Origin of the sequence: Massilia sp. YIM B02763 (genome assembly GCF_030412015.1) — a bacterium.
Taxonomy (GTDB): Bacteria; Pseudomonadota; Gammaproteobacteria; order Burkholderiales; family Burkholderiaceae_D; genus Telluria.
The window spans coordinates 170,749-283,514 of the sequence record NZ_JASNRD010000005.1; the positions used below are offsets into that span (position 1 = coordinate 170,749).

Below are 112,766 nucleotides of genomic sequence, written 5' to 3' on the forward strand. Positions count from 1 at the left end.
TTCTCGATGCAATCCGCTTTTAACCACCAACCCAAGCTGCGCTTGAGCCTGATCGCCGTCGCATGCCACATGGCATGCCTGGCGACCGCGGCGCATGCCCAGACTGCCACGCAGAAGACCGACGCCGACGCAGGCCAGATGCGCGAAGTGGTCATCACCGGCAAGAAGACGGGTATGGGTTTGATGGTGTTGGAAGATGCGCCGAAAGCACGTTCGACCATTACCGCACAGGAGCTGGAAAAGCAGCGTCCGACCGGTAACGCCTACCAGGCGCTGGAACTGCTGCCGTCGGTGAACAGCTTCAACTACGACGCGACCGGCCTGTTCGGCGGCGGCCTGACCCTGCGCGGCTTCAACAGCGACCAGATCGGCGCCACCATCAACGGCGTGCCGGTCAACGACTCGGGTTCGTTCTCGATCTACCCGCAGGAATACGTCGACCAGGAAAACACCTGCTCGACCTTCGTGACCCAGGGTTCGACCGACGTCGACTCGCCGCAAGTGGGCGCATCGGGCGGTAACTTCGGCATCGTGACCTGCAACCCGGAAGACAAGCAGCGCGTGCGCTTCATGCAGACCTTCGGTCAGCTGAACATGTACAAGAGCTATGTCCGCTACGACACCGGCCTGCTGCCGGGCGGCAAATCGAAGGCCTTCATCTCGGTCTCGCGCGCCAAGTCGGACAAGTGGAAAGGCGAGGGCGAAGCCCAGCGTAACCACATCGACGCCGGCTACAACTACGACTGGGACCGCTTCAACTACATCCACGCCACGATCCTGTGGAACGAAGCGAAGAACAACAACTTCCAGAGCTACTCGCGCGCCGACTTCGCCAAGTACGGCTACTACTACGACTTCGCGCCGACCTTCGCCGGCCACAAGACCCCGACCCCGGGCAAGGCGGACGCCGACGTCAACCAGTCGCCGGCCTACTACAAGCTGGCCAACAACCCGTTCAAGAACGCCATCGCCTCGGCCACCGCCAAGTTCCGCCTGGCGGACAACCTCGACCTGAAGATCGTGCCTTACTACTGGTACGGCTTCGGTAACGGCGGCACCCAGCAGAAGCTGCTGTCGGAAGCCACCGGCCTGATCGGCGGCGGCGTCGACCTGAACGGCGACGGCGACAAGCTCGACAGCGTCATCGTCGGCAGCGCCAGCGTCACCCAGACCAGCCGTCCGGGCGTGACCACCTCGGTCAACTGGACCGTCGCCAACCACAACGTCCTCGCCGGCGTGTGGTACGAGCGCGCCAGCCACCAGCAGACCCAGCCTGCCGTGAGCGTGGACAATGCCGGCAACATGTCGGACATCTGGATCGACGAAGACCGCATCCAGCGCGCCAACGGCAGCCTGTACCAGGGCCGCGACTGGAAGACGACGTCGACCGCCTACCAGGCCTTCGTGCAGGACACCATCTCGTTCCTGGACGACCGCCTGAGCATCAACGTCGGCCTGCGCACCCCGCACATCAAGCGCGACTTCAAGAACTTCCCGAACGAAGGCACGGGCGCGAACGTGATGTACCAGGTCAAGCGCACCTATGACGACGTGCTGCCGCAGCTGGGCATCCGCTACAACCTGACCAACGAAGACCAGCTGTACGCTTCGCTGGCCAAGAACATGAAGGCCCCGGGCAACTTCGTGTACGCGACCACCAACGGCAACATCACGGTGAACCAGAAGACCGGCCAGGTCACGATCACCAACGACGTCAAGCCGGAGAAATCGTACAGCTTCGACGCCGGTATCCGCCACCAGGCCAAGTCCTGGATCGGTACCTTCGACGTCTACGCGACGGACTTCCGCGACCGCATGGCGACCGCCTTCGACCCGATCAGCCAGCTGAGCTCGACCACCAACGTGGGCAAGGTCAAGAACTACGGCTTCGAAGTCGAAGCGGGCAACACCCCGATCAACGGCTGGTCGGCCTACGTCTCGTACGGCTACCTCCACACCGAGGTCAAGCAGAACCTGCAAGTCGGCACCAACCAGTTCCTGCCGACCGCCGGCAACGAGTTCCCGCTGGCACCGAAGCAGAAGGCCGGCATCTCGATCCAGTACGAGAACGGTCCGTTCTGGGCGCGCCTGACCGGCAAGGCCACCAGCAAGCAGCAGGCCACGCTGACCAACGACGAAACCGTCCCGGGCTACACCCTGTTCGGTATCGACGGCGGCTACAAGTTCGCCGACTGGGGCTATGCGAAGAATCCGAAGATCACCTTCAACGCCAGCAACATCTTCAGCAAGGAGTACTACAACCCGTCGTCGCAGAGCGTGACCAACGCCCGCGCCTACGGTACCTACGCTGCGAAGAACGTGTTCTACTACGCGGGCGCGCCGCGCTTCGTGTCGGCCACCCTGTCGGTCGACTTCTAAGCCGTACCGCGCCGGCCGGGGATGGATGTAGCGTCCCCGGCAGCGTAGAATGCGTCATTCAGCGGGCCTTCGGGCCCGCTTTTACTTTCAACTTCGAAAAGTATTTACCGAATGTTCTCCCGCACCCTTGTCTCCAGCGCTGCGCTGGCCCTGCTGCTGGCTGCTTGCACGACGCCGGCATCCCGCCAATCGACGGCTCCCGCGCCGGTCGAGATCAACCTGGTCGCCCTGAACGACTTCCACGGCAACCTGGAACCGACCCGCTACACCTACACGCCGCCGGGTGGCAAGGAGCCCGTGACCATCCAGGCCGGCGGCATCGACCTGATCGGCGGCGCCATGCAGGCGTTCCGCCAGGAAGACAAGGACACCTTGCTGGTCGCCGCCGGCGATCTGATCGGCGCCAGCCCGGCGCTGTCCGGCCTGTTCGCCGACGAGCCGACGCTGGCCGCCATGGACCGCATCGGCCTGGCCGCCAGCTCGCTGGGCAACCACGAATTCGACCCGGGCAAGAAGGAACTGCTGCGCCAGCAGCACGGCGGCTGCGATTCGCCGCGTCCTGAAAAAGCCTGCCGCTACGACCAGCGCTTCAAGGGCGCCGGCTATACCTACCTGGCCGCCAACGTGACCGATACCGAGACCGGCAAGACCCTCGTGCCGGCCTGGCGCGTCGTCGACGTCAAGGGCGTCAAGGTCGGCCTGGTGGGCGCCGTGCTGAAGGGCGTGCCGTCGGTCGTCACCTCGTCGGGCGTGCGCGGCCTGGCGTTCGGCGACGAGGCGGATGCCATCAATGCCCAGCTGCCCGCGATGCGCGCGGCGGGCGCCCAGGTCTTCATCGTGCTGATCCACGAAGGCGGCCATACGGGCGAACCGTTCGACAAAGTGTATTGCGACGGCCTCGAAGGCCCGATCGTCGGCATCGTCAAGCGCCTCGATCCGGCCATCCGCCTGGTCATCTCGGGCCACTCGCACAAGGGTTACCTGTGCAAGGTCGACGGCCGCGTCGTGACCCAAGGCGATGCCTACGGCCACCTGCTGTCGCGCATCAAGATGAAGGTCGACCCCGTCAGCGGCACCGTCGAGGACATCGACGTGCGCAACGTCGTGATGGCGCCGGGCGCCTTCACCCCCGATGCGCAATTGACCGCATGGCTGAAGGACGTGCGCGCGCGCAGCCAGGCCGTGCTCGACAAGGAAGTGGCGCGCATCGCCGCGCCGCTGGTCACCCGCAAGCAGAACGATGCCGGCCAGTCGGTGCTGGGCGGCGTGGTCGCCGATGCCGCCCTGGCCGCCGCGCGCGGGCAGGGCGCGCAGGTCGGCTTCGTGAACCCGGGCGGCATGCGCAACGACCTGCAGTCGGGAGACGGCGGCGCCGTCACGTTCGGCCAGGCCCAGGCCGTGTCCCCGTTCAACAATACCCTGGTCGTGATGGACCTGACGGGCGCGCAGCTGCGCACGCTGCTGGAACAGCAGTGGGACCGCAAGGAAGGTTCGACCACGCTGGGGGCGTCGCGCAACCTGGCCTACCAGTGGGACAGCACCCGCCCCAAGGGCAGCCGCATCGTGCCGGGCAGCCTCAAGGTCGACGGCAAGGCGGTCGAGGACAAGCGGACCTACCGCGTCGTCGCCAACAACTTCCTGGCCGAGGGCGGCGACGGCTTCCCGATGTTCGCGCAAGGAACCAATCGCAAGGACACGGGCATCGCCGACCTCGATGCGCTGATCGCCTTCCTGAAGCAGCATCCGGAAACGGGTGCGGCGGGCGTGGCGGCGCAGTCGCCCATCACGAAGCTGCGTTGAACACCAACCGAACCGAGGAACCATCATGAAACAACTCGCTTGCGCCATCGCCCTGGCCGGCGCCTTCTTCTCCCAGGGCGCGCTGGCCTGGGGCACCGACGGCCACCGCGCCGTGGGCGCCATCGCCGACCGCCTGCTCAAGGGTAGCGACGCGGAAAAGCAGGTCAAGGCCATCCTGCTGCAGGGCGAAACCCTGCAGTCCGTCTCCACCTGGCCCGACTGCGTCAAGGGCAACTGGTGCGGTCCGCAGACCCCGGACATGATCGAGTACGTGAACGCCAATCCGCGCCACAGCGAATACCACTACACCGACGTGCCGTTCCAGCTCGACCACTACCATGACGGCGCGGTCGGCACGGCCGACGTCGACATCGTGCAGACGCTGAAGCAGGCGATCTCCGTCCTGCAGGGCAAGGACACGCCGGAGACGAACCCGCACAAGTTCACCAAGCGCCAGGCCTTGATCCTCGTCGTCCACCTGGTCGGCGACATCCACCAGCCCCTGCACGTGGGCGCGGCCTTCGTGTCGAAGGACGGCAAGTTCGTCGTGCCGAAGACGCCGGCCGAGATCGACGAGACGGCCGTCTTCGATTCGCGCGGCGGCAACAACCTCCTGATGAACGAGGACTGGCTCGAGAAGATCAGCGCCGGCGTCATCCCGCCGGGCGAGCCGAAGGAAGTCAAGCCGGGCGTGCCGAAGGCGCTGACCAAGCCCTTCCACTCCTACTGGGACAGCACCACCGTCGACTACGCCTTCCGCCGCAACCGCGTGAAGACGCCGGACCAGTTCGCGCAGTGGGCGATCGACTCCAAGCCCGGGCTGGCCCCGAACACGGGCGCGCCGATCACCTGGGCCTACCAGTGGGCGGACGATGCGCTGGTCGCTTCCAAGCAGGCGTACGCGGGCGTCACCGTCGGCAAGCTGACGCCGCAGACCAGCAAGAAGGGCGAGACCTACTACACCTGGACGCTGGAAGTGCCGAAGGACTACCCGGTGCCCAGTTCGGCGCTGGCGCGCACCCAGCTCGTCAAGGGCGGCTACCACCTGGCCGAGCTGCTGCAGGCGATCTGGCCCTAAGCGCAACGCCTGAACAACCGTCGCCCCTGCGTAGGCAGGGGCCCAATTTCTCGTGCACCGACGCGGCGCGCGCAAATGGGCCGCCGCCTGCGCGGGGGCGACGGCTTTCCGGGCGGTAGAATGATCGCGACTCTCTTTCACGACGCCGATCATGCCGAAACTACTTCTCCTGGCCGCCATCCTGCTCGCCGCCTCGGCAAGCGCCGCCGCCGAACCCGCCGAACAACGCACGCTCCCCCTCTGGGAAGCCGGCATCGGCGCCGCCGCCCTGACGATGCCCGCCTATCCCGGCGCCGACGACCGCTCCAACCGCGGCCTGGTGCTGCCTTACTTCCTCTACCGCGGCAAGGTGCTGCGCGCCGACCAGAACGGCGTCGGCGCGCGCCTGCTGAACACGGACCGGGTCGAGTTCGACATCGGCTTTTCCGGCGCGCTGCCCGCGCACTCGGACGACGTCGACGCGCGCCGCGGCATGCCCGACCTCGGCACGCTGGTCGAATTCGGCCCGCGCGTGAAATACAAGTTCGCCGACTTCGGCGAGCGGGGCCGCCTGCGCGCCGAACTGCCGCTGCGCGCCGTGATCGAAGGGCGGGGCGGGCTGCGCCGCCAGGGCTGGACGACGGAACCGCGGCTCGTGTGGGAAACGCGCGGCGACGGTGCGCGCTGGACGCTGGAGGCGCAGCTGGGCGCCGTGTTCGGCGACCGCCGCATCAACCGCTATTTCTACGAGGTGGCGCCGCAGTATGCGACGCCCGACCGTCCCGCGTATCGGGCCGATGCCGGCCTGCTGCTGGTGCGGACGGGCGTGAGCGGCACCTGGCGCGTCAATCCGGACGTGCGCCTGTTCGGCTTCGTGCGGGTGGAGTCGTATTCGGGCGCGGCGAACGAGGACAGTCCGCTGCTGCGCAAGTCGACGGGGACGTCGGCGGGAGTGGGATTGGCGTGGACGTTCGCGCGGTCGCAGCGGCCGGCGTATTCCAACGAGTGATGGTGGGAAGGAGCCGCTTGAACGCGTGGACGGCAGAGCCGTCCACGCGTTCGACGCACGTTCGAATCAACGCGACTTGACGAACGGCTTGCCGATGGCCTTCGGCGCCACCGACTTGGCCATCAGGCCCGCCAGCACCAGCACCGTCACGACGTACGGGATCATCTGGATCAGCGAACCCGGAATCTGTCCCACCACCGGCAGGTCGACGCCTTCGAGCTGGATCTGGATCGCGCCGAACATGCCGAACATCAGGCAGCCCAGCACCGTGTAGACGGGACGCCAGTTGCCGAACACGAGGGCCGTCAGCGCCAGGTAGCCGGCGCCGGCCGACATGTCGCGCAGGAAGAAGCCGCTCTGGACGATGGCCAGGTAGGCGCCCGAGAACGAGCACAGCACGCCGGCGACGAACATCGCCAGGTAGCGCGTGCGCTCGACCGAGACGCCGGCCGCGTCGGCCGCGTGCGGGTTCTCGCCGCAGGCGCGCAGGCGCAGGCCGAAGCGGCTGTGGTAGATGGTCCAGTGCACGATGGGCACCAGCAGGAAGGCCAGGTACACGAGGATCGACTGGTTGCCGATCACGTGGCCGTACAGCCAGCCGATGAAGGGGATGTTGTCCAGCGCGGCGGTGCCGGGCAGGACCACGTCGGCCAGGCGCGCGCCGCCCAGGTCCGGCGTGCGGCCGCCCTGCTGGAAGAAGAACTGCGCCAGCACGAAGGTCAGGCCGCTCATGGCGATGTTGATCGCGATGCCGCACACCAGCTGGTTGCCCTTCTGGGTGATCGAGACGAAGGCCTGCACCATGGCCAGCGCCACCGACACGGCGATGCCGGCGAGGATGCCGTACCACGGGTTCTGGGTCGAATAGGCGACGGCGGCCGAGACGAAGGCCGAGGCGAGGATCTTGCCTTCCAGGCCGATGTCCACCACGCCGGAACGTTCGGCGAACAGGCCCGCCATGGCGGCGAACATCAGGACCGGCGCGTTGCGGATGGTGGAGACGATGATGCTGGCGATGTGGAAGTCTTCCATGTCACGCCTCTTTCTTGCTCGTGAGGTTGATGAGTTTCAGCAGGGCCGGCGCATAGAAGTTTTCCATCGCGCCGCAGAACAGGATGATCAGGCCCTGGATGAAGATGAAGGTCTCCTGCGGGATGTTCGGTTTTTCCAGCGACAGGTCGAAGCCGCCCTGGATCAGCGCGCCGAACAGCACCGAGGACAGGAAGATGCCGAGCGGGTTCTGGCGTCCCATCAGCGCGATCGCGATGCCGATGAAGCCGGCGCCGGCCGGGAAGTTCAGCGACAGGTAGTGGGTCGAGCCGAGGATCGAGTTGACCGAGGCCAGGCCCGCCAGCGCGCCCGAGACCAGCATCGCGACGATGATGGTGCGGCTGATGCGCACGCCCGCGTAGTGGGCGGCGTGGGCATTCAGGCCGGTGGCGCGCAGCTTGTAGCCCCAGGACGAACGCCACACGGCGAAGCGGTAGAGTACCAGGGCGGCGATCGCCAGCAGGAAGCAGATGTTGAGCGGGGTGTCGCCCAGCACCGGGAACCAGGCGTTCAGCAGCGGCAGCTCGGCGGCGCTGGAGAACACGCGCGAGGCCGGGTTCTGTTCGCCCACGGGGATCATCTTGATGATCAGGTAGTTCATCAGGCTGGCGGCGATGAAGTTGAACATGATGGTCGTGACCACCACGTGGCTGCCGCGCTTGGCCTGCAGGTAGCCGGGCAGGAAGGCCCACAGCGCGCCGAACAGGGCGGCGCCGACCATGCCGGCCGGGATCAGCAGCCAGCCGGGCAGGTGGGCGTCGAACGCCAGCATGGCCAGCGTCAGGCCCAGGCCGCCCACGTACATCTGGCCTTCGGCGCCGATGTTGAACAGGCCCGCCTGCATGGCGATCGAGACCGCCAGGCCGGTGAAGATGAAGGTCGATGCGTAGAACATCGTGTAGGCCAGGCCTTCCGGGTTCACGATCGCGCTGTCGAACAGGATCGCCAGCGATTCGGTCGGGCTTTCGCCCAGCAGGTGGATGACGAAGCCGGCCACGATCAGCGCCGACAGCAGGTTCAGGATGGGCAGGACGAAACCCGTGGCCCAGCGAGGTAGTTCAGTCTTTTTCATGTCGGATCAGGACTTGTGCAAGCCGCCCATCAAGAGGCCGATGCGGGTGGTGTCGAATTCGTCGATCGGCAGGATGCCGGTGATGCGTCCGCCCGACATCACGATGATGCGGTCGGCCAGCGCGCGCACTTCTTCCAGTTCCACCGAGGACAGCAGGATGGCCACGCCTTCGTCGCGCAGGCGCAGCAGCTGGGTGTGGATGCTTTCGATGGTGCCGATGTCGACGCCGCGGGTCGGCTGGCCCACCAGCATCAGCTTCGGGCAGGCCGCGACTTCGCGCGCGATCACGACCTTCTGCTGGTTGCCGCCCGAGAGCAGGCCGATGCGCAGGTCGGGATTGTTGGGGCGTACGTCGAAGGCCTGCATCAGGCCCGCGCAGCGCTGGGCGATCTTCTTGAAGTCGAACAGGCCGACGCGGTTCTTGACCTCGTCCTGGTAGCCGAACACGGTGTTCTGCATGACCGAGAAATCCTTGATCACGCCGTCGCGCAGGCGGTCTTCCGGCACGTGGCCGATGCCCAGCTGGCGGAAGGTGGCCGGCAGGCCGTCGGCGTTGGCGCGGCCGGCGTAGGGCAGCTCCTTGCCGAGGAATTCGACGCGGCCGGAGGTCGGCAGGCGCATGCCCGACAGGATCTCCAGCAGCTCGCTCTGGCCGTTGCCCGAGACGCCGGCGATGGCGACGATCTCGCCCGCGCGCAGCGTGAAGTCGATGTCGGACAGCAGCGCGACGCCGTTGGCGTCCTTCAGCTGCAGGTTCGACACCTTCATCACCTCGGCGCCCGGATTGTAGGGCGCGCGCGGCAGCTCGCTCTGGATCGGGCGGCCGACCATCATGTTGGCTAGCTGCTCCTTCGACGTGTCCCGGGTCTGCACGGCGCCCACCACGCGGCCGGCGCGCATCACCGTCACTTCGTCGGTGATGTCCATGATTTCCTGCAGCTTGTGGGTGATCAGGATGATGGTCTTGCCCTGTTCCTTGAACAGCCGCAGGATCTCGAACAGCGACGCCGTCTCCTGCGCCGTCAGCACGGCGGTGGGCTCGTCCAGGATCAGGATCTCGGCGCTGCGGTAGATCTGCTTGAGGATCTCGACGCGCTGCTGGGCGCCCACCGACAGGTCGTGCACGGTGGCGCGCGGGTCGACGTCGAGGCGGTAGCGCGCGCAGATCTCGCGCAGCTTCGCCTCGACCTCGCCGCGCTTGGCGGCCAGCTTGATGCCGCCCTCGTTGCCCAGCATGACGTTGTCGAGCACCGTCATGTTCTCGACCAGCATGAAGTGCTGGTGCACCATGCCGATGCCCAGGGCGATCGCCTCGTGGCTGGTGCGGATGTCCTGCGGCTGGCCGTCGATCAGCACCTGGCCGCCGTCGGCATTGTAGTAGCCGTACAGGATGCTCATCAGGGTCGACTTGCCGGCGCCGTTCTCGCCGATCACGCCGTGGATCGAGCCCTTGGCGATCGCGAAGCTGACGTCGGCATTCGCCTGCACCGCCCCGAAGGCTTTGCTAATGTTGCGAAATTCTACGGCTGGCTGCATAGCGGTCTGTTGTCGTTGGTTGGGAATGCATGCTTTCAAAAAACGCGCCGCGCCGGACTGACCGGCGCGGCGCGCTTCCTCTTGGTACGGGTAAATCGATGCGCTTACTGCGGGCAGGAACCGGCCGCGCGATAGTCGACGACCTTGATCTTGCCGCTGATGATGTCGGCACGGGCCGCCGTCACGCGCTGCTCCATCGCCGCCGGGACGATGGCGCGGTTGTTCTTGTCCAGCGCCCAGTCGACGCCGCCTTCCTTCAGGCCCTTGTAGCTCACGCCGGCCTGGAACTGGCCGTTCTTGGCCTGGGTGAAGGCGTCGTAGGCGGCATTGCCGACCTGCTTGACCATCGAGGTCAGGACGAAGCCGGGCTGCACGTCGTTCTGGTTCGAGTCCACGCCGATCGCCAGCTTGCCCTTGGCCTTGGCCATCTGCAGCGCGCCCAGGCCGGAACCGCCGGCCACGGCGAACACCACGTCGGCGCCGCGGTCGAACTGGGCGCGGGCCAGCTCGCCGCCCTTGGCCGGGTCGTTCCAGGCCGCGGCGGTGGTGCCCACCATGTTCTGCTGCACCTCGATCTTCGGATTGACGGCCTTCGCGCCCTGCACGTAGCCGCAGGCGAAGGCGCGGATCAGCGGAATGTCCATGCCGCCCACGAAGCCGACCTTGCCCGACTTGGCGGCCATGGCCGCGGCGATGCCGACCAGGTAGGAGCCTTCCTGTTCCTTGAACAGGATCGAATTGATGTTCTTGCCGACGGCATTGCCGTCGATGATCGCGAAGTGCACCTTCGGGTATTCCGCCGCGACCTTCTGCACCGCCTGGGTCTGGGAGAAACCGATCGACACGATCAGCTCGAGCTTCTTGCGCGCCAGCGCACGCAGCACCTGTTCGGCCTGGGTATCGCTGCTGGCCTGGGCTTCGAAGACGTTCAGGCCGGTTTCCTTCTTGAAGCGCTCGACGCCCCCGGCCGCGGACTGGTTGAACGACTTGTCGAACTTGCCGCCAGCATCGTAGACGACGGCGAACCTGGGCATCGCAGCGGCAGCGGCGCCGCCGGCGAGGCAGAAGGCCGCGATCGCCATACTGAACTGCTTGAATCTCATGGTGTGCTCCTGGGAATCCTATATTGTAACCGGCACAACGGTTGCGTTGGGCGGCATTGCACGGGCGTTCGCAACGGCAGGCAATGGCGTGGCCGCGGCGCAGGCGCCGGTGGCTCGCTCAAACCCTGAAGAAGTCCTGTGGTCGCGATGGAGATCGCGTCGGGGCCGGACGCGGACCCGGCACAAGGGGCCGCGCGCATCCGCATGGCGGCGGTCAGCGCAGTCCGGCTTGGCAACTATGCATCAGTCCGTTTACTCGTGGCAAATTCGATTTTACTTCGCAATTTATTTAGTTGAAATATAAATGGCGACAACTTTTGGCACTTTCTCACGGAAAACCACAAATATTGGGCATCGTAATGACGCCAACAAGCATCGATCCGGCGTCAATGGTGTTCTTCTTCCAGCGGCGCCGTGCTTGCCAGCACGATGCCGTCGACGCCCGCCGCCGTCTCGAGGATGGCCGGCAGCGTGGGCGTGCCGCCGGCGGCGGCCTCGAGCGGCCTGGCGAACTGCGTCGCGAGGAAGCGGGCGATGCGCGCCTGCGTGTCTTCCAGGTAGGGGATGTCCAGGTGGTCGGAACCGGGCACCACGTCGTCGCCGCACAGCGTGGCCAGCTTGGCGACCAGCTGGTCGGTGTGCGAGTGGGGCACGATGTCGTCGCTGGCCGCGCGCAGCACATAGGTCGGCGCCTTGAGCGCGGGGGCGTACTTGATCGACTCGAAGCGGTGGCGCAGCATGTACTCGACCGGCATCACGCGGAACTTGCGCTTGGCGATCGCGACGATCGAGTCGTAGGGCGTGATCAGCACGACGGAATGGGCGGGCCGTTCCTTGGCGACCTGCACGGCCACGCCGGAACCGAGGCTGCGCCCGACCACGGCGATACGGTCCGGATCGACGTGGACGCGCGCGGCCATCCAGTCGAACAGCATGCAGCCATCCTCGACCATGTGGATCTCGGCCGGCACGCCATGCGACTCGCCATAGCCGCGGTAGTTCACGGCCAGCACGGCCATGTCGGGAAACAGCTTGCCCGCGTCGCGCACGACCCAGGACACTTCCTCGGAACGTCCGCCGAAATAGATGACGGCCGGATGGCGGCCCGCGATGCGCGGCGTCATCAGCCAGCCGGACAGGCGCGTGCCGTCCTTGGCGCGCAGCACGACGGGGCGGGTGCGGTGGCCGCTGCTGCGCGGGCTCTGCACCTCGCGCTCGACGTTGGGATTGAAGACGAGGCGGCGCTGGTTGGCGGCCACGGCCGCCGTCAGGCCCAGCCAGACCATGCTGGCGAAGCCGGCCATGCCGGCGGCGATCTTGTTCCGGGTGCTCATCGTGCTCATCTCGTACTCGCTCGTTTGCTCATGCATTCAGTCTACGCCTGCCGCGCCGTTTTTCCGTGCGCTGCCCATCGGAAGTGTTGACTATAGGCTACAAAACGACCTGATTGGTATTCCTGCAACAGCTTGTTACAGCGCGCACGTTGTTGGCGGCCATCCCCTTTGCTAGGCTGGCGCCAGGCATGAGGAGGAAGCGTGGAAAGGACGAAGACGGCAGCGGCGCTACTGGCCATCGGGCTCGGACTGGGCGCTTATTTCGGCGTATCCCTGGCGCGCCGCGATGCCGGCGGCACGGATCCGGCGGGCGTGCCCGCGGTCGCGGCGCCCGGGTCCGCGTCCGTTTCCGCGCCGCCGACGGCATGGTTCTCGGACCGGCTGACCGTCGCGCCGGCCGCGTCCACGGCGCCGCCGGCCGCCACGCTGGCCGAGCGCCTCGATGGCCTCGCGGCCAGCGCCGCACCCATGGACGCTTATCGCGCCTGGTGGCTGCTGAACGCCTGCATCGCCTGGCAACGCGACGGCCGCCTGCCGCAGCCGGCGATGCGGCTCGACGCGGCCGTGGCCGAGCCGATCGCCGACCCCGCGCGCTGGTGCGGCGCGCTGACCGAGCGGATGAAGATGGCGCGCATCGATTACCTGGAGCGGGCGGCGCGCGGCGGCATCGACGAGGCGCTCGGGCCGCTGGTGGAACAGGGGCCGTTCGGCGACCCCAGCGCATTGCAGACCCGCCCCGACGATCCGCTCGTCAGGGAATGGAAGGAGCGCGTCAGCGCCCTGGCGCAGGGACGCGCCGAGCAGGGCAGCTGGGCCGGCCTCTACCTGCTCTTTACCGGCCTGCTGTTCGACAATCCCGCCATCGTCGTCAGCCGCCAGGACGCGCTGGCCTATGGCATGGCCATGCGCGACATCATGGTCAAGCTCGACGGCGTGACCGAGCAGGAGGCGATCCCGTTCAACGGCCCGTTCCTGCACATCATCGGCAAGGACTTGAGTCCGGCCCAGGTGGCGCAGGCGAGCCGGAAAGCGGCGGCCATCGTGGCGAAGGCCGCTGCCCTGCGCGCCGCCGACAATCAGGAACACTGACGCGTTGTTGCGTGCCGCCGACACGGCGCGGACGGCATGCGGCGTATGATCGCGCCAGGGGCCGCCTGCCCCGTCGGAGGCCGTCATGAATCGATGCTTGCGTGCTGGAACGGGCTTGATCGTCGCGATGCTGTGCGGTGCCGCGCTGGCCGGACCCTTGCCCGACTATAAGGTGGTGCCGGTCCTGACGCTGGCGCCCGGCGGCGACAAGCTGGTACCGCGTGCGATCAACAACCGCGGCGACGTGCTCGGCATCCGGTCCGGATGGGGCACCGCGGCCTTCGTCGACCGCGGCGGCACGCTGAGCTGGCTGCCCTCGCTCGGCGGCATTGACACCAACGGTGGCGACATCGACGACGCCGGCGACGTCGCCTATGCCGCCGCGACGGCCGACGGGTGGATGCACGCGGCCCTGTACCGCAATGGCCAGGTCATCGACCTGGCGCCCTTGCCGCGGCTGTCGAGCAGCGCCGGCGCCATCAGCGCCTCCGGCCGCTTCATCGTCGGCGACACCAGCTGCGCCGGCTGCGCGCCGGACGCCGCCGGCTTCGACGGCCGGGGTGGCCTGGTCGACCTCGGCACGCTGGGCGGCAGCAGCCGGGCCTGGGACGTCAACGATGCGGGCCAGGCCGTCGGCATCGCCTACCGCGCCGGCGATCCGGCGCCGCGCGCCTTCCTCTCGCAAAACGGCGTCATGACGGACCTCGGCGACTTTGGCGGCAACAACGCGGGGGCCGTCGCCATCAACGGGGCCGGGGTCGTCGCCGGCGGCGCCGACGACGCCAGCCACCTGTCGCACGCCTTCCTGTACCGGGACGGCGCCATGATCGACCTGGGCACGCTGTACCCGAACCGCTCCACCGCCGCGACGGCGCTGAACGATACCGGCATGGTCGTCGGCATCGGCACCTATGCGTCCATCAGCGACACGGCCTTCGTCTGGCGCGACGGCGTGATGATGGACCTGAACGCGCTGCTCGATCCCGCGTCCGGCTGGCGCATCGACGATGCGCGCGGCATCAACGATATCGGCCAGATTGCCGCCCACGGCTGCAATGCCGGCCTGGGCGTATGCGGCGTGCTGCGCCTCGATCCGCTGGTGCCGGTGCCGGAACCCGGCACGGTCGCCATGCTGGCGGCGGGGCTGGCCGGGTTGGCATTGCTGGCGCTGTCGGAGATGGCGGGCCGGCGCGGGAGGGTGGCCTGAAGCGTTGCCGGAGTTGGTCTACACTGGACATGTTTTCGACCACTGTCCGGGAGACCATGTGCACTACCTCTTGATGTATGAGCTGTCCGACGACTATTTCGAACGCCGCGGCGAATTCCGCGACGCCCACCTGAAACTGGGCTGGGATGCCCACGACCGCGGCGAACTCGTGATCGCCGGCGCGCTGCCGGATCCGTTCGACACCGCGCTGCTGCTGTTCTCGGGCGATTCGCCGGAGGCGGCCGAACGCTTCGCGAAGGCCGACCCCTACGTTACCCATGGACTCGTGAAAAGCTGGCGCGTGCGCCAGTGGAACACGGCCATCGGCAAGGACGCGGCGACGCCGGTGCGGCCGGCGTAGCGGCTGCCAACCCACGCCTGCGGACGCTGACACACCATCAAACAACGACGGGTATTTGCGCACGCGCGTCTTGGCGCCTCACGCTAACGCGCCGGCAGCAGCTTGACCACCATATTGTGCGTGGTCAGCGCGAACGAGCGGTCCGGCGCCAGCGTGATGCCGATCGGGCGCTCCAGGCCGCCGGGCAGGGCACCCAGCACGATCTCCTGGCGGCCCGGCACCCCCGCGACCGTGCTGGTAACGTTGTCGAGATTGATGCGGCGCACCGTCGCATTGCCGCTGTCCGTGATGTACAGGTCGTTGCCCTCGACGGCGATGCCGGACGGCGCGCACAGCCGCGACACGCCCGGGCTGCCGTCGTTGCTGCCGCATTGCCCCGCCTGGCCCGCCAGCGTCGTCACGGTGCCGTCCTCGTCGATCATGCGCACGGTCGAGTTGCCCGTGTCGACCACGTACACATTGTCCCACTGGTCCACGCCGACGTCCTGCGGATCGCAGAAGCGCGCCTGGCTGCCCTTGCCGTCGCGGCTGCCGCACACGCCGGGGCTGCCGGCCACGGTGCTGACGTTGCCGGACTGGTCGATGCGGCGCACCGTATGGTTGCCGCTGTCGGCCACCCACAGGTTGCCGTGGCGGTCGAGCGCGATGCCGCGCGGCGAGCAGAACTGCGCCGTCGTGCCGCGGCCGTCCAGGCTGCCGCAGCTGCCGCTGCCGGCCACCGTGCCGGCGAGGCCTCCGGACGTGATGCGGCGCACGGTGGAATTGCCCGTGTCCGTCAGGTAGACGTTGGCGCTCGCATCGGTGGTGAGCCGGGTCGGCGTGTCGAAGCGCGCCGCCGCCCCCTGGGCATCCGCGTAGCCGATGACGCCCGGACTGCCCGCCAGCGTGGTGACGACCCCTGCCGGCGTGATCTTGCGGATGACGGCGCTGGCCGGCTCCGCCACGTACAGGTTGCCGGCGTTGTCGGCGCCGATGCCTTGCGGCGCGTTGAAGCGCGCGTAGGAACCCGTGCCGTCGCGCGTGGTGGCGCACTGGCCGCAGATGTCGCCGGCGATGGGAAACAGGCCCGTCGCGCCCTGCGGACGGTCGGGATAGCTGGGCCAGTCCGGATGGTCGGGCCAGTGCGGTCCGGAATGCCAGCCGAAGCCGACGGCGACTTCGCCGCCGCAACCGTTCAGGCCGGCAGCGACGACCGTCGCCAGCAGGCAGGACGACAGCCGAGAAGAAAGGGAAGTGAAGGCACGCATGATCGGTCCCGGAACGATGAGCAAAGACGGGAAGAGGTTACGGTGTGGGGCGGCGAGCACCATGCGGGCGCTCAATATGCGCCAGCCGGCGTGTGCAGGTCGGCGCGATCCGGCGTAAAAGCGACGCCGCCGCCGCCGACGGTCGCGGCGCCGGCTCATGCATGATGGATCAAGCACTGAGGTAATATTCTTGCAACAACAACTCAGTCGACATCCCATGCATACCGCCGTCAACCTGTGGCCGCTGCTCGGCATCGCCGTCGTCGTCGCCGGATTCCTGCTGCGCGCCCATCCGGTGCTCGTCGTGGTCGCCGCCTGCGGCGTCACCGGCGCGGCCGCCGCGATGGCCCCGCTGCAGCTCCTCGAGACCCTGGGCAGCGCCTTCGTCAAGACCCGCAACCTGCCGCTGATCCTGTTGTTGCCGCTGGCTGCGATCGGCCTGCTCGAGCGCTTCGGCCTGAAGGAGTACGCGCAAGCGCGCATCGCCCGGGTGCGCTCGGCGACGGCAGGGCGCCTGCTCACCGTCTACCTGCTGGCGCGCGAGACGGCGGCCGCGTTCGGCCTGACGAGCCTGGGCGGCCATCCGAACATGGTGCGTCCGCTGGTGGCGCCGATGGCCGAGGCGGCGGCCGAGGCAGCGGCGCGGCAACGGGGCGGCAGGCTGGACGAAGCGCAGCGCCTGCGCATCCGCGCGATGAGCGCGGCCACCGACAACGTCGGCCTGTTCTTCGGCGAGGACATCTTCGTCGCCTTCGGCGCCATCGTGCTGATGCAGACCATCCTGCGCGCCGAAGGCATCGAGGTCGATCCGCTGCACATGGCGCTGTGGGGCATCCCGACGGCCGTCACCGCGTTCGTGGTGCACGCCTGGAACCTGCGCCGGCTGGACGCGCGCCTGCGCCGGGAGATGGCGCGATGATCGTCTCGATCGACCTTTTCTACGTGCTGGTGGGCCTGCTGTTCGCGGCCGTCGCCGTCATGAACCTGCGCGACCGCGCCAATCCGCGCCGCTTCACGACCGCGCTGTTCTGGGGCCTGTACGCCTTGCTGTACCTGGCCGGAGAGCGGCTGCCGGCGGCGGCGGCGGGCGCGCTGATGATCGCGATGGCGCTCGTCGCCGGCTGCAACCTGGTGCGGCCCGGACGCGCCGCGGTGCCGCCGGAAGAGGAGCGGCGCGCCGGCGGCGCGCGCCTGGGCGGCAAGCTGCTGCTGCCGGCGCTGGCGATTCCCGTCGTCACGGTGATCGGTTCCACGCTGCTCAAGGACGCAACGCTCGACCTGCGTCCGCTGCTCGACCCGAAGAACCTGACGCTGGTGAGCATGGGCTGCGGCACCGTGGCCGCGCTGGCGCTGGCCTGCGCGGTCACCCGCGCCACCCCGTGGCAGGGCGTGCGCGAGGCGCGCCGCCTGGTCGACGCGATGGGCTGGGCCGTGGTGCTGCCGCACATGCTGGCGGTGCTGGGCCTGCTGTTCGCCGAGGCGGGCGTGGGCAAGGCGGTCGCCCACGTCGTCACCACGGCGATCCCGCTCGATTCGCCGTTCGTCGCCTGCGCCGCGTTTTGCATCGGCATGGCATTATTTACCGTCGTGATGGGCAACGGCTTCGCGGCCTTCCCCGTGATCGCGGGCGGGATCGGCATTCCGGTGCTGGTCGGCAGCTACCATGCGAATCCGGCCGTGATGGCCGCGATCGGCATGTTCAGCGCCTACTGCGGCACCCTGATGACGCCGATGGCGGCCAATTTCAACGTGGTGCCGGCGGCCTTGCTGGAACTGCCGGACAAGCACGCCGTGATCAAGGCCCAGGTGCCCACCGCCCTGCCGGTGCTCGTCGCGAACATCTTCCTGCTGTACTTCCTGATGCACCACTGATGTACGAATGAGCGAAACATGACGACGACGACCTCCACCAGCGCGGCACCGGCCGCTGCCAAGACCATCCTGCTGACCGGCTTCGAGCCCTTCAACGGCGCAGCCATCAATCCGTCCTGGGAAGCGGCGCGCGCGCTCGACGGCTGGTCCGGGCCGGGCTTCACGGTGGTGGCGCGCCAGCTGCCCTGCGAATTCGGGCGCGTGAACATCGCGCTGCTGGAAGCCGTGGCGGCCGTGCAACCGGACATCGTGATCGCCGTGGGACAGGCCGGCGGCCGTCCCGAGATCTCGGTCGAGCGGGTGGCGATCAACGTCGACGACGCCGCCATCGTGGACAATGCGGGAGCGCAACCGGTCGATACCGCGATCATCGCCGACGGCCCCGCCGCCTATTTCAGCACGCTGCCGATCAAGGCCATCGTGCGCGCGCTGCGCCTGCGCGGCTTCCCGGCCGGCGTCTCGCAGACGGCCGGCACCTTCGTGTGCAACCACGTGTTCTACGGCCTGATGCACCATGCCGCCGGCTCGCCGAGCCTGAAGGCGGGCTTCATCCACGTGCCCTTCCTGCCCGAGCAGGCGGCCGACCGCCCGGAGCGTCCGCCGTCGATGGCATTGAAGGACATCGTCGACGGCCTGCGCATCGCCGTCGAGGTGGCCGTCACGGCCGACGAGGACGTGGCGGAGGCGGGCGGCGCCACGCATTGATGTCGCGGTGCGCGAACGGTGTCGAACGCGTGGACGGGGAACCCGTCCACCCTACGACGGCGTACCGGCTTCGGTAGGGTGGACGGCTGTGCCGTCCACGCGTTCAGCCAGCGGGGAAATCATTCCGCCGCCGGATGCAGGATGTTCAAGAACGCCCTGACCACCGGCGCATCGTCCTGCACCGGATACGTGATGTACAGGTTGGCCGACGGCGCATTGGCGCGGATCGGCAGGAAGCGCACGCCCGGCCAGCCGATGCGGCTGGTGGTCTGCGGCATCAGCGCGACGCCCAGGCCCGCACCCACCATGGCCAGCAGCGTCTGCGGCTCGGCCGCTTCCTGGAAGATGGTGGGCTGGAAGCCGGCGGCCACGCAGCACTGGATCAGGTAGCGCGGCTCGGCCGACTGGTCCAGGTGCAGCGTCAGCATCGGCTCGCCCGCGATGTCGGCCAGGTCGACGGCCTCCCGCTGCGCCAGCGGATGGCGCGCGTTGACGGCCACGCAGAAGCTCTCCTGGAACGCCAGTTCCTGGCGCAGGCTGGCGTGCCGCAGGGCGTCGTCGTCGACGCGCGGCTCGCGCCAGAAACCCACGTCGATCTGCTTGGCGCGCAGCGCGTCCCACTGGTCGTTCGGCCCGAGTTCGTGGATGGTCCAGGTCACGCGCGGATACTGGCTCTGGAACTGTTCCAGCAAGCCCGGGATCGGCCCCCACATCGCCGAGCCCACGATGCCCACGCGCAGCCTTCCGACTTCGCCGCGGTCGATCTGGCGGATGGTGTCGATGGTCATGCGCATGCGGCCCAGCAGGTCGGCCGCCTCGTGCATCAAGGCCTTGCCGGCCACCGTCAGCTCGAAGCTGCGCGTGGTGCGCGCGAACAGGCGCACCCCGAGTTCGCTCTCCAGCTTCATGATCTGCTGCGACAGCGGCGGCTGCGAGATGTGCAGGCGCTCGGCGGCGCGGCTGAAACTTTTTTCTTCGGCCACCGCCAGGAAGTATTTCAACTGCTTCAGGTCGATCGACATGGGCGTATTCGCGCGTGGTTGCGTCGTGTCTTTATTCGTGGGCCGTCTTGCCCAGCGCGACGGCCAGGCGCGCGCCGACGAGGGCGTTGTGCTTGACGAGGGCGATGTTCGTCGCCAGGCTGCGTCCGCCCGTCAGTTCCTTGATGCGCGCCAGCAGGAAGGGCGTGACGGCCTTGCCCTTGACGCCCTGTTCGTCCGCCTCGCGCAGCGCCTGGGCGATGATGCCGTCGATCTCGTCGTTTTGCATGGCGTGCGCTTCCGGCACCGGATTGCTGACCACCACGCCGCCGTCCAGGCCGAGCAGCCACTTGGCGCGGATGAAGCGCGCCTGGTCTTCCGGGCTGTCGAGCTGGAAGTCGGCGTTGAAGCCGCTCTCGCGCGTGAAGAAGGCGGGGAAGCCCGGCTGGCCCACGCTGACGACCGGCACGCCGTGCGTTTCCAGGTATTCCAGCGTCAGGCCGATGTCGAGGATCGACTTCACGCCGGCGCACACGACGGCCACACTGGTCTGCGCCAGTTCCTGCAGGTCGGCCGAGATGTCGAAGCTGGTCTCGGCGCCGCGGTGCACGCCGCCGATGCCGCCCGTGACGAACACCTCGATGCCGGCCAGCCGCGCGCAGATCATGGTGGCGGCGACGGTGGTGGCGCCCAGCTTTTTCGTCGCGAGCACATAGGCCAGGTCGCGCCGGCTGACTTTCAGCGCATCCTTCGACTGGCCCAGCAGCTCCAGCTGTTCGTTCGACAGGCCGACGCAGATCTTGCCGTCGATGAGGGCGATGGTGGCCGGCACCGCGCCCGCGTCGCGGATCACCTGCTCGACCTCGCGCGCGGTCTGCACGTTCTGCGGATACGGCATACCGTGCGAGATGATGGTCGACTCGAGGGCGACGACGGGCTTGCCGGCGGCGCGCGCGGCCTGCACTTCGGGGGAGAATTGGAGGTAGGCTTGCATGGATCAGTCCTGTTCGTTGAATGGCGTATCTTGCGGTTCGAGGTCGGCAAGGCTGGAGGGCGTCAGTGCCGGGTGTACGGTGTCCGGCGTGGCGAGCGTCAGCGCCGACAATTGCAGGCCGCGGCGGCAGGCCAGCACCAGGTCGTCGTCTCCCTGTACCAGCGACCAGCACACGCCGGCCGCGAAGGCGTCGCCGGCGCCCGTGACGTCGACCACGTCGGCCGGCGGCGCCTGCAGGCGCTCGATGGCGCCGCCGGTGGCGCCGCCCGTGGTGCCGCCCGTGGTGCCGCCCGTGGTGGTGCCGGTCGTGACCAGCACGCCCTGCGCGCCGCGCGTGACGACCAGGTCGCGCACGCCCTGGGCCTGCACCTCGCGCATGGCGGCTTCCAGCGCGGCGTCGCCGTCGAGCGGACGGCCCACGCGCGCGGCCAGTTCGCCGGCGTTCAGGATCAACAGGCGCACGCCGGACAGGTCCTGCGGCAGGCGCGCCATCTTGGGTTCGGACACGGCGACCAGCACCAGCGGCACCTCCGCGCGGCGCGCCTGCGCGACGAGCGCCTCGACGGTGTCGAGCGGCAGGTTCAGGTCGGCGACGAGCAGCGCGGCCGCCGCGATCCGGGCCTGGCGCGCGGCCACGAAGGCGGGGTCGATGCGGTCGTACAGCGCCATGTCGGCCAGTGCGACGACCATCTCGCCGTTCTGGTCCAGTAGCGCCGTGTAGGTGCCGCTCGAGATGTTCTCCAGGCGCAGCGCGCCGCGCGTGTCGATGCCCAGCGTCTCCGCATGGGCGAGCAGGGCGGCGCCCGCGCTGTCGCCGCCGATCGCCGTCAACAGCGCCGCCGGGGTGCCCAGGCGCGCCAGGTTCTCGGCGATGTTGCGCGCCACGCCGCCGAACGATTCGGTCTGGGTGGCCGGGTTCGAGGTGCCCATGGCGAGCAGCGCGTGCGAGCGCAGCTTGCGGTCCAGGTTGGCGGCGCCGATGCAGACGACGGGCCGGCGGTCCGGCAGCACATAGGCGCGGCCGAGCAGCTTGCGCTCGCGGATCAGGCCGGCGATATGGCCGGCCACGGCCGAGCGCGACAAGCCCAGCTGGTTCGCCAGGTCCTGCTGCGCAATGAACGGATTCGACCGTATCAAGTCGAGCAATTGTTGTTTTTTAGAGTATTCGCTCACGTGGGGAACCGCGTTAAACTTTTGTTTTTAATGTTAGACAATTGTCTGAATAGCGTCAACGCTGGGGCAAACGGGTAATTTATATCTTTCAAGTATAAATCGTCCAGAAAAATGGTATTTGCCATACCAATCCGCGATAATGCATAGTTCGGCAATTCCCCCAAATCCATTGACGACCATGCGCCGGAACCCACTGTTCCGGCCGGCATACCACATCCTCGACCCATTGCGACCATGACCACTCACCAGTTCAGCAACACCCCCTTCGAAGCCGCCGACGTCATCCGTGCCCGCAAGCCGGGCTTCACGCCGCGCGTGGCCCTGATCCTCGGTTCCGGCCTCGGCGTGCTGGCCGAGCAGATGACGGACGCCGTCTCGATCAGCTATGCCGACCTGCCGGGCTTCCCGATCAGCACCGTGCACGGCCACGCCGGCGAACTGGTGCTGGGCATGCTGGCCGGCGTGCCGGTCGTGTGCATGAAGGGCCGCGGCCACTTCTACGAAGGCTACGGCCCGGGCGTGATGACCTCCGCCGTGCGCACCTTCAAATTGATCGGCTGCGAACTGCTGTTCGTCACCAATGCCGCCGGCTCGCTGCGTCCGGAAGTGGATGCGGGCAGCGTCGTCGTCCTGAACGACCACATCAACCTGCTGCCGGGCAGCCCGATGGCCGGCCCGAACGACGAGCGTTTCGGCCCGCGCTTCTTCAGCATGGCCAATGCCTACGACGCCGACATGCGCGCGCTGGTCAAGGCGACCGCCGAAGAGAAGGGCATCACGCTGGCCGAAGGCGTGTACCTGGCCTGCCCGGGCCCGAACTTCGAGACCGCCGCCGAAATCCGCGCGTTCAAGGCGCTGGGCGCCGACGTGGTGGGCATGTCGGTGGTGCCGGAAGTGATCGCCGCGCGCCACTGCGGCCTGAAGGTGGCCGGCCTTTCCGCCATCACCAACCTGGCCGAGGGCCTGACGCCGTTCCCGCTGTCGCACGAGCAGACGCTGAAGTACGCGGCCATCGCGGCCAAGGACATGGTGGCGCTGATCCATGGCTTCATCGAGCGACTGGGCAAGACCGCAACCGCTGCTTAACCTCAGCCGCTGCTTAAACTAACCGTCGTTCCCGCGAAGGCGGGAACCCATGCCGAGTCTCGGAAAACGTCAGCTGATTATTCACTGTCACGATTGCCGGAACCTCAGCATGGATCCCCGCCTTCGCGGGGATGACGTGCTAACTGACGAGTACAAAAACATGTCACGCGCATTCATCCTCCTGCTTGACTCCTTCGGCCTCGGCGCCTTGCCCGACGCGGAGAAATACGGCGACGCAGGCGCCAACACCCTCGGCCACATCGCCAAGTGGGCCGCGGACGCAGGCAAGCCGATGTCCTTGCCGCACCTGGAACAAATCGGCCTGGGCGCGGCGGCGCACAAGGCCAGCGGCGCCTGGCCGGCCGGCTTCGACCGGCGCGACGGCTTCACCGGCGCCTGGGGCGTCGCGCGCGAGCAGTCGACCGGCAAGGACACGCAGAGCGGCCACTGGGAAATCGCCGGCGTGCCCGTGCTGTTCGACTGGGGCTACTTCCCCAAGACCGTGCCGACCTTCCCGCAAGAGCTGACCGACAAGCTGCAGGAGTTGACCGGCGTGCCGGGCTGGCTGGGCAACTGCCATGCATCGGGCACGACGATCATTACGGAACTCGGCGACGAGCACGTCGCCACCGGCAAGCCGATCATCTATACCTCGGCCGACTCGGTGATGCAGATCGCCGCGCACGAGGAACACTTCGGCCTGGAACGCCTGTACCAGGTGTGCGAAGCCGCGTATGAACTGGTCAAGCCCTACAACATCGGCCGCGTGATCGCGCGTCCGTTTACCGGCGAAGCCGGAGTTTACAAGCGTACCGGCAACCGCCACGACTACGCCGTGCCGCCGATCGCGCCCACGCTGCTGGACCACGTCAAGGACGCCGGCGGCGAGGTCATCGCGCTGGGCAAGATCAGCGACATCTTCGCGGGGCAGGGCGTCACGCGCCTGGTCAAGGGCGCCGACAACATGGCGCTGTTCGACCGCTTGCTGGAAGTGGCTGACGAGGCGGGCGACAAGTCCCTCACCTTCGTGAACTTCGTCGACTTCGACATGCACTTCGGCCACCGCCGCGACGTCGCGGGCTACTCGAACGCCCTGCACGAGCTGGACGCGCGCCTGCCGGACTTCCTGGCCAAGCTGAAGGAGGGCGACCTGGTGGTCGTCACGGCCGACCACGGCTGCGACCCGACCTGGCCCGGTTCCGACCACACGCGCGAACACATCCCCGTGCTGTTCTTCGGCCCCGCCGCCCCGACACGCGAGCTGCCCGTGTCCGACACGTTCTCCGACATCGGCGCCACGCTTGCCAAGCACCTCGGCGTCAAACCCCTTGCTAACGGAACTGCCTTGCTATGAGCCAGCCTATCGATTTCAAACGTAACACGGCCGTCGGCCTCGACCTGGGCTGGATCAACCACCTGAAGGTCAACCGCAACGCCGCCGACCGCCGCGCCGCCAGCCTGGCGAACCGCCGCACCGTCAAGAAGGACTACCAGGCGGCCTGGCTGGTCAAGGCGATCCAGTGCATCGACCTGACCACGCTGTCCGGCGACGATACCCCGGGCCGCGTCGAGCGCCTGTGCCGCAAGGCGATGCGCCCGCTGCGCGCCGACCTGATGGACGCGCTGGGCCTGGAGAACCTGACCACGGGCGCCGTCTGCGTGTACCACGAGATGATCCAGCCGGCCGTGCAGGTGCTGCAGGGCCGCCTGCCGATCGCCGCCGTGTCGACCGCGTTCCCGGCGGGTCTCTCCAGCATGGAAACCAAGCTGCGCGAGATCGAACTGTCGGTGGCCGCCGGCGCCACCGAGATCGACATCGTCATCACCCGCCAGCACGTCCTGACGGGCAACTGGCAGGCGCTGTACGACGAGATGGTCGCCTACCGCCAGGCTTGCGGCGACGCCCACGTGAAGGCGATCCTCGCGACCGGCGACCTGGTCACGCTGGAAAACGTGGCCAAGGCTTCGTGGGTCTGCATGATGGCGGGCGCCGATTTCATCAAGACCTCGACGGGCAAGGAAGGCGTGAACGCGACCATCCCCGTCTCGCTGGTGATGGTGCGCGCGATCCGCGAGTACTACGAAAAGACCGGTTTCATGGTCGGCTACAAGCCGGCCGGCGGCGTCTCCACCGCGAAGTCGGCGCTGCAGTACCTGACCGTGATGAAGGAAGAGCTGGGCAACGAATGGCTGCAGCCGCACCTGTTCCGCATCGGCGCCTCGAGCCTGCTGACCGACATCGAGCGCCAGCTCGAGCACCACGTCACGGGCTTCTACTCGGCCGCCCACCGCCACGCGCAACCTTGAACACGCAGACCACCGGAAACGTCATGCCAACGATTAAAGAGATTCTTCAGACTATGGATTACGGCCCCGCACCCGAAAGCACCAAGGAAGCGCAAGCGTGGCTGGAAGGGCGCGGCCGCCGTTTCGGCCTGTTCATCGACAACAAGTGGACCGAGCCGGGCGAGACCTTCGGCACCTTCAATCCGGCCGACGGCAGCGAGCTGGCGCAGGTCACCCAGGCCACCGAGGCCGACGTGCAGCTGGCCGTGGAAGCGGCGCGCCGCGCGCACCCGGCCTGGGTCGCCATGGGCGGCCACGGCCGCGCCACCGTGCTGTACACGCTGGCCCGCCTGCTGCAGAAGCATGCGCGCCTGTTCGCCGTGCTCGAGACGCTGGACAACGGCAAGACCATCCGCGAAACCCGCGACGCCGACCTGCCGCTGGCCGCGCGCCACTTCTACCACCACGCCGGCTGGGCCCAGCTGCAGTCGGAAGAATTCGCCGACTACCGCGCCGTGGGCGTGGTCGGCCAGATCGTGCCGTGGAACTTCCCGCTGCTGATGCTGGCATGGAAGGTCGCGCCCGCGCTGGCCGCCGGCAATACCATCGTGTTCAAGCCGGCCGAGTACACCTCGCTCACCGCGCTGCTGTTCGCCGAGATCTGCCAGATGGCCGGCGTGCCGGCGGGCGTGGTCAACGTCGTCACCGGCGACGGCCGCGTGGGCGAAGCCATCGTCAACCATCCGGACATCAACAAGCTCGCGTTCACCGGCTCGACCGAAGTGGGCCGCATCATCCGCAAAGCGACCGCCGGCAGCGGCAAGAAGCTGTCTTTGGAACTGGGCGGCAAGTCGCCGTTCATCGTGTTCGACGACGCGGATCTCGATGCCGCCGTCGAGGGCCTCGTGGACTCGATCTGGTTCAACCAGGGCCAGGTCTGCTGCGCCGGTTCGCGCCTGCTGGTGCAGGAATCCGTGTACGACCGCTTCATCGCCAAGGTCAAGGCGCGCATGCAGAACCTGCGCGTCGGTTCGCCGCTGGACAAGTCGACCGACATTGGCGCCCTCGTCGATCCGGTCCAGCAGCAGCGCATCCACGGCCTGGTCGAATCGGCCCGCGCGGAAGGCTGCGAGGTCTGGCAGCCGGCCTGCGCGGCCCCGGCCGAGGGTTCCTGGTACCTGCCCACGCTGATCACCGGCGCCTCGACCACGGCGACCGTGAGCCAGACCGAGATCTTCGGCCCCGTGCTGGTGGCGATGAGCTTCCGCACCCCGGGCGAGGCCGTGCAGCTGGCCAACAATACCGTCTATGGCCTGGCAGCCTGCGTCTGGACCGAATCGATCAGCCTGGCGCTGGACGTGGTCCCGCAGATCAAGGCCGGCGTCGTGTGGATCAACACGGCCAACCAGTTCGATGCCGCATGCGGCTTCGGCGGCTACAAGGAATCGGGCTTCGGCCGCGAAGGCGGCAAGGAGGGCATGTACGAGTACCTGACCCCGCGTTCGGAAGATGCGCGCCCGAACCTGCCGCAGGCGGTCGCGAAGGCCAAGGCCAACGCCAAGCCGGCGCAGGAAGCCAATCCGTTCCAGATCGACCGCACCGCCAAGCTGTACATCGGCGGCAAGCAGGCGCGCCCGGACAGCGGCTACAGCCGCGCGATCCACGGCGCCGGCGGCGAGTTCCTGGCCGACATCGGCGAAGGCAGCCGCAAGGACATCCGCAACGCCGTCGAAGCGGCGCACAAGGCGTCCGGCTGGGCCAAGGCCACGGCGCACAACCGCGCCCAGGTGCTGTACTACATCGCCGAGAACCTGGCCGTGCGCGCCGACGAATTCGCCGCGCGCATCGCCAAGCAGACCGGTTCGAAGGATGCCGAAAAAGAAGTGCAGGCATCGATCGAGCGCCTGTTCTACTGGGCCGCGTGGGCCGACAAGTACGACGGCCAGGCCCACCAGCCGCCGATGCACGGCATCACCGTGGCGCTGAACGAACCGGTCGGCGTGATCGGCATCGTGTGCCCGAACGAGAACCCGCTGCTGGGCTTCGTCTCGCTGGTGGCGCCGGCGCTGGCGCTGGGCAACCGCGTCGTGGCCGTGCCGTCGGAAGCGCATCCGCTGTCCGCGCTGGACCTGTACCAGGTGCTGGACACCTCGGACCTGCCGGGCGGCGCGCTGAACATCGTCACCGGCTCGGCCGACGAACTGGCAAGGACGCTGGCCTCGCACTTCGACGTCGACGCCGTGTGGCGCCACGACGGTTCGGAAGCGGGCTGCGCGGAAGTGGAGCGCCTGTCGGCCGAGTCGCTGAAGCGCACCTGGACCGGCGGCGCCAAGGGCCGCAACTGGTTCGATGCCAAGCAGGCTTGCGGGCGCGTGGTGCTGCAGCATGCGAGCCAGGTGAAAAACGTCTGGATTCCGTACGGCGTCTGATTAATCTGTAATATCAATGTAGGGTGGACGGCTTCGCCGTCCACGCGGTGATAGGCCAGGGCTCCGATCTCGAGCACGATCAGGAGGCCGCCAACAATCACCGCGTGGACGGCAGAGCCGTCCACCCTACGGTACTTTTTGAGAGAGCGATTACGCTATGTTTTTACCCCAAGAAATCGTCCGTAAAAAGCGCGACGGCGGCGTGCTGAGCGCCGAAGAGATCCAGTTCTTCGTGCGCGGCATCCCGAACGGCAGCACCACCGAAGGCCAGATCGCCGCGCTGGCGATGGCCGTCTACTTCAACGACATGACCATGGACGAACGCGTCGCCTTCACGCTGGCGATGCGCGATTCCGGCCAGGTCATGGAGTGGAAGTCGCTCGACCTGCCCGGTCCCGTGGTCGACAAGCACTCGACCGGCGGCGTCGGCGACGTCGTCTCGCTGATGCTGGGCCCGATGGTCGCGGCGTGCGGCGGCTTCGTGCCGATGATCTCGGGCCGCGGCCTGGGCCACACGGGCGGCACGCTCGACAAGTTCGACTCGATCCCGGGCTACAGCACCGTGCCCGAACCGGAACTGTTCCGCAAGATCGTGCGTGAAGTGGGCGTCGCCATCATCGGCCAGACCGCCCAGCTGGCGCCCGCCGACAAGCGTTTCTACAGCATCCGCGACACCACGGCGACCGTGGAATCGGTCGCGATGATCACCGGCTCGATCCTGTCGAAGAAGCTGGCCGCGGGCCTGGATGCCCTCGTCATGGACGTCAAGGCCGGCAGCGGCGCCTTCATGCCGACGTATGAAAAGTCCGTGGAGCTGGCCGAGTCCATCGTCCACGTCGGCAACGGCGCGGGCACCCGCACGTCGGCGATCCTGACCGGCATGAACGAGTCGCTGTGCCCGGCCGCCGGCAACGCCGTCGAAGTGCGCGTGGCGATCGACTACCTGACGGGCAAATCGCGCCCCGCGCGCCTGCACGAAGTGACGATGGCGCTGTGCGCCGAGATGCTCGTCATCTCGGGCCTGGCCGCCACCGACGCCGAAGCGCATGCCAAGCTGCAGAAGGCGCTGGATTCGGGCGAAGCGGCGGAACGCTTCGCGCGCATGGTGACGGCGCTGGGCGGCCCGGCCGACCTGATGGACAAGCCGGACGCCTACCTGGAGCAGGCGCCCATCGTGGTGCCGGTACCGGCGCTGGAATCCGGCTACGCCTACGCGACCGACTGCCGCGGCCTGGGCCTGGCCGTGGTGGGCCTGGGTGGCGGCCGCACCCGTCCGCAGGATGCGATCGACTTCGCCGTCGGCCTGACGGGCCTGGTCGAACTGGGCACGAAGCTCGACGCGGGCCAGCCGCTGGCGCTCGTGCATGCGCGTACGCAGGATGCGGCCGAGCGCGCCGTGCGCGAAGTGCAGGCGGCCTATCGCATCGCGCAAGAGCAGCCGGCGGCGCAGCCGATGATCTACAAGACCATCCGTCCGTAATGACCACCGTCGCCCCTGCGCAGGCAGGGGCCCAATCCGGCGCAGCCGCTACGCATGCGACATTGGGTCCCTGCCTTCGCAGGGACGACGCTTTTGGGAGTTCCCATGCAATACCAAAAACTCATCGACGAAGCCCGCGAAGCGCGCCTGCTTGCTTATACGCCGTACTCGAACTTCAAGGTCGGCGCCGCCCTGCAATGCAAGGACGGCCGCGTGTTCCGCGGTTGTAACGTGGAGAACGCGTCCTATGGCCTGTGCAACTGCGCCGAACGCACCGCCTTCTTCTCGGCCATCGCCCATGGCTACCAGCCGGGCGACTTCGCGGCGCTGGCCGTGATCGGCGAGACGGATGGCCCCATCGCCCCGTGCGGCGCCTGCCGCCAGGTGATCCTGGAACTGGGCGGCAACGAACTGCCTGTCGTGCTGGCGAACCTGAAGGGCGACGTGACGGAAACGACGGCCGCCGCGCAACTGCCGAACGCCTTCGGCGGCCGCGATCTGGCGAAATAAGCGCCGGCGACACGAGCGGCTGGCGCTGAACCAAAGACCAGGCTTCAGCGCCCTTTAAGTCAGCGGCGGCCAAATCTGCGAAACTTGAAAATATGGATAAGCCCACAACATGATGGGCTATCCCCTGTCATCAGCAAGGAGTAGAACATGAGCCCGCAAGACACGCAGATGTTGCAAGACTTCCTTGACCAGCTGGTCAAGGCCCGTGGCATCCAGAAGGACCAGGAAGCGGATGCGATGATCCAGCGCGCCGTCGCGCAACAGCCGGATGCCGCCTATCTGCTGGTGCAACGCGCATTGCTGGTGGGACAGGCGCTCGACAACGCCAAGGCCCGGATCGCCACGCTGGAAGACCAGCTGCGCCAGGCCCAGTCCGGCCAGCAGGGCGGCAACGGCCGCTTCCTCGATGCCGACGCCTGGGGCAATAGCGGCGCATCGCGTCCGGCCGCGCAGGCCCCGGCCTATACCCGCGCAACCCCGGCACCGGCGCCGTACCAGCCGCAATACGAACCCCAGTATCAGCCGCAATATCAACCGCAGTACCAGCAACCGCAGCGTGGCGGCTTCCTGAGCGGCGGCTTCGGCTCGACCCTCGGCTCGATCGCCACGACGGCCGCCGGCGTGGCCGCGGGCGGCTTCCTGTTCCACGGGCTGGAAAGCATGTTCAACCATAACGAGGGCGGCGGCGGTTCCCAGCACCTGTTGAACAGCGACGACAAGGGCAACAACCTGTTCAGCGACCAGTCGGGCAGCTCGCTGGCCGACCAGGCCGGCGTAGGCGACGTCGACAGCGCCCTGAGCAGCGACAACGGCCGCGGGCAGGGCTTGTTCGACAGCAATGCCGAGAACGGCATCGACGGCGGCGGCTTCTTCGACGGGGATGGGTCGGACGAAGGGCTGTTCAGCTGACGCGTCGTTCCCGCGGAGGGTAAAACAGTCCAGTGGACTGTTTTACCCCATGCCGACTCGCCGAAGTCAGTCTGCTTGAAGCACTCCGGTATGTCCAACGCAAGGAATTCTGTTGCTCAGTATGGGGGGAATAGTGCCGGGGGCACTATTCCCGCTTTCGCGGGAACGACGTGCTAGGAGCGAAACAGCGCCTCCGGATTCCACGGATCGTAGGTCCCCACGTTCCACACATGGCCCTCGGGGTCGCGGCACATGAAACCGCGGCTGCCGAATTCCGTATCGGACGGCTCCTGCAGGATGACGGCGCCGGCATTGCGGGCGCGCTCGCAGACGCGGTCGGCATCGTCCACCTGCAGGTAGACCGTCTGCGTCTCGCGCCCGTCGACCTGGTCCGGCTGCACCAGCACGCGGCCATAGTCGTCGTCCTCGCTCACCGTTCCCAGCATGATCATGCCGCCGCCCAGCGTGAGCTGGGCATGGGCGATGGCGCCGTCGATGCCGGGAACGGCCACCTGGCAGGCGAAGCCGAAGACCTCGCCGAGCCAGTCGATGGCGGCGGGGGTGTCGCGGTAGCGCAGGCAGGGGATGGCGATCGATGGCATGGCGACTCTCCTTGAAGGCGATACCCCATGCTACCAGCCTTGCATGAGGATTCACATCTGCTGGAACAGATAGGTGTGATTGCGGCTCACCTCGACCTCGCCCGCATGGTTGCGCAGGCGCAGCATGTGGCGTCCGCGCGCATCGCGCACGACCTCGCTGATGGCATCCACGCGTACCAGCGTCGAGCGGTGCACGCGCCAGAATTCGTCCGGATCCAGTTCGTCCAGTAATTCCTTCAACGTCTTGCGGATCAGAAATTCGCCGCCGGCCGTCTGCACCCGCGTGTATTTTTCGTCGGACTGGAAGTACAGCACCTCGCGCGTGCTGATCATGCGCAGGCTCGTTCCCACCTGGGCCTGGATCCAGCGCAGGTAGTTCGGGCGGGACGGCTTGCCCTGGTGTTCCAGCAGCGTCGTCAGGCGGGCCAGCTGCTGGCCGATGTCCTGCGGCGCCGGGGCATCGCCGGCGCGGGCCTGCAGGCGCTTCCTGATGCGCGCGCAGGTGGTGGCCATGCGCTCGGGCGACACCGGCTTGAGCAGGTAGTCGAGCGCGCCCTGTTCGAAGGCGTCCAGCGCGTACTGGTCGTAGGCCGTGGCGAACACGATGTGCGAGCGCGCGTACAGGCGCTTGGCCGCCTCGATGCCGGACAGGCCGGGCATGCGGATGTCCAGGAAGGCGATGTCGGGCCCGTGCAGCTCGCCCAGTTCGACGGCCTCGACGCCGTTGGCCGCCTCCGCCACGATGGACAGTTCCGGCCACGCGGCGGCCAGGCGCGCGCGCAGCAGGTCGCGCATCGGGGCTTCGTCGTCGGCGATCAGCGCCGTCACGGCTCGCTTGTTCATGCCTTGCTCATTCATGCGGCTTCATCCTCCATCATCTTGTACGGAAGCCGGATCGTGGCGCAGGCGCCGCCGCCTTCCGGCATCGAGATCGCGAGCTCGGCCTGCTCGCCGTACAGCAGCTGCAGGCGCTCGCGGATGTTCGCCAGGCCCACGCCGTCGTCCGCATGCGGATCGATGCCCACGCCGTCGTCGCACACCTCGACCTGCAGCGTGCTGCCCGCCACGCCGGCGCGCACGACGACGGTGCCGCCGGCGATCTTCGGTTCCAGCCCGTGCTTGATGGCGTTCTCGATCAGCGTCTGCAGCATCATGGGCGGGAAGGGCGCGCTGCATAAAAAGTCCGGCACCTCGAAGCGCACCTGCAGCCTTTCCTTCATCCTGGCCTGCATGATCGCGAGGTAGGCGCGCGACAGTTCGACCTGCTTGCCGAGCGTGGCGCCGCCGCGCGCGCGCATCTGCGGCAGCGTGGAGCGCAGGTATTCGATCAGGTGGGCGTGCACGCGCGCCGCCTCGCGCTGGTCGGTCTCGATCAGCTGGCCGATCAGGGCCAGCGTGTTGAACAGGAAGTGCGGTTCGACCTGGGCCTGCAGCGCGGCCATCTGCGCTTCCATCAGGCGCCGTTCCAGCGTGGCGACGTTGGCCTGCAGCGTGGCGTCGCGCGCCGCCAGCTCGGCCTTTCTCTTTCCGCCGGCCAGCACCTTCACGCCGAAGGACACGAACATGTACCAGAACGCGGGCTCCGGCGTGTTCACGATGATGAAGAACGCCCACGCCAGGAACCAGGTCAGCAGCAACTGGCGCCACTCGACGACGGCGAGCCAGTCGAAGAAGCGCCACCACAGCTTGCTCGCCTCGTTCACGGCATCGCGCACGAAGTCGAGCGTGCGATTGATCTGGCTGGCGCGCATCGTCTCTGGCCCTCGCTGCTTGCTTATTGTTTTCCGTAGGGGGCGTCGGCCTGCTCGCGCATGGTGCGGCGGCGGTCGATGACGAAGGCGCCCGCCACCAGCTTGACGAGCATGAACAGGACGAACAGGAACAGTGCCAGCGGCAGGATGCTGATCAGGAGCGCCAGGCCGAGGCAGCAGGCAAGCATGGCGGGCCAGGGCATGGCGACGATGGCGTCGAGGGCGCGGCGGCAGGCGCGCACGATGTCGCGGGCGACGTCTTCCATGGTGGCGGCGAATTCGCGGAATGTGGTGTGGCGCATGGGATGCTCCCGGTGGCGTGGCGATGGTTTCACTATACGGCCGGCGCCCGCAGCCTTCCAGTGGCGGCCGACGAACCGTCGAAAACGCGGCATGAGCGGTCGTGCCGACCGACGGATGGTATGCATGGCAAATGTGCGGCCGACCATCGACGGCATGCCCTTGACCGGCTTCGACCGGGAGGGGCGTGTGCTTCTTTCCGCTTCTTTCCGCCTCTTGCCGCTTCTTTCCGCTTCTTGCGTTTCGATCCGCTCCTGCACCCGCGATCCCGGCGACGCCATGTCGACGATGCGGCGATCGGCATTTCTTTCGACAGGGGCATGACGGAATTCCCGGTCGACTACGCGGGAATTCACCGTATCGAGACGGGAATTTGAGCAATTTGGGAAAACGCCGCAGGTCCTCCTCCTTGTGGCCAATTGCCTGCCGTTGGGACCGCGCCGTATGATTTTTTTTATCTGGAAGCATTTCGCGGGATGGTCCAAGGACCCGGCCGCCGATCCGACCCGGTGGGGCGGCGGTGCCGGCCCGCGAAGTCGACCAGCTGCGCTCGGCGACCGTCGAGCGAAACCTGTGTAACAAGAGGAACGAGCATGATCGTGGAACAGATCGACGAGGATGGCGGGGCCGGCGAGCAAGGGCGCGTCGATGCCATCGTCGCCCGGGGTCCGCGCGGCGCCTTCGCCGTGGCGGGGGCAGGCGTGGCGGTGGTGGTGGCGCTATGGGTGGTTTTCTACGTCCTGGTGTTCGTCGCCAGGGAAGGAGCCTGACATGGACACGCTGGATCGGAACGCCCATGGAGGCGCCGACGTCGCCGCCGCGGCGGAGGCGCGCTGGGGCGTCGTGGTGGCTGTCATCGTGCTGTTCCTGGTCGGGATGATGGGCTACATGAGCCTGCACTGGGCGGCGACGCCGCCCGTGCGCACGGAAACCATCGACCCGTCCACGCTGCACATCGCCGGCGAATTCGTCGAGTCCCGCCTCGGCACGGTGGCCGAGGCGGACGGCTCGGCCACCGTGCGGGTGCTGGCCAACCAGTATTCGTTCACGCCGCAATGCATCGTGGTCCCGGCCGGCATGCCGGTGCAGATCCGCGGCACGGCGGCCGACGTCGTGCACGGCTTCTCGGTCAGCGGCACCAACGTCAACGTCATGCTGGTGCCGGGCTACATCACGAATTTTCGCACCCGCTTCGAGAAGACGGGCGACCACCTGATGCCGTGCCACGAGTTCTGCGGCACCGGCCACGCCGCCATGTGGGCGCACGTGAAGGTGATCGACAGGGACGAATTCATGCGCCGTGCGCGCGAGCAGGATGGAAAGGGGATGAGCTGTGTTCAGTAACGATACCAAGCGGCTGGTGCTGGGCCATTTCTGGTTCGCCTTCGCCGCGTTCTTCGCCGCGCTGCTGCTGGGCGAATGGCAGATGTACATCCGCAGCCCGCTGGCGGCGTGGATCCGCCAGCCCGAGCTGTACTACCGCTCGGTGACGGCGCACGGGTCCGTGATGGGCTACGTGTTCCCGACCCTCGTGGCGATGGGCTTCGGCTATGCCATCGTCGAGCTGTCGCTCAAGCAGGCGCTGGTCGGCCGGCGCTGGGCCTGGACCGGGCTGGCACTGGTGATCGCCGGCACCATCACGGCGCTGGGGCCCGTGTCCGCCGGCCTGGCCTCGGTGCTGTACACCTTCTATCCGCCGCTGATCGGCCACCCGGCCTACTACATCGGCGTGGTGCTGGTGGTGGTCGGGTCGTGGATCTGGGTCGCGCTGATGGCCGTGAACCTGCGCGTCTGGCGCAAGGCGCATCCGGGCGAGAACGTGCCGCTGCCCATGTTCGCCAACCTGGCCGGCGCCTACCTGTGGGCCTGGACCTCGCTCGGCGCGGCCATCGAGATCCTGTTCCTGATCCTGCCGGTGGCGCTGGGCTTCAAGTCCACCATCGACGCCGGCCTGTCGCGCGTGTTCTTTTCCTGGACCCTGCACGCGATCGTGTACTTCTGGCTGATGCCCGCCTACATCGCGTTCTACACGCTGGTGCCGCGCGCCATCGGCGGCCGCCTGTACAGCGACACGATGGGACGCATCTCCTTCGTCCTGTTCCTCGTGTTCTCGATGCCGATCGGGATCCACCACCTGTTCCAGGACCCGCAGGTGGGCTCCGGCGTCAAGTTCCTGCACGCCGTATTCACCGGCATGGTCTCGGTACCGACCTTCCTGACCGTGTTCACGATCGTCGCCTCCGTCGAGATCGCGGGACGGCTGCGCGGCGGCACCGGCCTGCTGGGCTGGGTCAAGGCGCTGCCCTGGCATAACCCGATGATGCTGGCGGCGGCATTTTCCTTCATCCTGCTGGGCTTCGGCGGCGCGGGCGGCCTGATCAACATGAGCTACCAGCTCGACTTCGCCGTCCACAACACCCAGTGGATCACGGGCCACTTCCACCTGATCTTCGGCGGCGCCATCGTGATCATGTACTTCGTCCTGGCCTATGACCTGTGGCCGCACCTGACCGGCCGCGCGCTGGTGCAGGGACGGATGATGAAGGCGCAGCTGTGGCTGTGGTTCGCCGGCATGATCGTGCTGACCTTCCCCTGGCACGTGGTCGGCGTCATGGGCATGCCGCGCCGCATGGCTTATTTCGACTACAGCAACCCCGAGCTGGCGGCGCAAGCGATCGGCGTGGTCATCACCTTCTGCGGCGGCCTGCTGCTGGTGGCGTCCGGCCTGCTGTTCCTGCTGGTGCTGCTGCGCGGCCACCGCAGCGCGGTGGTCGAATTGCCCGAGTTCCGCTTCGCCCAGCCGGTGCACGCGACCGGGCGCCTGCCCGTGGCCCTCAACGGCTATGCGCTGTGGCTGGTGCTGATGATCGGCGTGTCGGTCCTCAACTACGGCTACCCGATCGCGCAGCTGCTGGCACTCAAGGAAACGTCGGTGCCGGCCGTGCCGGTGGGAGGCGCGCCATGAACGAACGCCTGTTCTCGCTGAAAAACCGCTGGTTCACCATCAGCGTCGGCGCGGTCGTCCTGATCGCCGTGCTGTCGATCGCCGTCGGTTTCGTCTGGGTGCCGCGCGTGCATGGCGGCGCCACCGTCGATTCGCTGTGGGATGCGATCTGCAGCGCCGCCGGCGCCCCGGCGCGCTACCGCAACGCCACGCCGCAGGGCGACAAGGCGCTCCCGCCGAGCGACGTCATCGTCAACAGCGCGATGATGGGACCGCCGGACCCGGGGGCGGTGCGCCGCGGCAGCACGCTGGCCCAGCAATGCAGCATGTGCCACGATGCGCGCGGCACGGCCGCGGCGGGCATCGACGCGCCGCACCTGGCCGGCGAGCCGGCCTCGTCGACCTACAAGCAGCTGCGCGACTTCAAGGCGGGCCACCGCACGAACCCGATCATGCAGGCGATGGCGGCCAACCTGGGCGAGCAGGACATGCGCGACCTGGCCGCCTACTACGCGGCGCAGCCGCCCGCCACGCAGGCCGCCCGGCCGGGCGCGCGCCCGGACGTGCCGCGGCTCGTCAGCAACGGCGCGCCGATCCGCAACATCGGCGCCTGCGCGACCTGCCACGGCCCGGGCGTGGGCCGTGCCGCCACCCCGGTGCTGGATGGCCTGTCCGAGACCTACCTGCGCGCGCAGCTGACGGCATTCCGCGCCGGCACCCGCGCCAACGACATCAACCGCCAGATGCGCAATGCCGCCCATGGCCTGACGGACGCCGAGATCGCGCTGTTGGCGCGCTATTACGCCAGCCGCTAGCGTCATCGATCGTCGCCCCGGCGCAGGCCGGGGTCCAAGTTTCGTTGCTCCGTCGGCGCGAAACATCGGGCCCCGGCCTGCGCCGGGGCGACGATCGTTTACCTTTCATTCCGCCCATTCTGCATTTCGTCGCAAACCGGCCCGCTTCACAGGATGCGTGCTTCATAGTATTTTCAGCAAGGCCGTATCGGCCATGCCTGACGCACACTCCCATCCACTTTCGTTGCGAGGTCCGCATGCTACGTACCACCCTGGTCGCATTGTCCGCAGTCGCTTTCGTCCCGTCCGTGCACGCACAGTCCGCGCAGGCGGCGGCCGCCCCCGTGCCGCTGATCGAGCGCGCCAAGCTGTTCGGCAATCCCAGCAAGATCGCCGCCGCCATCAGCCCCGACGGCCGCTGGCTATCGTGGATCGCCCCGCGCGACGGCGTGCTCAACGTCTGGGTGGCGCCGATCGACAAGCCCGACCAGGCCAGGGCGCTGACGGCGGAAAAGACGCGTCCGATCCGCAGCGTGTTCTGGGCGCCGGATTCGAAGTCGCTGCTGTTCGTGAACGACAAGGGCGGCGACGAGAACTTCCTGCTGTACGGCGTCGACGTCGCCAGCGGCAGGCAGAAGGTGCTCACGCCGTTCGAGAAGACCCGGGTGCAGGTGGTGAACATCAGCCGCCACGTCAAGGACCGCATCCTCATCGGCGTGAACAACCGCGATCCGCGCTGGCACGACGTCTACAGCCTCGACCTCGCCAGCGGCAAGCTGGCGCTGGTCCACAAGAACACGGGCGACTACGCCGGCTTCGTCGCCGACGAGCAGCTGGTGCTGCGCCTGGCCGTCAAGAGCCGCCCCGACGGCGGCAGCGATTACTTCCGCGTCGTGAAGGACAAGGTCGAAGAGAAGCCGGTGGCCCAGGTCGACCTGGACGATGCGCTGACCACGTCGCCGCTGGGATTCACGACGGACGGCAAGACCTTGTACTGGAACGATTCGCGCGGGCGCGACACGGCCGCCCTGGTGGCGCAGGACGTCGCCGGCGGCACGTCCAGGGTGGTGGCCCAGGATGCCCGCGCGGACATCGCCTCCGGCCTGTTCGACGTGCGCACGGGACAGGTGCAAGCCTACGAGGTCGACTTCCTCAAGCACGAATACGTCGCGCTGGACAAGGACGTGAAGGCCGACCTGGACCACCTGAAACGGGAGATGAAGGGCGACTTCCAGGTGCGCTCGCGCACGGATGCGGACGACAAGTGGATCGTCGACCTCGACCCCGTCTCCGCGCCGCCCTCGACCTGGCTGTACGAGCGCAAGGGCAAGCGCCTGACCAGGCTGTTCACGGCCCGTCCGGAACTGGAAGGCGCGCCGCTGGTGCCGATGTTCCCGCAGGAGATCAAGGCCCGCGACGGCCTGAACCTGGTGTCCTACCTGTCGCTGCCGAAGTCCGCCGATCCCACCGGCAGCGGCAAGGCCGCGCGGCCCGTGCCGATGGTGCTGCTGGTGCACGGCGGACCCTGGGCGCGCGACACCTACGGCTACCGCGGCTACCACCAGTGGCTGGCCAACCGCGGCTATGCGGTGCTGTCCGTGAACTACCGCGGCTCGACCGGCTTCGGCAAGGGCTTCATCTCGAAGGCCGACCTGCAATGGGGGCGCAAGATGCACGACGACCTGGTCGACGCCGTCGAGTGGGCCGTCAAGAGCGGCGTGACCACGCGCGACAAGGTCGCCATCATGGGCGGTTCCTACGGCGGCTACGCCACGCTGGCGGGCCTGACCTTCACGCCCACGACCTTCGCCTGCGGCGTGGACATCGTCGGCCCCTCGAACCTGTTCACGCTGCTGCAGACGATCCCGCCGTACTGGGAATCGGGCAAGCAGCAGTTTTATAAACGCATGGGCGACCCGACCACCGAGGAAGGCCGCGCGCTGCTGAAGGAACGTTCGCCGCTGAACTTTGCCGACCGCATCCAGCGCCCGCTGCTGATCGGCCAGGGCGCGAACGACCCGCGCGTGAACGTGCGCGAATCGGACCAGATCGTGGCGGCGATGAAGGAGAAGAACATCCCCGTCACCTACATCGTGTTCCCGGACGAGGGCCACGGCTTCGCCCGTCCCGTCAACAACATCGCCTTCAATGCGGTGGCCGAGAACTTCCTGTCGTCCTGCCTGGGCGGACGGGCGGAGGCGATCGGCACGGCGCTGGCGCCGTCGACGGCGCAGGTGAAGGAAGGGGCGGCCGCGGTGCCGGGCCTGCAGCAGGCCGCGGCGAAGTGAAGCAGGGTGACGGCGGGGACGCGCGCCTCAGGCCGCGTCCCGGTAGCGGCGCAGCAGGCCGTAGTTGACCGTATCGGCCGGCTCGCCGTGCACGATCCAGCGTTCCGGCATATAGCCTTCCTTGCGGAAGCCCAGCTTTTCCAGCACCCGCGCCGATGCGCCGTTGCGCGGGTCGATGTCCGCTTCGACGCGGTTCAGGCCCAGCACGTCGAAGCCGTAGTCGAGCAGGGCGGCCAATGCTTCGCTGACGTAGCCGCGGCCCCAGTGGCGGCTGCCGATCGCGTAGCCCAGTTCGCAGCGCCGGCTCGCCTCGAAGAAGTGGTGCAGCGCGCAGTTGCCGATCAATTCGCCCGTCTCCAGCAGTTCGATGCCGAAGCGCGCTTCGCTGCCGTCGGCATAGGCGGCGCGGATGCGGGCGATGGCGCGCACGGCCTGGTCGATATCCGTCCACGGCTCGCTGCTCCAGTAGCGCGTGACCAGCGGATCGGAAAACACGGCGTAGTGGGCTTGCGTGTCGCGCTCGTCCATCCAGCGCAGCGTCAGGCGCGGCGTGCGCAGTTCGGTCGGGGTCAGGTGGGGCATGGCATCCTCGTTCTCGTCGCTCGGGGCACGCGGCGCGCGCCGCTGCTGTTATCCTGTCAGCCATTATCGCATCACGATTTTGCTGACAGGTAAATCACTCGCCCGGAGGTGCACATGAACGAAGCGAAGCCGGCATCGATGTCCTCATTCTGGATGCCGTTCACGAACAACCGCGACTTCAAGGCGCATCCGCGCCTGCTGGTGTCGGCGCAGGGCATGTACTACAAGGACGTCGACGGCAATGCGATCCTGGACGGCACGGCCGGCCTGTGGTGCGTGCCCTGCGGCCACGCGCAGCCGAAGATCGTCGCGGCCGTCAGCGAGATGGTGGGCCAGCTGGACTTCGCGCCCACCTTCCAGATGGGCCACCCGGCCGCCTTCGACCTGGCCGAGCGCCTGATGGACTACACGGGCCACAAGTTCGGCCACGTGTTCTATACCAATTCCGGTTCCGAGGCCGTGGACACGGCGCTGAAGATCGCGCTGGCCTACCACCGGGCCCGCGGCGAGGGCAGCCGGACCCGGCTGATCGGCCGCGAGCGCGGCTACCACGGCGTGGGCTTCGGCGGCCTGTCGGTCGGCGGCATCGGCCCCAACCGCAAGGCCTTCGGTCCCCTGCTGCCAGGCATCGACCACCTGCCGCACACCCACGACCCGCTCAGGAATGCCTTCGTCCGCGGCGAGCCGGACTTCGGCGTCGAGCTGGCGGACGAGCTGGAACGCCTGGTGGCCCTGCACGACGCGTCCAACATCGCCGCCGTCATCATCGAGCCCGTGTCCGGCTCGACCGGCGTGCTGGTGCCGCCCAAGGGCTACCTCAAGCGCCTGCGCGAACTCTGCACGAAGCACGGCATCCTGCTGATCTTCGACGAGGTCATCACGGGCTTCGGGCGCCTGGGGACGCCGTTCGCGGCCGACTATTTCGACGTCGAGCCGGACCTGATGACGACGGCCAAGGGCATCACCAACGGCACAGTGCCGATGGGCGCCGTGTTCTCGAAGGCCTTCATCCACGACGCGTTCATGGAGGCGCCGCCCGGCATCGAGCTGGCCCACGGCTATACCTATTCCGGCCATCCGCTCGCCTGCGCCGCGTCGCTGGCCACGCTGGACGTGTTCCAGGAACAGGGCATCGTCGAGCACGCACGCGCGCTGCAGCCTTACTGGGAAGATGCCGTGCATGCGCTGCGCGGCCTGCCGCACGTGATCGACATCCGCAGCATCGGCCTGGTGGCCGGCATCGAGCTGGCGCCGATTCCGGGCAAGCCGGGCGCGCGTGCCTTCGCCGCCTTCAAGCAGGCGTTCGCCGACGGCGTGCTCATCCGAGTCACGGGCGACATCATCGCGCTGTCGCCGCCATTGGTGCTCGAGAAGAAGCATATCGACGAACTGTTCGGCAAGCTCGCCGACGTGCTGAAACGGCTGGACTGACAACAAAAGGACAAACATGGAGACGATCGGACACTACATCGGCGGCAAGGCGCATGCCGGCACGGGCGGACGCCAGGCCGACGTGTTCAACCCCGCGCTGGGCGAACCCTGCGCGCGCGTGGCGCTGGCGTCGCGCGCGGACGTGGACGCCGCCGTGGCGGAGGCGGCCGCCGCTTTTCCCGCCTGGGCCGCCACGCCGCCGCTGGCGCGGGCGCGCGTGTTGTTCAACTACCTGCAGCTGTGCCGCCGGCACACGGACGATTTCGCGGCGCTGGTGGTGCGCGAGCACGGCAAGACCTTCGCGGACGCCGAGGGCGAAGTGGCGCGCGGCATCGAAGTCGTCGAGTTTGCCGTCGGCATCCCGCAACTGCTCAAGGGCGAGTTTACGGACCAGGTCGCGCGCGGCATCGATGCCTGGTCGATGCGCCAGCCGCTGGGCGTGGTGGCCGGCATCACACCGTTCAATTTCCCCGTGATGGTGCCGATGTGGATGTTTCCTGTCGCAATCGCCTGCGGCAATACCTTCGTGCTGAAGCCGTCGGAGCGTGATCCCTCTCCCGCGCTGCTGCACGCCCATCTGTTGCAGCAGGCGGGCCTGCCGGACGGCGTGTTCAACGTCGTGCAGGGCGACCGGGACGCCGTCGATGCGCTGCTCGACCATCCGGACGTGGAGGCGCTCAGCTTCGTCGGTTCGACGCCGGTCGCGGAGTACGTCTACACGCGCGGCACGGCCGCCGGCAAGCGCGTGCAGGCCCTGGGCGGCGCGAAGAACCACCTGGTCGCGATGCCGGATGCCGACATGGACATGGCCGTGGACGCCCTGGTCGGCGCCGCCTACGGTTCGGCGGGCGAGCGCTGCATGGCGATCTCGGTCGCGGTGGCGATTGGCGACGCCGGCGATGCGCTGGTGGCCAGGCTGGCCGAGCGTACGGCGGCCCTGAAGATCGGCGACGGCATGACGGCCGGGGCCGAGATGGGCCCCGTCGTCACGCAGGCGGCGAAGCAGCGCATCGAGAGGCTGATCGGCGAGGGCGTGGAACAGGGCGCCACCCTCGTCGTGGATGGACGCGGCTGCCGCGTCCCGGGCCGCGAGAACGGCTTCTTCGTCGGCGGCACGCTGTTCGACCACGTGCGGCCGGACATGTCGATCTACCGCGAAGAAATCTTCGGCCCCGTGCTGTGCGTCGTGCGCCTGCCGGACATCGGCAGCGCCCTCGAACTCGTCAACGGCAACGAGTACGGCAATGGCGTGGCCCTGTTCACCCGCGACGGCGGCACGGCGCGCGAATTCGTGCGCCAGGTCGAGGCGGGGATGGTCGGCGTGAACGTGCCGCTGCCGGTGCCGATGGCGTTCAACAGCTTCGGCGGCTGGAAGCGCAGCCTGTTCGGCGACCATCATGCGTACGGGCCGGAGGGCGTGCGCTTCTACACGCGCCACAAGGCGGTCATGCAGCGCTGGCCGAATACGGCCGGCCGCGGGGTAGAATTCGCGTTCCCGCACACGACATGAACGCCGGTCCGGCCGGCGCCACACGACGAATCCGATGAGCAGCCCCGCAGCCGACAACGACCTCTGGAACGACGACCTGGCGCCCACCGGCGCCGCCCAGCGCACCTGGCGCTGGTATCACTTCGCCGCCCTGTGGGTGGGAATGGTCATGTGCATTCCCGCCTACACGCTGTCGGCGAGCCTCGTCGAAGCCGGCATGTCGGCCTGGCAGGCGGTGCTGACGGTATTCCTCGCGAACGCCATCGTGCTGCTGCCGATGCTGCTGATCGGCCACGCCGGCACCAGGTACGGCATCCCGTACGCCGTGCTGGCGCGCGCCGCCTTCGGCACGCGCGGGGCCAGGCTGCCGGCGCTGATGCGCGCCATCGTCGCCTGCGGCTGGTACGGCATCCAGACCTGGTTCGGCGGCAGCATGATCCATACGCTGCTGGGCGTGCTGGCGGGCCACGAGATCGGCGGCGAGCGCATCGCGGGCCTGGGCATCAACGGGGCGCAGCTGGGCTGCTTCCTCGCGTTCTGGGCGATCCAGTTCTGGTTCATCGTGCACGGCATGGAATCGATCCGGAAGCTCGAGACCTGGACCGCGCCGCTGAAGATCGCCATCTGCTTCGTGCTGCTGGCCTGGGTGTACGACAAGGCGGGCGGCTTCGGCCCGCTGCTCGGCAAGCCGTCCGCCTTCGTGCCCGGCGGCGCGAAGGAAGGGCAGTTCTGGACCACGTTCTGGCCGTCGCTGACGGCCATGGTCGGCTTCTGGGCCACGCTGGCGCTGAACATTCCCGACTTTACCCGCTTCGCGCGCAGCCAGCGCGACCAGGTGGTCGGGCAATCGGTGGGCCTGCCGGTGCCGATGGGATTGTTGGCGGCGCTCGCGGTGATCGTCACCTCGGCCACCGTGGTCCTGTACGGCAAGGCGCTGTGGGACCCGGTCGACCTGGCCAGCCGCATGACGGGCGGCGCCGTGCTGGTCGCGCTCATCGTGCTGCTGGTCGATACCGTCAGCGTCAACCTGGCCGCCAACCTGGTCGGCCCGGCCTACGATTTCTCCGCGCTGGCGCCGCGCCGCATCTCCTACCGCGCGGGAGGCTACCTGACCGCCGCCATCGCGCTGGCGATGATGCCCTGGAAAATACTCGAATCGACCCAGGGCTATGTCTTCACCTGGCTGATCGGCTACTCGGCCCTGCTTGGCCCGATCGCCGGGATCTTGATGGTCGATTACTACGTCGTCCGCAGGACGCGCCTGGACGTCGAGCAACTGTACCGCGACGATGGTGCCTACGGCTACGCGGACGGGCGGCTGCGCGGCTGGAACGGGGCCGCCATCGCCGCCTTCGCCGCCGGGGTGGCGCCGAATATCCCCGGCTTCCTGAACGCGGCCTTCCCGCATGCCTTTCCGGACGTGGGCGCGGGCTTCAAGGCCTTGTACACCTACGCCTGGTTCGTCGGCGTGGCGGTCGCGGCGCTCGTCTACGGCGTGCTGATGCAGGGACGCGCAGCGATGCGTTGAACGGCGCGCCGGTCCGATTCGGCGGCCGCTGCCGGCCGGTGGTAGCATCGGTACAACGCATTTCCTTGACCGAGTCGATATGCTGATCGGGTATTACGAAACGCCGCTGGTGCTGGCCTCCATCCTGGTCGCGATGGCGGCCTCGTACGCGGCGCTGGGGCTGGCCGGGCGGGTGGCCCAGGCACAGGGCCGCGCCGTGCTGGCCTGGACGGTGGGCGGCGCCATGGCCATGGGGTCGGGCATCTGGGCCATGCACTTCATCGGCATGCTGGCGTTCCGCTTGCCGATCCCGACCGGCTTCGACATTCCCATCACCGTCGTTTCCCTGCTGCTGCCGATCGCCGCCTCCGGCCTGGCGCTGTGGCAGGCCGGCCGTGCCGACCTGGGCCCCGCGCGCCTCGCCGTCAGCGCCGTGCTGATGGGGATCGGCATCAATGCGATGCACTACACGGGCATGGCCGCGCTGCGCATGGCGCCGGGCATCGTCTACGACCCGCTGCTGTTCGCGCTGTCCGTGCTGATCGCCATCGGCGCCTCGGCGCTGGCGCTGTGGATCGCCTTCAAGCTGCGCCGCAATGGCCCGCGCGTATGGATGGCGCGGCTCGGCGCGGCCATCGTCATGGGCGCCGCCATCGCCGGCATGCACTACACGGGCATGGCGGCGGCCGGCTTCCCGGAAGGCAGCGTGTGCCGCGCCGCGGACGGCGGCGTCGACCACGCGGGCGTGGCGACCCTGGTCATCATCGCGACCTTGTGCGTGCTGGCGCTGGCGCTCGCCATGTCCGTGTTCGACGCGCGCCTGCAGGCCAACGGGCGCATGCTGGCCATGTTCCAGGCCATGGCCGAGGAGCGCCAGGACCTGCTGCTGCGCGAGCGCGCCGCGCGCGACGAGGCCGAGCACCTGAGCGCCATGAAGGACGAATTCCTGGCCACGCTGTCGCACGAGCTGCGCACGCCGCTCAACGCCATCACGGGCTGGGCCGCCATGCTGCAGCGCGGCGGCAAGGACGCGGCCACCGTCAAGCGCGGCCTGGACACCATCGAGCGCAATGCGCGCGCCCAGGGCCAGCTGATCGACGATCTGCTCGACATGAGCCGCATCGTGTCGGGCAACCTGCGCCTGGAGGTGCAGCCGGTCGACCCGGCGCGCGTCGTCGAGGCGGCGCTCGCCACCGTGCACCCGGCCGCGGTGGCCAAGCAGATCGTCCTGCGCACGTCGATCGGGCGCAATATCGGCGGCGAAGGCGGCATCGTGCTGGCCGATCCGGCGCGCCTGCAGCAGGTGATGTGGAACCTGATGTCGAACGCCGTCAAGTTCACCCCGGCCGGCGGCAGCGTGGAGGTGCTGCTGGCGCGCGAGCGGGATGCCGTCGTGCTGCGCGTGATCGATTCGGGCATCGGCATCGACCCCGAATTCCTGCCGCACGTGTTCGACCGCTTCCGCCAGCAGGATGCATCGATCACGCGCCGCCACGGCGGGCTCGGGCTCGGACTGTCGATCGCGCGCCAGCTGGTCGAGCTGCACGGCGGCACCATCGAGGCCGACAGCCTGGGCGCGCACGCAGGCGCCACGTTCACCGTGCGCCTGCCGCTGCTGCGCGCGCCGGCGCCCGCGCTGCGGCCGGCGACCGCCGCGCCGACGCAGGCGCCGCCGCCCGCCGGGCCGGAAGGGGGCCTGCCGGACCTGTCCGGCGTGAAGGTGCTGGTGGTCGACGACGCGCTCGATACGCTCGACGTGCTGGAACGGATCCTGAAGGCCAGCGGCGCGTCGACGATGACGGCATCGAGTGCCGGCCACGCCCTGGACCTGCTCGAGCGCGAGCGGCCCGACGTGATCGTCAGCGACATCGGCATGCCCGACATCGACGGCTTCGAGCTGGTGCGCAGCATCCGCCGCCGCGAGAGCGCGTCCAGCGGCATCCCGGCCATCGCCCTGACCGCCTTCACGCGCCAGGGCGACCGCGACCGCGCGCTGCAGGCGGGCTTCACCGACTACATGGCCAAGCCGGTCGACGCGGGCCTGCTGGTCGCGCGCATCGCCGAGGCGGTGGGGCCGCGCAGCCATGCGGCGCCGGCGGCATGACGGGCGGCCGCAATCCGCGGGCCGATAACGGGAAGTTCAAACGCGACTGTTGTATCCTTTTCCGCATTCATCGAAAGGATGCCCATGCCCCGTCCGCCGTTTTTCGCGCCCGCCCATGCCGCCACGCTGCTTGCCGCACTGTCCTGTGCGCCGCTCCTCGCCGTTCCCATGCTGCCTGCCCATGCCACCGCCGATGCCGCCGTCCCGGCCGCCGAACGCCAGGTGAACGACCTTGCCGCCCGCTTCTACGATGCCCGCGCGCGCTTCGACCCGCTGCTGTACGCGACGGCGAATGGCGACGGCCGCTACGACGACCAGCTCGGCATGGCGATCGCCCCGCAGGTGCGGGCGCGCTACCTGGCGCAGAACCACGCCTTGCTGGACCAGCTCCGGGCCCTCGACCGCGCGCGCCTGTCGCCGGCGGCGCAGCTGAACCGCGACATCCTGGAATCGGAGATCCGCAGCCAGCTCGACCTGGAACGCTTCCCGGAACACCTGCTGCCGCTGAACCAGTTCGACAACGTGCCCAGCAACCTGGCCAACTATGCGGGCGGCACCGGCTCCCAGCCGCTGGGCACGCCCGCCCAGTACCGCGCCTACCTGCGCCGCCTGGAGCAGCTGCCGGCCTGGATCGACCAGGCCGTCGCCAACATGAAGGAAGGCATCCGCCTGGGCATCGTGCAGCCGAAGATCATCACCGAGCGCATGCTGCCCCAGTTCCGCCAGCTGAGGAGCGGCACGCCCGAGGCGAGCGTGTACTACACGCCCGTGAAGAACATGCCGGCGGGCTTCCCGGAGCAGGACCGGCGGGAACTCACGGCCGGCTACCGCCAGGCGGCCGTCGCCATCGACGCCGCGCTGGCACGGCTGAACGCCTTCCTGGAAAAGGACTACCTGGCCGCCGGCCGCGCGAGCGCGGGCTACGGCGCGCTGCCCGACGGTGCCGCCTGGTACCGGGCGCGCATCCGCAACAATACGAACCTCGACCTGGCGCCCGACGAGATCCACGCGCTGGGCCTCAAGGAAGTCGCGCGCATCCGCGCCGAGATGGCCAAGCTGGCGCCGCAGCTGGGCTACGACGGCCCGCTGGACCAGTTCCCGCACTGGGTCGCCGCCCAGCGGCGCTTCAAGCCCTTCAAGAGCGAGGCCGAGGTGCTGGCGCGCTACCGCCAGCTCTACGCGACCGTCGAGGGCAAGCTGCCCGCCTACTTCACGCTGCTGCCGCAGGCCAAGCTGGACATCCAGCCCGAGCCGGCGCTGACGCGCGCGACGGCGTCCGACCACTACACGCCGGTGGCTGCCGACGGCTCGCACCCGGGCACCTTCTGGGCCGTCGTCAACGACCCCAGGGAGTACGACACGACCGGCATGGCCACGCTGCTGCTGCACGAGGGCGTGCCGGGCCACCACCTGCACGCGGCGCTGCTGAAGGAATTGCCGCTGCCGGACTTCCGCAAGTTCTTCACCGAGCACCCGAGCGCCGCCGCCTACGGGGAAGGCTGGGCGCTGTACTGCGAGACCCTCGGCAAGGAATTCGGCCTGTACGACGATCCGGCGTATTACTACGGCCACTTGAACGACGAGCTGCTGCGCGCCGTGCGCCTCGTCGTCGACACGGGCATGCATGCCCAGGGCTGGCCGCGCGAGAAGGCCATCGCGTACGCGCGCGAGGTGCTGGGCTACGACGAGGCCCGGGCCGCCAACCAGATCGAGCGCTACATGGTGTGGCCGGGCCAGGCGCTCGCCTACAAGGTCGGGGCGCTGAAGATCCTCGAGCTGCGCGAGCGCGCCCGCCGGGAACTGGGACCGAAGTTCAGCTACGCGGGCTTCCACGCCGTGGTGCTGGGCGACGGCACGCTGCCGCTGCCGATCCTGCAGGCGCGCGTCGAGCGCTGGATCGCGGCGACCAGGTGAGGCGCCGTCAGGCGTCCTGCAGGTAGCCGCGGGCGTGGGCGGCGGCCGGGTCCTCGAAGATGGCCATGGCCGTCGTCATGCGCCGGAAGCCCAGGTGCGCATAGAAGCCTTCCTTGCCCGGCACGGCGTACAGGAAGATCTTCTTGTGGCCCTGCGCCAGCGCCAGCAAGTCGGCGACGAGGGCGCGCCCCAGACCCCGGCCCTGGTAGTGGGGCAGCAGCGCGACGTCGCACAGGTAGGCGACGTCGACGCCGTCGGCCAGCACGCGCCCGGCCGCCACCAGTTTGCCGCCGTCGAACACGAAGCGCTTGAACATGCTGTTGGCGAAGGCGCGGCGCAAATCGTCCGGCGCCTTGCGGGCCAGCGGCGCGACGCGGTACAGCTCGGCCAGTTCCTGCCAGTCGACGTGCTCGGGCGAATCGGTCCAGGCGAGGGTCATGCCGCCGCCTTTCAGGAGCAGGAACGGAAAAAGTCGAGCAGCACGGCGGCGGCGATGTCGGCATCGTCGGCCGTCATGGTCTCGAGCGGATTGTGGCTGATGCCGCCGTTGCCGCAGCGCGTGAACAGCATGGCGACGTCGGTCAGCCCCGCCAGCGCCATGGCGTCGTGGCCGGCGCCGGACGGCAGGTCGAAGCGCGGCAGGCCGGCCCGCTCGACGGCGGCGCCCAGCCGGTCCATCAGCCGGGGCGCGCACGGCACGGCGGCCGCCTGCACCAGCGTCTCGACTCCGTAGCCGATGCCGCGCCGCGCGCAGATGGCGGCGATGCCGTCCATGACGTCCCGCACGGCGGCCAGGCGCTCGTCGTCTTCGGCGGCGCGGATGTCGAGCGACAGGCGGCAGCGGCCCGGGACCACGTTCACGGAGCCGTCCGGCACGGCCAGCTGGCCGACGGTGCCGACCAGCGCGCCGCGTCCGCCGCAGCGGCGCTCCACCAGCAGCACGATCTCGGCGGCGGCCGCGGCGGCGTCGCGGCGCATGCCCATCGGCGTCGTGCCCGCATGGCTGGCCACGCCCTGCAGCTCGACCAGGTAGCGCGAGCTGCCGGCGATGGCCGTGACGACGCCCAGCGGCAAGCCGCGCTCCAGCAGCACCGGTCCCTGTTCGATGTGGACCTCGACGTAGCCCAGCAGCGAGGCCGGGTCGCAGGCGATGGCCGGAATGGCCTGCGGATCATGGCCGGCCGCCTGCAGCGCCGCGCGCATCGTGATGCCGTGGGCATCGACCTGGTCCAGCTGCGCCAGGTCGAAGCGCCCGGCCAGCGCGCTGCTGCCCAGGAAGGTGCTCTTGAAGCGCACGCCTTCCTCCTCGGCGAAACCGACGACCTCCAGGTGGAAGGGCAGGCGCTCGCCGCGCGCGTGCAGGTGGCGCACGATGGCCAGCGGCAGCAGGATGCCCAGGCGGCCGTCGTACTTGCCGCCGTTTCTCACCGTGTCGTAGTGCGAGCCGGTGAGCAGGGTCTTCGCTTCCGGGGCCGCCGCGGCATAGCGCCCGACCACGTTGCCGACGGCGTCGACGTGCACGTCCATGCCGGCGTCCCGCATCCACGCGGCCAGTTGCCGGGCGGTGCGCTGGTGGGCCTCCGTCATGTAGGCGCAAGTCAGCGCGTGTTCGTCGTCGCTGATGGCGCCGAGCTGCTCGGCCCAATCCATGATCGCGGGGCCGAACGGCAGGTCGATGCCGAGCAGGGCGTTCAGGCGGATCTCGGCGATGCGGTGCACCTGGCGCAGGCATTCGGCCATCTCCACCTGCGGCTGGTGCGCCAGCCGGCGGCGGAAGGCGGCGATGACGGCCTGGCGCGGCAGGCCCTTTCCGGTCGGGCCCTTGACGGCGAGGATGAACGGGAAGCCGAACTTGTCGCGGTAGGCGGCGTTCAGTTCATGCAGGGCCGCGTATTCCTCCGGGCTGCAGCGGTCCAGGCCGGAAGCGGCCTGCTCGCCCGTCGATTCGGCCGTCAGTTCTCCCGCGATCGCCGCCTTGCCTGCCAGTTCCGGGTGGGCGCGCAGCAGGGACAATTGCTCGTCCTGGCTGGCCTGTGCCACCGCGTCCTGCAGCGCCAGCTTCAGCGCGGCGAGGCTGGCGAAGGGACGGCGCGCGGCGGCGCGCTCGGGTATCCAGGGCGAATGCTCGTAGATGCCGTGCAGCGCCTGCACGAAGCCCGGCAGGTCCAGGCGATTGAGGTCCGCAAGTGTCGTCATGCAAAGTTCTCCGATCGAAGCAGCCGATGATACGTCCCGCCGCCGTCCCGTTCATACGCCGGCCATGATGACGGCTATACGCGCGTCAGCGTTTGACCAGGGCGCGGGCCGCCGCCGTCACCTGGTCGCGCAGCCATTTGTGCTCGGCCGACTGGTGCACGCGCTGGTGCCACAGCTGGTAGAAGCGCATCGGCGGGAATTTCAGCGGCACCGTGAAGGTCTTCAGGGGCAGCGTGTTCTCGTAGAAGCGGATGAACTGGCGGCCCGTCGTCAGCACCAGGTCGGTCTGCGTCAGCATGTAGGGGATCAGGCCGAAGTAGGGCGACTCGACGGCCACCTTGCGCTGCAGGCCCTGGCGTTCCAGGAAGGCGTCGATCACGCCGTGGTAGCCGGGCAGCATGGCGGCCGGCGCCACGTGCGGCAGCGTCAGGTAGTCGTCCAGCGTCATCGCGTCGCTGGCCGTGCGCCTGGCATAGGCGCTGTCGGCCCGCATCACGCAGGTGATCGGGTCCTCGAACAGTTTCGAGATGTGCAGGTGGGCGGGCGGCTCGTCCCAGTTGGCGATGACGAGGTCCATGTCGCCGTCGGACAGCATGCGCAGGTAGTCGGTGCCCGGTCCCAGGTGGTGCAGCGCGACCCGGCTGTTGGGCGAGCCGCGCCGGATGCTGGCGACGACGTTCGGCAGGAACTGGGTGTCCAGGTAGTCCGGCGCCGCGATGTGGAAGGTGCGCGCGGCCTGCTCGGGCACGAACGGCGACTTGCGGATGAACAGGCTCTCGGTCTCGTCCAGGATGCGCTTGGCCGGTTTCAGCAGGCTTTCGCCGTGCTGGGTCGGCACCATGCCGCGCGCCCCGCGCACCAGCAGCGGGTCGCCCGTCAGCTCGCGCAGCTTGCGCAGCGAGGCCGAGATCGAGGGCTGCGGCTGGTTCAGCTTGAGCGCCACCCGCGAGACGTTCTTTTCGACCAGCAGCAGGTACAGGATGCGGATCAGGTGCAGGTCGAGGTGCTGGGGAAGGCTGGACATGGCGCGCGCGGACACGTATATCTGTGTGAGTATGTCGAATATACGGCATATTTCATGTTGTATAAAATAAAACCAGCGTATCTTCGATTCATCGACGTCTAAAGGATGCCCATGGAGTTGCTCGGATATTACGTACCGTACGGCCTGGAGTGGATGAACCTGCTGGTGCGCTGGCTGCACGTCATCACGGGCATCGCCTGGATCGGCGCTTCCTTCTATTTCGTCTGGCTCGACAACTCGCTGCGCCCGCCGGCCCCCGGTTCCGACCTGGCGCAGAAGGGCGTGTCCGGGGAATTGTGGGCCGTGCACGGCGGCGGCTTCTACAACCCGCAGAAGTACATGGTGGCCCCCGCCCAGCTGCCGAAGGAACTGCACTGGTTCAAGTGGGAAGCGTATTCGACCTGGCTGTCCGGCTTTGCGCTGCTCACCATCGTCTATTACTTCAATGCCCAGGCCATGATGGTCGACCGCGGCGTGGCCGACCTCTCGTCCTGGCAGGCTGTCGGGCTGGGCCTCGCCAGCCTCGTCGTCGGCTGGATCGTCTACGACCTGCTGTGCCGCTCCAGGCTGGGCAAGCACGACCTGGCGTTCGGCGCCGTCGTGTACCTGCTCCTCGTCGGCGCCGCCTGGGTGCTGACGCATTTCCTGAGCGGGCGCGCCGCCTACATCCACGTGGGCGCGATGATCGGCACCATCATGGTCGCGAACGTGGCGATGGTGATCATCCCGGGCCAGCGCAAGATGGTGAACGAGATGGTCGCCGGCAGGAAGCCCGATCCCATCTACGGCATCCGCGGCAAGCAGCGCAGCGTCCACAACAACTACTTCACGCTGCCGGTGCTGTTCATCATGATCAGCAACCACTTCGCGATGACCTACCGCCACGACCATGCCTGGCTGGTGCTGGCCGCGATCATGCTGGCCGGCGTGTTCATCCGCCACTTCTTCAACCTGCGCCACAAGGGCCGCATCGCATGGAAGTACCCGGCCATCGGCGTGGCGATCCTGCTGGCGACGATGGTGGCGCTGCTGCCGGCGCCGCCAGGCATGACCGGCAACCGTGCGGCGGCGTCCGCGCCGTCGTCGGCCGCGCAGTTCGCCGCCGTCAAGACCATCATCGACCAGCGCTGCGTGTCCTGCCACGCGGCGCATCCGACCCAGCCCGGCTTCGCCACGGCGCCGGCCGGGGTGGCGCTGGACGACGTGCACGGCATCGGCCAGAACGCCGCGCGCATCTACCAGCAGGCGGTGCAGCTGAAGGCGATGCCGCTGGCGAACCTTACCAATATGACGGATGCCGAGCGCGCCCAGGTCGCGGCCTGGTTCGAGTCCGGCGCCAAGACGAATTGAACCCATCATGGAACAGAACAAGGAACGGCTGCTGGCCTGGATCGACGCCCACTTCGACGAAGAGGTCGCCTTCCTGCAGGACGTGATCCGCGTCCCGACCGATACCCCGCCGGGCAACAACGCGCCGCACGCGGAAGGCGTAGCGCGCATGGTCGAGGCCTGGGGCTGGACGGCCGAGCGGCACGCGGTACCGGCGCGGCAGGTGCACGACTACGGCATGGAAAGCATCACCAACCTGATCGTGCGCCGCCCGTACGGCGACGGCGGGCCGACCGTGGCGCTGAACGCCCATGGCGACGTGGTGCCGCCGGGCGAGGGCTGGAGCAAGCCGCCCTACGGCGGCGTGGTGGAGGATGGCTACATCTACGGCCGCGCCGCGGCGGTGTCGAAAAGCGACTTCGCCACCTACATCTTTGCCGCGCGCGCGCTGGAGGCGCTGGGCGTGCCGCTGAAGGGAGCGCTCGAGCTGCACTTCACCTACGACGAGGAATTCGGCGGCCTGCTCGGCCCCGGCTGGCTGCTGGAGCAGGGGCTGACCAAGCCGGACTTCGTGATCGCCGCCGGCTTCGCCTACGACATCGTGACGGCCCATAACGCCTGCCTGCAGCTGGAGATCACCGTGCACGGCAAGGCCGGCCACGGCGCCATGCCGGAGACGGCCGTCGACGCGCTGCAGGCCGCGACGAAGATCCTGAATGCGATCTACGGCCAGCTGCCCGAACTGAAGAAGATCCGCTCGCAGGTCCCCGGCATCGATTCGCCGACCATGCTCGTGGGCCGCATCGACGGCGGCACCAATACCAACGTGGTGCCGGGAAAGGTCGTGATGAAGATGGACCGGCGCATGATTCCCGAGGAGGACCCGGTGGCCGTGGAGGCGCAGGTGCGCGCGCTCGTCGAGGATGCAGTGCGCGGCCTGCCGGGCATCCGGCTCGAGATCCGCCGTTTGCTGCTGTCGCAGGCGCTGCGCCCGCTGCCGGGGTCGGAGCAGCTGGTGGCCAGCCTGCAGCGCCATGGAGCCGCGATACTGGGCGAGGCACCGCAGGCGAAAGGCACGCCGCTGTACGCGGATGCGCGCCTGTACGGCGAGCGCGGCATCCCGGCCGTGCTGTACGGCGCAGGCCCGCGCACGGTGCCGGAGTCGAACGCCAAGAAGGCCGACGAGCGCCTGGCCCTGGACGACCTGCGCAAGGCCACCAAGGTGGTGGCGCTGACGCTGCTCGACTTCCTGGCCGCGTGAGCGGCCCGGCATGTCTGTTTACTTGAGCGTGCGTTCGAACAGCTGGTAGATGCGGCGGTACTCGTCGTACCAGCTCTCCGGCTGCACGAAGGAGTGGCGCTCCATCGGATACGGGGCCAGCTCCCAGTTGTCCTTCTTCAGTTCGATCAGGCGCTGGGCCATGCGCACCGAGTCCTGGAAGAACACGTTGTCGTCGACCATGCCGTGCGCGATCAGCAGGTGGCCCTGCAGGTTCTGCGCATACTCGATCGGCGACGAGACCTTGTAGGCTTCCGGATCCAGCTCCGGCGTATTCAGGATGTTGGCCGTGTACTCGTGGTTGTAGGTGGTCCAGTCGGTCACCGGGCGCAGCGCGGCGCCGGCCTGGAACACGCCCGGCGCGCGCAGCATGCCGATCAGCGTCATGAAGCCGCCGTAGCTGCCGCCGTAGATGCCGACCTTGGCGCGGTCGCCCTGCTGGTTCGCCACCATCCAGTTCACGCCGTCCAGGTAGTCGTCCAGTTCCGGGTGGCCCATCTGGCGGTAGATCGCCGTGCGCCACTTCGCCCCATAGCCTTTCGAGGCGCGGTAGTCCATGTCCAGCACCACGTAGCCCTTCTGCACCAGCAGGTTGTGGAACATCTGCTCGCGGAAGTAGGGCGTGTAGCGGCGCGACACGTTCTGCAGGTAGCCGGCGCCGTGCACGAACATCACGACCGGATACTGCTTGCCCGGCTCCAGCTGCTCGGGGCGGTACAGCTTGGCCCACACCGGGTCGGCGCCGTGGGTCGAGGGCACCGGGACCAATTGCGGCTGGATCCAGTCGCGCGCCTTGAAGTCCGCCGTGCGGGTGTCGGTCAGCTTGACGGCCGCGCCGCCGTGCGACGGCAGCGTGGCGATCTGCGGCGGCAGGTAGGGGCCGGAGAAGTGCACGAGGAGCTTCTTCTGGTCCGGCGACAGGCGGAAGTCCTCGACGCCGCCATCCAGGCTGCTGACTTCGCGCGTGGCCCCATCCTTGGCGGAGACGGCGCAGACTTCGTAGGCGCCCGGCGTCTTGCGGTTGCACAGCAGCCAGGCCGTCTGGCCGTCGGCCGACCAGGCCACGTCGGACGCTTCCCACTTGCCGCCGGTCAGGGCGCGGGTCTTGCCGCCGGCGTCGCGCACGTACAGGTGCGAGTAGCCGCTTTCCTCGGACAGGTACCACAGGGTCTTGTCGTCGGGCAGCCAGCCGAATTCGTTGTTGTCGTAGTTGACCCAGGCTTCATCGCTCAGGCGGTGCACGGGCTTCAGGGCCGCGCGCGGCAGGTCGACGGTGGCGATCCAGCGGTCCTTGTTGTCGACCGAGCGCAGCATCACGGCCACGTTGGTGCCATCCTGGCTCCAGGTGATGGCCTCGCCGCGGAAGCCGATCATGGCCGGGCGATTGCCCTTGAGCGGGTCGAGCTTCTGCGCGACGCGCATGGCGGCCAGCGGATCGACGGCGATGCCGGGCAGGGCGTCGAACGCCAGGTCCTTCACCTCGCGCGTGGCCAGGTTGACCAGTTTCAGGCCGTGGCCCTGCGGCGGATTGCGGCCGACGCGGGTGCGTTCGTCCGAGAATTCCTCGTAGCCGCTCTCGGTGACGTAGCGCGGCATCTTGCCGACGCGGCCCTTCGGCGCATCCTTCGGACCCGTCACCACCAGCAGCCAGCGGCCGTCCGGCGACAGGGCACTGCTCACGATGGCGATCTTGTCGCCCAGGTAGATGGGAGCCGGCGCCCGGCTCGGGTCGGCGCGGCGCTCTTCCTCGGCGCGCGCGCGGGTGGCATCGCGCTCGTCCTTCTGGCGCTTGAGGGTGGCGATCAGGCGCAGCTGCAGGTCGCGCAGCGCATCCGGGTCCTGCGCGGCCGGATCCTTGGCGGCGCGGATCACGGCCAGCGGCGCCAGCACGCGGTCCTGGCGGTCCCACTGGTACCAGTCGTCGCCCGCGCGGAACTGGATCGCGCGGCCGTCGGCGCTGTACTGCGGCGTGGCGATGGTGGCGCCGCTGCCGCGCGTGACCTGGACCAGGGCGCCCGTCTTCAGGTCGCGCTCGAACAGGTCACCGTTGCGCACGACGATGGCGCGGGTGCGTTCGCGGTTGAACAGCACGTCCGGGCTGTCCAGCTTGGCCAATTCGGCATCCTTGACCTGGCTGGCGCCGGCCTTGCCGGCATCGACGCGGAAGATGTCGCGCACGGGCGAGCCGGTACGCTTCTGCTTGTAAATCACCTGCTTGCCGTCCCAGTTCCACCACGCCGCTTCCACGGGCGTGCCGATCCAGTCGGGATGGGCCATCGCCTGGTCGAGGGTAATGGGCGTCGAAGCGAAGGCGGGCGCCGCAGTGAACGCAGCGAAGGCGGCGAGTACGGTCAGGGCAGGGAGTCGGATCATCAGTCGGAGGCGTGCTTGAGAGATTGCAAAAAAGCATTCTAGCTCAGCAAGTCATGCGGCTGGGATCGGAATTCGGAGGAAACGCGGCGGCGTGGCGCGCACGCGTAATAACAGCGCGTGGCGGCAGTGTTATTGCAATGCACAAAAAACAACGCCCGGCCAATGCCGGGCGTGGGAGATGGCGGAGCGGCTGACAAATCAGCCGGGTTTCCTTAATTACGGTAGTCGGCGGCCCACTGCTCGGTCGGTCCGCTGACCGACGGGTTGCGCACGAACATCACGATACGGGTGACGATGGCGAGTGCCGAGATGGCGACGGTGACGTATTCGATGGCGGTCATGGCGGACTCCCTATTATTTGGTGTGGACGCGGTTCATTTCGGCGGCGAGGGCGCCGCTGGCCGGCTGGGCAGCGTCGACGACGAACCAGCCGCCGTGGGCGGTGTACATCTCGATGGCAAAGCCGCGCAGCTTGGCGGCGACTTCGGCGAACTGGTGGCGCAGTCCCTTGTTCTGCGCCGAGGTGATCGTTGCGGTGTTCATGCTCATCTCCGGTAAAAAATCTCTCGTGTTGCGATGCAGTATAGGACCGTTTGCGTCATAAAAAAACTTTTAGTTTGTGATGTGTCGCATCAGTTTTGTGAATGTTTTCTGCATGGAAACTATCTGTCGTCTTTACTTCGGTTATATGGCTGCCGAATATCTTTGAGGAAACATCACCTGCGATGGTCCGAAACTTGCATATCCCCCAGGCATGAACTCGCCCCCGAAGCTTCCACGCACCCTGCGCATCGTCGTCGTGAACACGGTACCCGCCGACGGCGCCGGCGAAGCCGCCCTGGAAGCCCAGGCACGGCGCAACACGGCGCTGCGCATCGGACTGCTGGAATCCGGCTACGACATCGTCGCCTCGCTGCCGGCCGACATCTTCCTGCCGGAGCGGATCGCCCAGATCCAGCCCGACATGATCATCATCGACAGCGAATCCGATGCGCGCGACGTGCTCGAGCACATCGTCATCGCCACCCGCGACGAGCCGCGCCCCATCGTGCTGTTCACCGACGACCAGACCACGTCCAGCATGGACGCGGCGATCGATGCCGGCGTGTCGGCCTATATCGTGGCGGGGCTGCAGGCCGAACGCGTGAAGCCGGTGCTGGACGTGGCGCTGGCGCGGTTCCGGCGCGAGCAGCGGCTGCTGGACGAGTTGTCCGACACGCGCCGCCAGCTGGCCGACCGCAAGCTGATCGAACGCGCCAAGGGCCTGTTGATGGCCAAGAGCGGCTTGAGCGAGGAGCAGGCATACCAGAAGCTGCGCGGCATGGCGATGAACAAGAAACTGAAACTGGCCGAGGTGGCGCAGCGCATCCTCGACGTCGAGGATCTATTAGGCTGAAAGGCAATCTATCTATGGCAGGTGCATTCATCGCCGGCTCCGACCGCCCCGAAAAAGGCGTGATCCGGGTCGGCTTCATGCCGCTGACCGACTGCGCGTCGGTCGTGATGGCGTCCGTGCTGGGGCTGGACGAAAAACATGGCATCCGCATCGAGCTGCACCGCCAGCATTCGTGGTCGGGCATGCGCGACCGCCTGCTGGGCGGCGAGATCGACGCGGGCCACCTGCTGACGGGCCTCCTGTACGGCATCGAGACGGGCATCGGCACGCCGGCCACGCGCATGGCGGCGCTGATGACCTTGTCGCGCAACGGCCAGGCGATCACGCTGTCGCGCACGCTGGCGGCGCAGGGCGTGACGGACCTGGCGTCGCTGGCCGCGCTGCAGAGAAAGCACCAGCGCCGCCTTACCTTCGCCCATACCTTCCCGACCGGCGACCACGCGATGTTCCTGTATTACTGGCTGGCCGCCGGCGGCATCGATCCGCTGCGCGACGTGCAGGTGGCGACGGTGCCGCCCAGCCAGATGGCGGGCAACCTGGCGGCCGGCCATATGGACGGCTTCTGCGCCGGCGAGCCCTGGGGGGCGCGCGCAGTGCTGGACGGCAGCGGCTTCACGGCCGCCGCCAGCCAGGACATCTGGCCCGGCCACCCGGGCAAGGCGCTGGGCGCCACCGCCGCCTTCGTCGACGCCAATCCGCACGCCTGCCGCTCGCTGGTCGCGGCCGTGCTGGAAGCGGGGCGCTGGATCGACGAGTCCGCGGAGCACCGCGCGACGGTGGCCGAGGTGCTGTCCAGTCCCGCCTACGTGAACGCCGACCGCCAGGCGATCGCGGCCAGGCTGCGCGGCGAGTACGACAACGGCCTGGGCAGGCGCTGGCTCGACGCCGATCCGCTGCAGTTCCACGCCGGCGGCGCCGCCAATTTCCCCTACCTGTCCGACGGCATGTGGTTCATGACCCAGCACCGGCGCTGGGGCCTGCTGCGCGAGGAGGTCGACTACGCGGCCATTGCCGCCAGGGTCAACCGGGTCGGCCTGTACCGCGAGGCGGCGCTGGTGGCCGGCGTGCCGGCGCCGTCCGGCCTGATGCGCACCTCGATGCTCATGGACGGCAAGGCCTGGACCGGCGCCGACCCCGCCGCGTATATCTCTTCCTTCCCGATCCACCGTCCGGCGCTGGCCGGCGCGTGATTGGTGCGCCACCCTGGCGGAACATGCCCCCATTTCGCGCATGGTGCACCGCAATGAAGCGCAGGCCCTGAGCGCGCCGGCGCCGGCCAGGGGCAAGCGCTTCTGGCACGGGTCTTGCAAACACTCCCGGCAAGGATCAACGGCGATCCCGAACGAAATACAGCGCCGGCCCAACGGAGGGCCGGCACAGGACAACGGCGTCCGCTGCACCCGAGCGCGCATGCACCCGCATGCACGCCCCGGCAGGCAGCGGACGCCTTTTCTTTTTTCAGGGGAACCAACCATGTCGGGCAAAGCAAACAGCATCAAGCTCTTCTCCTTCAATTCGCCGCAGATGCGCGCCTTCCACATGAGCTGGGTGGCCTTCTTCGTGTGCTTCTTCGCCTGGTTCGCCTGCGCGCCGCTGATGCCCGTCATCAAGGGCGAGTTCCACCTGTCGATGGCGCAGATCGCCGACATCAACATCGCCGCGGTCGCCATCACCATCCTGGTGCGCCTGCTGGTCGGCCCGCTGTCCGACCGCTTCGGCCCGCGCAAGACCTATACCGGCCTGCTGGTGCTGGGCGCCATCCCCGTGCTGGGCGTGGCGGCCGCGCAGAGCTACGAAAGCTTCCTGCTGTTCCGCCTGGGGATCGGCGCGGTGGGCGCCAGCTTCGTGATCACCCAGTACCACACGTCCGTGATGTTCGGACCCAAGGTCGTCGGCACCGCCAACGCGGCATCGGCCGGCTGGGGCAACAGCGGCGGCGGCGCCGCGCAGGCGCTGATGCCGCTGCTGATGGGCGCCGTCGTCATGCTCGGCGTGAGCGAGACGCTGGGCTGGCGCGTCGCGCTGCTGGTGCCGGGCCTGGCGATGCTGGTCACGGCCGTCGCCTACTGGAAGCTGACCCAGGACTGCCCGGAAGGCAACTTCGACGAACTGCGCGCCCAGGGCATCCCGTTCGAAGCGAACAACAAGGGCGGCATGGCCAGCTTCCTGGAAGCCTGCCGCAACTACCGCGCCTGGCTGCTGTTCGTCACCTACGGCGCCTGCTTCGGCATCGAGCTGTTCGTCCACAACATCGCCGCCACCTATTACGTCGATCACTTCGGCCTGTCGCTGAAGGCGGCCGGCATGGCGGCCGGCAGCTTCGGCCTCCTGGCACTGTTCGCCCGCGCGCTGGGCGGCTGGCTGTCCGACCGCGCGGCCAACCGCGGCGACCTGAACTCGCGCGTCACGCTGCTGTTCGTGCTGATGCTGGGCGAGGGCCTGGGCCTCTTGTGGTTCTCGAACACGACCAGCGCCGCGCTGGCCATCGCCGCCATGCTCGCCTTCGGCCTGTGCACCCACATGGCCTGCGGCGCCACCTATGCGCTGGTGCCGTTCGTGAACCGCAAGGCGCTGGGCGGCGTGGCCGGCATCGTCGGCGCGGGCGGCAACGTCGGCGCCGTGCTGGCGGGCTTCCTCATGAAGGGCACGGGCGACGTGCGCCAGACCTTCCTGATCCTGGGCGGCCTCGTGCTGCTGTCGGCCATCTGCGCCATCGGCGTGCGCTTCAAGCTCGCAACCATCGAAGGCGCGGCCCCGGCGGCGGCGTAAGCATCAAGGTACAAGGAGTCCGAGCATGAAACTGATCGTCATCGGCCACGGCATGGTGGGCCACAAATTCCTCGAGACGCTGTTCGCCGATCCGCAGGCGGCGGACGGTGTCGACGTCACCGTCCTGTGCGAGGAGCCGCGCCCGGCCTACGACCGCGTGCACCTGTCCTCGTTCTTTTCCGGCACGACGGCCGATGCACTCTCGCTGGTCGCGCCCGGCTTCTTCGAACGGCACGCCGGCCGCATCGACCTGAAGCTCGATGCCAGGGCCGTCGAGATCGACCGCGCCGCCCGGACCGTGACGCTGGCCGACGGGGCCGTGCTGGCGTACGACAAGCTCGTCTTCGCCACCGGCTCGACCCCGTTCGTGCCGCCCGTGCCGGGCCGCGAACGCGAGGATTGCTTCGTGTACCGCACCATCGAGGACCTGGAAGCGATGCTGGAATGCGGCGCGCGCGGCAAGTCCGGCGTCGTGGTCGGCGGCGGCCTGCTGGGCCTGGAATGTGCGAAAGCACTGCGCGACATGCAGTTGGACACCCACGTGGTCGAATTCGCGCCGCGCCTGATGGCCGTGCAGGTCGACGACCCGGGCGGCCGCATGCTGCGCACCAAGATCGAGGAACTGGGCGTGACCGTGCACACGCAGAAGAACACCTTGCGCATCGTCGACGGCGAGGCCGCCACGCACCGCATGGAGTTCGCCGACGGCAGCGTTCTCGAGACGGACATGATCGTGTTCTCGGCCGGCATCCGCCCGCGCGACGAACTGGCGCGCGCCTGCGGCCTGGCCATCGGCCCGCGCGGCGGCATCGCCATCGACGACGCCTGCCTGACCTCGGATGCGAACGTCTACGCCATCGGCGAATGCGCCGCCTGGAATGGCCAGACCTTCGGCCTCGTCGCCCCGGGCTACGACATGGCGCGCACCGTCGCCAAGGCGCTGCTCGGCCAGCAGGGAACCTTCGCCGGGGCCGACATGAGCACGAAGCTGAAGCTGATGGGCGTGGACGTGGCCTCGATCGGCGACGCGCATGCCGCCGCGCCGGGCGCGCGCAGCTTCCAGTACACGGACGAGCGCAAGCAGGTGTATAAAAAAATCGTCGTGTCCGACTGCGGCAAGCGCCTGCTGGGCGCCGTGCTGGTCGGCGACGCGGCGGAGTACGGCACGCTGCTGCAGATGATGCTGAACGGGATCGCGCTGCCGGAAGCGCCGGAATTCCTGATCCTGCCCCAGGCGGAAGGGGGCGCGCGCCCGGCCATCGGCGTCGACGCGCTGCCGGCCACGGCCCAGGTCTGCTCCTGCAACGCCGTCACCAAGGGCGCGATCGCGGACGCGGTGGCCGCCGGCGCCTGCGACATCGGCGCCATCAAGGCCTGCACCAACGCCGGCACGTCCTGCGGCGGCTGCGTGCCGCTCGTCACCCAGATCATGAAGGCGGAAATGCAGAAAGCGGGCCTCGCCGTCAGCAACCACCTGTGCGAGCACTTCCCGTATTCGCGCCAGGAACTGCACCACCTGGTGCGCGTGGGCGGGATCAAGGATTTCGGCACGCTGCTGCACAAGCATGGCAAGGGCCTGGGCTGCGACATCTGCAAGCCCGTCGCCGCCAACATCCTGGCCTCGACCTGGAACGACTTCGTGCTCAAGCCGAAGCACGCCAGCCTGCAGGATTCGAACGACTACTTCCTCGGCAATATCCAGAAGGACGGCACGTATTCCGTCGTGCCGCGCATGCCGGGCGGCGAAGTGACGCCGGACGGCCTGATCGCCGTCGGCCAGGTCGCCAAGAAATACGGCTTGTACACCAAGGTCACGGGCGGCCAGCGCGTCGACCTGTTCGGCGCGCGCGTGGACCAGCTGCCCGCCATCTGGGAAGAACTGATCGCGGCCGGCTTCGAATCCGGCCACGCCTACGGCAAGTCGCTGCGCACGGTGAAGTCCTGCGTCGGCTCGACCTGGTGCCGATACGGCGTGGGCGATTCGGTCGGCTTCGCCATCGCGCTGGAGAACCGCTATAAAGGCTTGCGCGCGCCGCACAAGATCAAGTTCGGCGTCTCCGGCTGCACGCGCGAATGCGCGGAGGCGCAGGGCAAGGACGTCGGCCTGATCGCCACCGACAAGGGCTGGAACCTGTACGTGTGCGGCAACGGCGGCATGAAGCCGCGCCATGCGGAACTGCTGGCTTCGAACCTGGACGAAGCCCAGGTCGTGCAGCTGGTCGACCGTTTCCTGATGTTCTACGTGCGCACCGCGGACCGCCTGCAGCGCACCAGCACCTGGCGCGAGAACCTCGAGGGCGGCCTGGATTACCTGAAGCAGGTCGTCGTCGACGACAGGCTGGGCATCGCCGCCGAACTGGAAGCGGACATGCAACGCGTCGTCGACACCTACGAGGACGAATGGAAGAACGCCGTCGAGGACCCGGCCGTGCGGCGCCGCTTCCAGACCTTCGTGAACAGCGACGCCGTGGACGACGACGTCGTGTTCGTGCCGGAGCGGGGCCAGATCCGTCCCGCCACCATCGAGGAACGCCGCCGCACCATTCCCATCGCAGTCGCTTGAGAAGCACAAGGAGAACGCCATGCACCGTGACATCGCATTGACCAGGGAGTGGAGCCCCGTCTGCCCGCTGGAGCGCATCGTGCCCGACACGGGCGTGTGCGCCCTGCTGAACGGGCGCCAGGTGGCCGTGTTCCGCGTGGGCGACGCAGCGCCGCGCCTGTTCGCCATCGATAACTTCGACCCGAACGCGCACGCCGCCGTGCTGTCGCGCGGCCTGGTCGGCAGCCTGGGCGAGCGCATCGTCGTCGCCTCGCCGATCTACAAGCAGCATTTCGACCTGCAGACGGGCGAGTGCCTGGAGGCGCCGCACAACTCCGTCGCCAGCTACCCCGTGCGCGTCGAGGACGGCCACGTCTGGGTGGGAGCCTAGCCATGACGGCGCCGCGCTCGCAGTCGCTCGTCGTGATCGGCAACGGCATGGCCGGCATGCGCACGGTCGAGGAACTGTTGAAGCTCGCGCCGGACATGTACCGCATCACCGTGTTCGGCGCCGAGCCGCACGGCAACTACAACCGCATCCTGCTGTCGCCCGTGCTGGCCGGCGAGAAAACCGTCGACGAGATCATGCTGCACACGCGCGCCTGGTACGACGAGAAGGGCGTCACGCTGCACGCGGGCGACCCGGTCGTGCGCATCGACCGCAAGCGCCGCACCGTGCATGCGGCGTCGGGCCTGGCCATGGGCTACGACCGCCTGCTGATCGCGACGGGATCGAAGCCCTTCATCGTGCCCGTGCCGGGCCACGACCTGCCGGGCGTGATCGGTTTCCGCGATTTGCAGGACGTCGACACGATGCTGGCCGCGGCGCGCGCGGGCGGAAGGGCCGTCGTGATCGGCGGCGGCCTGCTCGGCCTGGAAGCGGCGAACGGCCTGCTGCGCCGCGGCATGGACGTGTCGGTCGTGCACGTCACGGGCAGCCTGATGAACCAGCAGCTCGATCCGCCCGCGGCCGAGCTGCTGCGCGCCAGCCTGGAGCGGCGCGGCCTGCGCATCCTGCTGAACCGCCAGACCGTCGAGATCGCGGGCGTGGGGCGCGCCCAGTCGGTAGTGTTCGAAGGCGACGAGGAGATCCCGGCCGACCTGGTCGTGATGGCGGCCGGCGTGCGTCCCAATATCGACCTGGCCCGGTCCGCGGGCCTGCATTGCGAGCGTGCCATCGTCGTCGACGACACGCTGCAGACCTACGACCCGCGCGTGTACGCGGTGGGCGAATGCGTGCAGCACCGGCGCGCGACCTTCGGCCTGGTGGCGCCGATCTGGGACCAGGCGCGCGTGTGCGCCGCCCACCTGGCGGGCGCCGGACACCGCCGCTACGTGCAGCAGGCCACGGCCACCAAGTTGAAGGTGACGGGCGTGGACCTGTACTCGGCCGGCGACATCGTCGGCGGAGAAGGCAGCGAAGACCTGGTGCTGCGCGACCGCCGCGGCGGCGTGTACAAACGCCTGGTGGTCGCCGGCAACCGCCTGACGGGCGCCGTGCTGGTCGGCGACGTCGCCGACGGTCCCTGGTATTTCGACCTGATCCAGCGGCGCACCGACATCTCGTCGATGCGCGACCAACTGTTGTTCGGCCAGGCCTGCGCGACCGCGGCCTGACGAGGAGTCCTGCGCATGAAGCTGTCCGCCATTCCCACCACCGTCAAGACCACCTGTCCGTACTGCGGCGTCGGCTGCGGCGTCGATGCCCGCGTGGGGGCGGACGGCGCACTGTCGATCGCCGGCGATGCCTCCCATCCGGCCAGCCAGGGCCGCCTGTGCGTGAAGGGTGCGGCGCTGGGCGAGACGGGCGGCCTGCAGGGCCGGCTGCTGGCGCCGATGCTGCGCGAGGACGGCATGCTGCGCGAGGCCTCGTGGGACGAGGCGCTGGACCGGGTCGCCGGCGGCTTCGCCAGGATCATCGACGAGCACGGGCCGGACGCGGTGGCGCTGTACGTCTCCGGCCAGCTGCTCACCGAGGACTACTACATCGCCAACAAGTTCATGAAGGGCTACGTCGGCAGCGCCAATATCGACACCAACTCGCGCCTGTGCATGTCCTCGGCCGTGGCGGGCCACAAGCGCGCGTTCGGCGAGGACATCGTACCCGGCTGCTACGAGGACCTGGAGCTCGCGGACCTGCTGGTGCTGGTCGGCTCGAACGCCGCCTGGTGCCATCCGACGCTGTACCAGCGCATCGTGCGCGCCAAGGAAGCGCGCCCGCGGATGCAGGTGGTCGTCGTCGACCCGCGCCGCACGGCCACCTGCGACATCGCCGACCTGCACCTGCCCATCAAGCCCGGCACGGACGTGTGGCTGTTCGACGGCCTGCTTGCCCATCTCGCGGCGCAGCAGGCGGGGGATGCCGGGTTCGTCCACGCCCACACGGAAGGCCTGGCCGATGCGCTGGACGCGGCCGGCAAGGCCGGCTCCATCCTCGACGTGGCCAGGGCCTGCCGCATCGACCCGCAGCTCCTGCAGCGCTTCTACGCGCTGTTCGCGCGGACGGAGAAGACCGTCACGGCGTTCACGATGGGCGTGAACCAGTCCAGCAGCGGCGCCGACAAGGTCAATGCGATCATCAACTGCCACCTGTTCACGGGCCGCATCGGCAAGCCGGGCATGGGCCCGTTTTCCCTGACGGGCCAGCCGAACGCGATGGGCGGGCGCGAAGTGGGCGGCCTGGCGAACATGCTGGCCGCGCACATGGACCTCGAGGACGCGGACCAGCGCAATGCCGTGCAGGCGTTCTGGGCGTCGCCGCGCATGGCGGACAAGCCCGGCCTGAAGGCGGTCGACCTGTTCCGCGCCATCGAGGAGGGCAGGATCAAGGCCGTGTGGATCATGGCCACCAATCCCCTCGTGAGCCTGCCGGACGCCGAGCAGGCGCGGCGCGCGCTGGAACGATGCGAGCTGGTGGTGGCGTCCGACATCGTGCTGGGCACCGACACGAACGCGGCGGCCCACGTGCTGCTGCCGGCGCTGGGCTGGGGCGAGAAGGACGGTACCGTCACCAATTCCGAGCGCTGCATCTCGCGCCAGCGCGCCTTCCTGGCCGCACCCGGCGGCGCGCGCGCCGACTGGGATATCGTCTGCGACGTGGCCCGGCGCATGGGGTTCGCGGGCTTCGACTTCATGGCGCCGCACCAGATCTTCGACGAGCACGCGCGCCTGTCGACGTGGCGCAACGGCACGAATGGAGGACGGCGCCGTCTGTTCGACATCGGCGGCCTGGCCGGCATGACGCGCGCCGACTACGATGCGCTCGAACCGGTGCAGTGGCCCGTGCGCGTGCCGGGCGGCTCGACGGCGCGCCTGCTGGGGGATGGCCGCTTCGCCCACCCGGACGGCAAGGCGCGCTTCGTACCGACGGCGCCGCGCCTGCCTGCGCACCTGCCGGACGATGAATTCCCCCTGGTGCTGAACACGGGCCGCGTGCGCGACCAGTGGCACACGATGACGCGCACCGGACGCGCGCCGCGGCTGGCCGAGCACGTGCCGGAACCGTTCGTCGACCTGCACCCGCAGGATGCGCTGCTGTGCGGCGTGAAGGCGGGGGAGCTGGCGCGCGTGACGAGCAGATGGGGCGCCGTGGTGGCGCGGGTGCAGCACGGCGGCGGCATCGCCCGCGGCAGCGCCTTCATGCCGATCCACTGGAGCGCGCAGACGGCGTCCGACGCGCGCGTGGGCACCGTCGTCAACCCGGCCGTCGATCCCGTCTCGGGCGAGCCGGAATTCAAGCACACGCCCGTGCGCATCGAACCGTTCGGCGTGGCCTGGTACGGCTTCATCCTGAGCCGCGCGGAACTGCCCCTGCGGGAAGCGGCGCACTGGACCCGCATCCAGGGCAGCGGCTTCGTCCGCTACGAACTGGCGGGACGCCTGCCGTTCGCCCAGTCGGCCGACTGGACGCGCGCGCTGCTGGGTCTGGGCGAGGACGACGAGGACGCCGACTGGATCGAGGTCGAGGACCGGAGCGGCGGCGTGGTGCGCGCGGCCCACCTCGTCGACGGAAGGATCCAGGCCTGCCTGTTCGTGTCGCAGCGCCAGGACCTGCCGGCGCGGGCCTGGCTGGCCTCGCTGTTCGCGCAGGAGGCCTTGACGCAGGCCGACCGCCTGGCCCTGTTGTCGGGCCGCGCGAAAGCGGCGGCCGAGGATCCGGGACCGACCGTGTGCTCCTGCTTCGGCGTGGGCAGGAAGACGATCGGGATCGCCATCCGGCAGCACGGTTGCCGCGACGCCGCCGCCGTCACGGCCTGCACCAAGGCGGGCGGCAATTGCGGTTCCTGCGTGCCGGAGATCCGCGCGCTGCTGGCCGAGGCGGCGCACATCGCGGAAGTCTAGCCCAGCGGGGCGATGCCGAACGCCTGCGGCACGGCCACGCGCATGATGTCGATGAAGCGGCGCAGGCGCGCCGGGTAGAAGCGGGCCGGCGGGTAGATCAGCCAGATCGGCAGCGGCGCCGCCTGCCACTGCGGCACCAGCTGCACCAGGCGGCCGCTGTCCAGTTCCTCGCGCAGCGCCCAGGACGAGCCAAGCGCCACGCCCACGCCCATCACGGCGGCATTGCGCAGCGCGTACAGGTTGTCCGTGTACAGGCGCGGGCGGATCGCCAGCTGCGTCGTGCGGCCATTCTGCGCATGCGTGAGCGTCACCTGGTCGCGGTAAAAATTGCTGGCAGAGATCCAGGGCAGGGCGGGCAGCGCGTCCGGGTGGTCCGGCACGGCAATGCCTTCAAGCAGGGTGGGCGCCGCCACGACGATGCGCGGCACGTCGCCCAGGCGCAGCGCCACCATGTCCGGCGGCGGATCGTCGCCCACGCGGATCATGCAGTCGATGCCCTGGCCGATCAGGTCCGGCACGCGGTCGTGCAGCGTCCACTCCACCGTCATGCGCGGATAGCGCCCCAGGTACTCGGCCAGCGGCGCCACGAGCTGCTGCTGGCCGAAGGCATGCGGGGCGATCACCCGCAACAGGCCCACCGGCTCGTCGCCGGCGCCGCGGATCTCGCTCTCGAATTCCTGCCAGCCGGCCAGCAACTCCTTGGCCCGCGCATAGCAGCGCATGCCGTCGTCGGTCAGCGCCATCGCGTGGGTGGAACGCTGCAGCAGGCGCACGCCCAGCGATTTCTCCAATGCCTTCAGGCGCCGGCTGACGGTCGGCTGCGTCGTCTCCAGCAGGCGCGCCGCCGCCGACAAGCTGCCGGCGTCCACGATGCGGACGAAGGTCTCGACCAGCATCATACGGTCGGCGGATGATATTCCGGGGGAGCTCTCTACGTTCATACGCTCATCGTATAACAGTTCTGCCGTCCATGTGGCTACCGCGCTGCAGCATGGCTGCGCATAATGCACCCCATCGAACAAGAAGGAATGCACATGAACACCACCACCACCACCACCACGATGCCACGGCAGGCGACCCTGTCCGGCCCGCTGACGTTCCTGCTCGCGGCCGGCACCGGCCTGTCCGTCGCCGCGCTGTACTACAGCCAGCCGACGCTGGGCGTGCTGGCCGGCGACCTGAACGCCGACCCGCGCGCCGTCGGCTGGATCCCGACGCTGACCCAGTTCGGCTATGCGCTGGGCCTGCTGCTGCTGGCGCCGCTGGGCGACCGCTACGACCGCCGCAACATCATCGTGGCCAAGGCGCTGGTGCTGGCCGCCGCGCTGCTGCTGACGGGCTTCGCGCCGACGCTGGGCGTGCTGCTGGGCGCGAGCCTGCTGGTGGGCCTGTTCGCCACCGTGGCCCAGGACATCGTCCCGGCCGCCGCGACGCTGGCCCAGCCGGAACACCGCGGCAAGGCCGTCGGCACCGTGATGACGGGCCTGCTGCTGGGCATCCTGCTGTCGCGCGTCGTCAGCGGCTTCGTGGCCGAGCACTGGGGCTGGCGCGCCGTGTTCGTGGCGGCGTCGATCGGCGTCGTCGCGATGGCGGGCGTGATGGCGCGCTTCCTGCCGCACTTCGCCCCGACCAGCCAGGTGAGCTATCCGGCCCTGCTGCAGTCGCTGGCTGCGTTGTGGAAGGAACACCGCAAGCTGCGCCTGGCCGCGCTGGCCCAGGGCCTGCTGTCGGTCGGTTTCTCGGCATTCTGGTCGACGCTGGCCGTGATGCTGCACGGCGCCCCGTTCCACCTCGGCTCGGCCGCGGCCGGTTCGTTCGGCCTGGCCGGCGCCGTGGGCGCCCTGGCCGCGCCGTTCGCCGGCCGCCTGGCCGACAGCCGCGGCGCCGAATGGGTGACGCGCGTCGCCGCCATCGTCACCGTGGGTTCGTTCGCCATCATGTTCGCCATGCCGGCCCTGTCCACCCCGTTGCAGCTGGCGCTGCTGGCGCTGGCCACCATCGGCTTCGACCTGGGCGTGCAAGCGAGCCTGATCGCACACCAGACCATCGTGTTCGGCATCGCCCCGGAATCGCGCAGCCGCCTGAATGCGATCCTGATGACGAGCGTGTTCGTCGGCATGGCCACGGGCGGCGCGCTCGGCGCCCAGGCGCTGGCCGCATGGGGCTGGAACGGCGTGGTGCTGCTGGCCGTGGCCGCCGCGCTGGCCGCCCTGGCGGTGCGGATCAAGGCCGCCTCGGCCAGCTGAGGCTCAAGGTTTCGGTGCCGGCGGGGGACGCATCAAGCTCGCCAGCACCGACACCAGCAGGATCAGCCCGACCACGCCCAGCGCGATCCCGGTCGGGATCTTGTAGATGTCCAGCAGCAGCATCTTGGCGCCGATGAAGACGAGGATGAACGCCAGTCCATACTTCAGCAGGTGGAAACGCTGCGCCATGTCGGCCAGCAGGAAGTACATGGCGCGCAGGCCCAGGATGGCGAAGATGTTCGACGTGAACACGATGAACGGGTCGCCCGTGACGGCGAAGATGGCGGGAATCGAATCGACGGCGAAGATGACGTCGGTGACCTCCACCAGCACCAGCACGACGAACAGCGGGGTGGCGTAGCGCACGCCGTTCTTGAACGTGAAGAAGCTGTGGCCGTGGTACTCGTCCGTGATCTTCATGTGGCCGCGCATCCAGCGCAGCACGCGGTTGTTGGCCAGGTCGGGTTCCTGGTCCGAGACGATCAGCATCTGCACCCCCGTGTAGAGCAGGAACAGGCCGAAGATGTAGAGAATCCAGTGGAATTGCGCCAGCAGCAGGGCGCCCACGTAGATCAGGACCGCGCGCAGCACGATCGCGCCCAGCACGCCGTACAGCAGCACGCGCTTCTGGTACATGGCCGGGACGGCGAAGAAATTGAACAGCGTGATCCAGACGAACACGTTGTCGACCGCCAGCGATTTCTCGATCAGGTAGCCGGTCAGGTATTCGAGCGCCTTCGCCTTGGCGATGTCCGGCCCCAGCGTGCCGTCCAGGTACCACCACAGCCAGCCGCCGAACGCCAGCGCGATCGAGATCCAGACCACCGACCACATGGCCGCCTCGCGCGTGCTGACCTTGTGCTCGCCCTCGTGCTTGAGGACGAAGAAGTCGACGGCCAGCAGCAGGGCGACCAGGACCGTGAACGATAGATACAGGGTGGGCGTGCCGATGGTGTCCAGCATGGGGTTCTCCAGGGGATGCACTCGGTAGCGGCCGTCTGGCGCGCGTGGTTGCGTCGATTCTAGACCGGTATGGATGCGTTGCGGCGCGCGATCGGCTCTGCAGGGCCGCGCGCCGCATGGCATCATGCCGGCAAGCCTGCGCATCGCCATCCCGGCCATGCGCGCAACCGGAATCCGCCCATGAAACGACCTGGTTTTTCCCTGCCTGCCGTGGCGATGCTGGCGATGGCCGCCTCCGCCGGTGCCGCGCCGGTCGCGCTGACGGCGCCGGGAACGACGACGCATGTCCACCAGATCGCCGTGATGGCCGACGGCAAGTTGTGTATCGTCGGCAAGACCATGGGAACGCAGCCCGGCGAGGGCAGCCGGGGTACGCTGCTCGTGTTCGACGTTGCCGCCAACCGGGTTGCATGGGAGCGCCGGATCGAGGCGCCGCCCGGCTACCGCGACCTGGACTTCGCCGCGTGCCAGGGAGACGGCCATGCCGTGCATGTCGGCGCCGAAGCCACGCCGGCCGGGAAGGGCAGCACGAAACACGTCGTTGCCTGGGCCTACCGTTTCGACGCCGACGGCAAGCTGGCGGCGTCGAGGGAACTGGACACGGGCGTGCCGTATGCATTCGTCTATGCGGTCGACGCCGACGCCGGCGGCATGACCGTCGCCGGCTCGGCCACCGACGTCAAGGACCGCGTGGCGTCGAACGGCATCTTCTTCGCCCACCTCGATCCCGCGCTCCGCGACGCGTCGATCGCGAAACTGGCGAACGGGGCCTTCGGCCGGGGATCGGCCGCAAGGCTGTCGGGCAATACCCTGTATATCGCCGGCAATTTTGAACCGGCGTCCGATGCCGCCATGCGCGAGGCCGACGATTATGCGGTCTCGAAGATCGTCGGCGGCAAGTACCGCTTCAGCGTGCGGCCCATGCCGATCAGGTCCGACCGCATTGCCCGCACCGTCTCGGCCGCGAACGAACTGGTGTCGATGGGCGATCAGGAGGGAAGCACGCGCCTGGTCGTCATCGGCGCCGACGGCAAGCCGCGCGAGAACCTGCAGGTGAAAGGGCCGTTCTGCCGGACCCGCACGATCGCCGCCAGCGCCGATACCGTGTACGCCATCCGCACCGAATGCAAGGCGAACGGGACGCCCGCCGTGCTCACGGCCATCGACCGCAAGACGGGAGCGGAACTGGTGGTCAGCGGCATCACGGGGGAGCCGGGCTACCTGTTCGCGCTGCCGTCCGCTGTGGTGGTGATCTCGTGGAAGAGCGATCGCACGCTGCTGCTGCAGACGGTGCCGAAGGGCGGGGATCCGGACGCGTGACGGCGCGGGAAGCGCGCCCGCCAGGAGAAAGGACAACAAAAAAGCCCGGACATGTGTCCGGGCTTTCCGTGGAATTCTGTGGTCGGGGTGAGAGGATTCGAACCTCCGGCCTCTACGTCCCGAACGTAGCGCTCTACCGGGCTAAGCTACACCCCGACGGTAGTAATGCTTTGAAGCAGCTGCAAGACCCGGGGAAGTGTCGCTTTCGATGCTGCAAACAAGAAAAAACAAGAAACTGAGTGGTCGGGGTGAGAGGATTCGAACCTCCGGCCTCTACGTCCCGAACGTAGCGCTCTACCGGGCTAAGCTACACCCCGACGGTAGTAATGCTTTGAAGCAGCTGCAAGACCCGGGGAAGTGTCGCTTTCGATGCTGCAAACAAGAAAAAACAAGAAACTGAGTGGTCGGGGTGAGAGGATTCGAACCTCCGGCCTCTACGTCCCGAACGTAGCGCTCTACCGGGCTAAGCTACACCCCGACGGTAGTAATGCTTTGAAGCAGCTGCAAGACCCGGGGAAGTGTCGCTTTCGATGCTGCAAACAAGAAAAAACAAGAAACTGAGTGGTCGGGGTGAGAGGATTCGAACCTCCGGCCTCTACGTCCCGAACGTAGCGCTCTACCGGGCTAAGCTACACCCCGACTGTTCGAGAGATCGTTACCGAAATCTCGGGAAGGCATTACTATAGTTGCCTCAATGGTTCCTGTCAACAGCGAAGCTGCAGAGCTGGAGCAGGGCCTGCTTGTACTCGGTGTCCGGCAGGTCGGCGATCGATGCGGCGGCGCGGCGCGCGGCGGCTTCGGCCTCGCGGCGCGTGAAGTCCAGGGCGCCGCTGGAGGTGACGGCGGCCAGCACGGCGTCGAAATGGGTCTCGTCGCCTTGCTCGATGCAGCTGCGGATCAGTTCGCGCTGTTCGGACGAGCCGTTTTCCATCACATAGATCAGGGGCAGCGTCGGCTTGCCTTCGCGCAGGTCGTCGCCCACGTTCTTGCCGATCTCGGCGGCGTCGCCGGCATAGTCGAGCACGTCGTCGATGAGCTGGAACGCGGTGCCCAGAGAGCGGCCGTATTCGCCGGCCGCTTCGATCCGGGCGTCGTCGGCGCCGGCGACCAGGGCGCCCAGCTGGGCCGCCGCCTCGAACAGCTTGGCCGTCTTCGAGCGGATCACGCGCAGATAGCTTTCCTGGGTCACGTCCGGGTCGTGCATGTTGAGCAGCTGCAGCACCTCGCCCTCGGCGATGACCGTGGTGGCGCGCGACAGGATCTGCATCACCCGCATGTCGTTCAGGCTGGTCATCATCTCGAACGAGCGCGAGTACAGGTAGTCGCCCACCAGCACCGAGGCCGCGTTGCCGAACATGGCATTCGCGGTCTGGCGGCCGCGCCGCATCGACGATTCGTCGACGACGTCGTCGTGCAGCAGCGTGGCCGTGTGGATGAATTCGACCACGGCCGCCAGTTCGTGGTGGCCCGCGCCCTTGTAGCCGTAGGCGTTCGCCAGCAGCAGCACCAGCACCGGACGGATCCGCTTGCCGCCGGCGCTGATGATGTATTCGGCGATCTGGTTCACCAGCGCGACTTCGGATTGCAGGCGCTGGCGGATCACCGTGTTCACGGCCTCCATGTCGGCTGCGATCGTGCGGGTGAGGGGATTCTGTTGTGCGTTGTGGGTGGCGGCGGACAAGGCGGACCTGCTTGACGTTGGATGCGGATGGATTTTGTTGAGTCGTGATTATACGACATGCAAGCAGAAGCCGTCCCACCGACTTTCCTGGGGCCGCGAGGGCGGTCCAGGGCATTCCCGGGACAGCGTGCGACAGGCACAAGGGTTTTGACGCAGCGCGCCAATTTATGTATAATCGTCTGTTCCCCGAACCCCTGGCTGTCCACTTCGCCCGATTCGCGGGAATATTTATTAACAATTAATGAGGTTTCAATCATGTACGCGGTCATAAAAACCGGTGGCAAGCAATACAAAGTTGTCGCTGGCGAAAAACTCAAAGTAGAACAGATACCGGCAGACATTGGTTCCGAACTCACTATCGATCAGGTTCTCGCCGTCGGCGAGGGCGAGAGCATCAAGTTTGGTGCTCCGCTGGTGGAAGGTGCTTCGGTTCGCGTGACTGTTGTGTCGCACGGTCGTCACGACAAAGTGCGTATCTTCAAGATGCGTCGTCGTAAGCACTACCAGAAGCGTCAAGGCCATCGCCAGAACTACACCGAAATCCAAGTGGTTGCGATCAACGGCTAATTGCCGCGCGTCCCTCTTCAGTCATAACAAGGAGCATTTGAAATGGCACACAAAAAAGGCGGCGGCACTACGCGAAACGGCCGTGACTCAGAAAGCAAACGCCTCGGCGTGAAAGTCTACGGCGGCCAGTCGATCAACGCCGGCGGCATCATCATGCGCCAGCGCGGTACCACGATCCGTCCGGGTACCAACGTCGGCCTGGGCAAGGATCACACCCTGTTCGCCCTGGTCAACGGCACCGTCAAGTTCATCAAGCAAGGCGTCGGTTCGAAGCAGTACGTGACCGTCATCGCTGCCGAAGCAGCTGCTGCTTAATAAAGCATGCACGCGCCGCCTTCGGGCGGCGCATTCTTTGCAAGGCGCAAGCCTTCAATCGAAAGGCTCTGCCATCGGTAGGGCCTTTGTGTTTTTGGGCGCACTTTCGCCCCACCTTTCCCAGTGGTCTCATCATGAAGTTTATCGACGAAGCACGCATCGAAGTCATCGGCGGCGATGGCGGCAACGGCTGCGCCTCTTTCCGCCGCGAAAAGTTCCGTCCGTTCGGCGGCCCCGATGGCGGCGACGGTGGCCGCGGCGGCTCGATCTGGGCGATCGCCGACCGCAACGTCAACACGCTGGTCGACTTCCGCTTCTCCAAGGTGCACACGGCGCGCAACGGCGAACCGGGCCGCGGCTCCGATTGCTACGGCAAGGGCGCCGAGGACGTCTACCTGCGCATGCCGGTCGGCACCTTGATCATCGACGATAACAATGGCGAGATCATCGCCGACCTCACCGAGCACGAGCAGGTCGAGCTGCTGGCCAAGGGCGGCGAGGGCGGCTGGGGCAATATCCACTTCAAGACCTCGACCAACCGCGCGCCGCGCCAGAAGACCGAGGGCAAGGAAGGCGAACGCCGTTCCCTGCGCCTGGAACTGAAGGTGCTGGCCGACGTGGGCCTGCTGGGCATGCCGAACGCCGGCAAGTCGACCTTCATCACGGCCGTGTCGAACGCGCGCCCGAAGATCGCCGACTACCCGTTCACGACCCTGCATCCGAACCTGGGCGTGGTGCGCGTCTCGCATGCGAAGAGCTTCGTGATCGCGGACATTCCCGGCCTGATCGAGGGCGCCGCCGAAGGCGCCGGCCTGGGCCACCAGTTCCTGCGCCACCTGAGCCGCACGGGCCTGCTGCTGCACATCGTCGACCTCGCGCCGATGGACGGCAAGACCGACCCCGTCAAGGAAGCCAAGGCGCTGGTCAAGGAACTCGAGAAGTACGACGCGGAGCTGGTCAACAAGCCGCGCTGGCTGGTGCTGAACAAGCTGGACGTCGTGCCGGAAGACGAGCGCAAGAAGCTGGTCAAGGACTTCGTCAAGAAGATGGCCTGGAAGGGCCCCGTGTTCGAGATCTCGGCCCTGAACCGCGAAGGCTGCGAAGACCTGGTGCACGCGATCTACCAGCACCTGGAGAAGGAGCGCCACGTCGAGCAGCGCTCCGAGGAAACCCAGATGACCGAGGAAGCGCGCGGCATCTCGTCGATCGACCCCGACGATCCACGCTTCAAGATCATCGAAGACTAATGGCGCGTCGAAAAACCTACTGCGCGTTGCATTGTCGGCCTGCGATGCTCGCTGTACGTCCGTACAGCTGCGCTTCTCGGCCAACACTGCGGCCGCTCGCTACGGTTTTTCGAGGCTCCCGATGAAGAGTCCCGCCACCCGCTACCGCCTGCGCAGCCAGCTGCTGCAGGCGACGGCCACCGTCAGCTCGCTGGCCGCGCTGTCGGCGCTGCTCGATCCGGACCGGATCGCGGAGCGGTTCGGACTGTTCCTCGTCGGCGTGAACGGCTACAGCCAGTTCTACGCCATCTATGTCGGAGTGCGCCTCGCCACCGCGGTGCTCGCTCTGCTGGCTGCGAGGCGGGGCGACCAGCCCATCCTCGGCGACCTCACCGCACTGTTCATCCTGGCGCAGCCGCTCGGCCGCTTCGCCGCAGCCTTTGCCATCGGCCTGCCCCAGGGCGTATTGTTAGCCATCTGCGGGATCGAATTGCTGGTCGGCCTGGCGCTGCTGGCGCTGCGCCCGCCGGGGCGCCCGCTCCTGCAATGATTTCGCCATGACCGCACACGCCGACACCGCCATCCATTCCATCCTCCAGCAAGCCTGCCGCATCATCGTCAAGGTCGGCTCTTCCCTCGTCACGGACGAAGGCCGCGGCCTCGACCATGCCGCCATCGCGAAATGGGCCGCCCAGATCGCCGCCCTGCGCAAGCTGGGCAAGGAAGTCGTGCTGGTGTCGTCCGGCGCCATCGCCGAAGGCATGCTGCGCCTGGGCTTCACCCAGCGCCCGACCGACATCCACGAACTGCAGGCCTGCGCCGCCTGCGGCCAGATGGGCCTGGCGCAGATCTACGAAACGAGCTTCGCCACCCACGGCATCCGCACCGCCCAGGTGCTGCTGACCCACGCCGACCTGGCCGACCGCGAACGCTACCTGAACGCGCGCTCGACGCTCACCACGCTGCTGCGCCTGGACGTCGTCCCGATCATCAACGAGAACGACACGGTCGTCACCGACGAGATCAAGTTCGGCGACAACGACACGCTGGGCGCCCTGGTCGCCAACCTGATCGAAGCCGACGCCCTGGTCATCTTGACTGATCAAAAAGGCCTGTATTCGGCCGACCCGCGCAAGGACCCAACAGCGACGCTGATTCGCCAGGCCCAGGCCGGCGACGCCGCGCTGGAAGCCATGGCCGGCGGCGCCGGCAGCAGCATCGGGCGCGGCGGCATGCTCACCAAGGTGCTGGCCGCCAAGCGCGCGGCACGCTCCGGCGCGCACACTGCGATCGCCTGGGGCCGCGAGGACGAGGTACTAGTGCGCATGGCGCAGGGAGAAGCGATCGGCACCCAGCTGCTGGCCGCCACCGCGCGCCTGACGGCGCGCCGCCAGTGGATGCACGACCACCTGCACACGGCCGGCGAGCTCGTGCTCGACGCCGGCGCCGTGCACAAGCTGCAGCACGAGGGCAAGTCGCTGCTGCCGATCGGTGTCGTCACGGTCGGCGGCGAATTCGGCCGCGGCGCCCTGGTCGCCTGCCTCACCGAGGATGGCCGCGAGATCGCGCGCGGCCTGGCCAATTACTCCAGCAGCGAGACCCGGCGCATCATGCGCCACGCCTCCAGCGAGATCGAGGGCATCCTCGGCTACGTCGAGGCGCCCGAACTGGTACACCGGGACAACCTCGTCCTGCTGTGACGGGCCGGCCGGCCCCGCCATCCGCAGCGGCGGGGAGGCCGGCGCTTGCTCGTCCTCGACAAGCCGTCCACCATGGACCGCCGTATGGCGGCCGCGCGGCAATGCTCCGATGTTTTCCAGTATCGCCATTTTCGGTTCCGATAATCGTTGCCGTGGTCCGATCCCGAATGATCGCGGTCCCGGACGAAGCGTTCGATGCAGCGGGTGTCGGGCATCTTCACGATCATTACTGCGCTAATTCCATGCCCGATCTTTCTCTGCTCGGTAAATGAGCTCGGCTGCTTTTTGCCCCCCCAGCAAGTCTCTGCGCGGGCATCAATGGAAGAATCCGGCGATGGTAATAAAAATTCTTTAGAATCAATGGATTAGAATTATTTTCGCGAAGGATGATCGCTTGCCTTATGAAATCCGCTTATCAGAAATCAAGTCGTGAAAATACACGAATTCTCACCGAATGCGAAGGCGGCTACACTGATCCATCACGATATTCCGGGTTTCGGTTGACGATCGGATGAAGCGAAGTTTTGTATTGCCAATGTCGATGCTGAACTACAAATGGGTGCAATTGCAAATTAAAAATCGAAATTCCTCACATAATTGAGTATTATTGCCTGCGTATAATTATTTGATATTGAACATTCGCTTGTCAGCCAGGAGAGGGGAGCCATCCCGTGTCTCGGCAGGAATCAATCTTGAATACCGCTCCCCTGATCGTCGACCTCGACGGCACCTTGATTCATACCGATATGCTGCACGAGTCCGCCTTGCGCGTGACGCGCGACCGCCCGTTCGACGTCCTGCGTATTCCCCTGTGGCTGATGCGGGGGAAGGCGGTGCTGAAGGACGAGCTCGCAAGCCGCAGCCGCCTCGATGCGGCGCTGTTGCCGTATAACGACAAGCTGCTGGACTGGTTGAAGGAAGAGCGAGCCAACGGCCGCCGCATCGTGCTGTGCACGGCGTCCGACCGCACGATCGCCGAGGCCGTGGCCGAGCACCTGGGCGTGTTCGACGAAGTGCTGGCCAGCGACGGCATCGTCAACCTGGCCGGCGAGCACAAGGCCGAGGCGCTCGAACGCCAGTACGGCCACGGCGGCTTCGACTACGTCGGCAATTCCAGCGCGGACCTGAAGGTATGGCGCCGCGCGCGCAAGGCCGTGGTCGTCAACGGCGCCCGCGGACTGGCGGGCAAGGCGGCCGCGCTGTGCGGCGTCGAGCGCGAATTCCCGGCACGCCGCAGCAGCGTCGCCGCCTGGCGCAAGGTGCTGCGCGTGCACCAGTGGATGAAGAACCTGTTGCTGTTCATGCCGCTGCTGGCGGCACACCAGGTGGCCGACATCGACGGCTGGCTGACGCTCGTGCTGGCGTTCATCTCGTTCAGCCTGTGCGCATCGACCGTGTACATCGCCAACGACCTGCTCGACCTGGAGAGCGACCGGGCCCATCCGCGCAAGCGCTTGCGGCCGTTCGCCTCCGGTACGGTGCCGGCCTGGCAGGGTGTGCTGCTGGCGCCGCTGCTGCTGTGCGCCAGCCTGGGACTGGGCGCCATGGTCGGCGGCAGCTTCCTGCCTGGCTGCTGTCCTATTTCGGGCTGACCTGCGTCTATTCCTGGGGATTGAAGCGGGTGATCCTGCTCGACTGCATCACGCTGGCGATGCTGTACACGCTGCGCATCACGGCCGGCGCGGCCGCGTTGTCGATGCCCCTGTCGTTCTGGCTGCTGGCGTTCTCCGTGTTCCTGTTCCTGTCGCTGGCATTCGTCAAGCGCTATGCCGAGCTGCACAGCCAGGCGCTGTCCGGCAACGGCAAGGTGCATGGCCGCGGCTACTACACGAGCGACGAGCCCCTGATGCTGAATTTGGGGGTTACGGCCGGCTATGCGTCGGCGGTCGTGCTCGCCATGTACCTGAACACCGACAACGTCCTGATGCTGTACCGCTGGCCGGAGGCCGTGTGGGGCGCCGTTCCCGTGCTGCTGTTCTGGATCAGCTGGATCTGGATGCAGGCGCACCGCGGCCACATGCACGACGATCCCGTCGTCTTCGCCGTCAAGGACCGCGCCAGCCAGCTGGCCGGCCTCGCGTTCGGCGCCGTGATGCTGGTCGGTGCGCTCGGGTGGCCATGGTAAAAGTGTCGTCGTGGGGCAGGCTCGACAGCCGCGACCACGAACTGGTCGCGCTGGCCGACCGCGCCCATGCTGCGGCGCACATCGCGCGCGACGGCCGCGGCCTGGCGCAGGGCAATGCGCGCAGCTACGGCGACGTCTGCCTGAACCCGGACGGGCGCTTGTGGCGCACGACGGGCCTGGACCGCTTCATCGCCTTCGATCCCGACAGCGGCCGCCTGCGCTGCGAAGCGGGCGTGCTGCTGCGCGACCTCCAGCGCATGAGCATCGCGCACGGCTGGCTGCTGCCGGTCACGCCCGGGACCCAGATGATCACGGTCGGCGGCGCCATCGCCAACGACGTGCACGGCAAGAACCATCACGTGCTGGGCACCTTCGGCGACCACGTGCTGGGCCTGCGCCTGGCGCGCACCGATGGCACCGTGATCGACTGCGGCCCGGACCGCGAACCGCTCTGGTTCGCCGCCACCGTCGGCGGCATGGGCCTGACCGGCGTGATCGTCGAGGCCGAGCTGCAGCTGCGCCGCGTGGCCGGTCCCTGGCTCGTCACCGATACCGTCCCCTACCGCGACCTGGACGAATTCTTCCACCTGGCCGACAGCTCCGAGGCCGGCTGGGAACAGACCGTGTCGTGGGTCGACTGCCTGTCCGGCATCGGCCGCGGCCTGTTCTTCCGCGCCAACCTGGCCGCCATCCCGGACCGCGCGGCGCTAGCGTCGCGGCGCGTGTTCCGCGTGCCCTTCGTGCCGCCTGTCTCGCTGGTGAATGGCGTGTCGCTGCGGGTCTTCAACGAGGCCTATTTCCAGGCCAAGCGCCTCGAGGCCGGCTACGCCATCGCCCACTTCGAGACCTACACCTACCCGCTCGACAACCTGCACGACTGGAACCGCATGTACGGCCCGCGCGGCTTCTACCAGTACCAGAGCGTGGTGCCGCGCGAATCCGGGCGCGAGGCCGTGCAGGGCATGCTGGCGGCGATCAAGGCGGCGGGGCAGGGCTCCTTCCTGGCCGTGCTGAAGACCTTCGGTGCGCGCCGCAACGTGGGCATGATGAGTTTTCCCCGTCCGGGCGTCACGCTGGCGCTCGACTTCCCCAACCGCGGCCAGCGCACCGCGGCCCTGTTCGAACGCCTGGACGCCATCGTGCGCGCGGCCGGCGGCCGGATCTATGCCGCCAAGGACGCGCGCATGCCGCGCGACCTGTTCGAATCGGGCTATCCGCGCCTGGCCGAATTCTTGCAATACCGCGACCCGGGCATCAGCTCGTCGATGTCGCGCCGTCTGATAGGAAGCTGATATGCCGGACACCCCGCCACGCATCGTCATCGTCGGTGCCACTTCGTCCATCGCCGAGCATTGCGCGCGCCTGTGGGTCGCGGGCCGCACGGTCGCGCTGACCCTGGTCGGACGCGACGCCGGCCGCCTCGAGCGCGTCGCCGCCGACCTGCGCGTGCGCAGTCCCGGCTCGCGCGTCGACGTGCGCACGGTCGACTTTTCCGATCCCGTGGCGATCGCCGCGCTGGCCGATGCCGTCGCGGCGGACGGCCTGCCGCAGCAGGTGCTGATCGCCCATGGCGCGCTGCCCGACCAGGCGGCCTGCCAGCGCGACCTCGGGACCGCCTTCGAGGCGCTCGACGTCAACGGCGTCTCGCCGGTGCTGTTCGCTGAAGCCTTCGCCGGCCGCATGGAAGAGGCGGGCGGCGTCATCACGGTCATCGGCTCCGTCGCCGGCGATCGCGGACGCCGCTCGAACTACGTGTATGGCGCCGCCAAGGGCCTGGTCACGCGCTACGTCCAGGGCCTGCAGCACCGCCTGGCCGGCAGCAACAGCCCGCTCAAGGTGGTGCTGGTCAAGCCGGGACCGACGGCCACGCCGATGACGGCGCACCTGCCGCAGCGCGGCCTGGCGCCCGTCGACGCGGTGGCGCGCACGATCGTGCAGGGATCGGCGGCCGGCAGGCCGGTCGTCTATGCGCCGGGCAAGTGGGCGCTCGTCATGATGGTGGTGCGCCACCTGCCTGCGTTCGTTTTCAACAAGATCAATATCTGACCATGACCGACGACCAACGCCTGCCGCGCATCCTCGCGTGCGCGCTGCTGTTCCTGCTGATCGGCGCCGCCCTGGCCGCCGCCTGCTGGCCCATGATCCAGGCCGCCGGCACCGAGGCCGGCGACTTTGCCGCCAACAGCCTGCTGGTGCAGGATGCCAAGCGCCTGCATCTCCTCTACGGGAATTACTCGCGGGTCGGATTCAACCATCCGGGACCGGCGATCCTGTACGTGCTGGCCGCCGGCGAACTGCTGTTCCACGACTGGCTGCACGTCGTGCCGTCGCCGTTCGGCGGCCAGCTGCTTGCAGCCCTGCTGTACAACGCGGCCTGGATGACGCTGGTGTTCGCGATCGTGCGCCGCAGCGCCGGTGCGCTGCAGGCGCTGCTGTTCGTCGCCGTGTTCGTGCTGGCGACCCTGACCATCGATCCGGCCCTGGTCAACGGCATGTGGTTCCCGCACATGTACTTCTTCCCGTACGCGGCGATGCTGGCGGCGATCGCGCCGCTGGCCTACGGCCGCAGCGACACGCTCAAGGCGCTCGCCGTCAGCAGCGGCTTCCTGGTCAACGGCCACGTGTCCTTCGTGCCCATGCTGGGCATTACGCTGGCGCTGGTGCTGGCCGCAAACTGGCTGCTGTCGCGCCGCGACCCGGCGCTGCGCATCCTGTCGCGCGCCTGGATGGCGGCCCACCGCCGCACGATCCTGGCCGCGCTCGGTATCCTGTTCCTGTTCCTGGTGCCGCTGCTGATCGTCACCGTCCGGCATTTTCCCGGCCCGGTGGCCAACTACATCAGCTTCGGCCGCCAGAACCAGGGCCACGGCCTGCAGGAAGCGATCGACTTCGTGCTCGTGTACTGGGGCGCGGGTCGGATGCCGCTGTGGGGCGGCCTGCTGGCGCTGGTGGTGGCGGTTCTGCTGGTGGCGGTGCCGTCCGCGTCCCGGGACGCCGACGCGGGCGCGCCGGCGCGCCGCCGCTTCGTACAGGGAGCGCGCGCCATGGGCATCGCCTTCGCCGCCGCGAGCCTCGCGCTGCTGTACTACGCCAAGGCGGGCGTCGACGACCTGTCGATGACCTACGTCGCCTATTTCTACTATGCGGTGCCGGCCATGTGCCTGGGCCTGGCGGCGCTGTACCTGTGCCGTGCGCTGGCGGACGGCGCCGGCCAGGCGCTCGCCTGCCTGGCGCTGTTCGGCGTGCTGCTCGCATGCTGGCCGCAAGCCCGCAAGGAGCCGAACTACACCTATAACTACCACCAGGCCGGCGTCGCCGAATTGTACGCATGGCTGCACGGATTGCCCGGCAGCGGACGCATCGTGCTCGACCTGCAAGCGGACGAGCGTCCCTGGGGCATGGCGCTGGCGGTGCAGGTCCATGCCAAGCGGCGTCACGAGAATCTCGTCTGCATCCACGAGAACTGGCACGTCTCGCACACCTGGCCGGCGCGCTGCCGGCCGGAGGAGGTTGCGGCCAACCGGCGCTACGCGGTACGCGTGGTCGGCGCGCCCGATCCGGTGCGCGGCGAGCCCGATGTCGAAGGACGCAGCGTGGCCCTGTTCCGCGTCGGCGAGCCGCCGCGGCCGCTCGCCTACGTCACCGTCAAGGAGCAGCCGGCCTACTTCAAGGGGCTGCTGGGCAAGGACTGGTCGAACCTCGAAGGCGAATTCGTGTGGACCGACGGCCCGGTCGCCGAGATCGACCTGCCGGCCGATCCGGCGCGCAGCCGCACGCTGACGCTGGACCTGGGCGCCTTCATCGGCTACGCCGCGCTGCGCCAGCATGCGCAGGCCTTCGTCGACGGCCGTCCGGCGGGCCGGCTCGAATGGAACTACTTCGAGCAACGTCGCCGCTTCCCCATCGACCTCGGACCGGAACCGGGCGCCGCCAAGCACATCGAGCTGAAGATCGCCGAGCCGCTGATGCCCAAGCAATTCGATATGGGCGACGACACGCGCCAGCTCGGCTTGTCCCTGTACGGCATCAGGAAGGATCCGGCATGAACCTGTTTGATCGCAAGATCGTCCTGCCCGGCGGCGCCGGGCTGGTCGGACAAAACCTGGTGGCGCGCCTGAAGGCGCGCGGCTACCGCAACATCGTGGTGCTGGACAAGCACCGCGCCAACATCGAAGTGCTGCGCCGCGTGCAGCCCGACATCGTCGTCGAATACGCCGACCTGGCCGAGCCGGGCGAGTGGGCGCGCCACTTCACGGACGGATCCACCGTCGTCATGCTGCAGGCCCAGATCGGCGGCAACGACTGGACGGACTTCGTGCGCAACAACGTCGACGCGACGCGCCACCAGCTCGACATCATCAAGGGCCAGCCGGACACGCGCCTGGTCGCGATCAGCTCCTCGGTGGTGGTGTCGGTGGCGGACGACTTCTACACGCGCAGCAAGCGCGAGCAGGAGGACATGGTGCTGGCGAGCGGCATCGCCTGCCCGGTGCTGCGCCCCACGCTGATGTACGGCTGGTTCGACCGCAAGCACCTGGGCTGGCTGTCGCGCTTCATGAGCAAGGTGCCGGTGTTCCCGATTCCCGGCCATGGCCGCTACATGCGCCAGCCGCTGTACGTGGGCGACTTCTGCAACGTCGTCATGAGCTGCATCGAGAACCCGGGCATCACCGGCGTCTACAACATCTCGGGCCACGAGGAAGTCGACTACATCGACATCATCCGCGAGATCAAGCGCGTGACGCGCTCCAAGACCCCGATCGTCAAGATCCCCTACGGCCTGTTCTACGCGCTGCTGTGGGTATGGGGCAAGTTCGACAGCAACCCGCCGTTCACCACGCAGCAGCTGGCCGCGCTGGTCGCGCGCGACAGCTTCGAGGTGATCGACTGGCCCGGCATGTTCAAGGTGCAGAGCACCCCGTTCGCCAAGGCCATCGACGAAACCTTCAACGATCCGACATACAGCAACGTCGTCCTGGAGTTCTGATGAAACAACGTATTGCCGTCCTGGGTGCCGGGCCGATGGGCCTGGCGGTGGCGTATCAACTGGCGCGCGACGGCCATGAGCCGGTCGTGTACGAAGCGGACGACCGCGTCGGCGGCATGGCCGCGCACTTCGATTTCTCGGGCACTTCGATCGAGCGCTACTACCATTTCCATGCGATTTCCGACCACGCCTTTTTGAAAGTGCTGGACGAGCTGGGGCTGTCGTCGAAGATGCACTGGGTGGCCACGAAGATGGGCTACTGGTACCGCGGCGAGGTGCAGGAATGGGGCAACCCCATCGCGCTGCTGAAGTTCCGCGGCCTGGGATTCTCGGCCAAGTTCCGCTACGGCTTGCACGCCTTCCTGTCGACCAAGCGCGACGACTGGAAGCCGCTCGACCACGTCGAGGCGAGCGGCTGGATCAAGCGCAACGTCGGACCGGAAGCCTGGGAAGTGCTGTGGCGGCGCCTGTTCGACTACAAATTCTACGACTACAGCGACAACCTGTCGGCCGCCTGGATCTGGAGCCGCATCCGCCGCATCGGCCGTTCGCGCTACAACCTGTTCAAGGAAAAGCTGGGCTACCTGGACGGCGGCTCGGAGACGCTGCTGGAAGGCATGCGTGCCGACATCCTGCAACACGGCGGCATCCTGCGCCTGAAGACGCCGGCGACCAGGGTGGTCATCGAAGGCGGCAAGGTAACAGGCGTGGAAGCGGGCGGCGAGTTCGCCCCCTTCGACAAGGTGATCAGCACCATCCCGCTGCCCTACGTCCCGCGCGTGATGCCGGACCTGCCGCCGGCCACGCTGGACGCGTTCCGCGCCAAGAAGAACATCGCCGTCGTGTGCGTGATCGCCAAGCTGAGGAAGCCGGTCACCGAGAACTTCTGGCTCAACACCAACGACGACGAGATGGACATCCCGGGCCTCGTCGAATACACGAACCTGCGTCCGATGAACGGCGAGCACATCGTCTACGTGCCGTTCTACGTGCCGGGCGAGCATCCGAAGTTCGCGGAGCCGGACCAGGCCTTCCTGGACAAGGTCAAGCGCTACCTCATGAAGATCAATCCGCGGCTGGCGGAATCGGACTTCGTCGACATGCGCGCCAGCCGCTACCGCTACGCCCAGCCGATCTGCGAGCCCGGCTACCTGGGCCGCCTGCCGCCGGCCAGGCTGCCGGTGGACGGCCTGTGGGTGGCCGACACGTCCTACTACTATCCCGAAGACCGTGGCATCTCGGAGAGCATCGAATTCGGCCGCAAGATGGCGCGCGAGGCGGGGGCGTGATCAAGCGCATTGCGTCCAGTTTCGCCTCGCGCCAGTTCCTGGTCTTCCTGCTGACGGGCGGCTTCGCGGCGGCCGTCAATTTCGGCTCGCGCATCCTGTACAACCGGGCGATGCCGTTCTCCTGGGCCGTCGTCTGCGCCTACCTCACGGGCATGGTGACGGCCTTCGTGCTGAGCAAGCTGTTCGTGTTCAGCGCCAGCACCCAGGCGGCACACCGCGCGGCCGGCTGGTTCATCCTGGTGAACGTGGTGGCCGTCGCCCAGACCTGGGCGATCAGCATGCTGCTGGTGAAATGGGTGCTGCCGGCGCTGGGCGTCACCGCCTACGCGCGCGAGATCGCGCACGGCATCGGCGTGGTCGTGCCCGTGTTTTCCAGCTACCTGGGGCACAAGCATTTCAGCTTCCGCGAGACGGCGCGGTGACGAACGAAAGGGCGCCGCGGCGCCCTTTGTCTTTCGATGCGTGTCGGCTCAAGCGTCCGCCGGCACCGGCGTCTTGTCCTTGAACTCGCACAGGTCGTTGATCAAACAGTTCCAGCACTTGGGCTTGCGCGCCACGCAGGTGTAGCGGCCGTGCAGGATGAGCCAGTGGTGGGCGTCGTGCAGGAAATCCCTGGGCACGAACTTCAGCAGCTTCTGCTCGACGATGTCGACGTTCTTGCCGGGTGCGATCCTGGTGCGGTTGGCCACGCGGAAGATGTGCGTGTCCACCGCCATCGTCGGTTTGCCGAACGCCGTGTTGAGCACCACGTTGGCGGTCTTGCGGCCCACGCCGGGCAGGGCCTCGAGCGCCTCGCGCGAACGCGGGACCTCGCCGCCGTACTGGTTCACCAGGATCTCGCAGGTGGCGATGACGTTCTTGGCCTTGGTGTTGTACAGGCCGATCGTCGAGATATAGGTCTTCAGTTCCTCCAGGCCGAGGTCGAGGATCGCCTGCGGCGTGTTCGCGACCGGGTACAGCTTGCGCGTGGCCTTGTTGACGCCGACGTCGGTCGACTGGGCCGAGAGCAGCACGGCGATCAGCAGTTCGAACGGGGTCGTGTATTCGAGTTCGGTGGTCGGATGGGGGTTGGCGTCGCGAAAGCGGGTGAAGATCTCGAGGCGTTTGGCGGGGTTCATCGCGGGGTTCAGTGGCTTACTGTTCTTCGTTGTTCTTCGCCGGCGGCGCCGTGGCCGCGGCCTTCTGCCTGGCGCGTTCCATCGCGGCGGCGATGATCGCGCGCTTGCGCTCCTTTTCCGCCAGCTCTTCCGGCGTATTGGTTGCCTCGGCCGTCACGGCGCGCATCTTCTCGACCGCCTTGGCGGCCAGGCGCGCATCGTTCTCTTCCTTTTCGCGCCGCAGGCGCGCGCTGCGGAAGTCGTGGCGCGCGCGCGCCGCATCGGCCTGTTCCTGCGACCAGGCGGCCCAGCCGGTCGGTTCGCTCGCCGGGTCGTTCGTGCGCGGGATCATCGCGATGCAGTCGACCGGGCAGGGCGCGACGCACAGGTCGCAGCCGGTGCACAGGCTCGGCAGGATGGTGTGCATCTGCTTGGCCGCGCCGAGGATGGCGTCGACGGGGCAGGCCTGGATGCACAGCGTGCAGCCGATGCACAGCGCCTCGTCGATGAAGGCGACGGGGCGCGGGCGTTCGATGCCGTTGGCGGGGTTGATCGGAATGACCTTCCTGCCCGTGACGGCGGCCAGGCGCGCGACGCCCTCGATGCCGCCCGGCGGGCACTGGTTGATCTCGGCCTCGCCGCGCGCGATCGCCTCCGCATATGGGCGGCACGCGGGGTAGCCGCACTTGGTGCACTGGGTCTGCGGCAGCAGGTCTTCGATCTGGTCGGCGAGCGTCTTGGTCACGGCGATGCAACGATGAAACTGGATAGACCGCCATTATCCGCTAAAAGCCGGCAGGCGTCGAAAAGCGGCGCTGTCACATCTTGATACGAAAACGGCGGCCGCATGGATGTCTTCCGTGAGTCAGCGAACGGAGCAGTGGAAGCGCCCGGTGGTCTACTGGAGACAACTTATGCACTGAGGAAGAATGCCATGAACAACAAGAAGATGATCGTATCGACGCTGATGGTGGCGCTGCTGGGCGCGGGTGCGTCGAGCTTCGCCCAGGACCGCTATCACGGCGACCGCGACCATGACCGCTACGACCAGCGCCATGACCAACGCGATGGCCGCGGCGACTACCGTGGCGACGACCGCCACGACCGCGACGGCCGCCGCGATGACCGCAACTACGGCGGCCGCCACGACGGCGCCGGTCCGGACCGCAACTTCCACCGCGGCTCACGCCTGCCCGACCGCTACCGCCACAACCAGTACGTGGTGAACGACTGGCGCGGCCACCACCTGCGCCAGCCGCCGCGCGGCTACCACTGGGTGCAGACGGGCAGCGACTATGTGCTGGCGGCCATTGCCACCGGCGTCATCGCCGACCTGATCATCAATCACTGATCCAGGGGCTGCCCGCAGGGCGGCCCCGGTAGGTGAGCAGGGTTTCGCTTCCGCGGGGGGAGGCGGCGTGGACGGCCTGCTTCGGATTCGAGGCGGGCCGTTTGCGTTTGAATGCATAAAAAATTGGGGGAAGAGTGCTGGGGGCACTCTTCCGCCTTCGCAGGGACGACGCATCATCTGCCGTCGTCCCTGCGAAGGCAGGGACCCAATCTCGTCAGCCGACCGCTTACGCGTGCTTGCGGATGAACTCCCCGATCATCGGGCAGATGATCTCGCGCCAGCGGCGGCCCGAGAAGATGCCGTAGTGGCCGCACTTCGGCGCCGTGAACTGCTGGTGCAGCTCGGCCGGGATCTTGCTGCACAGCTCGTGGGCAGCATGGGTCTGGCCCAGGCCGGAGATGTCGTCCAGCTCGCCTTCGATGGTGAACAGGGCGACGCTCTCGATGTCCTGGGGACGGACCAGCTGGCCGCCCACTTCCCAGGTGCCCTTGGGCAGGCGCGATTCCTGGAACACGGTCTTGATGGTTTCGAGGTAGTACTCGGCCGGCATGTCGAGCACGGCGTTGTATTCGTCGTAGAACTTGCGGTGCGCCTCGGCCGAATCGTCGTCGCCGCGCACCAGGTGCTGGTAGAACTCGCGGTGCGACTGGGCATGGCGGCCCGGGTTCATGGCGATGAAGCCGGCGTGCTGGAGGAAGCCCGGGTAGACCTTGCGGCCCACGCCCGGATAATTGCCCGGCACGGCATAGATCACGGTGTTCTCGAACCACGAGAACGGTTTCTCGGTGGCCAGGTCGTTGACGGCCGTCGGCGACTTGCGCGGATCGATCGGGCCGCCCATCATGATCATCGACTTGGGCAGTTTCGGGTCCTTGTTGCTGGCCATCAGCGAGATCGCGGCGAGCACCGGCACGGTCGGCTGGCACACGGAGATCACGTGCACGTCCGGGCCCAGGTGGCGGATGAAGTCCTGGACGTAATAAACGTAGTCGTCGAGGTGGAACGGGCCGTCGGACAGCGGCACCATGCGCGCGTCGACCCAGTCGGTGATGTAGACGTCCTGGTTCGGCAACAGGGCGCGCACGGTGTCGCGCAGCAGGGTGGCATGGTGGCCCGACAGTGGCGCCACGACGAGGACGGTCGGTTGCGCGAGCGCCGCGAAGTCGGTGTCGCTCATGTCCTTCTTGAAATGGAGCAGCTTGCAGAACGGCTTGCTGACGACCGTGTGCTCCATGATGCCGACTTCCTGTCCATTGATGGTGGTCGAGGTCAGGCCGAAAGCAGGTTTCTCATAGTCCTTGCCGAGACGGTACATCAGCTCGTAGCCGGCAGCGATACGCTGCGAGAACGGGGTGTGCGCGAACGGCGAAACTGGATTCGAAAACAGTTTGGCAGAAGCATCGGCCCACTGCATCAGTGGGTTCAGGAAGGAGCGTTGCATCTCGTGCAGTTGATAAAGCATAATTTTTTTTCCTTCTTGACTCTGTGCGCAATTGCAAACGTCTGCGCAACGTGGTAAAGCGATTATAGGCTTGATTGGCTTGGCGTGGGGCAACATCAAGCAGGTGTCGCAAACTGACAATAGTGCAATGCAACATTTGTATCACACTTCGCGCGGGGCGGTTCGTTAAGTGCACTACATAAGAAAAATGCCCCGCGGTGCGGGGCATGTTTCGTGGGTACCGTGTTACGGAACGGCAAGCTGGGCGGTCGCGAATCGACCGACGCGCCTCAGTCGAACTGCGGCGTTTCGACGCCCAGGATCTTGTGCAGTTTCGGCGAGGTCGTCGTGTACTGCATGTGGATCTTCTTGTCCGGGAAGATGTACGGCGCGGCGCCGAAGGCGGCCAGCGCGGCTTCGTGGAAGCCCGACAGGATCAGCTTCTTCTTGCCCGGGTAGGTGTTGATGTCGCCCACGGCGAAGATGCCCGGCACGTTGGTCTCGAACTTCTCGGTGTCCATGACCTTCAGCTGGCGGCGCTCGATGTCCAGGCCCCACTCGGCGATCGGGCCCAGCTTCGGCGACAGGCCGAAGAATACCATCAGCATGTCCAGCGGCACGCGGCGGGTCACGCCGTCGGCGCCGGTGACTTTCACTTCGGACAGCTTGCCGTCCTTTTCGTCGAAGCCGGTCACCTGGCCGGTGATCAGCTGCATCTCGTATTCGTCGCACAGCTGCTTCATCTTGGCGACCGATGCCGGGGCGGCGCGGAAATCTTCGCGGCGGTGCACCAGAACGACGGACTCGGCCTTGCCGACGAAGTTCAGCGCCCAGTCCAGCGCGGAGTCGCCGCCGCCGCAGATGACCAGGTTCTTGCCTTCGAACAGGCTCGGATCCTTGACGCGGTAGAACAGCTGGCTGTTCTCGAACTTCTCGATGCCGTCGACCTTGATCGTGCGCGCCTGGAAGGAACCGACGCCGGCGGCGATGAAGATGGTCTTGGTGATGAACTGCGTGCCGGTCGAGGTCTCGACGTTGAAGCGCTGGTCTTCGCGGCGCTGCACGGTGGTCACTTCCTGGCCCAGGTGGAACGTCGGCTCGAACGGCTCGATCTGCTTGAGCAGGTTGTCGGTCAGTTCCTGGCCGGTGCAGACGGGCACGGCGGGGATGTCGTAGATCGGCTTGTCCGGGTACAGTTCCACGCACTGGCCGCCGACGGCGGGCAGCGAATCGATGACGTGGGCTTTGATCTCCAGCAGGCCCAGCTCGAATACCTGGAACAGGCCGACCGGGCCCGCACCGATGATCACGGCATCGGCTTCGATGGCGCCGGCAAAGGAGCTGTTGGGAGCGATGGTGACCGCTTCCGAGGTCGCACTGATTGTCATGCTTACTTCCTGTATGAAGGGGTCGCGTCAAACCTACTGCGCGTTGCAGAAGCGGCCTGCGATGCTCGCCGTACGCCGGTACGGCTGCGCTTCTCGGCCACTTCTGCCGCCGCTCGCTACGGTTTTACGCGATCCCGAGACTGTAATGGATCGGTGATTCGATCGGGAATGGATCAGCGGGCCAGTTGGTCCAGCTTGCTCTTGACGTCCTTCCACTCTTCCGCGTCGGGCAGGGCGGGCTTGGTCTTGGTGATCGACGGCCAGCTGCGCGCCAGGTCGGCGTTGATCTTGATGAATTGCTGCTGGTCCGACGGCACGTCCTCTTCCGCATAGATGGCGTTCACCGGGCACTCGGCCACGCACACGGCGCAGTCGATGCACTCGTCCGGGTCGATGGCGAGGAAGTTCGGGCCTTCCCGGAAACAATCTACCGGGCATACATCCACGCAATCGGTATAGCGACAACGGATGCACGATTCGGTGACAACGTGGGTCATAACAGTCCTATCAATCAGAGTGGGGGCGGCGGCGGATGCGCGCGAGAAGGCTCGCCGGACGCGGCAAAGCACTGTATTTTAGGGCAATTCGGCTTCTACGACAAATCGGACTTATACACAATACACATAAGCAAATGTGTTCAGTCCGCGACGCATTATCGCCGTGGATGATGTCTAGGCGGCGCCGCGCAGGTGGTCCAGCAGCGCTTGCCAGGCGGCGCCGGGCGGCAAGCCGTCTTCCGCCACCGTCACCGTGCGGCAGCGCCGGCCGTCGTCGACCGTGATCTCCCAGCGCCGCAGGTCGGCGCCGACGGGGCAGGCGGGCGCCGGCCCGAAGAAGTCGAGGCGCTCGAGCAGCGCCTCGACCGCCTTGCCGTCGGCGTGGCCGCCGGTGTCCAGCTCCACGCATCGTTCGATGCCGGCGAAGCCGCCGCCGGTCCTGGCCGTGATCTTCATCCCGCCTCCTTCAAGCCCGGCCCTACCTCGTCCGTTCCGACCGCGGCGGCCGCCACGGTGACGCTGGTGACGCTGGCGACGGCGGCGACGGCGACGCCGGCCGGCCCCGTGCGGCCGTGCTCCAGGCACCAGCGCGCCAGCGCCTGCGCTTCCCGGTCCAGCAGCCGTTCGACGTGATAGTACTCGGCCAGGTTCATCGTGCCGCAGCAGGCGCGGCGGTCCTGGCGGGCGCCGGGCGCGTCGCAGACCAGCGGCGCGAAGCGCCGCGCGGGCGCGCCGCCGCCGGCCGGGGCAGGCACGGACGGCGTCCGGGCGTCCGGCGCGGCCACGTCCAGCACTTCGCGCTCGGCGAAGCGGTCGCGGATGAAGCCCTGGTAGGCCTGCGGCTTGCCGTCTTCGGCGGCCAGGCGCAGCATCTCGTTGGCCACGTCGGCATAGGTGGCGGCCGTGTCCGGCGCGGCGACCAGGGCGCGCAGCACCAGGCCGCGCAGCCAGCCGGCCGTGCGGTGCAGCACGCCGGCACAATCCTCCAGCTCGGGGTGGCGCTCGAAGGCGAACGCGTCGGCCAGGATGTCGTAGACGGCGCCCGTGAATACCTGCGACAGCGCGTGGACTTCGGTGCCGGCCTGCGACAGCGTCAGGTCGTTGTCCGCATTGCGCAGGCCCGTGGTGCTGCCCAAGGCCAGGCCGAACTGCTCGGCGATGTCGGCCAGGAAGGTCTTGTCGTGCAGGTGCGCCTTGGTTTGCGCCACCACGGCCTCGCACTGGTCGAGCTGGGACAGCGCCAGGAAGATCGCGGTCAGGTCGCCGAAGGCTTCGTGCAGGCCGCCCGTCTGGGGCGGGTTGTCGGCCTCCAGCCATTGCGGCTTGAGGCCGTCCAGCACGGCGTGGCCCGTCTCGTGGGCGACGATGTCGAAGGAGCGGCAGGTGTACACGCGCGCGCTTTCGCCGCTGGGGACGAAGTCGCCGAACTTCAGGCAGCCCTGCGTGCGGCTGTAGAAGGCATTCATCACGTTCGGCAGGCCGTAGGGGTAGACCTGCAGGGGCGTCGTGTCGGTGCTGCTGTTCCACTGCCAGGGCAGCGGCATGGCGGCCCCGGCCGAGGACAGGGCGCGCTGGTACATGGTCAGCGTCTGGCGCACCACGGCGAAGGTGTGCACGGCGTCGAACTGGGGCGTGTCCGGCATGGTGACGAAGTCGCCGAAGGCGTTCGGCTCGACGGGCGCATTGGCCGCGTCGACGATCTCGATGCGGGCGTCGCGCGGTCCGGCCAGCACCACGCCGGGCAGGAAGGCCTTGCGCGTGCCGATCTCGGACACCGACGGATCCTGCTTCCACATCAGCACGCGCGCGCCGAAGGCATAGGGCAGGGGCGCGTCCCCGGTGCCGGCGTCGGCGGGACGCGCGGATTCGGCGGCGCCGGCAAGCCGCGGGCGCCCCGGCTGGTCGAGCAATTGCGCCGCCTTGCGGTGCTGGCGGTAGGGCGCGCTGGGGGTGGGAATGAAGCCGACCGGCGGCAAGGTGGACGATTCCATGGGTTCTCCTCGATGGCGGCCGCGGGAAACGGCGTTGAGGGGAATGGTCGTCGCTTGCCTTCGAGAAGCATTGAGATTGGTCAATTGACCATTCTCTAGGGTCAATACTGGCCTAAGACGGACTGAGCTGGCATCATGACGGGCTTTTGCGCTAGATCAGTACTTAAATAGAAGGAACAGCCAGATGGCGGACATCAGCATCATCCAGCAACACACGCTTACCCAGCCGGCGGCGCGCGCGGCGGCCCAGAAGGTGGCGGACAAGCTGGCCAGCGACTATGGATTGCAGTGCAGGTGGGAGGGCGACGTGCTGCGCTTCGAGCGCAGCGGGGTGGAAGGCGTGCTCGCGCTGGAGCAGAGCCAGGCCGCCTTGCGCATCAAGCTCGGGTTCATGATGAGCGCCTTCGCACCGGCCATCGAGCAGAAGGTGGCGGAAAGCATGCGCAAGACGTTCGCGGCCTGAGGTGGGGCCGAAGCGGGGGGCTGAAACTCAGGCGTCCTTCAGTTCCTCGATCAGGTCGACGTACTGCTGCATCGCGTCTTCCTGCGACGTGCCCTGCAGGCCCGCCCAGGCATCGTACTTGGCGCGGCCGACCATGTCGGTGAAGCCCGGGCGCTCGCCCGTCACGTCGCCGTTCGCGCCCTGCTTGTACAGCGCATAGATCTTCAGCAGGGTCATGTTGTCCGGACGCTCCGGCAGGTTCTTCGAATCGATCTGGGCCTGGGCGAACTGTTCTTGCAAACTCATGGTGACTCCTTCGGTGATGTGCGGTGTTCGGGATGCCTTAGTGGCAACACTTGGCGCATCTTAGCGCATCATGCGTCGATCGGAGTCAACTTTAGAGGAAACGTTCGGTAGGGTGGACGGGTCCCCCGTCCACGCGTGACGCGTGAACGGCCCGCAGCCGGATAAGGCTATTTGTCGTCGTCGCCGCCGCGGAACGGATAGGTGGCGACATTGACGGCACCCTTGCCGACCGCCACGCCGGCGCCGACGGCCGTCGAGGCGACCGAGACGCCGGTGCCGATCACGGCGCTGCCGACGGAGATGGCCGTGCAGCCGCCGAGGGCGGCGAACAGGCCGAGCAGGGCAAGGGTGCGGATCATGCTCAGACGTCCAGCAGCTCGACGTCGAAGATCAGGGTCGCGTTCGGCGGGATCACGCCGCCGGCGCCGCGGGCGCCATAGCCCAGGCTGGCGGGGATGACCAGGCGGCGCGCGCCGCCGACCTTCATGCCCTGCACGCCTTCGTCCCAGCCGCGGATCACGTGGCCGGCGCCCAGCGGGAACTGGAACGGGTCGTTGCGGTCTTTGCTCGAATCGAACTTGGCGCCGGCGCTGCCGTCGTCGTTCTGCAGCCAGCCCGTATAGTGCACGGTGACATAGCTGCCGGCCTTGGCTTCGGCGCCGTCGCCGACGACGGTGTCTTCGTACTGCAGGCCGGAATTCGTGGTGATGGTGGACATGGGACTTCCCTTCTTGTTCAAAGTGAAGGCCGATTGTAGTGCATGACCTGTCAAAGCGCTATTGACGCCTTGGCTACTCTGTTGCGGCGGCGCGCCGAAACGTGCTTATTCCTGCTGCTTGCACAGCGAAGGGGCCAAGTTTCCTCGTAGAATAAGGTTTTTCTTCCTTCCGGATTCCTCCTGCCATGCTGCGCCGCTTCAGTAAGCTCATCTTCTCCGGTCTCTGCCTCGCTTCCGCCGTCCAGGCCGCCCACGCGAACGTGGTCGTGGTGCTGAATTCGCGCGATGCCACCGTCCAGCTGATCGACCAGGCCACCGGCGCCGACGCCGGCACGCTCCCGGTCGGCAAGGAGCCGCACCACCTGATGGCCACGCCGGACAACAAGTCCGTGATCGTCGCCAGCTCGATGGGCAACGAGCTGATCTTCCTGGACTCGAAGACGGGCAAGGTGCAGCGCCGCCTGACGGACGTGCTCGACCCCTACCAGATCGGCTTCTCGCCGGACCAGAAATGGTTCGTCTCGGCCTCGCTGCGCCTGGACCGCGTCGACGTCTACAAGTACGACGGCAGCAACCTCCTGCTCAGCAAGCGCCTGCCGCTGGCGCGCATGCCGAGCCACATCGCCTTCGACGCGGGCAGCACGATGGCCTTCGTGACCCAGCAGGGCAGCGACCAGGTCAGCGGCATCGACCTGAAGACCCAGACCGTCAAGTGGACGATCCCGGTCGGCAAGCTCCCGGCCGGCATCTCCATGACCCCGGACGACAAGTACCTCCTCGTCGGCATCATGGGCAGCGACTATGTCGAGGTGATCGACTGGCGCACCCAGAAGACCGTCAAGCGCATCAAGACGGGCAACGGCGCCCACAACTTCCGCGCGCTGGGCGACCGCCGCCACATCTTCGTGTCGAACCGCGTGCAGAACTCGATCAACATCATCGACCAGACCACGCTGCAGAACGTCGGCATGATTCCCGTGCCGGGCGGTCCGGACTGCATGGAGCTGTCGGCCGACGGCAAGACCCTGTGGGTGACGCAGCGCTGGATCAAGAAGGTGGCCGTGATCGACGTCGCCAGCCGCAAGGTGATCAAGCAGATCCCGGTCGGCCGTTCGCCGCACGGCGTGTTCTTCGCCAACGCGGCGCCGCGGATGTGATGCATCCGCGGCCCGCCCGGGCCGCGGCGGCGCTGCTGCTGGCGGCCTCGATCCTCCCTGCCCTGCAGCCGGCCCATGCGGCCGAGGCCTGCAGGGGCACGATCTACCTTACCTTCGACACGGGCAGCCAGTCGCAGGCCGCGCTGATCGCCGATACCCTCAAGCGCCACCACATCCAGGCCACCTTCTTCCTCGCCAACGAAAAGACGGTGCGCGGCGACTGGTCGCTCGATGCGTCCTGGGCCGACTACTGGAAGGCGCGCGTGGCCGAGGGCCATGCGTTCGGCACCCATACCTTCGACCACGTGTACTGGCGCGGCGACGGCAAGGACGGCAGCATCCGCGTGCGCCCGCAGTTCGGCGCGCAGGCCGGCAAGACCATGACCTGGAGCGCCGCGCAGTACTGCGACGAGCTGCGCCGCGTCGACACGCGCTTCGCCGAACTGACGGGACACCACATCGATCCGCTGTTCCGCGCGCCCGGCGGCCATACCTCGCCCAACGTGCTGGCCGCCGCCAACAGCTGCGGCTACCGCCACGCCGGCTGGGCGCCGGCCGGCTTCTCGGGCGACGAGACCTCGAGCGACGCCTACCCGAACGCGGTGCTGCTGAAACGGGTGCTGTCCGGCCTGAAGGACGGCGACATCTTCATGGCCCACATGGGCATCTGGTCGCGCAAGGATCCCTGGATGCCGGCCAACCTGGAACCCCTGATCGCCGGCCTCGAGCAGAAAGGCTTCTGTTTCGCTACACTGCGCGAGCATCCGGCCTACCGCGCGGCGGCGGGCCGTCACTGATTCTTTATTTTTCGACAGCACATGATCCAGCACTTTCTCGATTGGTTCGCCTTCCTCCAGGGATGGTTGTTCGAATCCGTGGTCGAGCCTTTCCTGTTTTACACCGGCATGGGGGAGTACACCGAGGACGCCTTCGAGGGCGTCGAATGGTTCCTCGCCGGCCTCGTCGAGGTGGCGGCCCTGTACCTGGTGCTGCGCCCGCTGGAGGCGGCGCTGCCGGCCCAGCCGATGACGGACAGGCGCGCGCGCTGGAACGACTTCGTCTACACGCTGATCCACCGCCTCGGCTTCTTCACGATGGCGGTATTCTTCACGCTGGGTCCGATCATGGACCACGTGGCGGGCATGCTGCGCATGGAGGGCGTGCGGCCGTTCAACCTGGAGTCGCTGGTGGCCGACATGCCGCCGCTCTGGAGCTTCTTGCTGTACCTGGTGGTGCTCGACTTCTTCGACTACTGGTTCCACCGCGGCCAGCACAAGTTCCGCTGGTGGTGGGCGCTGCACAGCCTGCACCACAGCCAGCAGGACATGAACCTGTGGAGCGACGACCGGAATCACTTGCTGGATGACTTGCTGCGCGACGTCTTCCTGGCCTGCATCGCGCTGGCGATCGGCGTGGCGCCGAGCCAGTACGTGCTGCTGGTCTCCGTCTCGCGCGTGCTGCAAAGCCTGCAGCATGCCAACGTGCGCATCCACTTCGGCCGCCTGGGCGAGCGCCTGCTGGTGTCGCCGCGCTTCCACCGCACCCACCACGCCGTCGGCATCGGCCACGAGTCGAAGGGCCGCGACATCGGCGGCTGCAATTTCGGCGTGCTGCTGCCCGTCTGGGACATCCTGTTCCGCACGGCGAACTTCGACGAACGCTTCCACCGCACCGGCGTGCGCGACCAGTTCGAGCGCGTGAGCGCCGACGGCGGCGTGCGCGCCGGCCGCGACTACGGCCGCGGCTTCTGGCGCCAGCAGTGGCTGGGCCTCGCGCGCATGGTCGAGTTTTCGCGCCGGCCGGCGGCCAAGGCGCATGACAGCGTGCCCGGTGGCGCATCGGGCGCCGCCCAATGATGCGCCCGATCGCGGTGGCCTACGGGCGCGCGCTGCGCTCGCAGTTTTCCCGGCGCATGCTGTTGCTGTCGGTGGTGCCCCTGCTGCTGTCGCTGGCCCTGTGGGGCGGCCTGCTGTACGCCAGCATGCAGCCGCTGCTGGACTGGCTGCACGGCGTCTTCCTCGACTACGGCTGGTTCCAGACCAGCGGCAGCATCCTCAGGACGCTGGGCCTCGGTTTCCTGAACAACGTGGTCGTGCCGCTGGTCGCCATGCTGGCGCTGCTGCCGCTGATGATCATCACCTCGCTGCTGTTCATCGGCGTGGGGGCGATGCCGGCGATCGCGCGCCACGTCAGCCGCGTGCAATTCCCCCAGCTGGAGCGCAAGGAGGGCGGCAGCTTCCTGGGCAGCCTGGGCGTGAACGTGTCGGGGATCGTCGTGTTCGCGCTGCTGTGGATCGTCACGGTGCCGCTGTACGCGCTGGCGCCGCTGGCGCTGGTGGTGCAGGCCGTGCTGTGGGGCTGGCTGACGGCGCGCGTGATGAGCTACGACGCGCTGTCGATCCACGCCAGCCTGGACGAGCGCCGCGCCATCGTGCGCGCGCACCGGCGCCAGCTGCTGGCGATCGGCACCGTCTCGGGCCTGCTGGGCGCCTTGCCGGGCATCGTCTGGATCGGCGGCGCGCTGCTGTCGGTGGTGCTGTTCCCCGTGCTGGCGGTGCTGTCGATCTGGCTGTACCTGGTGATCTTCATCTTCACCGGGCTGTGGTTCCAGTATTTCTGCCTGCAGGCCCTGGCGGACCTGCGCGCAGGCGCCACCCTCGACAAGGCGGCGCCCTGATCACGGCGCCGTGATTACGGCGCGCTGCCCAGCGTCACGAGGACCAGGCGTCCCTGCGCGTTCTCGTGCTCGTTGACGGTCGCGATCACGCGGCCTTGCGGGTCTTCCGACAGCGACGTCACCATCGCGGCCGACGTCGAGTCGAGGTCGCGGGCATGGCCCGGCAGGATCGACGAGATGTCGGTCCACTTGCCGCCGCCGTCGCTCGACCAGGCCAGGTAGGGCTTGCCGCTGGCCTTGTCGAAGCCGGCCGCGACGATCGTGTCGGGCTTGCCGGACAGCGCCAGGACGTGGCGGATGTAGGGATAGCGCTTGCCGCCGCTGAGCGGTTCCTCGATCACGAACTTGAACGAACGGCCGCCGTCCTCGCTGCGCAGCAGGCCGCCTTCGACGCCGGCGAACACGCGCTGCGCGCCGGTCGCCTGGATGAACTGGACATTGCGGTTTTCCAGGTCGGGCAGGCTGACCGGCAAGGCTTCCTTCGAGGCCAGGCTCACGCCGTCGCCGCCCAGCTGGTAGGCGCGCAGGAAGGCCATGTCGAGCGGGCATTCGCCGCCCACCAGCAGGCGGTCGCCGACCACCTCGAAGGCCGGATGGGTGCAGATGTCCTGGTCGAAGCGGCCCGCCAGCACTTTCCAGGAAGCGCCGCCGTCGTTCGACGCCAGCACGTTCTGGCCGCCGCCGGCATTCGTGTACAGGCGGTTGCCGACCAGCTTGAGTTCATCCATCGACAGCATCGAGCAGGATTCGCCGCTGCACACCTTCAGGCCGCCGTCGCGCGGTACGAAGCCCTTGTAGCCGGCCGTCGTCGCGAGAGAGCACAGCGTGTGCTCGGGGCGCGCGTCGGCGCCCTTGTCGGCCCAGGCCTGGAACAGCCACAGCTCGCCGCCCAGGGCGCGCAGGCCGGGCGCGCGGGTGGGGAAGCCGCCGTCCTCGCGCTCCAGGCCGCAGTCGCCCAGCGGCGTGTCGCTCCAGGCGGAGCCGGCCTGCAGCGGCAGCGCGGCCGAGAACACGCCGGTGGCGGTGGTGGCGGAGTTGGACGTCGACAGGTAGGCGACGTCGCCGCTGAATGCGACGCTTTCCATGCCGCTGGACGTCGTCGCCAGTACCGTCGCGCTGGCCGGCTGCACGGCGGGGGGCGCGGGCGTGGCCGGTGCGGTGGCGACCGGCGGCGGAGCGGCCGGATCGTCCGAGCCGCCGCAACCGGCCAGCAACATGGCGGCCGCGGCGACCGCGATCCAGCCTGCTTTTGCTTGCATCATGAATGTTTTCTCCCTTTTCTTTTGTGTGCCGCGGATGGGCCGCCGATTCTAGGAGGGGGCGGTGTCGCGGTCTGCTGGGGCTTTGTCGCGAACTTGTCGGAATATGTAGCAATACGTGTGGCGGTGCGGCGACAGCGGACGGTTCGTGGCACACTGCGGGACTGGACTGCAGCGGAAAGGAAAACCCATGGAACAAACGGCATTCGGCCTCGTCATCGTCGGCGACGAGATCCTGTCCGGCAAACGTGCGGACAAGCACCTGCCCAAGGTGATCGAACTGTTGAACGAACGCGGCCTGCGCCTGTCCTGGGCCGAGATCGTCGGCGACGAGCCGGCGCGCATCACGGCGCTCCTCGCGCGCACCATGGCGAGCGGCGACGTCGTGTTTTCGTGCGGCGGCATCGGCGCCACGCCGGACGACCACACGCGCCAGTGCGCCGCGCGCGCGCTCGGGGTGCCGCTGGTGCTGCATCCGGAAGGACGCCGCCTGATCCAGGAACGCATCCGCGAAACGGCGCGCGAGGCCGGCATCGAAGCGGACCTGGACGCGCCCGACAACCTGCAGCGCCTCAAGATGGCCGAGTTCCCGCAGGGCGCCAGCCTGATCCCGAACCCGTACAACAAGATCCCCGGCTTTACCGTCGGACGCCACCATTTCGTGCCGGGCTTTCCCGTGATGGCCGCGCCGATGATCGCCTGGGTGCTCGACACGCTGTACGCCGACCGCTTCCACCGCGAGGCCCACGTCGAGAAGGCGGTGCTCGTGTACGAACAGGCGGAGTCGGTGCTCACGCCCTTGATGGAACGGATCGAGGCTTCCCACCCCGGCGTGCGCGTCTTCAGCCTGCCCAGCGTAGGCGATGCGACGACGCGGCGCCATATCGAGCTGGGGGTGAAGGGCGACCCTGCATGCGTCGAGCCGGCGTATGCCGAGTTGCGCGCGGGACTGGACGCGCTGGGGGCCGAGGTGGCACCGTTGCGGGACGTGGACGGTGCGGCAAACTGAGCCGTTGTTTTTTTGCGAAAATAGACGGGCAAGCTCAAAAAAATTCACATGTGGACCCGCGATGACACATTGATGTGGTGGAATGATGTCTCCAAGCAGGACAATGAGAAGGACGATCCAGAGTGAGGTCGCTTCCGCATTGTGAACTTTTGCAGACCTGATCACTCGAACCGGTAGCGGGATGGCGAGCAGGTTTAAGGCAATCGCAGTAATTGATTCAAACCGGTCGAGCCATCATGGAAAGTAATCGCCGTCTCCGACGGCCCCGCCTCATCGCCCGCCTCGTGCGCCGTATCCGCCACCTGGTCGTCCCCGGCCACCATACCGAACCGGCGCTGGCCGGCGTGCCGATGGCCGCCGTGCAGGACGTCCCGGCGCGCTCGCGTCCGCGTCTCGAACCCGGCTTCGGCTCGGTGCTCGAACCGGCCGCCGATGCCGTCTCCACCGAACCCGGCGAGGAACCGCCGGCGCCGCCGCGGCGCCGCTGGCGCAAAATCAAGCGCGCCTTCCTGGTGCTGCTCCTGCTGCTGGTCGCGGCCGCGTCCGGCTTTGCCGTCTACGAAAGCCGCACCTCGGCGATGCAGGCGAAGTTCTTCGCCGGCCTGGCCAAGAAGATCAACTACCGCGTGGCGCAGGGACCGAGCGACGCGATCCGCTTCCCGCAATCGAGCCCTTACGACGACCGGCTCGGTTACTCGAACCTGCCGAATTACCTGGCCAAGCTGAAGACGCGCGACTACGTCATCGCGTCGCAGGCGCGCATGTCGCCGAAGATGGTCGAGCTGGCCGACATGGGCCTGTACCCGACCTACCACGAGAAGACCCGCGCCGGCCTCGACATCCTCGACGACGGCGGCCATCCGCTGTTCTCGGCGCGCTTCCCGGAGCGCCTGTACGACAAGTTCGACGGCGTGCCCACGCTTCTGGTCGACAGCCTGCTGTTCATCGAGAACCGCGAGTTGCTCGACACCACTTATCCGAAGCGTAACCCGGCCGTCGAATGGGACCGCTTCTCGAAGGCGGTGTTCGACAAGACCCTGCATTCCGTCGGCCTGGGCAGCGGCTCGCGCGTGGCCGGCGGCAGCACGCTCGCCACCCAGATCGAGAAGTACCGCCACTCGCCGGAAGGCCGCACGGCGTCGACCACGGACAAGCTGCGCCAGATGGCGTCGGCCATGCTGCGCTCCTACCAGGACGGCGAGAACACGATGAAGGCGCGGCGCCGCATCGTGCTCGAATACCTGAACACCGTGCCGCTGTCGGCCAAGCCGGGCTACGGCGAAGTGAACGGCGTCGGCGACGGCATGTGGGTCTGGTACGGGCGCGAGTTCGCCGACGTCAACCGTATCCTGTCCGGCAAGACCGTCACGCCGGAAATGGCCCTGGTGTACAAGGAAGCGCTGTCGCTGACCATCGCCCAGCGCCGCCCCGCCTATTACCTGGGCGCCGGCGAGAAGGACCTGGAGATCCTGACCAACAGCCACCTGCGCGTGCTGGCCCAGGCCGGCGTCATCTCGCCCGCGCTGCGCGACGCCGCACTGCAGGTCCAGCTGCATCCGTCCCAGGCCTCGGGCGTGGCGCCGCCGGCGGCCAATGCCTTCGTCACCCGCAAGGCCGCGAATGCCGTGCGCAACCACCTGGCCAACCTGCTGGGCGATTCGCGCCTGTACAACCTGGACCGCCTCGACCTGTCCGTCGTCACGACGCTCAACGGCGATGCCCAGCAGGCCGTCACGGCGGCGCTGCGCAAGCTGTCGGACAACGAAGCGGCCGCCGCCGCCGGCCTGACCGGCAAGGGCATGCTCGGCAACGGCGACCCGTCCAAGGTCGTGTACAGCTTCACGCTGATGGAGCGCGGCGACAAGGTCAACTACCTGCGCGTCCAGACCGACAACTACGACCAGCCGCTCGACATCAACGAGGGCGCCAAGCTGGACCTGGGCTCGACGGCCAAGCTGCGCACGCTCGTGACCTACCTCGACATCGTCGACCAGCTGCATGCGCGCTACGAGCCGATGCCGAAAGCCGAGCTGGCGAAAGTCACGCCCGATCCGAAGGACCGCCTGAGCCAGTGGGCCGTCGAGTACTTCACGACGCTGCCGTCCGGCGCCGACCGCGGCCTGAAGCCGATGCTGGCCGCCGCGATGGAGCGCAAGTACTCGGGCAACCCCGGCGAAGCCTTCTTCACCGGCGGCGGCCTGCACACCTTCGGCAACTTCAGCAAGCTCGACGACTCGCGCATCCTGACCTTGCAGCAGGCGCTGCAGAATTCGACGAACCTCGTGTTCGTGCGCCTGATGCGCGACGTCGTGCGCTACTACATGTTCCAGCTGCCGGGCTCCTCGGCCCAGCTGCTGGCCGACGCCGACGATCCGCGCCGCGCCGAGTACCTGTCGCGCTTCGCCGACCGCGAAGGCAAGGATTTCCTCGCGCGCTTCTGGAACAAGTACCGCGGCAAGACGCCGCAAGAGGTGGAAAGCCTGCTGATGCAGGGCGTGCGTCCGAAGGCCGGCAAGCTGGCCGCTGCCTATCGCACGATCCACCCGGAAGCCTCGCTGGCCCAGTTCAGCAGCTTCCTGCACGCCAGCCTGCCGTCCGAGAACGAGATCGAGGAAGACAAGGTCGAGAAGATGTACGCGCTGTACGATCCGGCCAGCATGTCGCTCGCCGACCGCGGCTACGTCGCCTCGATCCACCCGCTCGAGCTGTGGCTGGTCGGCTACCTGCGCACCCATCCGAAGGCCGGCTGGACCGAGGTCACGAACGCGTCGGTGAAGGAGCGCCAGGAAGTGTACGCCTGGCTGTTCAAGACCCACCGCAAGCATGCCCAGGACAAGCGCATCGCCGGCCTGCTCGAGGTGGAAGCGTTCCTGAAGATCCACGCCCAGTGGAAGAAGATGGGCTATCCGTTCGACTCGCTGGTGCCGTCCTACGCGACCACGCTGGGCGCCTCGGCCGACCGCCCGATCGCGCTGGCCGAGCTGATGGGCATCATCATCAACGGCGGCGTGCGCAAGACCACGCAGCGCGTCGAGTCGCTGCACTTCGCCAAGGACACGCCGTACGAGACCCTGGTCAAGCGCGGCGACAGCCAGAAGAACGAGCAGGTGCTGAACCCGGACGTGGCGCGCGCCGTCGCCGACGCCATCCACGGCGTGGCCCAGGAAGGCACCGCCAAGCGCGTCAAGAGCGCCTTCGTCAAGGAAGACGGCAGCGTGATCGCGATGGGCGGCAAGACCGGTACCGGCGACCAGCGTTTCGACGTCTACGGCGCGGGCGGCCGCCTGATCGAGTCGCGCTACGTGAACCGCTCGGCGACCTTCGTGTTCAACATCGGCGAGCGCTTCTTCGGCAGCATGACCGCCTACGTCCACGGCCCGCAGTCGGCCAACTACGACTTCACCAGCGCCTTGCCGGTGCAGCTGCTGGTGACGCTGGCCCCCAGCCTCATGCCGATGATCGAGAAGACCGATACCGTGCTGGTGCCGGGCGTGCACGTGGAGCGTCCGGGCGTCCCGGCGGCGTCCGGCCCGGCCGATGCGGTGGCGACCGATACCGAGCACACGGGCGGCGACGCGGCCGAGGTCGACGAGGATGTGGAACCGGCCGCGGCAACCGCCCCGGCCGCGCCAGCCGCGCCAGCCGCGCCGGGGACCCTGCCCAAGCCGGCGCCGAAGGCTGCCGAACCGGCCGCCCAGGCAGCGGCACCCAAGCCCGCGGCGCCGAAGCCCGCGGCACCCAAGCCGGCCGCCAAGCCCGCCGAAGCGGACCATCCTAAGGCCGCCGCGCCGGAGGCCGTCAAGCCCAAGCCCGCGGCCGCCGACCGTGCGCCGGCCCGCGTGCCGCCGGCGCCGCGCAAGCCGGCGCCGGATGCCGACACGCCGCCGAAGCCGCGCCCCAAGCCGCCGGCCGTGGAGGAAGTCCTGCAGTGACCGTCGCATGAACCGCCGGGTCCTGCGCAAGTTCAGCCTCGTCTCGCTGCGCGACCTGCTGGCCGCGTCGGCGCCCACCATCGTGCTGGTGCTGGCCGCCTGCGTGGCGGCCTACATCGTGGTCGACCCGGCGCCGCCGCGGCGCGTGCTGCTCTCGACGGGCCAGGAAAACAGCGCCTACGAGGAGTTCGGCAAGAAGTACGCGGCGATCCTGCGGCGCGACGACATCCAGGTGACGCTGGAGCGCTCCCTCGGTTCCGAGCAGAACCTGCAGCGCCTCGTCGACGGCCAGGCCGACGTCGCGTTCGTGCAGAGCGGCTCCGCCAGCGAAGACGATGCGCAGCAGCGCGGCCTGGTCTCGCTGGGCAGCCTGTTCACCGAACCCGTGTGGCTGTTCCTGCGTGACGGGGCAGGGAAGGACGGGGCAGGGAAGGACGGGGCGGGGAAGGGCAAGCAGGGCGAAAAAAGCGGCGGCGTGCAGCGCCTCACGGACCTGAAGGGCTTGCGCATCAACCTGGGGCCGGAAGGCACGGGCGTGCCCAAGCTGTTCCGCCAGGTGCTGGCCGTGAACGGCCTGGAGGCGAAGGACTTGCGGGTCTCGAGCCTGGAAAACACGCCGGCCACGATGGAACTGCTGGCCGGACGCATCGACGGCCTCGTGTTCAGCTCCGCGCCCGAGGCCCCGCTGATCCAGATGCTGCTGCAGACGCCGGGCATCCGCCTGTTCGACTTCCGCCAGGCCGAAGCCTACACGCGGCGGCTGCCGTTCCTCACGCACGTCGTGCTGCCGCGCGGGATCGTCGACCTCGGCCGCGACATCCCGTCGCAGGACTTCCACCTGATCGCGCCGACGGCCACGCTGGTCGCGCGCGAGGACCTGCATCCGGCCCTGGTCGATCTGTTCGTCAAGGCGGCGATCGACACCCACGGCGGCGCCGGCTGGTTCCAGCAGCAGGGCCAGTTCCCGTCGCCGCGCTACACGGAGATCCCGGTGGCGAAGGAAGCGGCCAAGTACTACAAGGACGGTCCGCCGTTCCTGCAGCGCTACCTGTCGTTCTGGCTCGCCAACCTGTTCGACCGGCTGTGGGTCGTGGTGGTGGCGCTGGCCGCCTTGATCATCCCGCTGTCGAAGATCGTGCCGCCGCTGTACGTGTGGCGGATCCGCTCGCGCGTGTACCGCTGGTACGGCCAGCTGCGCGCGGTGGAGGGAGAACTGGAACAGGTGCCGGCCGACGCGCCGGCCGCGCAGCGCGAGCAGGTGCGCGGCAACCTGCTGCGCCGCCTGGACGAGATCGAGGAGCGGGTGAACCACATCTCGATCCCGCTGGCCTATGCGGACGCACTGTACGGCCTGCGCAGCCACATCAACTTCGTGCGCCAGCGCGTGCAGGCATGAAGCCCGTCGTTCCCGGCATTGCCGGAAACGATGGGGTCAAGCCCCTACCCAGGGCAGCCCCGCCTTGCACCAGCCGCCCACCGTCTTGCGGTGTCCCTCGGCGTCGCGGTCGCCCTCGAAACCTTCGAGGATGTCGAAGGCGTTTTGATAGCCCAGTTCCGTGGCCACGCGCGCCGCATGGCGCGAGCGCACGCCCGAGCGGCACAGGAACAGCACCACGTCGTCCTTGCCGGCGCTGGCCTGCAATTGCTCGGCGAAGTCGGGGTTCGGCGCACCACCGGGGTACAGGCTCCACTGCACCGCGCCGTGGCGTTCGGCCGGGATCGCGGGGCGGCCGATCCAGTCGCGCTCCGCATTCGTGCGCACGTCGATGAGTTTCACGTGCGGGTCGTCCTGCACCAGCGCGTAGGCTTCGGCCGGCGTGACGGCGCCCGCATACGGCTGGCCCGGCGCGCGCTGCCTGGCGTCGGCGAGAATGTCTTCGGTCTTGCTCATGGTTTCCTCCCAAATAGCGGTTGGTGCAGGCGGATGCACCATGGCGGTCCCGCAATGGCAGGGCTCGCACATTTGGTGCATGCCGCTTCAAGTTGGTGCATACTGCCTCGCTCGCACCACGCCGGTGCATCAGCGGTGGAGTGCATCAATTCCGTGCACCCATGCAGGGTCATTGATTTTAATGGGCAAATTCTATGTCCACCAACGATTGATTAATGATTTGCTCATGGACAAATGCTGGCATAATTTCTGCTTAGTAGCATATGCGTTTGTCGCACGCCCCGTTGGCGTCGCCGACACCCCTTTTTCTTTAGGAGATACGAATGGCAAGGACCGCCGCAGATGTAATGCAGATGCTGAAGGACAACGAAGTCAAATTCGTTGATTTGCGTTTCGCCGATACCCGCGGTAAGGAACAGCACGTCACCGTTCCTATCTCGCATTTCGACGAAGACAAATTCGAATCCGGCCACGCTTTCGACGGCTCGTCGATCGCCGGCTGGAAAGGCATCGAAGCATCGGACATGCTGCTGATCCCGGACCCGAACACCGCCAATATCGACCCGTTCATGGAAGAGACCACGGTATTCATGCAGTGCGACGTGATCGAACCGTCGGACGGCAAGGGCTATGACCGCGACCCGCGCTCGATCGCCAAGCGCGCCGAAGCCTACCTGAAGTCGTCGGGCATCGGCGACACCGCCTTCTTCGGCCCGGAGCCGGAATTCTTCATCTTCGACTCCGTCAAGTGGAAGGTCGAGATGGCCGGTTCGATGGTCAAGATCGATTCGGAAGAAGCGTCCTGGTCGACCGACAAGGACTTCGAAGGCGGCAACAGCGGCCACCGTCCGACCGTCAAGGGCGGCTACTTCCCGGTCCCGCCGGTCGACAGCTTCCAGGACATGCGCTCGGAAATGTGCCTGATCCTCGAATCGCTGGGCATCCCGGTCGAAGTGCACCACCACGAAGTGGCCGGCGCCGGCCAGAACGAAATCGGCACCAAGTTCTCGACCCTGGTCGAGCGCGCCGACTGGACCCAGAACCTGAAATACGTCGTCTGGAACGTCGCCCACAGCTACGGCAAGACCGCGACCTTCATGCCGAAGCCGATGGCCGGCGACAACGGCTCGGGCATGCACGTGCACCAGTCGATCTGGAAGGACGGCAAGAACCTGTTCGCGGGCGACGGCTATGCCGGCCTGTCGGAAACGGCCCTGTACTACATCGGCGGCATCATCAAGCACGCCAAGGCCCTGAACGCGATCACCAACCCGGGCACCAACTCGTACAAGCGCCTGGTGCCGGGCTTCGAAGCCCCGGTCAAGCTGGCCTACTCGGCCCGCAACCGTTCGGCCTCGATCCGCATCCCGCACGTGGCGAACCCGAAAGGCCGCCGCATCGAGACCCGTTTCCCGGACCCGCTGGCCAACGTCTACCTGTGCTTCGCCGCGCTGCTGATGGCCGGCCTGGACGGCATCCAGAACAAGATCCACCCGGGTGAAGCCGCGACCAAGGACCTGTACCACCTGCCGCCGGAAGAAGACAAGCTGATCCCGACCGTGTGCGCCTCGCTGGAAGAAGCGCTGGAAGCCCTGGACAAGGACCGCGAGTTCCTGACCCGCGGCGGCGTGTTCAGCGACAGCATGATCGACGCCTACCTGGAACTGAAGATGGCGGAAGTCCAGCGCATGCGCATGACCCCGCACCCGGCCGAATTCGACATGTACTACTCGTCGTAATCGGCAGGCATGCTGCGATGCCGGACTGTGATCGGGATGGCATCGGAGTGTATCCAGCTGGTAACATGAACGCGGGGAAGCCGGCTGGCCTCCTCGCGTTTTTTTATGCCGGTGCGGTATAGTCGTCGGGTTCCCAACCAGGCGCGATCGCGCCGCACCGACCCGATGCGAATGACAAGCAAGCGCTTCATGCTGCGCCCGGCCACCTTGCTGGTTGCCGTGCTGGCGATCCATTCCGGCGCCCATGCCGACGCCGTCTACAAATGCGTCGACAAGGAGGGAAGGGTGGAGTTCACCGACGTCAACAAGCCCGGCTGCAAGGCCCTGGACCTGCCCGGCTACATCCCGGCCCCGAGCACGCGCCCGGCCGTGCCGGCGCCCGCGGCCAGCGGCGGCAACCCGATGCGCCAGGGAGCGGGACGTCCGGCCGCGAGCAGCCCCGCCAACTTCCCGCGCGTGGACAGCTATGCGCAGCGCCAGCGCGACGACGACCGCCGCGACATCCTCAACGAGGAGTTGCGCGCCGAAGAGAAGAAGCTGGCGGAGCTGAAGGCCGTCTTCAACAACGGCGGGCCGGAGCGCCAGGGCAACGAGAAGAACTACGCCAAGTACCAGGAGCGCGTGGCGCAGATGCGCGACGATATCGGCCGTTCGGAAAAGAACATCGAAGCGCTCAAGCGCGAGATCGCCAACATCCGCTGACGGCGGACAGACAACAAGAGGAAACACGGCCTGCGATGAACGATTCCCTCCCTTCCCAAGAACGTTTTGCAGGCCTCGACCTGCTGGCCTCCGCCGTGCTGGTGGTGGATGCCGAAGGCCTGGTGCGCTATGCCAACCCGGCCGCCGAGCACCTGCTCGAGATTTCCGTGAAGTCGCTGTCGCGCCAGCGCCTGGCCGGCCTGTTCACCAACGGCGACGCCCTGTGGGACCTGTGCCGCCAAGCCATCGCCCACAAGTATGCCGACCTGCGCCAGGAATTGTCGCTGCAGCGCGCGGGCCGGGAGCCGCTGCTGGTGCACAGCATCGTCAGCGCCGCCGGCGAGGCCGAAGTGGTGGTCGAGTTGCGCGAGAACGTGCAGCAGCTGAAGCTGGACCGCGAGGAGCGCATCCTCGACCAGAGCCAGGCCAACAAGGAGCTGATCCGCAACCTGGCGCACGAGATCAAGAACCCGCTGGGCGGGATCCGCGGCGCCGCCCAGCTGCTCGAGCTGGAACTGCCGGACGCCCACCTGAACGCGCTGCGCGAATACACGCAGGTGATCATCAAGGAAGCCGACCGCCTGCAGACCCTGGTCGACCGCCTGCTGGCGCCGCACCGCCGTCCGCACATCGTCGGCGACGTCAATATCCACGAAGTCTGCGAGCGCGTGCGCAGCCTGGTGCTGGCCGAATTCCCGGCGGGCCTGGCGATCCGGCGCGACTACGACGCCTCGATTCCCGAGTTCCGCGGCGACAAGGAGCAACTGATCCAGACGGTGCTGAACATCGTCCACAACGCCACCCAGGCGCTGCGCGAGCGCATCGCGGCGGGCGATGCCGAGATCGTGCTGCGGACCCGGGTGGCGCGCCAGGTGACCCTGGCCAAGGTGCGTTACGGGCTGGCATTAGACTTGCATATCATCGATAACGGACCGGGCATTGCCCCCGACATCCGCGACCGCATCTTCTACCCGCTCGTCTCCGGGCGCGAAGGCGGCAGCGGACTCGGGCTGACGCTGGCGCAGACCTTCGTGCAGCAGCACATGGGACTGATCGAATGCGAAAGCCGGCCTGGATTGACCGATTTCCGTATCCTGATCCCCCTGCCATGAGCAGCGAGTGAGAGGGCGGAACGGGAAGTCCCCCTTGAACTAGCGCGGGAAGCAGAACTACATGAAACCAATCTGGATTGTCGACGACGATGCATCGATCCGCTGGGTGCTGGAAAAAGCCCTGGCGCGCGAAAACCTCGCCACCCGGAGCTTTGCCAGCGGGCGCGAGGCACTGGCCGCCTTCGAGCACGAGACGCCGCAGGTGCTGGTGTCGGACATCCGCATGCCCGGCGAATCCGGCCTGGACCTGCTGGCCGCCGTCAAGGAAACCCATCCGGGCCTGCCGGTCATCGTCATCACGGCCTTCTCCGACCTCGATTCCGCCGTCGCCTCGTTCCAGGGCGGCGCCTTCGAATACCTGGCCAAGCCCTTCGACATCGACAAGGCCGTCGCCCTGATCCGGCGCGCCCTCGACGAAAGCCTGCGCGAAGCCAGCGTCGAGATCGCGCCGACCGAGACCCCGGAAATCCTGGGACAGGCGCCGGCCATGCAGGAAGTGTTCCGCGCCATCGGCCGCCTGTCGCAGTCGAACGTCACCGTGCTGATCACGGGCGAGTCCGGCACCGGCAAGGAACTGGTCGCGCGCGCCCTGCACAAGCACAGCCCGCGCGCCCAGCAGCCGTTCATCGCGCTGAACACGGCGGCGATCCCGAAGGACCTGCTGGAATCCGAACTGTTCGGCCACGAGCGCGGCGCCTTCACCGGCGCCCAGGCGATGCGGCGCGGCCGCTTCGAGCAGGCCGAGAACGGCACGCTGTTCCTGGACGAGATCGGCGACATGCCGTTCGACCTGCAGACGCGCCTGCTGCGCGTGCTGTCCGACGGCCACTTCTACCGCGTGGGCGGCCACCAGCCCGTGAAGGCCAACGTGCGCGTGATCGCGGCGACCCACCAGAACCTGGAACAGCGCGTGCGCGACGGCCTGTTCCGCGAAGACTTGTACCACCGCCTGAACGTCATCCGCCTGCGCCTGCCCAGCCTGCGCGAGCGGCGCGAGGATATCCCCATTCTGGTGCGCCACTTTTTGGTGCAGAGCGCACGCCAGCTGGGCGTCGAGACCAAGCGCATGAGCGAAGAGGCGCTGCGCTTCCTCTCCGGCCTCGAATTGCCGGGCAACGTGCGCCAGCTCGAGAACCTGTGCAACTGGATCACCGTGATGGCGCCGGGCCAGACCGTCGAGGTCAAGGACCTGCCGCGCGACCTGACCCAGGCCCAGGCGGGCACCGGCGCCAACAGCCTGTCTTCCGCGCTCCCCATGCCGGGCGCGGTGGCGATGCCGGCCCCGTCCGCCGGCCCGCTGCATGCGGGCGCCGACGGCATGCTGGTCGGCAGCCTGCCCGGCATGATGCCGGCGCTGGCGGCGGGCGGCGCCGACGGCTGGATCGGCCTGCTGGAACTGCAGGCGGCGCGCATGCTGTCCGACGGCCAGGTCGAGGTGATGGACGTGCTGGGCCGCCAGTTCGAATCGGCGCTGATCCGCACGGCCCTGAAGCACACGCACGGCCGCAAGAACGACGCGGCGATCCGCCTGGGCATCGGGCGCAATACCATCACGCGCAAGATCGCCGAGCTGGGCATCGACGGGGCCAAGGACGAATAACGCCGGCGGCGTCATTCGTCCGGTAGGGTGGGCGGGTTCCCCGCCCACGCGGTGATACGCGGCGGTTCCGATGTCGTGCGCGATCACGAAGCCGTCAACGATCACCGCGTGGACGGCCCACGCGTCGTCGGCGTGCGTGCATTCGGGTGTAGCCGTCCACCCTACATGGTGTAAGCTCCGCTATCCGAGCAACAACACCATCGAAGAACCCGCATGCTGATCAACTGCGTCGCCTACCAGGAAGGCAGGAAGCTGGACGACATCCCCGTCGAGAACATCAGCGACTACCTGGACCGACCCGGCTGCTTCGTCTGGGTGGCGCTGCGCGACGCCACCGACGCCGAGATGGCGCAGATGAAGGAAGAATTCTGCCTGCACGAGCTGGCCGTCGAAGACGCCGCGCGCGGCCACCAGC

The 112,766-nt window shown here is 67.8% G+C and carries 100 protein-coding genes and 4 tRNA genes (1 of these 104 running past the window's edge); 65 read left to right on the forward strand and 39 right to left on the reverse strand.

From position 1 onward, the window contains the following. Window positions 1-6 precede the first annotated feature (6 nt). The 4 genes from QPK32_RS09805 to QPK32_RS09820 all read left to right on the forward strand — a co-directional run bounded on the left by QPK32_RS09805 (window position 7) and on the right by QPK32_RS09820 (window position 6,245). Window positions 7-2,379, forward strand: coding sequence for a TonB-dependent receptor (locus tag QPK32_RS09805; RefSeq protein ID WP_290412619.1), 2,373 nt, complete (start codon window positions 7-9; stop codon window positions 2,377-2,379). Window positions 2,380-2,490: 111 nt separating this feature from the next. Continuing rightward, a complete protein-coding gene (locus QPK32_RS09810) occupies window positions 2,491-4,179 on the forward strand; it encodes a bifunctional UDP-sugar hydrolase/5'-nucleotidase (protein ID WP_290412620.1) in 1,689 nt (562 codons plus the stop codon). Window positions 4,180-4,204: 25 nt separating this feature from the next. Continuing rightward, window positions 4,205-5,257: a S1/P1 nuclease gene (locus QPK32_RS09815; RefSeq protein WP_290412621.1), complete on the forward strand. Its 1,053-nt coding sequence runs from the start codon at window positions 4,205-4,207 to the stop codon at window positions 5,255-5,257. Between the two features lie 151 nt (window positions 5,258-5,408). Continuing rightward, the gene (locus QPK32_RS09820; protein WP_290412622.1) at window positions 5,409-6,245 is read left to right on the forward strand and encodes a MipA/OmpV family protein; all 837 of its coding nucleotides are present in this window, start codon (window positions 5,409-5,411) and stop codon (window positions 6,243-6,245) included. A gap of 66 nt (window positions 6,246-6,311) precedes the next feature. Here the strand turns inward: QPK32_RS09820 and QPK32_RS09825 are convergent, their stop codons facing one another. The 5 genes from QPK32_RS09825 to QPK32_RS09845 form a co-directional block, all read right to left on the reverse strand. Continuing rightward, complete coding sequence (locus QPK32_RS09825; RefSeq protein ID WP_290412623.1) at window positions 6,312-7,277, reverse strand: ABC transporter permease; 966 nt, start codon at window positions 7,275-7,277, stop codon at window positions 6,312-6,314. A gap of 1 nt (window position 7,278) precedes the next feature. After that, complete coding sequence (locus tag QPK32_RS09830) at window positions 7,279-8,367, reverse strand: ABC transporter permease (protein WP_290412624.1); 1,089 nt, start codon at window positions 8,365-8,367, stop codon at window positions 7,279-7,281. Window positions 8,368-8,373: 6 nt separating this feature from the next. Beyond that, window positions 8,374-9,903: an ABC transporter ATP-binding protein gene (locus QPK32_RS09835; RefSeq protein WP_290412625.1), complete on the reverse strand. Its 1,530-nt coding sequence runs from the start codon at window positions 9,901-9,903 to the stop codon at window positions 8,374-8,376. A 104-nt stretch (window positions 9,904-10,007) separates the two neighbouring features. Then, window positions 10,008-11,006, reverse strand: coding sequence for a BMP family protein (locus QPK32_RS09840; protein WP_290412626.1), 999 nt, complete (start codon window positions 11,004-11,006; stop codon window positions 10,008-10,010). A gap of 386 nt (window positions 11,007-11,392) precedes the next feature. Then, a complete protein-coding gene (locus QPK32_RS09845; RefSeq protein ID WP_290412627.1) occupies window positions 11,393-12,376 on the reverse strand; it encodes an alpha/beta hydrolase in 984 nt (327 codons plus the stop codon). Window positions 12,377-12,541: 165 nt separating this feature from the next. On the opposite strand from QPK32_RS09845, the gene QPK32_RS09850 reads away from it, so the two are divergent. The 3 genes from QPK32_RS09850 to QPK32_RS09860 all read left to right on the forward strand — a co-directional run bounded on the left by QPK32_RS09850 (window position 12,542) and on the right by QPK32_RS09860 (window position 14,997). Then, on the forward strand, window positions 12,542-13,429 hold the full coding sequence (locus QPK32_RS09850) for a hypothetical protein (protein WP_290412628.1): 888 nt from the start codon (window positions 12,542-12,544) through the stop codon (window positions 13,427-13,429). A gap of 85 nt (window positions 13,430-13,514) precedes the next feature. Then, window positions 13,515-14,636, forward strand: coding sequence for a PEP-CTERM sorting domain-containing protein (locus QPK32_RS09855; RefSeq protein ID WP_290412629.1), 1,122 nt, complete (start codon window positions 13,515-13,517; stop codon window positions 14,634-14,636). Between the two features lie 58 nt (window positions 14,637-14,694). After that, window positions 14,695-14,997 (forward strand): YciI-like protein, encoded by a 303-nt coding sequence (locus tag QPK32_RS09860; RefSeq protein WP_290412630.1) that lies wholly within the window; start codon window positions 14,695-14,697, stop codon window positions 14,995-14,997. 83 nt (window positions 14,998-15,080) lie between these two features. On the opposite strand, the gene QPK32_RS09865 is transcribed toward QPK32_RS09860, so the two are convergent. Next, complete coding sequence (locus tag QPK32_RS09865; RefSeq protein WP_290412631.1) at window positions 15,081-16,244, reverse strand: hypothetical protein; 1,164 nt, start codon at window positions 16,242-16,244, stop codon at window positions 15,081-15,083. A 217-nt stretch (window positions 16,245-16,461) separates the two neighbouring features. Here QPK32_RS09865 and QPK32_RS09870 point away from each other — a divergent pair, with 217 nt between their 5' ends. From QPK32_RS09870 to pcp, 3 genes are read left to right on the forward strand one after another with little or no spacing between them, the layout of a single operon-like run. Further along, a complete protein-coding gene (locus QPK32_RS09870; RefSeq protein ID WP_290412632.1) occupies window positions 16,462-17,163 on the forward strand; it encodes a DUF969 domain-containing protein in 702 nt (233 codons plus the stop codon). Further along, a complete protein-coding gene (locus QPK32_RS09875) occupies window positions 17,160-18,116 on the forward strand; it encodes a DUF979 domain-containing protein (RefSeq protein WP_290412633.1) in 957 nt (318 codons plus the stop codon). The genes QPK32_RS09870 and QPK32_RS09875 overlap by 4 nt, the downstream gene beginning before the upstream one ends. An 18-nt stretch (window positions 18,117-18,134) precedes the next feature. Next, a complete protein-coding gene (gene pcp / locus QPK32_RS09880; RefSeq protein ID WP_290412634.1) occupies window positions 18,135-18,821 on the forward strand; it encodes a pyroglutamyl-peptidase I in 687 nt (228 codons plus the stop codon). A 119-nt stretch (window positions 18,822-18,940) separates the two neighbouring features. Here pcp and QPK32_RS09885 read toward each other — a convergent pair whose 3' ends face one another. Genes QPK32_RS09885 through QPK32_RS09895 form a run of 3 tightly spaced genes read right to left on the reverse strand, consistent with a single transcriptional unit; the run spans window position 18,941 to window position 21,968 of the window. After that, window positions 18,941-19,843 carry a LysR family transcriptional regulator gene (locus tag QPK32_RS09885; protein WP_290412635.1) on the reverse strand — a complete coding sequence of 301 codons (903 nt, stop codon included), beginning with the start codon at window positions 19,841-19,843 and terminating at the stop codon, window positions 18,941-18,943. Window positions 19,844-19,874: 31 nt separating this feature from the next. Next, window positions 19,875-20,795, reverse strand: a complete 921-nt coding sequence (locus QPK32_RS09890) for a pseudouridine-5'-phosphate glycosidase (RefSeq protein ID WP_290412636.1) — start codon at window positions 20,793-20,795, stop codon at window positions 19,875-19,877. A 3-nt stretch (window positions 20,796-20,798) separates the two neighbouring features. Next, complete coding sequence (locus tag QPK32_RS09895; protein ID WP_290412637.1) at window positions 20,799-21,968, reverse strand: PfkB family carbohydrate kinase; 1,170 nt, start codon at window positions 21,966-21,968, stop codon at window positions 20,799-20,801. Between the two features lie 234 nt (window positions 21,969-22,202). On the opposite strand from QPK32_RS09895, the gene xapA reads away from it, so the two are divergent. The 7 genes from xapA (at window position 22,203) to QPK32_RS09930 (ending at window position 30,668) form a co-directional block, all read left to right on the forward strand. Further along, window positions 22,203-23,054: a xanthosine phosphorylase gene (xapA, locus tag QPK32_RS09900; protein WP_290412638.1), complete on the forward strand. Its 852-nt coding sequence runs from the start codon at window positions 22,203-22,205 to the stop codon at window positions 23,052-23,054. Between the two features lie 160 nt (window positions 23,055-23,214). Continuing rightward, complete coding sequence (locus QPK32_RS09905; RefSeq protein ID WP_290412639.1) at window positions 23,215-24,408, forward strand: phosphopentomutase; 1,194 nt, start codon at window positions 23,215-23,217, stop codon at window positions 24,406-24,408. Then, window positions 24,405-25,361: a deoxyribose-phosphate aldolase gene (gene deoC / locus QPK32_RS09910; protein WP_290412640.1), complete on the forward strand. Its 957-nt coding sequence runs from the start codon at window positions 24,405-24,407 to the stop codon at window positions 25,359-25,361. The genes QPK32_RS09905 and deoC overlap by 4 nt, the downstream gene beginning before the upstream one ends. A gap of 23 nt (window positions 25,362-25,384) precedes the next feature. Further along, complete coding sequence (locus QPK32_RS09915) at window positions 25,385-27,769, forward strand: aldehyde dehydrogenase family protein (protein ID WP_374046722.1); 2,385 nt, start codon at window positions 25,385-25,387, stop codon at window positions 27,767-27,769. Between the two features lie 157 nt (window positions 27,770-27,926). Further along, window positions 27,927-29,249, forward strand: a complete 1,323-nt coding sequence (deoA, locus tag QPK32_RS09920) for a thymidine phosphorylase (protein ID WP_290412642.1) — start codon at window positions 27,927-27,929, stop codon at window positions 29,247-29,249. A gap of 105 nt (window positions 29,250-29,354) precedes the next feature. After that, window positions 29,355-29,759 (forward strand): cytidine deaminase, encoded by a 405-nt coding sequence (locus QPK32_RS09925; protein ID WP_290412643.1) that lies wholly within the window; start codon window positions 29,355-29,357, stop codon window positions 29,757-29,759. A gap of 147 nt (window positions 29,760-29,906) precedes the next feature. Then, complete coding sequence (locus tag QPK32_RS09930; RefSeq protein WP_290412644.1) at window positions 29,907-30,668, forward strand: DUF2076 domain-containing protein; 762 nt, start codon at window positions 29,907-29,909, stop codon at window positions 30,666-30,668. Between the two features lie 173 nt (window positions 30,669-30,841). Here QPK32_RS09930 and QPK32_RS09935 read toward each other — a convergent pair whose 3' ends face one another. From QPK32_RS09935 to QPK32_RS09950, 4 genes are read right to left on the reverse strand one after another with little or no spacing between them, the layout of a single operon-like run. Then, complete coding sequence (locus QPK32_RS09935; RefSeq protein ID WP_290412645.1) at window positions 30,842-31,270, reverse strand: VOC family protein; 429 nt, start codon at window positions 31,268-31,270, stop codon at window positions 30,842-30,844. Between the two features lie 51 nt (window positions 31,271-31,321). After that, a complete protein-coding gene (locus tag QPK32_RS09940; protein WP_290412646.1) occupies window positions 31,322-32,113 on the reverse strand; it encodes a LytTR family DNA-binding domain-containing protein in 792 nt (263 codons plus the stop codon). An 11-nt stretch (window positions 32,114-32,124) separates the two neighbouring features. Next, complete coding sequence (locus QPK32_RS09945) at window positions 32,125-33,021, reverse strand: sensor histidine kinase (protein ID WP_290412647.1); 897 nt, start codon at window positions 33,019-33,021, stop codon at window positions 32,125-32,127. A gap of 23 nt (window positions 33,022-33,044) precedes the next feature. Beyond that, the gene (locus QPK32_RS09950; RefSeq protein WP_290412648.1) at window positions 33,045-33,323 is read right to left on the reverse strand and encodes a hypothetical protein; all 279 of its coding nucleotides are present in this window, start codon (window positions 33,321-33,323) and stop codon (window positions 33,045-33,047) included. Between the two features lie 591 nt (window positions 33,324-33,914). Here QPK32_RS09950 and QPK32_RS09955 point away from each other — a divergent pair. From QPK32_RS09955 to QPK32_RS09975, 5 genes are all read left to right on the forward strand, one after another. After that, window positions 33,915-34,091 carry a hypothetical protein gene (locus tag QPK32_RS09955; protein ID WP_290412649.1) on the forward strand — a complete coding sequence of 59 codons (177 nt, stop codon included), beginning with the start codon at window positions 33,915-33,917 and terminating at the stop codon, window positions 34,089-34,091. 1 nt (window position 34,092) lies between these two features. Beyond that, complete coding sequence (locus QPK32_RS09960) at window positions 34,093-34,665, forward strand: cytochrome C oxidase subunit II (protein WP_290412650.1); 573 nt, start codon at window positions 34,093-34,095, stop codon at window positions 34,663-34,665. A 16-nt stretch (window positions 34,666-34,681) separates the two neighbouring features. Further along, a complete protein-coding gene (locus QPK32_RS09965) occupies window positions 34,682-36,286 on the forward strand; it encodes a cbb3-type cytochrome c oxidase subunit I (protein ID WP_374046726.1) in 1,605 nt (534 codons plus the stop codon). Then, window positions 36,283-37,080: a c-type cytochrome gene (locus QPK32_RS09970; RefSeq protein WP_290412652.1), complete on the forward strand. Its 798-nt coding sequence runs from the start codon at window positions 36,283-36,285 to the stop codon at window positions 37,078-37,080. Before QPK32_RS09965 ends, QPK32_RS09970 begins: the two co-directional genes overlap by 4 nt. A gap of 236 nt (window positions 37,081-37,316) precedes the next feature. Beyond that, window positions 37,317-39,347 carry a S9 family peptidase gene (locus QPK32_RS09975; RefSeq protein ID WP_290412653.1) on the forward strand — a complete coding sequence of 677 codons (2,031 nt, stop codon included), beginning with the start codon at window positions 37,317-37,319 and terminating at the stop codon, window positions 39,345-39,347. Between the two features lie 27 nt (window positions 39,348-39,374). On the opposite strand, the gene QPK32_RS09980 is transcribed toward QPK32_RS09975, so the two are convergent. Further along, a complete protein-coding gene (locus tag QPK32_RS09980; protein ID WP_290412654.1) occupies window positions 39,375-39,929 on the reverse strand; it encodes a GNAT family N-acetyltransferase in 555 nt (184 codons plus the stop codon). 114 nt (window positions 39,930-40,043) lie between these two features. Between QPK32_RS09980 and QPK32_RS09985 the strand changes: the two genes are divergently transcribed. The 5 genes from QPK32_RS09985 to QPK32_RS10005 all read left to right on the forward strand — a co-directional run bounded on the left by QPK32_RS09985 (window position 40,044) and on the right by QPK32_RS10005 (window position 48,374). Further along, the gene (locus tag QPK32_RS09985; RefSeq protein ID WP_290412655.1) at window positions 40,044-41,360 is read left to right on the forward strand and encodes an aspartate aminotransferase family protein; all 1,317 of its coding nucleotides are present in this window, start codon (window positions 40,044-40,046) and stop codon (window positions 41,358-41,360) included. Window positions 41,361-41,376: 16 nt separating this feature from the next. Continuing rightward, window positions 41,377-42,870 (forward strand): CoA-acylating methylmalonate-semialdehyde dehydrogenase, encoded by a 1,494-nt coding sequence (locus QPK32_RS09990; protein ID WP_290412656.1) that lies wholly within the window; start codon window positions 41,377-41,379, stop codon window positions 42,868-42,870. A 34-nt stretch (window positions 42,871-42,904) separates the two neighbouring features. Beyond that, a complete protein-coding gene (locus QPK32_RS09995) occupies window positions 42,905-44,377 on the forward strand; it encodes an NCS1 family nucleobase:cation symporter-1 (protein WP_290412657.1) in 1,473 nt (490 codons plus the stop codon). Window positions 44,378-44,456: 79 nt separating this feature from the next. Beyond that, window positions 44,457-46,460 carry an MHYT domain-containing protein gene (locus QPK32_RS10000; protein WP_290412658.1) on the forward strand — a complete coding sequence of 668 codons (2,004 nt, stop codon included), beginning with the start codon at window positions 44,457-44,459 and terminating at the stop codon, window positions 46,458-46,460. 84 nt (window positions 46,461-46,544) lie between these two features. After that, window positions 46,545-48,374: a DUF885 family protein gene (locus QPK32_RS10005; protein ID WP_290412659.1), complete on the forward strand. Its 1,830-nt coding sequence runs from the start codon at window positions 46,545-46,547 to the stop codon at window positions 48,372-48,374. 7 nt (window positions 48,375-48,381) lie between these two features. Here QPK32_RS10005 and QPK32_RS10010 read toward each other — a convergent pair whose 3' ends face one another. The 3 genes from QPK32_RS10010 to QPK32_RS10020 form a co-directional block, all read right to left on the reverse strand. Beyond that, entirely contained in the window at window positions 48,382-48,813 is a 432-nt protein-coding gene (locus QPK32_RS10010) for a GNAT family N-acetyltransferase (RefSeq protein WP_290412660.1), read from the reverse strand. Window positions 48,814-48,824: 11 nt separating this feature from the next. Beyond that, a complete protein-coding gene (locus QPK32_RS10015; protein WP_290412661.1) occupies window positions 48,825-50,570 on the reverse strand; it encodes an allantoate amidohydrolase in 1,746 nt (581 codons plus the stop codon). Window positions 50,571-50,655: 85 nt separating this feature from the next. Next, window positions 50,656-51,594, reverse strand: a complete 939-nt coding sequence (locus QPK32_RS10020) for a LysR family transcriptional regulator (protein ID WP_290412662.1) — start codon at window positions 51,592-51,594, stop codon at window positions 50,656-50,658. Between the two features lie 111 nt (window positions 51,595-51,705). Between QPK32_RS10020 and QPK32_RS10025 the strand changes: the two genes are divergently transcribed. Together QPK32_RS10025 and QPK32_RS10030 are read left to right on the forward strand one after the other, a co-directional pair. Continuing rightward, on the forward strand, window positions 51,706-52,944 hold the full coding sequence (locus tag QPK32_RS10025) for a urate hydroxylase PuuD (RefSeq protein ID WP_290412663.1): 1,239 nt from the start codon (window positions 51,706-51,708) through the stop codon (window positions 52,942-52,944). Between the two features lie 7 nt (window positions 52,945-52,951). Then, window positions 52,952-54,184 (forward strand): M20/M25/M40 family metallo-hydrolase, encoded by a 1,233-nt coding sequence (locus tag QPK32_RS10030; RefSeq protein WP_290412664.1) that lies wholly within the window; start codon window positions 52,952-52,954, stop codon window positions 54,182-54,184. An 18-nt stretch (window positions 54,185-54,202) separates the two neighbouring features. Here QPK32_RS10030 and QPK32_RS10035 read toward each other — a convergent pair whose 3' ends face one another. The 3 genes from QPK32_RS10035 to QPK32_RS10045 form a co-directional block, all read right to left on the reverse strand. Then, on the reverse strand, window positions 54,203-56,575 hold the full coding sequence (locus QPK32_RS10035) for a S9 family peptidase (protein WP_290412665.1): 2,373 nt from the start codon (window positions 56,573-56,575) through the stop codon (window positions 54,203-54,205). A gap of 212 nt (window positions 56,576-56,787) precedes the next feature. Continuing rightward, window positions 56,788-56,916 (reverse strand): hypothetical protein, encoded by a 129-nt coding sequence (locus QPK32_RS10040; RefSeq protein ID WP_290412666.1) that lies wholly within the window; start codon window positions 56,914-56,916, stop codon window positions 56,788-56,790. A gap of 13 nt (window positions 56,917-56,929) precedes the next feature. Next, on the reverse strand, window positions 56,930-57,118 hold the full coding sequence (locus QPK32_RS10045) for a hypothetical protein (RefSeq protein WP_290412667.1): 189 nt from the start codon (window positions 57,116-57,118) through the stop codon (window positions 56,930-56,932). A 211-nt stretch (window positions 57,119-57,329) separates the two neighbouring features. Here QPK32_RS10045 and QPK32_RS10050 point away from each other — a divergent pair, with 211 nt between their 5' ends. The 7 genes from QPK32_RS10050 (at window position 57,330) to QPK32_RS10080 (ending at window position 67,623) form a co-directional block, all read left to right on the forward strand. Next, entirely contained in the window at window positions 57,330-57,971 is a 642-nt protein-coding gene (locus tag QPK32_RS10050; protein WP_290412668.1) for an ANTAR domain-containing response regulator, read from the forward strand. A gap of 14 nt (window positions 57,972-57,985) precedes the next feature. Beyond that, window positions 57,986-59,161, forward strand: a complete 1,176-nt coding sequence (locus QPK32_RS10055) for a CmpA/NrtA family ABC transporter substrate-binding protein (RefSeq protein WP_290412669.1) — start codon at window positions 57,986-57,988, stop codon at window positions 59,159-59,161. Between the two features lie 283 nt (window positions 59,162-59,444). Further along, window positions 59,445-60,740, forward strand: coding sequence for an MFS transporter (locus QPK32_RS10060; RefSeq protein WP_290412670.1), 1,296 nt, complete (start codon window positions 59,445-59,447; stop codon window positions 60,738-60,740). A 25-nt stretch (window positions 60,741-60,765) separates the two neighbouring features. Next, window positions 60,766-63,303 carry a nitrite reductase large subunit NirB gene (nirB, locus tag QPK32_RS10065; protein WP_290412671.1) on the forward strand — a complete coding sequence of 846 codons (2,538 nt, stop codon included), beginning with the start codon at window positions 60,766-60,768 and terminating at the stop codon, window positions 63,301-63,303. Window positions 63,304-63,322: 19 nt separating this feature from the next. Next, window positions 63,323-63,673: a nitrite reductase small subunit NirD gene (nirD, locus tag QPK32_RS10070; protein ID WP_290412672.1), complete on the forward strand. Its 351-nt coding sequence runs from the start codon at window positions 63,323-63,325 to the stop codon at window positions 63,671-63,673. 2 nt (window positions 63,674-63,675) lie between these two features. Next, window positions 63,676-64,899 carry an NAD(P)/FAD-dependent oxidoreductase gene (locus QPK32_RS10075; RefSeq protein ID WP_290412673.1) on the forward strand — a complete coding sequence of 408 codons (1,224 nt, stop codon included), beginning with the start codon at window positions 63,676-63,678 and terminating at the stop codon, window positions 64,897-64,899. 15 nt (window positions 64,900-64,914) lie between these two features. Next, window positions 64,915-67,623 (forward strand): nitrate reductase, encoded by a 2,709-nt coding sequence (locus tag QPK32_RS10080; RefSeq protein ID WP_290412674.1) that lies wholly within the window; start codon window positions 64,915-64,917, stop codon window positions 67,621-67,623. Here QPK32_RS10080 and QPK32_RS10085 read toward each other — a convergent pair. Continuing rightward, a complete protein-coding gene (locus tag QPK32_RS10085) occupies window positions 67,620-68,564 on the reverse strand; it encodes a LysR family transcriptional regulator (RefSeq protein ID WP_290412675.1) in 945 nt (314 codons plus the stop codon). The two genes, QPK32_RS10080 and QPK32_RS10085, sit on opposite strands and share 4 nt — an antisense overlap. Window positions 68,565-68,657: 93 nt before the next feature. On the opposite strand from QPK32_RS10085, the gene QPK32_RS10090 reads away from it, so the two are divergent. Further along, window positions 68,658-69,869 (forward strand): MFS transporter, encoded by a 1,212-nt coding sequence (locus tag QPK32_RS10090; protein WP_374046723.1) that lies wholly within the window; start codon window positions 68,658-68,660, stop codon window positions 69,867-69,869. 3 nt (window positions 69,870-69,872) lie between these two features. Here QPK32_RS10090 and QPK32_RS10095 read toward each other — a convergent pair whose 3' ends face one another. Continuing rightward, window positions 69,873-70,832 carry a TerC family protein gene (locus QPK32_RS10095; RefSeq protein ID WP_290412676.1) on the reverse strand — a complete coding sequence of 320 codons (960 nt, stop codon included), beginning with the start codon at window positions 70,830-70,832 and terminating at the stop codon, window positions 69,873-69,875. 180 nt (window positions 70,833-71,012) lie between these two features. Between QPK32_RS10095 and QPK32_RS10100 the strand changes: the two genes are divergently transcribed. Then, a complete protein-coding gene (locus QPK32_RS10100) occupies window positions 71,013-72,152 on the forward strand; it encodes a hypothetical protein (protein WP_290412677.1) in 1,140 nt (379 codons plus the stop codon). A gap of 79 nt (window positions 72,153-72,231) precedes the next feature. On the opposite strand, the gene QPK32_RS10105 is transcribed toward QPK32_RS10100, so the two are convergent. The 5 genes from QPK32_RS10105 to ispB all read right to left on the reverse strand — a co-directional run bounded on the left by QPK32_RS10105 (window position 72,232) and on the right by ispB (window position 73,833). Further along, window positions 72,232-72,308: transfer RNA gene (locus tag QPK32_RS10105), tRNA-Pro, on the reverse strand. 84 nt (window positions 72,309-72,392) lie between these two features. Further along, window positions 72,393-72,469 (reverse strand) — tRNA-Pro (locus QPK32_RS10110). 84 nt (window positions 72,470-72,553) lie between these two features. Continuing rightward, window positions 72,554-72,630: transfer RNA gene (locus QPK32_RS10115), tRNA-Pro, on the reverse strand. Window positions 72,631-72,714: 84 nt separating this feature from the next. Then, a tRNA-Pro gene (locus QPK32_RS10120) sits at window positions 72,715-72,791 on the reverse strand. 52 nt (window positions 72,792-72,843) lie between these two features. Next, window positions 72,844-73,833 (reverse strand): octaprenyl diphosphate synthase, encoded by a 990-nt coding sequence (gene ispB / locus QPK32_RS10125; protein WP_290412678.1) that lies wholly within the window; start codon window positions 73,831-73,833, stop codon window positions 72,844-72,846. A 255-nt stretch (window positions 73,834-74,088) separates the two neighbouring features. Here ispB and rplU point away from each other — a divergent pair, with 255 nt between their 5' ends. From rplU to QPK32_RS10185, 13 genes are all read left to right on the forward strand, one after another. Continuing rightward, window positions 74,089-74,400, forward strand: coding sequence for a 50S ribosomal protein L21 (rplU, locus tag QPK32_RS10130; protein WP_036230184.1), 312 nt, complete (start codon window positions 74,089-74,091; stop codon window positions 74,398-74,400). Window positions 74,401-74,442: 42 nt separating this feature from the next. Then, window positions 74,443-74,715 carry a 50S ribosomal protein L27 gene (gene rpmA / locus QPK32_RS10135; RefSeq protein ID WP_290412679.1) on the forward strand — a complete coding sequence of 91 codons (273 nt, stop codon included), beginning with the start codon at window positions 74,443-74,445 and terminating at the stop codon, window positions 74,713-74,715. Window positions 74,716-74,849: 134 nt separating this feature from the next. Next, a complete protein-coding gene (gene cgtA, locus QPK32_RS10140) occupies window positions 74,850-75,962 on the forward strand; it encodes an Obg family GTPase CgtA (RefSeq protein ID WP_290412680.1) in 1,113 nt (370 codons plus the stop codon). A gap of 121 nt (window positions 75,963-76,083) precedes the next feature. Next, on the forward strand, window positions 76,084-76,491 hold the full coding sequence (locus QPK32_RS10145) for a DUF4345 family protein (protein ID WP_290412681.1): 408 nt from the start codon (window positions 76,084-76,086) through the stop codon (window positions 76,489-76,491). 7 nt (window positions 76,492-76,498) lie between these two features. Further along, complete coding sequence (gene proB, locus QPK32_RS10150) at window positions 76,499-77,641, forward strand: glutamate 5-kinase (RefSeq protein ID WP_308632500.1); 1,143 nt, start codon at window positions 76,499-76,501, stop codon at window positions 77,639-77,641. 692 nt (window positions 77,642-78,333) lie between these two features. Then, window positions 78,334-79,233: a UbiA family prenyltransferase gene (locus QPK32_RS26535; RefSeq protein WP_308632501.1), complete on the forward strand. Its 900-nt coding sequence runs from the start codon at window positions 78,334-78,336 to the stop codon at window positions 79,231-79,233. Between the two features lie 29 nt (window positions 79,234-79,262). Beyond that, entirely contained in the window at window positions 79,263-79,766 is a 504-nt protein-coding gene (locus QPK32_RS26540) for a hypothetical protein (RefSeq protein WP_308632502.1), read from the forward strand. Continuing rightward, window positions 79,760-81,058: an FAD-binding oxidoreductase gene (locus QPK32_RS10160; RefSeq protein ID WP_290412682.1), complete on the forward strand. Its 1,299-nt coding sequence runs from the start codon at window positions 79,760-79,762 to the stop codon at window positions 81,056-81,058. The genes QPK32_RS26540 and QPK32_RS10160 overlap by 7 nt, the downstream gene beginning before the upstream one ends. Window position 81,059: 1 nt before the next feature. Continuing rightward, a complete protein-coding gene (locus QPK32_RS10165) occupies window positions 81,060-81,812 on the forward strand; it encodes an SDR family NAD(P)-dependent oxidoreductase (protein ID WP_290412683.1) in 753 nt (250 codons plus the stop codon). 2 nt (window positions 81,813-81,814) lie between these two features. Next, complete coding sequence (locus tag QPK32_RS10170) at window positions 81,815-83,812, forward strand: hypothetical protein (RefSeq protein ID WP_290412684.1); 1,998 nt, start codon at window positions 81,815-81,817, stop codon at window positions 83,810-83,812. Beyond that, the gene (locus QPK32_RS10175) at window positions 83,809-84,753 is read left to right on the forward strand and encodes an NAD-dependent epimerase/dehydratase family protein (RefSeq protein WP_374046724.1); all 945 of its coding nucleotides are present in this window, start codon (window positions 83,809-83,811) and stop codon (window positions 84,751-84,753) included. The genes QPK32_RS10170 and QPK32_RS10175 overlap by 4 nt, the downstream gene beginning before the upstream one ends. After that, on the forward strand, window positions 84,753-86,042 hold the full coding sequence (locus QPK32_RS10180; RefSeq protein ID WP_374046725.1) for an NAD(P)/FAD-dependent oxidoreductase: 1,290 nt from the start codon (window positions 84,753-84,755) through the stop codon (window positions 86,040-86,042). Before QPK32_RS10175 ends, QPK32_RS10180 begins: the two co-directional genes overlap by 1 nt. Beyond that, entirely contained in the window at window positions 86,039-86,464 is a 426-nt protein-coding gene (locus QPK32_RS10185; RefSeq protein ID WP_290412685.1) for a GtrA family protein, read from the forward strand. Before QPK32_RS10180 ends, QPK32_RS10185 begins: the two co-directional genes overlap by 4 nt. Window positions 86,465-86,512: 48 nt before the next feature. Here the strand turns inward: QPK32_RS10185 and nth are convergent, their stop codons facing one another. Both nth and rsxB read right to left on the reverse strand, forming a co-directional pair. Beyond that, window positions 86,513-87,160 carry an endonuclease III gene (gene nth, locus QPK32_RS10190; protein WP_290412686.1) on the reverse strand — a complete coding sequence of 216 codons (648 nt, stop codon included), beginning with the start codon at window positions 87,158-87,160 and terminating at the stop codon, window positions 86,513-86,515. 16 nt (window positions 87,161-87,176) lie between these two features. After that, window positions 87,177-87,884 (reverse strand): electron transport complex subunit RsxB, encoded by a 708-nt coding sequence (gene rsxB, locus QPK32_RS10195; protein ID WP_290412687.1) that lies wholly within the window; start codon window positions 87,882-87,884, stop codon window positions 87,177-87,179. Between the two features lie 189 nt (window positions 87,885-88,073). Between rsxB and QPK32_RS10200 the strand changes: the two genes are divergently transcribed. Further along, complete coding sequence (locus QPK32_RS10200) at window positions 88,074-88,490, forward strand: RcnB family protein (RefSeq protein WP_290412688.1); 417 nt, start codon at window positions 88,074-88,076, stop codon at window positions 88,488-88,490. 226 nt (window positions 88,491-88,716) lie between these two features. Here QPK32_RS10200 and QPK32_RS10205 read toward each other — a convergent pair whose 3' ends face one another. The 5 genes from QPK32_RS10205 to QPK32_RS10225 all read right to left on the reverse strand — a co-directional run bounded on the left by QPK32_RS10205 (window position 88,717) and on the right by QPK32_RS10225 (window position 93,807). Next, window positions 88,717-89,952, reverse strand: coding sequence for a polyhydroxyalkanoate depolymerase (locus QPK32_RS10205; RefSeq protein WP_290412689.1), 1,236 nt, complete (start codon window positions 89,950-89,952; stop codon window positions 88,717-88,719). A 269-nt stretch (window positions 89,953-90,221) separates the two neighbouring features. Continuing rightward, entirely contained in the window at window positions 90,222-91,319 is a 1,098-nt protein-coding gene (locus QPK32_RS10210) for an NAD(P)/FAD-dependent oxidoreductase (RefSeq protein WP_290412690.1), read from the reverse strand. Window positions 91,320-91,492: 173 nt separating this feature from the next. Next, window positions 91,493-91,816 carry a ferredoxin FdxA gene (fdxA, locus tag QPK32_RS10215; protein ID WP_290412691.1) on the reverse strand — a complete coding sequence of 108 codons (324 nt, stop codon included), beginning with the start codon at window positions 91,814-91,816 and terminating at the stop codon, window positions 91,493-91,495. Between the two features lie 174 nt (window positions 91,817-91,990). Next, window positions 91,991-92,272, reverse strand: a complete 282-nt coding sequence (locus QPK32_RS10220) for a protealysin inhibitor emfourin (protein WP_290412692.1) — start codon at window positions 92,270-92,272, stop codon at window positions 91,991-91,993. Next, window positions 92,269-93,807: a hypothetical protein gene (locus QPK32_RS10225; protein WP_290412693.1), complete on the reverse strand. Its 1,539-nt coding sequence runs from the start codon at window positions 93,805-93,807 to the stop codon at window positions 92,269-92,271. The genes QPK32_RS10220 and QPK32_RS10225 overlap by 4 nt, the downstream gene beginning before the upstream one ends. Window positions 93,808-93,991: 184 nt before the next feature. Between QPK32_RS10225 and QPK32_RS10230 the strand changes: the two genes are divergently transcribed. Continuing rightward, complete coding sequence (locus QPK32_RS10230; RefSeq protein WP_290412694.1) at window positions 93,992-94,270, forward strand: polyhydroxyalkanoic acid system family protein; 279 nt, start codon at window positions 93,992-93,994, stop codon at window positions 94,268-94,270. Window positions 94,271-94,297: 27 nt separating this feature from the next. Here the strand turns inward: QPK32_RS10230 and QPK32_RS10235 are convergent, their stop codons facing one another. The 3 genes from QPK32_RS10235 to QPK32_RS10245 all read right to left on the reverse strand — a co-directional run bounded on the left by QPK32_RS10235 (window position 94,298) and on the right by QPK32_RS10245 (window position 95,273). Then, a complete protein-coding gene (locus QPK32_RS10235; protein WP_290412695.1) occupies window positions 94,298-94,555 on the reverse strand; it encodes an acyl-CoA-binding protein in 258 nt (85 codons plus the stop codon). 167 nt (window positions 94,556-94,722) lie between these two features. Continuing rightward, window positions 94,723-94,914, reverse strand: a complete 192-nt coding sequence (locus tag QPK32_RS10240) for a hypothetical protein (protein WP_290412696.1) — start codon at window positions 94,912-94,914, stop codon at window positions 94,723-94,725. Between the two features lie 2 nt (window positions 94,915-94,916). Next, window positions 94,917-95,273, reverse strand: a complete 357-nt coding sequence (locus QPK32_RS10245; RefSeq protein ID WP_290412697.1) for an FKBP-type peptidyl-prolyl cis-trans isomerase — start codon at window positions 95,271-95,273, stop codon at window positions 94,917-94,919. A 185-nt stretch (window positions 95,274-95,458) separates the two neighbouring features. Between QPK32_RS10245 and QPK32_RS10250 the strand changes: the two genes are divergently transcribed. The 4 genes from QPK32_RS10250 to QPK32_RS10265 are packed head-to-tail and all read left to right on the forward strand — an operon-like array spanning window position 95,459 to window position 99,107. Next, on the forward strand, window positions 95,459-96,430 hold the full coding sequence (locus tag QPK32_RS10250) for a cytochrome D1 domain-containing protein (protein WP_290412698.1): 972 nt from the start codon (window positions 95,459-95,461) through the stop codon (window positions 96,428-96,430). Then, a complete protein-coding gene (locus QPK32_RS10255; protein ID WP_290412699.1) occupies window positions 96,430-97,227 on the forward strand; it encodes a polysaccharide deacetylase family protein in 798 nt (265 codons plus the stop codon). The genes QPK32_RS10250 and QPK32_RS10255 overlap by 1 nt, the downstream gene beginning before the upstream one ends. A 21-nt stretch (window positions 97,228-97,248) precedes the next feature. Then, entirely contained in the window at window positions 97,249-98,286 is a 1,038-nt protein-coding gene (locus tag QPK32_RS10260; RefSeq protein WP_290412700.1) for a sterol desaturase family protein, read from the forward strand. Further along, a complete protein-coding gene (locus tag QPK32_RS10265; RefSeq protein ID WP_308632503.1) occupies window positions 98,283-99,107 on the forward strand; it encodes an EI24 domain-containing protein in 825 nt (274 codons plus the stop codon). Before QPK32_RS10260 ends, QPK32_RS10265 begins: the two co-directional genes overlap by 4 nt. Before the next feature lie 14 nt (window positions 99,108-99,121). On the opposite strand, the gene QPK32_RS10270 is transcribed toward QPK32_RS10265, so the two are convergent. Continuing rightward, window positions 99,122-100,369: a hypothetical protein gene (locus QPK32_RS10270; RefSeq protein ID WP_290412701.1), complete on the reverse strand. Its 1,248-nt coding sequence runs from the start codon at window positions 100,367-100,369 to the stop codon at window positions 99,122-99,124. A 187-nt stretch (window positions 100,370-100,556) separates the two neighbouring features. Between QPK32_RS10270 and QPK32_RS10275 the strand changes: the two genes are divergently transcribed. The 3 genes from QPK32_RS10275 to QPK32_RS10285 all read left to right on the forward strand — a co-directional run bounded on the left by QPK32_RS10275 (window position 100,557) and on the right by QPK32_RS10285 (window position 106,703). Continuing rightward, window positions 100,557-101,375 carry a molybdopterin-binding protein gene (locus tag QPK32_RS10275; RefSeq protein ID WP_290412702.1) on the forward strand — a complete coding sequence of 273 codons (819 nt, stop codon included), beginning with the start codon at window positions 100,557-100,559 and terminating at the stop codon, window positions 101,373-101,375. A 236-nt stretch (window positions 101,376-101,611) separates the two neighbouring features. Then, entirely contained in the window at window positions 101,612-105,307 is a 3,696-nt protein-coding gene (locus tag QPK32_RS10280) for a transglycosylase domain-containing protein (RefSeq protein ID WP_290412703.1), read from the forward strand. A 7-nt stretch (window positions 105,308-105,314) separates the two neighbouring features. Then, a complete protein-coding gene (locus tag QPK32_RS10285; protein WP_290412704.1) occupies window positions 105,315-106,703 on the forward strand; it encodes a TAXI family TRAP transporter solute-binding subunit in 1,389 nt (462 codons plus the stop codon). Window positions 106,704-106,739: 36 nt separating this feature from the next. On the opposite strand, the gene QPK32_RS10290 is transcribed toward QPK32_RS10285, so the two are convergent. Beyond that, window positions 106,740-107,198: a rhodanese-like domain-containing protein gene (locus QPK32_RS10290; protein ID WP_290412705.1), complete on the reverse strand. Its 459-nt coding sequence runs from the start codon at window positions 107,196-107,198 to the stop codon at window positions 106,740-106,742. Window positions 107,199-107,521: 323 nt separating this feature from the next. On the opposite strand from QPK32_RS10290, the gene glnA reads away from it, so the two are divergent. The 5 genes from glnA to corA form a co-directional block, all read left to right on the forward strand. Further along, the gene (gene glnA, locus QPK32_RS10295) at window positions 107,522-108,937 is read left to right on the forward strand and encodes a type I glutamate--ammonia ligase (RefSeq protein WP_290412706.1); all 1,416 of its coding nucleotides are present in this window, start codon (window positions 107,522-107,524) and stop codon (window positions 108,935-108,937) included. Window positions 108,938-109,108: 171 nt separating this feature from the next. Continuing rightward, entirely contained in the window at window positions 109,109-109,639 is a 531-nt protein-coding gene (locus QPK32_RS10300) for a DUF4124 domain-containing protein (RefSeq protein WP_290412707.1), read from the forward strand. A gap of 35 nt (window positions 109,640-109,674) precedes the next feature. Continuing rightward, a complete protein-coding gene (gene glnL / locus QPK32_RS10305; RefSeq protein WP_290412708.1) occupies window positions 109,675-110,751 on the forward strand; it encodes a nitrogen regulation protein NR(II) in 1,077 nt (358 codons plus the stop codon). Between the two features lie 61 nt (window positions 110,752-110,812). Beyond that, entirely contained in the window at window positions 110,813-112,351 is a 1,539-nt protein-coding gene (gene ntrC, locus QPK32_RS10310; protein WP_290412709.1) for a nitrogen regulation protein NR(I), read from the forward strand. A gap of 213 nt (window positions 112,352-112,564) precedes the next feature. Then, window positions 112,565-112,766, forward strand: the beginning of a protein-coding gene (gene corA, locus QPK32_RS10315; protein WP_290412710.1) for a magnesium/cobalt transporter CorA. The gene runs 764 nt beyond the window's last position; 202 of the gene's 966 nt are visible here — the first part of the coding sequence; the start codon lies at window positions 112,565-112,567; its stop codon lies off the right edge, out of view.

Excerpts from the sequence above, each read along its gene's own strand:
- QPK32_RS09805 (WP_290412619.1), top strand. The coding sequence starts at position 7 with ATGCAATCCGCTTTTAACCACCAACCCAAGCTGCGCTTGAGCCTGATC.
- QPK32_RS09810 (WP_290412620.1), top strand. The coding sequence starts at position 2,491 with ATGTTCTCCCGCACCCTTGTCTCCAGCGCTGCGCTGGCCCTGCTGCTG.
- QPK32_RS09815 (WP_290412621.1), top strand. The coding sequence starts at position 4,205 with ATGAAACAACTCGCTTGCGCCATCGCCCTGGCCGGCGCCTTCTTCTCC.
- QPK32_RS09820 (WP_290412622.1), top strand. The coding sequence starts at position 5,409 with ATGCCGAAACTACTTCTCCTGGCCGCCATCCTGCTCGCCGCCTCGGCA.
- QPK32_RS09825 (WP_290412623.1), bottom strand. The coding sequence starts at position 7,277 with ATGGAAGACTTCCACATCGCCAGCATCATCGTCTCCACCATCCGCAAC.
- QPK32_RS09830 (WP_290412624.1), bottom strand. The coding sequence starts at position 8,367 with ATGAAAAAGACTGAACTACCTCGCTGGGCCACGGGTTTCGTCCTGCCC.
- QPK32_RS09835 (WP_290412625.1), bottom strand. The coding sequence starts at position 9,903 with ATGCAGCCAGCCGTAGAATTTCGCAACATTAGCAAAGCCTTCGGGGCG.
- QPK32_RS09840 (WP_290412626.1), bottom strand. The coding sequence starts at position 11,006 with ATGAGATTCAAGCAGTTCAGTATGGCGATCGCGGCCTTCTGCCTCGCC.
- QPK32_RS09845 (WP_290412627.1), bottom strand. The coding sequence starts at position 12,376 with ATGCATGAGCAAACGAGCGAGTACGAGATGAGCACGATGAGCACCCGG.
- QPK32_RS09855 (WP_290412629.1), top strand. The coding sequence starts at position 13,515 with ATGAATCGATGCTTGCGTGCTGGAACGGGCTTGATCGTCGCGATGCTG.
- QPK32_RS09865 (WP_290412631.1), bottom strand. The coding sequence starts at position 16,244 with ATGCGTGCCTTCACTTCCCTTTCTTCTCGGCTGTCGTCCTGCCTGCTG.
- QPK32_RS09870 (WP_290412632.1), top strand. The coding sequence starts at position 16,462 with ATGCATACCGCCGTCAACCTGTGGCCGCTGCTCGGCATCGCCGTCGTC.
- QPK32_RS09875 (WP_290412633.1), top strand. The coding sequence starts at position 17,160 with ATGATCGTCTCGATCGACCTTTTCTACGTGCTGGTGGGCCTGCTGTTC.
- pcp (WP_290412634.1), top strand. The coding sequence starts at position 18,135 with ATGACGACGACGACCTCCACCAGCGCGGCACCGGCCGCTGCCAAGACC.
- QPK32_RS09885 (WP_290412635.1), bottom strand. The coding sequence starts at position 19,843 with ATGTCGATCGACCTGAAGCAGTTGAAATACTTCCTGGCGGTGGCCGAA.
- QPK32_RS09890 (WP_290412636.1), bottom strand. The coding sequence starts at position 20,795 with ATGCAAGCCTACCTCCAATTCTCCCCCGAAGTGCAGGCCGCGCGCGCC.
- xapA (WP_290412638.1), top strand. The coding sequence starts at position 22,203 with ATGACCACTCACCAGTTCAGCAACACCCCCTTCGAAGCCGCCGACGTC.
- QPK32_RS09905 (WP_290412639.1), top strand. The coding sequence starts at position 23,215 with ATGTCACGCGCATTCATCCTCCTGCTTGACTCCTTCGGCCTCGGCGCC.
- deoC (WP_290412640.1), top strand. The coding sequence starts at position 24,405 with ATGAGCCAGCCTATCGATTTCAAACGTAACACGGCCGTCGGCCTCGAC.
- QPK32_RS09915 (WP_374046722.1), top strand. The coding sequence starts at position 25,385 with ATGCCAACGATTAAAGAGATTCTTCAGACTATGGATTACGGCCCCGCA.
- deoA (WP_290412642.1), top strand. The coding sequence starts at position 27,927 with ATGTTTTTACCCCAAGAAATCGTCCGTAAAAAGCGCGACGGCGGCGTG.
- QPK32_RS09925 (WP_290412643.1), top strand. The coding sequence starts at position 29,355 with ATGCAATACCAAAAACTCATCGACGAAGCCCGCGAAGCGCGCCTGCTT.
- QPK32_RS09930 (WP_290412644.1), top strand. The coding sequence starts at position 29,907 with ATGAGCCCGCAAGACACGCAGATGTTGCAAGACTTCCTTGACCAGCTG.
- QPK32_RS09935 (WP_290412645.1), bottom strand. The coding sequence starts at position 31,270 with ATGCCATCGATCGCCATCCCCTGCCTGCGCTACCGCGACACCCCCGCC.
- QPK32_RS09940 (WP_290412646.1), bottom strand. The coding sequence starts at position 32,113 with ATGAACAAGCGAGCCGTGACGGCGCTGATCGCCGACGACGAAGCCCCG.
- QPK32_RS09945 (WP_290412647.1), bottom strand. The coding sequence starts at position 33,021 with ATGCGCGCCAGCCAGATCAATCGCACGCTCGACTTCGTGCGCGATGCC.
- QPK32_RS09950 (WP_290412648.1), bottom strand. The coding sequence starts at position 33,323 with ATGCGCCACACCACATTCCGCGAATTCGCCGCCACCATGGAAGACGTC.
- QPK32_RS09955 (WP_290412649.1), top strand. The coding sequence starts at position 33,915 with ATGATCGTGGAACAGATCGACGAGGATGGCGGGGCCGGCGAGCAAGGG.
- QPK32_RS09960 (WP_290412650.1), top strand. The coding sequence starts at position 34,093 with ATGGACACGCTGGATCGGAACGCCCATGGAGGCGCCGACGTCGCCGCC.
- QPK32_RS09970 (WP_290412652.1), top strand. The coding sequence starts at position 36,283 with ATGAACGAACGCCTGTTCTCGCTGAAAAACCGCTGGTTCACCATCAGC.
- QPK32_RS09975 (WP_290412653.1), top strand. The coding sequence starts at position 37,317 with ATGCTACGTACCACCCTGGTCGCATTGTCCGCAGTCGCTTTCGTCCCG.
- QPK32_RS09980 (WP_290412654.1), bottom strand. The coding sequence starts at position 39,929 with ATGCCCCACCTGACCCCGACCGAACTGCGCACGCCGCGCCTGACGCTG.
- QPK32_RS09985 (WP_290412655.1), top strand. The coding sequence starts at position 40,044 with ATGAACGAAGCGAAGCCGGCATCGATGTCCTCATTCTGGATGCCGTTC.
- QPK32_RS09990 (WP_290412656.1), top strand. The coding sequence starts at position 41,377 with ATGGAGACGATCGGACACTACATCGGCGGCAAGGCGCATGCCGGCACG.
- QPK32_RS09995 (WP_290412657.1), top strand. The coding sequence starts at position 42,905 with ATGAGCAGCCCCGCAGCCGACAACGACCTCTGGAACGACGACCTGGCG.
- QPK32_RS10000 (WP_290412658.1), top strand. The coding sequence starts at position 44,457 with ATGCTGATCGGGTATTACGAAACGCCGCTGGTGCTGGCCTCCATCCTG.
- QPK32_RS10005 (WP_290412659.1), top strand. The coding sequence starts at position 46,545 with ATGCCCCGTCCGCCGTTTTTCGCGCCCGCCCATGCCGCCACGCTGCTT.
- QPK32_RS10010 (WP_290412660.1), bottom strand. The coding sequence starts at position 48,813 with ATGACCCTCGCCTGGACCGATTCGCCCGAGCACGTCGACTGGCAGGAA.
- QPK32_RS10015 (WP_290412661.1), bottom strand. The coding sequence starts at position 50,570 with ATGACGACACTTGCGGACCTCAATCGCCTGGACCTGCCGGGCTTCGTG.
- QPK32_RS10020 (WP_290412662.1), bottom strand. The coding sequence starts at position 51,594 with ATGTCCAGCCTTCCCCAGCACCTCGACCTGCACCTGATCCGCATCCTG.
- QPK32_RS10025 (WP_290412663.1), top strand. The coding sequence starts at position 51,706 with ATGGAGTTGCTCGGATATTACGTACCGTACGGCCTGGAGTGGATGAAC.
- QPK32_RS10030 (WP_290412664.1), top strand. The coding sequence starts at position 52,952 with ATGGAACAGAACAAGGAACGGCTGCTGGCCTGGATCGACGCCCACTTC.
- QPK32_RS10035 (WP_290412665.1), bottom strand. The coding sequence starts at position 56,575 with ATGATCCGACTCCCTGCCCTGACCGTACTCGCCGCCTTCGCTGCGTTC.
- QPK32_RS10040 (WP_290412666.1), bottom strand. The coding sequence starts at position 56,916 with ATGACCGCCATCGAATACGTCACCGTCGCCATCTCGGCACTCGCCATC.
- QPK32_RS10045 (WP_290412667.1), bottom strand. The coding sequence starts at position 57,118 with ATGAACACCGCAACGATCACCTCGGCGCAGAACAAGGGACTGCGCCAC.
- QPK32_RS10050 (WP_290412668.1), top strand. The coding sequence starts at position 57,330 with ATGAACTCGCCCCCGAAGCTTCCACGCACCCTGCGCATCGTCGTCGTG.
- QPK32_RS10055 (WP_290412669.1), top strand. The coding sequence starts at position 57,986 with ATGGCAGGTGCATTCATCGCCGGCTCCGACCGCCCCGAAAAAGGCGTG.
- QPK32_RS10060 (WP_290412670.1), top strand. The coding sequence starts at position 59,445 with ATGTCGGGCAAAGCAAACAGCATCAAGCTCTTCTCCTTCAATTCGCCG.
- nirB (WP_290412671.1), top strand. The coding sequence starts at position 60,766 with ATGAAACTGATCGTCATCGGCCACGGCATGGTGGGCCACAAATTCCTC.
- nirD (WP_290412672.1), top strand. The coding sequence starts at position 63,323 with ATGCACCGTGACATCGCATTGACCAGGGAGTGGAGCCCCGTCTGCCCG.
- QPK32_RS10075 (WP_290412673.1), top strand. The coding sequence starts at position 63,676 with ATGACGGCGCCGCGCTCGCAGTCGCTCGTCGTGATCGGCAACGGCATG.
- QPK32_RS10080 (WP_290412674.1), top strand. The coding sequence starts at position 64,915 with ATGAAGCTGTCCGCCATTCCCACCACCGTCAAGACCACCTGTCCGTAC.
- QPK32_RS10085 (WP_290412675.1), bottom strand. The coding sequence starts at position 68,564 with ATGAACGTAGAGAGCTCCCCCGGAATATCATCCGCCGACCGTATGATG.
- QPK32_RS10090 (WP_374046723.1), top strand. The coding sequence starts at position 68,658 with ATGAACACCACCACCACCACCACCACGATGCCACGGCAGGCGACCCTG.
- QPK32_RS10095 (WP_290412676.1), bottom strand. The coding sequence starts at position 70,832 with ATGCTGGACACCATCGGCACGCCCACCCTGTATCTATCGTTCACGGTC.
- QPK32_RS10100 (WP_290412677.1), top strand. The coding sequence starts at position 71,013 with ATGAAACGACCTGGTTTTTCCCTGCCTGCCGTGGCGATGCTGGCGATG.
- rplU (WP_036230184.1), top strand. The coding sequence starts at position 74,089 with ATGTACGCGGTCATAAAAACCGGTGGCAAGCAATACAAAGTTGTCGCT.
- rpmA (WP_290412679.1), top strand. The coding sequence starts at position 74,443 with ATGGCACACAAAAAAGGCGGCGGCACTACGCGAAACGGCCGTGACTCA.
- cgtA (WP_290412680.1), top strand. The coding sequence starts at position 74,850 with ATGAAGTTTATCGACGAAGCACGCATCGAAGTCATCGGCGGCGATGGC.
- QPK32_RS10145 (WP_290412681.1), top strand. The coding sequence starts at position 76,084 with ATGAAGAGTCCCGCCACCCGCTACCGCCTGCGCAGCCAGCTGCTGCAG.
- proB (WP_308632500.1), top strand. The coding sequence starts at position 76,499 with ATGACCGCACACGCCGACACCGCCATCCATTCCATCCTCCAGCAAGCC.
- QPK32_RS10160 (WP_290412682.1), top strand. The coding sequence starts at position 79,760 with ATGGTAAAAGTGTCGTCGTGGGGCAGGCTCGACAGCCGCGACCACGAA.
- QPK32_RS10165 (WP_290412683.1), top strand. The coding sequence starts at position 81,060 with ATGCCGGACACCCCGCCACGCATCGTCATCGTCGGTGCCACTTCGTCC.
- QPK32_RS10170 (WP_290412684.1), top strand. The coding sequence starts at position 81,815 with ATGACCGACGACCAACGCCTGCCGCGCATCCTCGCGTGCGCGCTGCTG.
- QPK32_RS10175 (WP_374046724.1), top strand. The coding sequence starts at position 83,809 with ATGAACCTGTTTGATCGCAAGATCGTCCTGCCCGGCGGCGCCGGGCTG.
- QPK32_RS10180 (WP_374046725.1), top strand. The coding sequence starts at position 84,753 with ATGAAACAACGTATTGCCGTCCTGGGTGCCGGGCCGATGGGCCTGGCG.
- nth (WP_290412686.1), bottom strand. The coding sequence starts at position 87,160 with ATGAACCCCGCCAAACGCCTCGAGATCTTCACCCGCTTTCGCGACGCC.
- QPK32_RS10200 (WP_290412688.1), top strand. The coding sequence starts at position 88,074 with ATGAACAACAAGAAGATGATCGTATCGACGCTGATGGTGGCGCTGCTG.
- QPK32_RS10205 (WP_290412689.1), bottom strand. The coding sequence starts at position 89,952 with ATGCTTTATCAACTGCACGAGATGCAACGCTCCTTCCTGAACCCACTG.
- QPK32_RS10210 (WP_290412690.1), bottom strand. The coding sequence starts at position 91,319 with ATGACAATCAGTGCGACCTCGGAAGCGGTCACCATCGCTCCCAACAGC.
- fdxA (WP_290412691.1), bottom strand. The coding sequence starts at position 91,816 with ATGACCCACGTTGTCACCGAATCGTGCATCCGTTGTCGCTATACCGAT.
- QPK32_RS10220 (WP_290412692.1), bottom strand. The coding sequence starts at position 92,272 with ATGAAGATCACGGCCAGGACCGGCGGCGGCTTCGCCGGCATCGAACGA.
- QPK32_RS10225 (WP_290412693.1), bottom strand. The coding sequence starts at position 93,807 with ATGGAATCGTCCACCTTGCCGCCGGTCGGCTTCATTCCCACCCCCAGC.
- QPK32_RS10230 (WP_290412694.1), top strand. The coding sequence starts at position 93,992 with ATGGCGGACATCAGCATCATCCAGCAACACACGCTTACCCAGCCGGCG.
- QPK32_RS10235 (WP_290412695.1), bottom strand. The coding sequence starts at position 94,555 with ATGAGTTTGCAAGAACAGTTCGCCCAGGCCCAGATCGATTCGAAGAAC.
- QPK32_RS10240 (WP_290412696.1), bottom strand. The coding sequence starts at position 94,914 with ATGATCCGCACCCTTGCCCTGCTCGGCCTGTTCGCCGCCCTCGGCGGC.
- QPK32_RS10245 (WP_290412697.1), bottom strand. The coding sequence starts at position 95,273 with ATGTCCACCATCACCACGAATTCCGGCCTGCAGTACGAAGACACCGTC.
- QPK32_RS10250 (WP_290412698.1), top strand. The coding sequence starts at position 95,459 with ATGCTGCGCCGCTTCAGTAAGCTCATCTTCTCCGGTCTCTGCCTCGCT.
- QPK32_RS10255 (WP_290412699.1), top strand. The coding sequence starts at position 96,430 with ATGCATCCGCGGCCCGCCCGGGCCGCGGCGGCGCTGCTGCTGGCGGCC.
- QPK32_RS10260 (WP_290412700.1), top strand. The coding sequence starts at position 97,249 with ATGATCCAGCACTTTCTCGATTGGTTCGCCTTCCTCCAGGGATGGTTG.
- QPK32_RS10265 (WP_308632503.1), top strand. The coding sequence starts at position 98,283 with ATGATGCGCCCGATCGCGGTGGCCTACGGGCGCGCGCTGCGCTCGCAG.
- QPK32_RS10270 (WP_290412701.1), bottom strand. The coding sequence starts at position 100,369 with ATGATGCAAGCAAAAGCAGGCTGGATCGCGGTCGCCGCGGCCGCCATG.
- QPK32_RS10275 (WP_290412702.1), top strand. The coding sequence starts at position 100,557 with ATGGAACAAACGGCATTCGGCCTCGTCATCGTCGGCGACGAGATCCTG.
- QPK32_RS10280 (WP_290412703.1), top strand. The coding sequence starts at position 101,612 with ATGGAAAGTAATCGCCGTCTCCGACGGCCCCGCCTCATCGCCCGCCTC.
- QPK32_RS10285 (WP_290412704.1), top strand. The coding sequence starts at position 105,315 with ATGAACCGCCGGGTCCTGCGCAAGTTCAGCCTCGTCTCGCTGCGCGAC.
- QPK32_RS10290 (WP_290412705.1), bottom strand. The coding sequence starts at position 107,198 with ATGAGCAAGACCGAAGACATTCTCGCCGACGCCAGGCAGCGCGCGCCG.
- glnA (WP_290412706.1), top strand. The coding sequence starts at position 107,522 with ATGGCAAGGACCGCCGCAGATGTAATGCAGATGCTGAAGGACAACGAA.
- QPK32_RS10300 (WP_290412707.1), top strand. The coding sequence starts at position 109,109 with ATGACAAGCAAGCGCTTCATGCTGCGCCCGGCCACCTTGCTGGTTGCC.
- glnL (WP_290412708.1), top strand. The coding sequence starts at position 109,675 with ATGAACGATTCCCTCCCTTCCCAAGAACGTTTTGCAGGCCTCGACCTG.
- ntrC (WP_290412709.1), top strand. The coding sequence starts at position 110,813 with ATGAAACCAATCTGGATTGTCGACGACGATGCATCGATCCGCTGGGTG.